Here is a 115,343-nt window from a genome sequence, read left to right on the forward strand (position 1 = left end):
CCTTCATTCCCGCTCACGCCAAACGGAAAAATAGATAAGACACAGCTTCCCGGCCCCGGAGAAATGGATATGTCCACGGGCGTGGAATATGTTGCGCCGCGTAATGAAACGGAAAAGAAGATGGTAGCAATATGGCAGGAGATACTGGGCAAGGAAAAGATAGGGGTGAGGGATGGCTTTTTCGACCTCGGTGGAGACTCCATCCGCATATTGCGTATGACCACCGCCATCAGGAATGAACTGGACCTGCATATATCCACTACCGATATCTATAAAAATACTACGATAGAAAGTATCCTCGCACATATTGCCGTGAACAGCGGGGAGATAGAACTGCGGAAGAGCAGGATAAAAGAACATGAAGCCCTCACGGATGCCGCCCTGAAGGAATTGAAGGAACGTGTGTTGTCTGAAGGACGTTTGCCTGATCCTTCAAACATTGAAGACATCTATCTGATGAGCGATATTGAAAAAGGCATGGTGTATGAATCTCTGTTGGACGAACAACAACGGATATATCATGATCAGATGGTGCAAAGGATCATTGCTCCCGCTACAGGTTTCAATGCAGACCGTTTCCAGCTGGCACTGGAACTGATGGCCGATAAACATTCCATCCTCAGGACCGCTTTCAACCTGAGCGATTATGAAACCGAATTACAGATCGTTTACAAAAAGATAAGCATCCCGTTTCAATATCGCGATCTGTCGGGGATGGCAAGGCAGGAGCAGGAATTGCTGGTGAAGGACTTCATGAGTCAGGAACTGGAGCGTCCCTTCGATTTTTCAGCAGCACCGTTATGGCGGATCAACCTGTTCGATTTCGGGAACCATGAAATCATATTCATCTTCCAGACACATCATGCTATCATGGACGGATGGAGCGATGCGTCCTTTACTACTGAATTATATAATCTCTATACCCGGTTGGAAGAGGATGCGGCTTTCAGGCCTGCTAAACTGAAATCCGGTTACCGTGACTATATCATTCGGCAGGAGATAGATAAACAGGATGATCTTATAAAAAAATTCTGGAAAAATGAACTGGCAGGATACACCCGGCTGGACCTGTTTACCCGGGAAGAAGTGCTGGACCAGTACAGGCGTACGATGGACAGGCAACAGCTGATACAGCTGGAGAAAACGGCCGCGATGCTCAATACAACCGTGAAAGTGGTCTCCCTGAGCGCTTATTTGTATCTGCTTAAAACATTAAACTATCATGATGATATAGTGGCCGGTCTGGTAACGAACGCCCGCCCTGATAGGGAAGATGGCGACAGGATACTTGGTTGTTTCCTGAACACCATCCCTTTAAGATTCGCCATAGACGGATATGAAACCTGTATTGATCTCATTGCCGGGGTACATAATAAACTGGTCTCATTAAAAGAATATGAACGGCTTAGCATGTTTGAAATATCCCGTCTGCACATGGAAGAGGCGAACAGAGGCAACCCATTTTTCGATACCATTTTCAACTATGTGGATTTTCACGCCTACAGTGCTATCGCGAAAAATGATACGCCTGCAGACACTTTGCCGCTACTGAATATTTCCAGTCACGGGAGAAGGAATACCTGGTTTGATATTTCAATAGATGCTACGGGAGGTGGGTATGATGTGAATATAACGCTTGTCAGGAAGCTCAGGTCGGGCATTACGGCGGAAAAGGCAGGATGGTTGTATCTCCGTATTCTGGAGGCGTTCACTGCGGATGTTAAGCAGGTGACCGGCAAAATCAACCTTCTGGATGAAGCTGAAAAGAACAGTATACATGCTGTATTCAATAATACAGGAAAACCATACCCGCAGCACGAGACGCTGGTCTCTCTCTTCGAAAAACAGGTTGCTGAGTCTCCTGAGCGGCATGCTGTGGTTTTTGAAGGCGCTGCGCTTACCTATGCAGCGCTGAATGAGGAAGCCGGGAAACTGGCGGATTACCTCAGGAATGCCTTTGGTACCGGTAAAGGAAGCCTGGTAGGCATCATGCTCGGGAGGTCCGAAAAACTCATCGTGGCAATACTGGCTGTCCTGAAAACAGGTGCAGCTTACGTGCCGGTTGATCCGGGTTACCCGGAAGCAAGAAAGGAGTTTATGCTGAAGGATGCCGGTATACAGGTGCTGATCACGCACTCCGCGTATCCCACTGGTGACCTTTCTTTTAAAGGTGCTGTGTTCCTGGCTGATGTGCCGCTTCCGGATCACGGAACAGCCAGGGTATCCGCTGTAGCTGTATTACCAGACGACCTCGCGTATGTGATCTACACATCGGGATCTACCGGTCAGCCAAAAGGAGTGATGGTGGAGCATGCCGCCATCGTGAATACCGTTTTTTCACAGCGTGAAATTTTTGGTGTGAAAGAAGGGGAACACGCCTTACAGTTCTCTTCTCCCTCATTTGATGCATCGGTATGGGAAATATTTATGGCACTCGCTGCCGGTGCGGCACTGTATATCGTGGATGAAGACACCAAACAGAACCCTCGCCTCTTTGAACAATATCTTACATCACACAATATCAGTATCGCTACACTTCCTCCTTCCTATGTACGCCTGTTGCAGCCCGCGGAAATACCGGTATTACAGCACCTGATAACCGCTGGTGAAGAAGCGCCCGGAGATAAAGCTGCTGCGTTCAGCGCACAGGGTGTGTATTATAACGCTTACGGACCTACGGAGACTGCTATATGTGCCACTGTCTTTAAAGTGGAGAAAGGAGAACATTTCAACACCCTGAATGTCCCTGTGGGTAGGCCTGTCAGCAATACGCAGGTGTATATCCTGAACAGCCAGGGAAATCCCGTGCCGCCGGGTGCTGCCGGAGAGATATGTATTGCAGGGGCCGGGCTGGCGAGAGGTTATCTCAACAACCCTGCACTCACCGCTGAAAGATTTGTGCCGGACCCGTTTAAAAACGGCCCCAGAATGTACCGGACAGGGGACACGGGAAGATGGTTACCGGATGGTAACATTGAATTTACAGGCAGAAAAGATGCACAAGTGAAGATAAACGGTTTCAGGATTGAAACAGGGGAGGTAGAAACGGCTTTATCGCGTCATCCGAATATCGAAGCCGCCGCTGTAAGCGTGTTTGCTGAAACAGGAAGTGAAGCGGAGCTGGTTGCCTACATCGTTGGCCCCCAGCTGCAGAGCATTGATGGAATAAGAGATTTTCTCGCCGCACAGCTGCCCGCTTTCATGCTGCCTGCACAATATATACAGTTGGACCAGCTGCCGCTGACACCCAATGGCAAACTGGATAAAAAAGCATTGCCACGTCCCGCTCTTATCCGTAAAAAAACAGATGTCGCTTATGTGGCGCCCGGCAATGAGACAGAAAGAAGGTTGGTCGGAATATGGCAGGAGATACTCAGGATAGAGAACATAGGGATTAAAGACAATTTCTTTGAATCGGGAGGACACAGTCTCAAAGCGATGAAACTGGTAGCGCAGGTGCACAAGGAGTTTGATGTGAAACTCAGGCTGGCTGGTATGTTCCGGGAGCCCACCATCGAGAACATTGCAAAAGAGATCGCCAGACAGCAATGGGTGGCGGAAAGCCGAAGTGAAAAGGATAATGAATTTGTATCAGATAATGAAATCATACTTTGAACTATGATAGAAGAATTAATTGATAAACTGATCGGTCTTAATATCAGGGTGGAGCTGGTGGGAGAGGGTAATCTTAAGGTAGATGGCGGAGGTGCGAAAGTTCCGGCTGATATACTGGCGGAAATAAAGCATAATAAAGCGGACCTGGTTCATTACCTGAATGCGCATTATAATACTGCGCATTTTGAGGGAATTCCTGTCACACGGCTGCAGGAAAGTTATCCCTTGTCTGCCATGCAACGCCGTCTCTGGTTCCTGAGCCAGTTTGCAGGCAGTAATGCCGCCTACAATCTGCCACGGGCTTATGTGTTTGAAGGAGCATTCAACGAAGTGGCGCTAACGGCTGCGTTCCATGCCCTTATTGCGCGGCATGAGATATTGCGGACGGTGTTCCGCGAAGATGAGGATGGGGTGGTAAGGCAGTTCATTCTGCCACCGGAGCGCGCGGGTTTTGCCATTGAGCGGCATGATCTGCGTGCGGCCGTTGACGCTGGAGCTGCAGCAGCTGTGCTGGGCAATGATGCTTTCATCCAGCCATTCGACTTTGTATCAGGGCCGTTGCTGCGTGCAGGCCTGTACCAGGTTGCAGACAATAAATGGATCTTTACCTATGTGATGCATCATATCATCAGTGATGGATGGTCTATGGACATTTTGTTCAGGGAGGCACTCCTGCTGTACGAGTCCTTCGCTAAAGGTATTGCCAGCCCTTTATCGCCGCTTCGTATCCAGTACCGCGACTATGCGTCGTGGCAGCAGGAGCAGCTGAGCGGCGCTCTGCTGGAATCGCATAAACGTTACTGGCTGGGGCAGTTTGACGGGGATATTCCCGTACTGGAGCTGCCGTCAGATAAGGTGCGGCCGCCGGTTAAGACGTATAACGGTGGCGCGGTGGTACGCCGAGAGATAAATGCCTCCGGCTTCAGGGCGCTGTTGCAGCCGTCTGGTGCAACGTTGTTTATGGGCCTGCTGGCGCTGGTGAAAACATTGTTTTATCGTTATACTCAACGGGGGGATATCACGATCGGTACCCCTGTTGCAGGGCGTGAACATGCCGACCTGGAAGATCAGATAGGATTTTATGTGAACACCCTTGCCTTGCGGACGCGTTTCAGCGGGGATGACAGCTACCGGACCTTACTTCATAAGGTAAAGGAAGTAGCACTGGGAGCTTATGAACATCAGGTGTACCCGTTTGATGAACTGGTGGACGAATTAAAGCTGCAACGCGATATGAGCCGCAATCCCCTGTTTGACGTGCAGGTAATAGCTGACAACGCGGAAAGCCCCCGTGGCAGCGAGCTTTCCGGTGAAGGAGATTGGCAGGTCAGGAACTATGAAGATGTCGTCAATACAGGCAGCGTGTTTGACCTGGTGTTTCATTTTACGGAAACAGCAACGAGCCTGGAAACAGAAGTAGTGTACAACACGGATGTATTCAGTGAAAGAAATATCATCCAATACCTGGACCATCTGGAGAACCTGCTGGAAGCCGTGCAGTTGGCGCCAGACACCCCCATCAGCCGGTTGGCATACCTGGGAGAAGCAGAGCTGCGCCAGTTGCATGGATTCAATAATACAAGCCGACCTATTGCTGCAGACACTACGCTGGTAAGTCTTTTTGAGCAACAGGTAGCCCTTACACCGGATCTGACAGCAGTGATATACGGAGATACGAAACTAAGCTATAAAGAGCTGGATGAGCGGTCAGGGCTGCTGGCGTCCTATCTGTGCAGTCGCGGTTACGGGGTGGCAGACCGTCTTATCGGGATCATGCTGGACCGCTCAGCAGACCTTGTGATTGCCATCCTGGGAGTACTGAAGTCCGGAGCGGCTTATGTGCCGGTAGATCCATCTTATCCACGTTCCCGCAAGTCCTATATCCTGGAAGATGCGCGTGTGGAGCTGCTGCTGACGGAAACGGCCTGTCTCCTCGACCTGGATTATTATAACGGAGAGATCTTTGCCACAGATGTTCAGCTCTCAACGCTTGAACGGAAGCCAGATGAAGAGAAGCCGGTGATACGCCCTGAGCAGCTGGCCTATGTGATCTATACCTCCGGTTCTACAGGAGTGCCTAAAGGCGTCATGATTGAACACGGAGCTATATCCAACACGATATCAGCACAACGGGGAATATTCGGTATAAGGGAAGGGCAGAGAGGATTGCAGTTCGCGTCGTTATCCTTTGATGCATCCGTTTGGGAAATATTTATGATGCTTACTACAGGGGCCACCTTGTGTATCATTAATGACGATGCCCGGAAAGACCCGTCTTTGCTCGAAAAATATATCAATGACTATGAAATAGACATCGCCACGCTGCCCCCTTCTTATGTAAGACTGATGGCGCTTGAAAATGTGCACACGCTGAAGCACCTGGTAACAGCCGGCGAAGCGGCCATATGGGAAAAAGCAGCGGCATTTGCTGAGCAGGGGACCTTCTATAACGCTTACGGCCCTACGGAATCAAGTATTTGCGCTTCCGTATATCAGATGGACAGCGAAAGAACAGGCCGCGGGCCTGTTCCAATCGGCCGGCCTATCGATAATACGCAGCTTTATGTCATGGACGATGCCGGCGGATTGCTGCCGCTGGGCGCAGTTGGTGAGATCTGCATAAGCGGCCGGGGACTGGCCAGAGGTTATCTCAATAACCCGGATCTTACTGCACAGAAATTTATTGCACATCCTTTTCGTCCCGGAGAAAAGCTCTACCGCACCGGTGACCTTGGGCGATGGATGCCGGACGGCAATCTGGTTTTTACAGGAAGGAAAGACCAACAGATAAAAATAGGCGGGCACAGGATTGAACTGGGAGAAATTGAACACACCTTACTGCTGCATCCACAGGTAGAAGCGGCAGTAGTATTACTGTCAGCAGACCGCAATGGAGAAAAGGAACTGGTAGCTTATGTTGTTATCGACGAGGCATACGATGTCATGGAGGTAAGGACCTTCATGAGCAATACACTGCCCGCTTTTATGCTGCCGCATCACTATGTCCGGATCGGGGCTGTTCCGCTTACTGCCAACGGCAAAACAGATAAGACGAAGCTGCCATCCCATGGCGAAGTTGAAAAACAGCCTGCGACGGCCTATATAGCGCCGCGGACTGAAACAGAAATAGTACTGGCGGAGATATGGAGTGAAATATTAGGAAAGGAAAAAGTGGGCGTGAGGGATGATTTTTTCGAATTGGGAGGAAGCTCATTGAAAGCCATGATGCTGGTAAAGAAGCTAAAAGATGAAATGAAGGTCGTGTTATCTCTGCGCGAGCTTTTTGAGTACAGGACTATTGAGCGTACAGCAGAGAATCTTAGTGCAACGGGTTCGTTCCCGGAACTGCCGGAGGCCGCCAATGACTTATACGAACACGAAGAGCTGTCTTACAACCAGCAGATTTATTTCTCGGAATGGAATAAAGGTGAAGAGCTGATCGTAAGTTCCTATCCGTTTGAACATTTTGATGCAGCTGCATTCAAGGTGGCGGTTAGTCAACTGATAGCACGCCATGAAGTGCTGAGGACAATATTTATACGTAGGGGTGTGACCGTTATACAGCAGATATTACAGGCAGATGCCTGCCGCCCTGAAATAAATGACGTCGTGAAACTGGCATCTGAGGCGGAGCTACACCGAATCATGGATATAGAAAGAAAACGGAAGTTTGATCTGTCTTCCTGGCCGTTGTTTGATATAAAACTCTATGACACAGGGAAGGGTATCGTTTCTGCTGTAGTGGCGATGCATCATATCCTGACTGATGGCGACTCCGGTGAGGTGATGAAGGAAGAGCTGTCCCGGTTGTATGTGGCTGCATTGGAACAGAAAAACACTACCATGGACCCGCTTCCTTTTCAATATCAGCAGTATGTGCGTTGGCAGCGGAGCTTCCTGCGATCGCTGGAAGGAGAAGCGCATAAGACATATTGGTTGCAGAAGCTGGCAGGCTGTGTCTTGTCTCTGCCAGTAACAGGCGAGGGTGAGGGCGATCAACTGCTGATCCCGGTGCCGTTGAAGATAACAGGTTCTTTTTATGAAGAACTGGACCGCTTTACAAGAAAAAATGCATTGACACGCACTTCCCTGCTACTGGGCGCCCTGGTGCTACTGATCTCGCGGTGGAGCAGGCGTGCAGACGTTACCGTTATAACGTCTGTGGCTGGAAGAACTTCGCCGCACCTGGGACATCTGGACCTCAGCAAAATGATAGGCTTCTTCTCAAATCTGTTGCTGGTAAGGAATATCGTTGACAGGGAACAGCCTGTGCACGGATATCTGCAGGACGTACAACGCAGTTTCCTGGATGACCTGAGTCATGATATATACCCTGTAGGTAAACTGATGAATGAGTTGCCTGGCATCACACCAGCCGAACTGATGAAAGACGCTGTTTTCTACAACTATCATCACTTTACTGCCGCTGCATCTGTAGCGGACCTGGAAGACGGCGGGACAGCCCAGCAGGCGAACATTCCCGTACCGTTTACATTCGGGCTGATCGTCAGGGAGTTCAGGGATGGACTCAGCCTGCAGCTTTTATGCAACGGCCGGCGATTTACCTATGATCATGCTGAAAGCGCCGGAGAACAATACAAGCGTATACTGGAACAGATTATAAATAACCCTGACATACTTACGGGACAGATACCGGAGATGAAAAAATAAATCCTAAAACCATCATTACCCAAACTAAAAATCATGGAAAGTAAAAACTGGTACCTCAAGCCAAATGTAGTTATAGAACCTTTGATCGGAAGATGGTATGCCTGGTCGCACCTGATATCTCCGGCTACGGCAGCCATGAACGTGGTTGGCAGACATCTGAAGATTATGACCTCCTATATACAGGCCCCGCAGGTACATGCCGCCGCTGTAATGAATCCCCAGATGCTGGGAGGCCCCTTTATGGACTACAAGGAGCCACGCGTGGAAAGTATCAGGAAGCTAAAAGAAGACACGCTACGGAACCAGGCCGACCTTGTTCAACTCGCTGAAGCTATAACAGAACTGGATAAAATGCTGAAGGCAAATGCGAAAGGATTTTCGCTCGAGACCCTGTATGAAAAAGTGCCTGAAATACTGAAAGGTTATGTTGAACTGGTGTATGATCTCAATAATAACCCGTCCTTCAGGGTTTTCGAATCGTTATTGTATAAAAGTAAGTTCTATAATAAAGATTCCCAGAGCATAGCCCTTTGGATCACCAATAATGATGAACGTCCGTTCTGCCTCAGCACCGCCAGGCTCGATACTCCCGATGTATTACATCTCAGTATTCCGCTCGATCATCCGGGTATAGATGCATTGAGTAAAATGAAGAGGACCGCCGGTTCAATAGATGAAATAGCCGCTATACTGGGCGTGGAAGAGAAAGACAGGAGCCTGTTTAATACCTTTTTTACACAGGAAGAACATCCTGCTTACAAAAAGTATGATGGAGATAATGTCCGCATGCGTTATTTCGGTCATGCCTGTATTCTCATCGAAACGAAGGAGGTCAGCATACTCGTCGATCCCCTGATCAGCTACTATGGCTACGAATCGAGTATCGAGCATTTCTCGGATATAGATATTCCGGATGAGATAGATTATGTGTTGATCACGCATAACCACCAGGACCACATTTTATTTGAAACACTGTTGCCGCTTCGCCACAAAATTAAAAACATCATCGTTCCAAGGACTACCAGTGGGGCTTTGCAGGACCCTAATATCAAACTGGCCTTTAATAAGATCGGGTTTAAGAATGTAATTGAGATGGATGAAATGGAAGAGCTCACGTTTGGTGGCTGTACAATAACCGGCTTGCCATTTACGGGAGAACATTGTGATCTGAATGTGAAGGCCAAAACATGCTACCACGTTGCAGCCGGTAGGTTTACTTTCCTCTTTGTTGCGGATTCGCGGGTACTGGAAGCCAAACTGTATGAACATATTCAACGTGTAACCGGCGACGTGGATGTAATATTCCTGGGAATGGAGTGTGATGGTGCTCCGCTGACATGGCTGTATGGCCCGCTGCTGACGGAGGAACTGTCGCGCGACAAAGATCAGTCAAGAAGGCTGGCCGGTTGTAATGCAGAAAAAGGTTTACACCTGGTCGATATTTTCCACCCGAAAGAAGTCTACGTATATGCGATGGGGATGGAACCATGGCTGGAGTTTATCAGCACTATCAGGTATACGGAAGAGTCCAGGCCTATCGTACAATCCAACCTGCTCGTGGCGGAATGTATCAACCGGGGTATCACTGCGGAAAGGCTTTTTGGTGAAAAAGAAATCCTGTATCAATATGAAGAAAAACTGGTATAGCACTTTGGGGGAAACCAATACGTCCCTATGCGTATAATAACTCAAATCATAGCAATGGAAAAATCAAAAGCAATACTGAATAAATTATCGGAGCAGGCGGTATCCTTCCGTACGGAGAGTATCAGCCAGGTGCTGATTCTGTTTGAAGACAGAGTAAATTACCTGGGAGACTGCTGCCTCTTTGTGGATAAGCTGCCGTATCTGCGGACATTCTTTAACAAAGCGAATCTGACTGCCGTTTCTTTCAACCTGAAAAATGTCCGTTTCTTCAAGGCGTTTCTTGCAAATAATCCGCATTTGGATGAGATATCCTCTGCAAACTGGCTGGAACTGGATTACAGCCGGTTTGATGTAGTCGTTGTTGCTACCTATCGTGAAGAGGCGGTGCTGGCGATGTTCCAAAGGCGGTATGAAGAGCAGATCCTCAGCGGCAGGTTTAATCTTGTGGTGCTCTCTTTATCGGAGTTGCTGCTGCCGCCAGGGCCTAAAGCACGGTTTATTTTTCCTGTGCTGCAATCACTGGAGATGTATTTAAAAGTCCATAGATCAGGGCAGCTGTATATCAGCGATGCAGAAAGGAAATGGGCGGATGCATGGCTGGAAGCAAGGGGCATGAAAGAAAATGATAGCTTGTTTATCATGCTGGACTCAACTTCCAATAGAGAGAAATTGATCAGGATTGATGTATACTTTGATGTGCTGGCATCATTGCTGAACAATAGCGATGCAAAGGTGCTGGTTTTTGATGAGAGAAGCATCGGTAAGGAAGAATTCTACAGGGAATGGCTTGGCGCTGAAAATATGAACAGGATCATTTTCTCTAAAAGTATGGGTCTTCGTGAAGATCTCTGCCTGATCGGATCTGGTTATACCAGGCTGGTATTTGGGCCATGTACCGGGTTGATGCACTGCGCTTCCAGTATCTATAACAATTATGTCAATAATGGTTTGCCTTTGGAGGATGTACCGTTGATGGTTACATATACCGGACAATACGGAGACCCCAGGGAAACCGCTGCCAAATGGTGGGGCGGGTCTCCGCTTGTGAATTGCCTGTTGCTGAAAAAGAAAGGGGACCGCAAAGAGATCGTCCAGTTGAAAAACCTGTCGGAAGAAGAAAAAGAGTTAAACGACCAATTGCCGTGCATAGAGTATACCGCTGATGTACTGGCTGATTTTTTGAATCAGCGGATTACAGAAACCGGTTTAATAAGGTCGTAATGATGATGGAGAAGGAAGGCTGAATTTTTAAAGCAACCATATGAAGCATATAAATATCAGGACACTACTGCCGTCTGTATTACTGGCTGGTCTCATTTTCCTGTTGTCATCGCAGCTATCGGTTATGCCACCGTTAGGAAAGCTGTTGAACCCCTTTGGGGGCTTGCTGCAGAATGAAAGTGATCAGCGTCTCGACCGGACGTTTACGCTTTCACATAGTGGCGTTGCCGCATCAGTACGCGTTTTTTTTGATAAGAGGAAGGTGCCGCATATATATGCGGAAAATGATGCGGACCTTTATTTCGCCCAGGGATATGTTACCGCAGCGATGCGTTTGTGGCAGATGGATTTTATCAGTTATCTCTCCGCTGGCCGGCTGTCTGAAATATTCAGCAACGGATTCCTGGACCATGACCGGAACCAGAGAAGGATAGGCATGCTGGAAGCCGCAAAAGCATCGCTGAACATGATCATGCAGGACACGGTTACTGCCAGGGCGCTTACTGCTTATACAGCTGGAGTGAACGCTTATATCCGAACCTTGTCATACAAGGACTTACCGCTGGAGTACAAACTGCTCAACTATGAGCCGGAACCCTGGTCTGAACTGAAGACAGCGCTGGTCATGAAGTATATGGGCAATACCTTGTCGGGTTATGAAGAAGATTATCTGATGACGCATATGCGGCTGGCTATAGGAGAAGAAAAATTCAACCTGTTGTTCCCTGACTTCAACAAGCACAGTTCCCCGGTAACCTATAGTACAGCGCCGGGACAGGCAGCTCCTGTATCTGTGGCCGCTGCACCGGATTATCTGGACAGTTCTTTCCTGCTGGCAGGTGTAGCGCCTCCCGTGAACCGGCATAATCCCAGGCTGGGAAGCAACAGTTGGGCTGTTTCGGGTAAAAAAACAGTTTCAGGAGCCCCATTGTTATGCAGTGATCCGCATCTGAATCTCTCATTACCCGCCGTCTGGCTGGAAATGCAGCTCACAACGCCCCACATGAACGCATACGGTGTTTCGATTCCCGGAACACCTGCCGTAATTATAGGCTTCAATGAAAACATCGCATGGGGCGTCGCCAATGGCTGTGATGACGTTAAAGACTGGTATAAACTAAAGTTCTCGCCAGACCACCAGCAATATGAGTTGGACGGAAAGTACCTGGCACTAGAGAAAAGAGTGGAAGAAATAAAGAGAAGAGGACAGGCACCCTTCTATGATACCGTTTATTATACGGTGCATGGCCCCGTTCCTTACAACAGCAGTTTTACCGGCGCCAATGCAGCCCTTGCATGGCATGCGCTGAAATGGGAGTTACACCGGCCGTCAAATGAATTCCTGTGTTTTATAATGCTCAACAAAGCAACGGACTACAATACATACCGGGAAGCCATCAGCCACTATGCTTCGCCTATACAGAGTTTTACATTCGCCTGTAAGGATAATACGATCGCTGTAACGCATCAGGGACATATGGCGGTGAAATGGCCGGAACAAGGCCGTTTCATCCTGGATGGCAGCAAAAGCGCGCACCTCAGTACGGCTTACATCCCACAGGATAGCCTGCCGCATCTGCTTAATCCTCCCTGCAATTATGTAATCGCTGCCAACCAGCATCCCACAGATAGTAACTATCCTTATTACTACAATGGTTATTTCAGGGAAAACAGGGCCAATCGTATCCGGCAATTACTGGAAGCCGGCAATGGCTTTGATTTACAGAGCATGGAGAATATGCAGCTGGACAATCAGAACGCGTTCGCCCTGGAGGCATTACCGGTATTGTTCACACAGATAGACAGCACCCGGCTTCCAGGGGGCGTGCCCAACATGTTGGATTCCCTGGGCGCATGGGCTGGCGCCTATAAGCTGAATGACAAGAACGCCTTGCTTTTCGAACTGTGGTGGAAGAACATCAAAACATTTACCTGGGATGAATTCAGCGATGTAGCTTTCGGAAAAATCCTGCCGGACGACTATCTCCTCCTGGACCTTATCCGGAATGATCCGGGAAACATATACTTTGACAAGCAGCATACAGTGGAGAAGGAAAAGGCGGGAGACATCGTGCAGATGGCCTTCCTGAGTGCCGTGGAAACGTACAATAAAAGAAAGTCCAAAGAAGGTGTGGGCTGGGGTGAAGTGAACAGGGTGAACGTGATGTATATGGGCAACCTCGATGCCTTTAGCAGAAGAGGGATTCCCGGAGCAGGAAACCCGGAAGTGATCAATGCATTATCTGACAGCTGGGGACCTTCGTGGCGAATGGTAGTGGAGCTGGGAAAAAGACCAAGAGCATTCGGCATCTACGCCGGAGGCCAGTCCGGAGACCCGGGCAGCCGCTATTTTGATAATTTCGTTGATGACTGGAGTAAGGGAAAGTTCTATCCGCTTACATTCTTTATATCAGAGAAGGAAGCCAGAGAAGGAACAGATAACAGCTGGACACTAAAATAAGTATATGAACAATATTAAGACATTATTGATCCTGCTGCCAGTGGTGGCCGGTATCGGACTGATAACGGTAATTCCCTGGTGGGGTTTTACAATTCCTGTTATGGTGACAGGCATGATTGTAACGTTGAAAAAATGGAAGATAGCTTCCTTTCCCATCGGGTTCTTAGCAGGCTTTATTGCCTGGCTGGGAGCAGGGGTTTATTTTCATACGGTATACCAGGGAAATATCATCAACAGGTTTGCAACTCATTCGGATATTATCATCCTGCTGGTTATTGCGCTGACAGGTGGTTTGCTGACGGGTCTTGCGCTGTATGCCGGAAAATCCCTGGTGTATCGCAAATCATAATTCACACCAGGGATCAGCCGTTAAAGAAGGTTGGTTAATCCTGTGTTTTTTATTGCATGAACTGCATTTCACTCAGCTGTTTGTAGAGGCCCCCGTGTTTATTGATAAGTTCTGTATGTGTCCCTGCTTCTACAACAGCGCCCCGATCAATGACAACAATGTTGCTCGCTTGTCGGATGGTAGCAAGCCGGTGGGCAATAACAATTGAGGTTCGGCCTTCCATCAGGTTATTCAGTGCATCCTGTACCAGTCGTTCAGATTCCGCGTCCAGAGCAGATGTAGCCTCATCCAGAATAAGAATTTTGGGAGCTTTCAGCACAGCGCGCGCAATGGCGATGCGCTGGCGCTGCCCACCGGAAAGCTGGATCCCGCGTTCGCCAACGATCGTCTGCAGCCCATCCGGGAACCGTTGAATGAATTCCCATGCATTTGCCTTTTTAGCGGCATCGATCAGTTCTTCTTTTGTAGTTCCCTGTTTTCCATAGGCGATATTTTCTGCAATAGTACCGCCAAACAGAAATACGTCCTGCGGTACTACCGCTATCTGGGAACGCAATGCAGATAAAGGGATGATGGGGCCGTCGCTGTTGTCGAATATGACCTGGCCTTTTGCAGGATCATACAGGCGCATGAGCAGCGATACCAGCGTGCTCTTACCTGCACCGCTGGGGCCTACTACGGCTACTGTCTGATTGGCTTTTACTTCAAAAGACATATTCCTGAGCACCGGCACTTCTTCCCGGGAAGGATAATGAAAGCTGACATTCTTAAAACTGATATTTCCATGAAGGTGATGTGCTTTTTCAATACCGTTAATATCTGTAACTGCTTCTATCGGTTCATCAAGAATACTGAACAGGTTTTCAGTGACGCCCAGGCTCTTTTGTAATGATGCATATAACTCTGCCATGCCAGTGATGGAAGTGCCAATGAAAACTGCATACAACACAAACGAGAATAGTTCGCCGGTATCCAGGCCGATGACGCTCCCACGCCATATGATAGCTACCAGCGCGCCGAATATGCCCAGGATAACAAAAGAAGAAAAGGCCGCGCGGTATTTACCTCCCTGTATACCCAGACGGGCTGCTTTATTGGTATGTTCGCGATAGCGGGCCATTTCACGGAATTCACCGGTGAAAATTTTTACGCTGAAAATCCCTTGTAGTGTTTCTTCTACAATCGTATTGGAAGCGGCAATCTGGTCTTGCATACCTTTGGAATATTGCCTGATAAAACGACCAAAGAAAAAAGCGATTGCTGTGATAACCGGAAGGATGGCAAGTACAAAAGCGGTCAGCCCCGGAGATGTCATGATCAGGAGAACAAAACCACCTATTACTACAATGACCTGCCTGATAAACTCTGATACAGTATTGGTCAGCGTTTCCTGTAGAAGGGCAGTATCTGATGATAACCTGCTGCTAAGTTCCCCCACACGCCTGTTCTGGTAGAATTGCATCGGGAGTTGTATAAGATGGTTATAAACAGATTGGCGTAGTGCCGCCAGTGTTTTTTCAGAAACGTTCGCAAACAGGACCGTTCTGATAAAAGAAAAAATGGATTGCGCTATCAGTACGCCCAGTAATGATAAACCAATACGATGGATGTCTGCGGAAGTATGTGGTTTAGCACTGACATCTATCAGCATACCCAGCATCTTCGGAAAGGCCAGCCCTGCAAGGCTCATCAGCAACAGGGAGAATATGCCTGCACTCAATGCTGGCCAATGTGGCTTCAGATATCTGAATAACCTCAGGGTTTGTGCCAATGCAGACGGAGAGGACATATTGTTGGCATGTACTATCGGGATTCTCATGTAAAAAGATTGAAGGTTGAACAATGAAGATGCATTGATTGGGATTTGAAGCCCTGTATAGGAAAAGCTGACAGGAATCAGGGCTCATTTAAATGCATGTCAAATATATTGGTTTTTATGATTGATATAACGTGGAAACGGAAATAAAATTGGGAGTAAGTTGAAACGAACCGAATAGACATTGGCTCGCCGTAAAGGGCTGGATGAATTTGATGAAGAACCTGCGTTAAAAAGCCTGACGAATAACGTCAGGCTTTTTGTTATACTTCCCGCTTCCTGCTCAGATGCTCGCCAATTGTGCTGTTGGTACTGCCACGGCGAAAGTGGCAGGGTATAATTTCCGGAACATGGTGTAGGTCACGCTCACGATGGTGAAAGCGATGATCGCGTCTATGGTAGCGGCAAAACCCAGCACAGCAATCTTGGAGAAGAAAGCGAAAAGGATATCAAAGAAAATGCCGGCAAATACCCATTCCTTCAGGCGGAGCAGTCTGTTGGGAACCAGCAGTACTGTGATCCCGGTAAGTTTGAATACGCCAAGGATATAAATGAAATGCGAAGGATAACCCAGTTGCTGTGTGATCTCCCATACAATGGGGTTGCGGGTAAGCTCGAAGAATCCGCTGGCGCCAAACCATAAAGATAAAAGAGATGCGCCTGTCCAGTAAGTAATGAATGTGGATTTTTGTGTCATAGCCAATGTGTTTTAGGTGATTGATGACACAAAATTGGGGGTAGTGACCAGCTATGCCAACTGTAATCCGGGGAAGTGGACATAATAGGGGCTCAACTGGACATCCGGGAAGGTGAGCATTTCAAAAGAAAAAAGCCGCATTATCCATTCGGATAATGCGGCCATGGAAACAGTGTTTTAGAGCTTTTATAGCCGGCAAACTACTCTGTCTGGCAGATCTGACATGCGTGACCTCCGGGAGGTATAGTAGCGCAGGTGTCAGCATTGGACGGGCAGTTGAGGATTCTGGTAACCGTAGGGAGACCACCAGCGATCAGTTGTTGCTGGCTTGCATTCAGCGTTGCCACTGTAGATTTACCGAGGATCAGTTTTTTCTGGAGGGATACTTGTTTCTTTTTCATTTTGATACATTTAAAGGTTATAAAATCAGCAAGGACCTGTAAATACCTGAACAGTATCGCAGGTAGGAGTATATGAACGACAGTAAGCCGGCGAAGTCTGAGCCATTTGCCCACCGGCGATTTGTTGCTGCTGACCTGCATTCAGCGGCGCTACGCTAACCTTAGCGAAGGACAGTTTTTTCTGGAGAGATACTTGTTTCTTTTTCATGTTTATTGTTTTATTGGACAATTATGGGCAATAACATACCATCCGGGCAGGCCCGGGGAAAGAATAAAAAAGGCAGAAAAAGCTAACGACTGTTGGCAGTCTCCATCAGAATATAAAATTGATGATACTAGCAGGAAATGCAACGGTCATCTGTGAAATGGATAGTTTCACAGGACGCGCCACCGGCTGTCATTGTCTGCTACTGAGAATTGAGGGGAGCTTTCGTTGTCTTGCTAAATGACATCTTCTTTTGGATAACATTTTTTTTCTTCATAACTGGCGGATTTTACGGGTAATATTTCAGGTTACATCTTGCTGGGCGTCGAGGCTACGGGATTGATATAGATAATGGTGTAATACGTTGGTCATTCGATATACTGAAAGGTAGTAAAACAGAATATGAAAAAAAATTTTTTCCCGAAGTAGATAAGCTGCCAAAAAGGGCCATCTCCAAAGAAGAGACGGCCCCTTGACTTATATATGTTTGATATAGATCAGATTAATATCCCGGATTCTGTGTCAACCCCGGTTCAATTTTTAAACTGCCCGAATGAAACGGCCATAAATAATTGCGCGACTGAAATGAACGGTCTTCTATCTTTAGTGAAACAAGGTTTCCATTCACTAACCGTGTATGCCCGAGGGCGGGTTTATTCATTACCTGGTCTCCAATCTTCCATCTTAGGATATCATCATATCTTACCCCTTCGCCAGCCAGTTCTATCCTCCGCTCATTTCTGATCAGGTCGATCCATTGCTGTTGCGTGTAAGCTGCATATTTTGGTAAGTTAACATCCGCTTCTTTCATATCGAGGCCGGCCCTGGTCCTGACCTGGTTGATACAACTTTTCGAAAGGTTATCAATATTATTCATCATAATGTGGGCTTCTGCATATGTCAAAAGTACTTCTGCATATCTCAGTATCGGGAAATACATATTGCCATTATCCTTGAATGCATCTGTTTCATCCACAAATTTTCTGAACCAGTAACCTGAGCGGCTGGCACGTTCTTTTTCATGGAACATCGGACTGTTTTGGTCATATATGTCGATAGGTTCGTTGACAAACATATCTCCCTGACCGATGATGCTGGCTGTATAACGCGGGTCCCTGTTGAGTTTCGGGTCCAGCTCATAGTCCTGTTTATTATGATAGGGACATTCATCAATTTTATTACCTTGTAAAGTCCAGTAGGCGTCTACCAGTGATTTTAAAGGCACAGAGTAGGACTGTCCTTTTCCAGTCCGGAAATGCGGACCCAGGTGCTCAAAAGAATTAGTACCACTGTTTCCATGACTCTGCATGTCCATTTTTATGATAAACTCTTTGTTTATCTTGTCTCCTTTGTACTTGAACAGATCTCCGTAAACCGGATACAGTGAGTAATTGCCACTATCCATGATTTCTTTAGCCAGACGCGCCGCCAGCTCATAACGGCCATGGTACAACGCATATCGCATGATAAGGGCTTTGAGAGAGTATTTGTTGAACATGTAGGCATCTGAATTGTATTCCTTGTCCGGGAGCGTATTGGCAGTTGCCTCGGCCATTGGGAAAAGTGTATTCAGTATTTCCTCTTTTGATTTAGCCGGCTGTGTTACTTTTGAGATATCTACCGGCTCGAGGTAAAAAGGAATGTTACTCCAGCGGGAAACCATTTTGAAATAGTGCCAGCACCGGAGCCCTTCCAGTATGCCTTTGTATTTTGTGCGGATGGCTTCATCTTCCACATAAGGTGTATTGATACTTTTCAGGTAAGTATTTAAACGGCCTATATGTTTCATGTGAATGGTATAGTAATATTCAAAAGCCCTGGTATTGGCGTCGTAGCTACCGTTGGCAATACGCTGATGATTATCGCCTTCCACTCTGCTATAAGCATTATCCGATTTACTGTCATCCATATAAAAAAGTAACCTTCTGTCGCCCTGGTTGGTAAACACATCCAGGTAGGTGCTGTATACAACACGCCGCAGGTCTTCTTCTGTATTAAAGAACTCATCGAATTTGGTGGCAGTAGGGTCTGGTTTGTCCAGAAACTTCTGGCATGCCGGCAGGATTACGGAGAATAATAACAATAAGATAAGTCTCTTTTTCATCGTATGCATATTTTGCAGTTGATTGAAATATAGTTTTCTGTTGTGCAGGCTACTACCTGCTAAAACAAGGTGGCTCTGACACCAAGGCTGTAAACAGCCATCCGTGGATAGTTACCATTGCCGCCATCCCGCTCCGGTTCAAGTCCTTCCCATCTTGTGAAAGTAATGGCATCCTGTGCATTCACATATACCCGTACGTTCCGGATTGTTTTTCCTTGTAACGGGAACGTATATCCGAGTTGTAATACTTTCACTCTGAAAAAAGCTGCATTGCCCAGCCAGACATCACTGAGATAAGCATTGGTGCTTGATCCTGTCCACACTCTGGGAAACCTGCTGTCAGGTGTTTCGGGTGTCCATCGGTTATCAGCATAATACTGTCGTGGCCTCCCCAATGAATTGCTGCTGCCATCCACCAATACAGGGTAACCCTCCAGACCGTTCAGGCGTCCCGTTCTTTTGCCCACTCCCTGGCCCAACAGGTTAAAGTCCCAGTTCTTATATTGTAAGGCTACCGTTACGGAATAATTCAGATGGGGGAAGGGATCTCCGAGGTTTATTTTATCAGCATCATTGATGATGCCATCACCATTCTGATCTACATATTTAATATCGCCGGGAAGCATATTGGGAAGTTTGGCCCTGGTGGCGTCCACATCTCTCTGGTCCCGGAAAAAGCCATCGCTTTTATAGCCATAGTAGTTATCAATAGCAATCCCTTTGTACCAGATTTTATCGTTATCATCTTTAAAGATCAATGTGTCTCCATTTCTGTAGCCAGCTTTCAGCACTTTATTTCTGTTGTCAAACAACATAGCGCCTATGCTATAACCAAGATTACCGATCTTATCCTGCCATTGTACCGAAATTTCGTATCCGTTATTTTCTACTTCTCCGATATTAAAAGCTGCTTCAAGTGAGTTAGAGCCGGTGATGGGCGGTACCGGGAACCTCGAATAGATCAGATCGTAAGAGTTCTTCTTGTAAGCTTCTGCTGTCAGGGTAAGCCTGTTATTCAACAGCGTCAGCTCCAGTCCGATGTTTCCCTGTTTTTGTTTTTCCCAGGTGAAATTCATGTTGGGTACACGCATCAGCCATCCCCATTCGTTTACGTTCTCTTCCCATAAATAGGGGTCTACGTTCTCATTACCTATCAGGCCATAGGAAGCACGTAATTTGAGGTTATTGATAATACTATTATTTACCAGCCCCTTCATGAATTGTTCATTGGTAATATTCCAGGCTACAGCGCCTGCAGGAAAAAAGCCCCACTGCTTGCCAGGAGCAAATTTACTGCTGCCATCCCCGCGGGCGGTGAACTCCAGGATGTACCTGTTGTTAAAAGAGTAGTTCAGCTTTCCGAAAAAAGAAGCCTTGGCAATTTCTTTATAGTCGGTATAATTGAAGCTCATCACCTCTGAGCCGGCGGTGACATATATTTTGTCGGCCTGATGACGAAGGCTGCCTGTATAGTTAAGCAGTCCGCGGGCAGTCAACTGACTTTGACTAACGTCCTGGTCAGCTCCCACTTCATTCTTCCATATTTTCACCGGTTTGCCGTTACCATCGTAAAATTTGAAAGTTTCCCGCTGACGTTTATTCGCCGATTTGCTAATCTGATAGGACACATTGCCTTCCAGGCTGAGATGTTTGCTGATATTATATCTTGGCCGCAGGTTCACGGAGCTGAAATCATACAGATTATTCCGGGAGCCTCCGCGGTTGATGGAAGCGATCGGATTCATGTCGTTGTACAACATATAATGCTCGGGGATATCACTGGAGGGATAGTATATCTGTTGGGTAGGATTCATTTTCCAGAGATTTTCATACAACCCTGTTCCATCGTCGTTTTCCTTCAGCCGGTTAATTTGCAGGCGATGGGCGTAGAAATCAGCCAGTAAAACAAATTTATCTGCTATATTCACATTGGTATTAAATCGTGCAGAGTATTTACCGGAGCCTTCGTATGAGTTAAGACCATTTTCTTTCAGGTATCCCATCATCAGGTTGAAAGAGCCGATACCGCCGCCTCCGGAAACACTCATGGAAATATTTTGTGAATTGGCCCTGCGCCGCATTCCTTCTTTCATCCAGTCTACAGAAGGAGTTTCTCCGGATCCCATCTTGCGGATGTCTTCGTCGGTAAAAAGAGGCGTTTGTCCCTGAATATTTCGGGCTTCGTTGTTTAACTTCATATAGTCGATGCCGTTAACGAATTTGGGAAGATCGATAGGTTGTTGTAATGCGCCCCATGAGTTAACATCTACCTTAAACCGTCCCATTTGCCCGCGCTCCGTTTCTATGATGATTACGCCGTTGGCGCCCCGGGAACCATACATAGAGGCAGATGCCGCGTCTTTCAGTACCGTGATGCTTTTCACCTGATTGGGATCTATATCATTTAAACTTTGCTCCATTCCGTCTACAATAACGAGGGGACTGGCATTCTGTAAAGTGCTGATACCTCTGATCGTAATGCCGGGTACACTACCAGGTAAGTTAGTGGTTTGTTGAATGGTAACACCCGGGACGGTGCCGGTAAATGCCTCCTGCAGTTTAGCTATGGGTCTGGTTTTGGTTAATTTTACATCTACCTGGGCAACTGAGGACGCCACATGCCGGCGTTCTACTTCAGAGAAGCCCATTACCACCACTTCAGAGAGACTTCTGGTACCCGTTTTTAACCGGATTTCCATATTGGTCTGAGATTGAGCGCTTATTTCCGTTGGCTGAAATCCAATTGCGCTGATGATGAGCGTAACATTCTCCCTGGGAATTTTGATCTCGAACCGCCCGTCGTTGCTGGTGGCCATACCTATGTTTGTGCCTTTGATGAGGATACTGGCTCCGGGTATCGGTTCTCCTTTTTCATTGGTGACTCTGCCGGTGACTATCAACGCGGAATCGGCCACTGCATGGGAGCGGCTGTTGAGCAGGATGCGGCCGTTGTTGATCGTATAGCGTACCGGCTGGTCATGGAGCGCTATTTCAAGTGCCCGTTCCATAGAAGCATTTTTGACTTCAATCGTTACAGGTTTGGTAGCAGACATCAGGGTTTCGCTATAGGCTATGGACACTCCAGCTTGGGTGGCCATTTCTTTAAGTACCTTTTTTAGGGGCACATTTTTTTCCGAAAGCGTGATCTGCTGCGATAAGGCTACTGCGCTGCATTGCAGGCAGACCGCAAGTAGCAGGAAGACGGTGAATCTCATAACGTAGAACATTTTGGTTGAACAAAGAGGTTTTCAAATCACAACCGGTCTGGTTGCAGTCATGTTTGTTTTGGGCATTTTCAGGTTATAGTTATTGTAAAGAAAAAGGCAGTACAGGCTGATATTTTACCGGATCAGTATTACTTTGATTGTCCTGTCTTCCAGTTTGAGTTTTACCTTGTCTGTTTCCAGCATAGGTAGTACCTCCTGTAGTGGCAGGTTACGGCTGATGTATCCTCCGAAACGGTTACCATCTGGTATCGACTGATAGTCCGCTTCCACATCATACCACCTCGACAGCTGCTTCAGTATGCTGACCAGGCTGGCGTTTTCAAAGTTAAAGAAGCCTGTTCTCCACGCTGTTGTTTCCTTCAGGTCCGCAGTATGTATAGAGAGCGCTCCGGTGGTATTGTTCACTGCAGCTGCCTGCCCGGGGAGCAGCTGTTTTTCGTTATCGCCGGATTTAACTTTAACAGCTCCCTGTACAAGTGTGGTGCGGGTTACCGGTTCGTCGGCATAGGCCATCAGATCGAAGCTGGTTCCCAGTACCTGTACTTCTATATTGTTCACTTTTACAATAAACGGTTGATCTGGCATCGGTTTTATTTCAAAATAAGCCTGTCCCTGTATTTCCACCGTACGGTTGCTGGAGGAGAAAGCAGTAGGATAACGCAGGCTGGACGCAGCATTGAGCCAGACATGACTTCCATCGGGCAGTACTACATTAAACTGTCCACCGCGGGGAACTGCCAGCAGGTTGTAACTAACAATGGATGAAGGGCCGGTGGTAAGTGGGTAAAGCAATTGCCCGTTATGCTGTTGTACTTTAATATCACCCTGTTGGATCACCCGGTTGCCGGCACTGTCCAGCGTGACCACGGAGCCGTCTGATAGTGTGAGTTTCGCTTTGTTGATGCCAGGTGATCCTACGGATATAACCTGTTGTAGTGCCAGTTTGGGTGCAACGGGCTTGCGGGAGATATAGAAGATAGCAGCTGTTGATATGAGTACAACAACTGCAGCGGCAGCGCCCCATTTCAGATAGTGGAAGGGACGTATTGGTACTACCTTGCTTCGGCTGATCTCTTGTAACAATCTTGTTTCTATACGGTCTCCAAGGACTTGAGGCACGTCATGTTTTTCGTTCATGACACGCTCAAATTCCCGTTTCATGGCCATCAGCAGGGGACGTTTGGATGCGGTTGTGTTAAGATATCCGAATAAGGTCTCCAGTTCCTCCCGGCTGCATTGGCCGTCCAGGTACTGCTGTAACAGTTTCTCGTAGTAATTTTCAGGTCGCGGCATATTATTCCCCCCGTTGAAAACAAAGGGTACTATATAATATCCGGAAATATAAAAGGAGGGTACCCCCAGTGGAAAATTTTTTTTAGTAAAGGGTGGAGATTAGCCAGACAGCCATCAGTATGTCACCATGACGATACACATAGTCCTCGATGAAACGCATACCCAGTACCATATGTTTTTTCACTGCATTACGGGAAATACCCAGTATGGCAGCCGCTTCGTCATAGCTTTTCCCTTCCTGACGACAGAGGCGGAATACTTTGAGCCGTTGTGGCGTCAGCTTTGAAAGCGCTTCCTCAAAAAGACGCTCATATTCTTTTGTCCGTACCCATTCATCGGGATGCTCCGGATCAATACCGGCCAGCTGTTGGTATAATTGTGCCCGCATCTGTCCGTCAGTGGCCAGTTTGGCGATGGTTTTAAATACATGATTGCGGGCAATACGGTAAAGATACCCGCTGAAAGAAAGTTGAGGGTTGATACGGCCTCTGATCTCCCAGATCTTGAGAAATACGTCGTGCACCAGGTCTTCTGCCAGAGAAGGGACCTTACAGAAGCGCAGCAGGTATATATATAAAGAAGGATGGTAGTGCCGGTAGATGCTCGAAAAAGCCGATTCATCTCCCTGGGCCATCCTTAACAGTACTTCTTCTTCCATGGACATACGCTCCATACCTTTTAAAAAGTTTTTTGTCGCCGGTTATTAATTGAAAAGCAAGAAATAAGAAATTAATTAATAATATGTTTGTAAAGATAGAAAACAGGCGAAGGAAATAAAAGTGGAGGTAGAGGGGAACGTATTTATGGGAATATCCTGATTACTGTTGCTGGGGTATATTGCTACGAGGACGGGACAGGGGGTATAAAGTCAGCTAAACCTTAATGTCTGCTGCTTTAGCATCGCGTATAAAGAATATTAATACGATTGTTCCTATAACGGAAAGTACCATCAATACTGCCAATGCAGGGGGGATGAATGACAGAAAAATAAATGTCGCAGGGATGACCCCTGAGCTTCCTCCCGATAACCGGAATCGGTAAAATGTAATTCACCCGGGCATAGGGATTACAGTTTTCGGGAGGAAGATGGTTTACTATTATTGTTCGCCAACAATAGTGTATCTATTGTAAATGGGCGATAGATAGCAGGTTATGCTACAACCCACATACACAGACGCGCCTGGAAGTACATAGACCTGAAAGTACTGGGTACCCGTTTTTATGCCTTGCTCCCAATCATTACGTATTGTTAAAGTATATCCTTGGGAAGAATTTGGATTATTGGCATTCACTATTAATCCTGTGCAACCGGGTGAACAAAAGCCTCCCTGATTAAGGTAAGTAGTAAATCTTCTGGCCTTGTTTAAATTGTTATGTACAGAATTTTTTGGCTTGGGATCTGAAGCCGCTTTGACTTCCTGTTGGGAAGTTAAAATGGCAGGACCCAATAATAAAGAGAGAAAAATAATAGATCCTACAGTAATTAAGAATGACTTTTTCATAAAGTAGAAACATTTTAAAAGTGAAGAAAATAGTGGGTTGGTGAAAATTGACCAATTGGTCTACAGTACTAAAGTGGTTCAGCCCGGGTTAACTTCTTTTTCGATAATTGGTAATAGTGGTTTATACTTCAGGTAACAAAGTATGATTAAAGGTATGGAAATATTATGCTCAGGGCAATACTCGAAAAATGGCTTTTTTCACCCCTGGAATTGGGGGGATGAATTGTTTAACCTTATACCTGAGTTACTTTATTGACAGTAACAATTAGAAAACTGTTGTTGTGTTAAGGCTCCGTTGCCGCACCAGAAGGCTTTCCAGTTTTGCAGGTTGATTTCATTGGAGCCGGGATTGCTTACCTTATACAGGTTAATATATTTATTGAGATAAGCCGTATCAGAGGCTATCTTGTTCCTCACCCAGTTGAGGCTGGATGCATTGATGGCAGCTACGTTATAGGTTAGCTGAAAGTTATATTCAGGAGTCCAGGTATTGGCATTTTTGTTAATGCTCAGGTAAAATGTTTTTGCGTTCATCAGCTGCAACGAACGGTGGTGATAGCTGATGAGCTGGAATCCGGGGTTGTTGGCAAAACGGGGGCTGATGGCTGGGGTAATATGAATAAAGGAAATAGGTTGCTCATTCTGGTAGATCACCCTGAAATCATCCATGTGCGTATGTCCGGCCAGATTGGCACGGATCCGGGAAGAAAATTGTTGTACCAGGTTAAGAAACGCGTTATTGTAGTTGTCGCGCCACATGAGTGTAATGTTCGATTGGCAGTCACCGTAGTTATGCAGCGTGGCGTGTACGTCCACACCCGGAGGAATATGATATACCATCCACACCACTTCTTTTCTCAGGTGGTTGTCTTCCAGCATTTCTTTCAGCCATTGCAGTTCATCAGATCCCGGGTCGTCAGCAGCGTTGCCACAGGAGTTATAGTATTTGGCGGAAAAGAATACACTATTTAACAATATCAGGTTCCCCCGTACTTTGCCGGGGAATGGATAGGTATAATAACCTCCTTTGGAAAACTGTGCTACAAAAATACTGTCAGCAGCTTTGCTTTTATTTCGCAGCAATGGTACCCAGGCCCTGGCAAACATAGACAGGAAGGGGCTGTTGGGCTCCACCATATAATCGCCGCAATATGAATCATTATTCCCAAGTACCGGTAATACAACTGTTTTTGGAAAATATTTATTCAGCATCCAGGCGAGGAACTGAATGGTTTTAGCCGTGAAAGCCTGCACAGATCCTGTACCAGCATATCGTGAATAGTTGGCTTGGAAGTCATGGCAAAGGAAATCACCAGAGATGATAATAAAAGAAGGTGTAATATTTTGCAGCTGCATAGCCATGAGCGCAGATTTCAGCAGTGGGTAGTTAGCGTCGCTGCCATATCCGTTAGGCTGCTGTATGGCTGATGATTCGAAGATAGTCTCCCAACCGGTATAATCGGTATTTATCAATTTAGGCATCAGGGAGGGGTCAAAGAAAGGATTGAAATGAATATCTGATGCACTGAGGAGATACCTGGCGCTGGTGGGGCCCCAGCCAATCTGTGCATGCAGGCTGGATGCCTGCATGCACAGTATAAAGAGTATGAACCTGTTGAAATAATGGGTTAATAGACATTTCATGGGAGGTATTTTAGAGGTGATGCTACTACTGGCCATATACCTCGTTATACAGTTCCTGCAAACGTGCCAGAAAGCGGGAGATATAACCTGTCAGCAACAACTGGTCCCAGTGCCCTTCTACAAAACGGTTGGTACGTACATGGGTGGTCATCAGCTTACGTAATGTTTCAGTATCGCTGTTGTCCAATGTTGCCGGCGACATTACATAATCCCATCCCACTTCTTTTGCCCATATATTATAATCAAATACTTCCAGGAATTTTATTTCATCCAGCAAGGTTATTAACTGGATATGGGGAGGTATATGACCGGCGAATATCCGCAGGTCATCTGTAGTCATAGCCGAAATACTGCCGGCCAGTGCCAGTACCCTCTGCAGACCTTCTTTTGGGAAATCATTGATAGTCATGATATGTTATTTAATAAATGGCTATTACTGTTTTCGAGATAAATTCCTCCAAATCCGCTGAGCAATAGTTAATCGTTGTCTGCTGCATGGTAAAGGTGCACTGACTATTGCCATCATTGCAGCTTCTTTCGGTTACCGTGGACGTCATATTCCTGGCGTAAAGATATTCATCTTCACCGGGATATACGGAGAGGAAGGCAATACTATGGCTGTTAAGCCCATTGATATTAAATTTATAGCTTGCACCATTATACCACGAGCCCGCCGGCTGTGCGCTACTGGTATATCCCAGCTCCAGGATATTGGCGCCCACCTGATACTGGGCAAGTCTTTGAGGTGACATATGACTTTCTCCACGGTATGTTTCACCCTGGAATGCCGCGATATTGGCAAGCCCTGAATCAATAGCGCTGAATAAAGGCATGAGGGTATAATAGTTCTGATCTGAGCTGCCGTTGCGGAGGGTAGAATTGATCATTCCATAATAATTGGAAGTCCACATCCGCACCGCAAAGGCCTGTCGTTTGGTAAGTCGGTCTGGCAGGCTGATTCCCTGAACGGCACTCCAGGCGTCGGGTGCATAGCTCTGATAATTTCCCGGCAGGTCCAGGTTCACCAGGTTCTGATAGTAGTTTTTCAAAGTGCTGAAAGTGGGTTGAACCTGATTCAGCTTATCGTTATCGTAAGCTACCAGCTTAATAACGGGCATAGAAAAGGCAGACAGCGAACCGGCGAAAGTAGCCGCATAAAACAATGCCTGTATAATATCCTGGTAAGAAGCTCCTCCGCTGCCGGTGCATACCATTGGTAAAGCTACGGTAGTGTTACTGCCGCCCTGGAAACAATTTAATGCCTGAAAAATAGTCCATACCAGCCCGGCTGCATCTGTAGATGGATTTGTAGGTTCGAACAGTAATATCCTGTTGAACTGTATACCCGAATTGGAGGAGCTGATCGTGTTGGAGATCCAGCAAGGTATCTTGGGTTCATAGTTGGCTGCTTTATTATTGGATAACTGTTGTACCGACACGCCTGCCTGTGCCAGCGAACCTATCAGTGAACCAGATGAAGCAGAGTAGTCCCCCGGCGAGGCTGATACCACCAGGAAATCCACTGCATCTTCGGATGAGAGGTTGGTAAGATCACCCATACACAACTGGAGAGTAGGTGACCCGTTAGCATTATCGATGGTAAAAGAATCAATTAATTGTAATGCCATAATCAGGAATTATAGATGGGGAAAATTATGACTGTGTCAATTGCGCAAATAACTCATTCAGCGGATTGATCCAGTCTGTGTTAAAATTGACGATCTCGAAAGCCATCAGCGAAAAATCACTGTTTAGCAGTGTTTTGCTTCCATTGAACAAGGCGGTAAGGATGGTGGTGGGACTGGCGCCATTGGACCCGGTGCTTACCATGGATGTTGCTACAATGATGTTTTGCGCTTCAGTGCCGGCAAATGTTTGCAGTGATGTGAAGATACCAGGTACCTGTTTGGCAACCCCATCACCGCTTTGAGTAGCTTCAAAACAGATAATACGTTTGAAAGCCTGGTTGCTGATGGGCTGTGATATCCAGCAGTAATCACTGGAACGGTAATCAGCTGCTTTGTTCTCTGCCAGTGCTGCAACGGAAACGCCTATATCATTCAGCGCACCTATCATGGAGCCGGCTGTGGCGCTATAATCGTTGGGCAAACTGGAAATAACCAGGTAGTCCACGATTTCCGAAACGGCCTTCATATGTGTAAGATCGCCCTGGTAAAGCCCTGTGGCCTTATTCATGCCATTATTGTCAACATATTGTGCATCCTGTTGGTAAAAAAGGCTGATGGCCTGTTGTACGGCTTCAGTGATCTGGTTTTCAGGAAAATTACAGGCCTTTAGTGCTTTGGTAAGCAAATTCTTGTCAATAGCAGCAGCCCAGGCAGTAGTCAGGGCATCAGCCATCTGCTCAACTGTGGCGTCAGGGTAATTTTTAAATATTATGGGAGCGCAGTCTGGCGGGTTACCCCCACTTACCCGGCAGCCGATAGCAGCTTCCAGCAGTGTGACTTTACCCAGCGATGTAAGGAGTTGCTGAATAGCTTCAGGTGTCAGCGACTGTTTAATAATTGTTTTCATATGGATGAATTTTATGAGTTATACACTTGTACAACCTGCCCGTAGTCCTCAGTAGTCCAGTTGGGTGCATATTGTTTTGACATAGCACCGGCGGTTTGTGTTATTGAATAGCCTGCAGCTTTCATGGCAGTAGCCATCGGTACTACTGAGGTATTTACCTGTATCAGGTAGAACCCTGCTACGAGTAACGAACACATTTCTGCCGGCTGTAAAGAGGGGTAGGTGTTTTTAAGACTTTGTGCCAGGACCGGTGCTGTCTGACCGGCCTCTACTCCCTGTAACAACGTATCCCATTGGAGGTTGGAATAAACATCCAGCACAACGCTATAGTAGCTTGTATGCCAGTTGGAATTGTAGATTTTGCTTAACGCGCTGCTGACGTTTGATAGCTGGTACTGTGCTGCTTTCAGTGCCAGGGAAATGCAGCCCACATCGTTAGGCAGTTGGGTGAGCGAGAATGTTTGTACAACTGGCCGTGCTATATTTATTACCTGCTCATTGCTTACGGGGAATGTTTCTTGAAGGGCTATGGTAGCTTGTATCGGGGTAAGTGTGCTAAAGCATGTATACAACGCTGCCAGTACCTTTTCTATGGAGGTGTGGGAACCGAAGGACGATACGAGGAACTGTGCTCCCTGTAATGGAGTAATGCCACTATAGTGAGCCAGTAAAAACTGCAATACCTCCGTTTCCGTGATAGCTTTTCCGATAAATGTGAAGCCTGCTACTATAGCGTTGGACATTTCGTTGGCTGTCAGCGTCTGGCCTATAGCGCTGTAACCAGTGGTCAAGGCATTGGCAAGATCAGTGGATGAGGTATCATTGAATGCCGACATGATACCGCTTGCCACATCGTTGGCAACCGGGTTGCTGTAACCTTTGCAAAGCGCCTTGCTGAGATCAGTGATGGCAGTATTAGGCGGTGTAAACACGCTCACCAGCGCACCAGTCAGTTCCGTTGCTAAAATACCGGATACACTGGATACTACTAAAGGAGAGGTGGTAAACACATCTTTGCCTGCTATTTTGTTGGATTCGGCAGTGCTGAGGCCCGCACTTGTATTGCTGGAGTAGGCAATAACCAGCATAGCAGCCATTTCGCCGGCAGTGGTAGTTGGCAATGCATTGTTTACGGCTACTACCAGGTCGTTTTGATTTACACCTGCTGCGCTCAGAGCAATGCCCAGCAACAGCATATTCAGCGGGGCAATGGTTTGATAACCGTTTACAAGGTCTGTGGCCAGTGCATTGGTCGTAATGGAAGTATACAGATTTTTTATCGGTGTAGCGCTTTCGTAAGCGTTGAAGTTAACGGCAGCCAGCGTCTGCAGCATATCTGTTGCTGAGATCGATGACTGATAGGCCGTGTATAATATGTTGGCCATTTTAGTGGCGGTATCAACATCCGTAGCATAGCTGGATTGCGATTTCAGGTATTTAGCCACATCGAGCACGGCATACGGGGAGGCGGCCAATGCATCTGCCATCTGTGCTGCCTTCAATGGCGGGTTATATGTTGCATTTAACAATGCCGCCATGTCTGTTACGGTAGCTGTTTTGTCCGGGAAATTATTTTTCAGCACCGGGGCTACGTCTGCCGGTGAATACAATGGCGCCAGCGCACCTGCAAGATCGCTGACTGACAGCGGATTTTTAGCAAGCTGGTAGGCTGTTAGCAACAATACACTCATCTTAGCAGCGGTATCAGTATCAGTTGCGTAATGCGTTTTCAGCGCCTGGGCTACTTGTTTGGCGGGGTATATCAATGCCAGCGCATCGGCCATTTGTTGCGCCGTAAGCGTTGTACCGAATATCTGCACCAATATGGAACACATATCTTCTGCCGTAGCAGTTTGTGAAGGGAATACCGTATGTAATGCTGGTACTACCTCCTGGAAACTGTATTTTGCTGACAGCAGCTTACCGGCACCCACCGCGTCATTCGCATAGTTACTGAAATTGTACACCAGTGCATTTGCCGCGCTGGTAGCACTATACCCGGCAAAAGCCTGGTCACTGATCAGCATTTCGGCAGTATACGAATCACCTACAGAGGCTTTCACCGCCTGGGAGATGGCGTTGTCGCCAAATTTGGTATTCGCTCTCAGTGCTTTGGTGTTTGCACCTGAATTGTTACTGCCAAAAATATTCCAGAGCCAGTCGGCGATATTCTGTACAGTATTATTCAGTTGATCGAGCAGTTGACAGAAGACATTAATGTCGGTTTCAAAGTAACCAACCAATACCTTAGCGACTTCTACTGCGGCATCAAAAATAATAACACCCAGGTTCACCAGTTTGGCAAAACAGTCAGCTGACTGATACAAAGCACTGAAAATACTTTTCGCATTTTTTTTCATCTGTTGAACAATGGTGGAGGGCAGGTCGGAGATCGTATCAGCCGTCACTTGATCTACGCCGAACTGCAGGTGTAACTGGATATCACAGCTACCTACTTTTACCTCAAAAGAGCCGCACCCAGTCAGCGTGTAACTGGGTTGATTACCACGATTGTCAAGTATCATGGCGAATTTACCCAGAAGGTCTACTCCGCCCTGTCCCGGTATTTTGCTCTGTCCTGGTATTTTTGCCAGATCAATTTGGTCAGCGGCCTTTACATCTTTGCCGGTGGAGGGATTGGTAATATCGAAGCCCGGTATGTTCGATGTGTCGAGGAAGAGCTCGAATTTGCAGCTAATATTCATGTATTTCGCCTGCAAGTATTCACAATGAACATTCATATTTGTCAACTGCCCTGCATTACCTGCCAGGTCAAAATAGAAATAGGAATTGGCAATGTTCCCTTTGTCAACCTTCACCAGTGCAGTGACTGCCAGCTGAATGGTGTCGAAAAAATTGCAGTAAAGGTCGGCAGCAATATTGGGATTGTTGCCGGTAGCTGCACTGTCAATCGTCACATAAGGCCCATGTGTGGAATCCGTAGCAGAACGTTGAAGTACCAGCAGGTTTTGGTTGTATATACTGAAGATAACCGGGTCCATACCTGCATGGAAATATATTCTGTCCTGATTGCAGGTGGCTGCAATCTGGCCGTTAAAGCCAAATACCACGATCTTTCCGTTGAACTCAAAATCCAATACCTTCGTCAGTTGGGTAGGGTCGAAGTTGACGTAGAAACAAATGTCCGGGAATAGAACAGGAAATAGTATATCCGGAAGAGTGATGTCAGCAAAACGTTTTAATATATACGGCAGTGTGAAATTCACCGCGCGCAGGCCTATCTGATTGGGAACAACCGGCTCGGGGGATTCAGGGATAACCAGGAACCCTACCTTGGCCTCTACCCGGATATTGGAATCTATCGCCTGATTAAGGTCCACAGCCGCGCTCATATCACAGAAAGCATCTTTCAGTGATGGCAACAACGCCCGCTGCTTTTTCAGTTCAGCTACTATTACCGGATCGGGCAAACAACCGGCCAGTATGGTATTGGGCTGAACGATGGCGTTCGGCGCAAAAACTGCCCCGACATGTTTGGTGGAAGTAAAATCAATACCTCCGCCAACAGTGCCCACGAGCGCAGGACCCGCAAAGGGTTCAATCCCCAGCTCAAGATCAGTGAGATAAAAAGTTAATCCGGTAATGCCCAGGGCATTGGCCCACGCAATGATCACCTTCCGGTCTTTCCAGGGCATGTCTGGTATGAATACGATGGATATCTCTGTTGGAGAGGCTTTGAGGTCCAGTGATAAGGAGAGCGGATTACCTTTGTCGTCAGTGATCATTGTCATAATAAATTCCCCATGCAGCGCAATAGCCGGCGAGGCATATAAACGCAGGGAGAATTTTGTTAGTAGTACAGAGTCCCATCCCATTAATGGTACTCCATTGGGATCGCTGTTTAATACCACTTCCACATACGAATTTTTCAGAGGGTCGGTGATCAGCCCCTGTATGGTAATGGTGGTGCCGGTTGGCAGCATGCCGTTGGGTAATACTGCCCTGGCAGCCTTAAAACGGGCGTCAGAACTGCTGATCTGAAACTGGGCATAAAAATTTAATCCTCTTGATACACTGCTGACTTCCGTAATACCAATAGCCGCAGGCAACGTATAGGCGTTGGCGAAAGAAGAGGCAACCAGTGCGAAAGTAACCTGTTCCAGCTGGAAGGTAGAGAGGGTATCGGTAAAACCAGGAATGCTCCATTTGGGGCTCATGGACACTTTAATACCTAAAGCGAAGTTCCATATGTTCTGCTGTTTCGTCAGCACAAATACGGCATCTACTTCCACACTGCTGATGAGCATAGTGCCATACACCTGGAAGGAGGGGTTTTTACCAATCAGGAAATTCAGCTGTACATTGGTAAACTGTATCTGGTCCAGTGATTCAAAAGCGCTGGTCCAGGTAACCGTGTCGGCAGAAGGATCACAGAGGTAGCTCACCAGGTCTTTTACACTGATATATTGCCCGGTACCTACCAGCGTACCTTTTACAACCAGGTCTCCACCTACCTCGTAAAGAATATCGAAACTGATGGTACTGCCAATATTCAGGGTGCCTTTGATATACACTTTGGTGTTCTTCGGGGCATTATTAGTACCTGCTTGAGAAGTAACCTTAATACCCAGGTCTTTGATGGAAATACCCGTTTGTCCTACATTGAAGGACCAGGGCAAATTATTGGATGAGTTGTTGATATTAACTACGCCTTCCAGCTCATAGCTTCCGTCTTTGGTATGATAGCTGATATTCGCAGTAGAAAGTACAACGTTCGGAACTCCCAGCGTGGTCAGTTGTTGAGAGGCACCGGTTATGACTGCGTCTGCTGCATCAAAAAGATGTAGGGTGGTATTGTTCTGCAAACTGGCGCCAAGATCCCATCCATCTGTATTTTTATCTGCGGTTACATAAAAATCTGCCCCTGCAAAAATAAGATCACCGTATATACGGCCGGTAATCACCGGACTCTTACTATGGCTCCAGTCGAACTGAAAGACAACGCCCGGTTTATTAATAGACAACAACCCGGTAATAATATCCCAATTGTCAGTACTGTCCAGTATGAAGGAAAGCAGGTTAAGTTTTTGTTGGGAGATATCGATGTTAACAGTCAAATCATCCAGCTGGAAATGATTCTGTACGATCGAATCAGGTAATACATTTACCAGTTGTGTGCCGCCCAGTAGTTGGGTCATATCGCCCAGGCTGGGCAGGGTGATGGTTTCTGTAATCACAGACAATATCCAGCTGCTGTTGGGGTCCGCTCTATCAATACTAACGGCTACGCCTATACTGCCTATCACCAGTGTACCGGAAAAAGTGCCTGTAAGTTGAGGGGTGGTGAGCGGATTGGCTACCTGCATCTGCAGGTCTAGCTGTTTTACGAGGAACCAGTTGGGAATGATGGTCCAGGTATTGTTGGTGGCCAGTGTCAGGCCAAAAGTGGTAAAGGTTTGATCTGTAGGACGCCAGGTAACCGTAAGATTGGTCATGGAGAAACCACCTATATCTTTCAGGTTGGCGGGTAGCAGACCACCCAGTTTATCACCACCAAGGAATTGTGCAAATTGCCCGAGACTGGGAATAGCATTGTCAGCACTGGCGGTGAATATCCATTCTGAAGCATCTATCGGCAAGGGGATGATGGAGCCTATCACCAACTGCTGCCCTACATTTACGCTGCCCCATACACTGCCGGTAATACTATAGGGATTATTACCTGCCACCGTTTTAAGTTGCAGGGCAATGCCCACTTCTTTCAGTTCAAATACACCGGGTATCAATGGCCATAGTGGCGTATTGGGTGGATTGGTAGAGGCAATGGCAAAACTGATATTGCTGAAACCTTTCCAGCCCGGCAATAAGGTAATCACAAAACCATTCAGTGAAAACTTACCCAGCAGTGTGCTGAGAGGCTCCGGTAGCGCTGCTGTCAGTAAGCTGGATATATTGGAGGTGAACAGAGAGGAAAAGAAACCGGTGATAACGGACAGGGGCACACTTTGTTTGGGAGGCAGTAACAGCTGCGGGAAAGTGCCGCCGATAGGCAATCTTGCTGCCAGTGGCAGGGTATAGGTATTTAAGGTAATGTCAGCCATTACATAACAATCCATCCGCAGATAGTCGATACCGTTATATACTGTAGAAAGCCCGTTAATGCTAAATGAGGGATGATTGAATACGAGCGGCTGCATACCTGGTAGCTGCAACGTGAAAGCAGGTACAGTACCCAGCAGGTTCAATGATGTGGTGACCGGATCGCTGACTGTTACCGGACCCAGTACCGGCAAAGGATTGGCAGCACCAGGTATCAGCGTCAGCAATGTGTTGAAAGGCGCCTGAAGATCGACCTGGGCGCTGAGGTTAAGTCCCGCAGCCAGCTGGCCATTGGATACATTGCGTTGAATGCTGGAAAGAATAAAGACCGGCCACGTAGTTTCGTTGTTCACAAAACTGAGTTGCGACAGCCAGGTGTTATTGAATGCAGGGAAGGTGTCTGTAAATTCCCATGGATCCTGAGCCGGAATGCTCAGCTCAATAGTTAGTGTTTGCTGTTGTACACTAAATACTGCTGTGAGGGTGGGACTATCAATATTTATAATTGTTGCAGCGGTATCACCGGTAACGGTGAGTGTGTCAGCACCCTCATCAGGTGTGATGGAAATATTGGCGGTAAGTATATAGTTGTTGATGCCAAGTGCACTTTGCATCAATGTAATAATAGCGGCACCTGCATTACCTATAGTGGTGGCATTAACCGGAAGATAATGATTGGGATCATTGTTCATAGCGGCTTGCAGGCTTTGCTGTAATTGTACCAGCAGGGGGGAGAGTGCGTTGGACGTAAGGCTAACTTTTTCCAGGAGTGTGGATTCCATAGTATGTTTGTTAGAGAACTATTAGACAGAATATTCGTATCAGATCTCATTCCGTTACACCATATGATGGAGCTGTTATTCAAAAACGTCAGGATGCGTGCCAGGGTATACCTGGTCAGTATTGGGGGCGGCAGTGGCCAGGGCAGCATACCTGCCACCATAAGCACTAGTAGGCAGTAATACATTGGCAAGTATATCCCGGTCGCCGGTGGCCTGCCACAGCAGGGTAGCCCATACTGACCAGTAGCCGCTGCCTGCGGCGAGTAGCCGGCCATGTTGAAGCATGATGCCGGATAGCTTTGGGTCTACTTCCAGTAATTTCTTATACCGGCTGATATAATCATTTACAATATTCCATACCTCGGTGCGCTGCCGCACGCGTATGTCAATGCCGGTAGACGGGCCTGCCAGCCGGATGTTAAAGCTGTTTGTAGCTTCGTCGTAGTAGGACGTGTTCAGCTGAAAGTGACGGATGGTCGCCTGCGCGCTTTCGTTGGTACCTTTTACGAATACCATATCTATGGACTGAGGCTCATCCAGCGGTTTGCCGTCAGCATCCAGCACGGCCTGAAGTACCGTTCTTTTCTCGTATACAAAAGGTGATTTTTCCGGATGAACAGAAAAGGTCAGTTGTTCATCAGGATAAAGAATAGCAGTTGTAGGTTGTTGTTCTGCTTGCCGTTGCGCATGATAACATGCATCACACAGCTGGATAAGATGAGGCCAAAGGTCAGGAGTACTGTAGCCTTCGAAGGACTGGCCGTTTCGTTTATCCATCACAAAAGAATGTTCAGGTAACAGGCTTTCACAAAGATGGCAATATTCTCCTGTAGTCTGCATCAGTAGTGCCTGCACAGGATGTATGGTAAGCAGGTGGACGGGGGCTGTTTTGAGTAGGGGGCGCATAAGAATGAATTAAGGAAGTGCAAGGGTATTCGTATTGGGAAAATAAAGGGCATTGTTGGTCTCTGTTACAAATCGTTGATTCAGTGGAGTACCTGATGGGTCATAGTAATTGTCAAGTAATCGTAGGAAAACGGAATAGAAGCCGTTGATCTTGGCCAGTGTGAGATAGCTAGGCCATAGGAGGTCAAAGATCTGCTGGTTTCCTACTGCAATTAAAAACGTGCGTAGCACCTGCAGGGCGTTAAAGTAGGCCTGTGTACGAGAGAAAAGTCTTCTGTCACTGGTGTTTGTGAGCTCACCAAGACGGTTAAGCTGACATAGGTCAATAAGCTCCTGACCATGTGGGGACGGATTTGTGTTTGAGCGTATCTTTACCTCTACTTTTCTGATAACCATGGTACCCAGCAGGTTAATGTTAGCATAAATCTCTCTTTGGCCAACATTAGTTGAAACAATAGTATTGTTGACATCAGTATTTCCTGGGGCCGGTACCAATACCCATGTGTTATTGCTAAGGCTGAAGTACCAGAGATCCGCCGGGAGTTCCATATAGGATAATGCATCCAGATCAGCCCACACATAGTGCCGTTTTCGAATACAATCGTAGTAGTCTTGTTCTGTTGGATTATTATTACCTTCTTGTTGCAGCCAAATCCGTACTACTTGTCTTGATGGCTTATCGCCCTTTAGCTGATTACAGGGGCCGCATGCTGTCAGAAAGTTATCCCAGATAACAGTAAAGTCGGGATATGGGCTTTTAGGAACGCAATGCTCCACTTCAATGTAAGTAGTAATGATATTTTCGCAAAACGAACAATAAGCCCCTAGTCGGTTGAATAAAGGTATTGCAGCACTTTGATACATCCCTTTAAAACGATCATTTACTCCCTTTTTCAATAACTCTTGATCCGCAGTGAGGTTTTTCTGAGGTATATTTATGATTGATAACAGAAAATAAGAACACCTTGCAGCGGTAGGTTTATCGGTGGTTAATAATGCAAGTGATGCAGCTGCATATTTAGTGTTGGAAAAGTCGATGATGGAATTGCTGTTATATGCATAGCCGTTATCCGCAGCAGTTCCTTTGTTAACTGGTCGCATAGTGTGGGTTATTATGAGGGTCAAGAATCTATATTGAATGTACAAATTTTTAATTATTCAAAATAAAAAGTAAAATTTTTTTTTGAATGGATGAGATTGTTGTTGAGGTGTAATATCTCCATTGGGTGAGGGTTGGGTTGGTTTTTGGTAGTATGAAAAAGTAATGATATGGTAATTCTTGTGTTGTTTAGTTATTGTTAGGATGCAGAACGAAATTTGAATGATTAAAACTGAGTGTGTGTAAGGTTTAGACGGTTGTGTCAGTCCTGTCTGGTGCGGGGTAATTGCAGTGAAGCCATTAAATGTATTACAGATGGAAATAACAGCGATGGGCAGTAAACCAAAAAAAATCTTCTGCCAGTGATGACAGAAGATTTTTTACAGGTCCGCAGGTTTCCCTTTGTCAAACCTTTGCCCCTGGATGGTTTTATCGTTTAGTGGTGATAAAAGTACTTAATGAACTTATCGTGATAGTCTCGTATTTTACTGATTAAAGTTATCTGGAGCTAACCGGATCGCCACAATACGTGACGGTTTCCCCGGCGAAGGAGCTTACTTCTCCACTGGCATGCGGTCTGTCTGGCCTTTCTTCCGGTTCAACCGGTATACTACATTACCGGTGTAAACGACTCCCTTTTGCTGGATACGAGAGTAAAGTGAATAATCTGCAATGTCCATCTCCTGCTCATAAATATTGGAATTGAAGATGTTGTTTATACTGAAGGAAAGCGACATCCGGTCGCCTAAAAGATCTTTGGAAAATCCTATGTTGGCGCGGTATTGCTCAGATACTGTTACCTGTACTTCCTGTCGTCTGCCACGATAGGTAACGCTCCCGTCGATGTTCAGGATTTTGGGGAACCGCATACTGGAACGTACTGTAGTAAACCAGGTGCTGTTATCGGCGGTATATGTTTTACCGGCGTATTCGCCGCGCTGGGAATAGGAATACCAGTTTATATCCCAGGATAAACGCCACCAGCTATAGGGGTTGTAGGTGGTGGCCATATCAAACCCATAGCGGTGTTCATTTCCCATATTGGCCCATGTTCTCACAAAATTTCCATCACCCTGTGGTTCAATCACAGCTCCAAAGTAATTGGTCGTATACTGATAATAGATGCCGGGATTGACACTTAATTTTCCCGTTTTCTTCAATAAAGCCAGTTCCACTGCATTCGTATACATAGGATCGATATTGGGGTTGCCGCGTTGTAGGAAACGCTGATCTGATAAGCCTGAGAAGGTATTCAGTTGCCAGAACTTCGGCCGGTTGATTCTGCGGCTGTAACTGGCCTGCAAGGTCCAATCATTTTTGAAACCATATTGTAAATGCAGAGTAGGGAACAGGTCGATGTATTGTTTGCGTTTATTGGTGGTTTGTTCACGATCGCTGATATGGATGCCGGACAGCTCACTGCGCAGGCCCAGCTGGGCATCCAGCTGCTGCCACTTCTTACTGTATTGCGTGTAGGCGGCGTAAATATTTTCATCGTAAAAAAGTTTGTTGTTGTTGTCGTCCAGTAATTTTCCATTCTGGACAGCGGAGTATTCGCTGCGGATGGCGCGCCATTGCCCGCGGATACCCATTTCCAGCTGGCCGGATTTTAACGGTAGTCTATAATCACTCTGCAAATAAATATCCTTACTGCTTTCGATATCGCGGGTGATGATACTTACCTGATTGGAACCAGCCAGAGTATGGGATTGCCGGATGTCCTGGTTTTCATCGTCATTCCAGAAATCGTATTGTACATAAGTGGTCCATTTTCTTCCTGGTTGTTTATAGGTACGGGTATAGTTCAACTCCAGCTCATTAAATATCTGCGGCTCACGATATCTCTCGAAACGGCTGATGGTACTGTCTTCTGTGCCATGCTCATTGAAATAGTGATATAGAAAATCGTTGGTGTCTTTGTTACGCCGTTTGGTGCGGTAATAGCTGGCTGTTAATGTATTTTGTTCGTTGATGTAAATGTCCGTTCCAATATAGGCGTTCACGTTATCGTTGTTTAAATCGGATCGGTTGGCCTGCCGGAGCTGGTTGTAAGGGTTTTTATTGATGCGTATAATCTCTTCTGCGAACAATACAGATTGATCGCGGTATCCAACATTTGCGAATAAATTTAGTCGCTGTGTTTTATAGCTGGCATTGAGGTTGATACTGTTGTTTCTCGGACTGGAGAGGCCGGCCTGCAGGGAGGCATTAAATCCCAGCGATGCATTTTTCTTCAGTATTATATTGATAATACCGGCGCTGCCCTGTGCTTCGTAGGCGGAGGACGGATTTGTTATCACTTCAATCTTCTCTATGTTAGCTGCCGGAATTTGTGACAACCCATTGTTCTGCGTTTGCATAGACGGTTTCCCGTTTATCAGGATTCTTACGTTCTGGTTATCGCGCAGGGATACATTCCCCTGTATATCAACATTGACGGCTGGTACATTATTCAGTATATCGTTTGCATTGCCGCCTCTTGACAGAATATCCTTCCCCACATTAAATACTTTTTTATCTGTTTTTAATTCCAGGGTTGATTTCTCGCCCTGTATCTGTACGGTGGACAATTGTTTCACATTATCGGCCAAACCAATCTTTCCAAGGTCTGTATTGTTTTGTACTACTATTGCGCGGGAGTAGGTGGTATAATTTAATGCCCGGGTTTGGAGTGTATAGTTTCCAGCTGGTAAGGTCAGGTTGAAATCACCATCAGGGCCCGCAGTAGTATGGAGTTTCCGGGTGGAATCCTTTTGTGATTGCAGCAGTACAATGGCGCCAACGATAGGCTCTTGGGTGGTAGTGGAAATGATTTTCCCTTTCAGATTATAGGTTTGGCTGAAAGCCGGGATGGCCGTGCTAAGGCAGCAAAGCATCAGGAATAACTGTTTCATTTTAATGAGCGTTTATGCAAATGTGAGCCAATACTAAAGGCGATGCCGGGCGGGTCGATCAATAGTGGGTGGCGGGATACAGATAGTGGATTATTGGCTGTAAACGACGCCCGGCTGCGCAAAGCGCGTTTTCATATGCGCTGCGGTCAATTTGGTCGACGATGCATTAAACATGACCTGAAAGTTTGGTACTTTTACCATCATGCCTTTAATAGAGAAATTTATACAATTCACCGGCAAACACCGGTTCCTCACTCATTTTACCTACTGGATATGTGTGTACGTATTAGCTATGTCGAGGTATAATAGTTATACCAATCCGATGTATACGTTTAACCAGGAACTGCTCAATAGCTTATTCTTCATAGGTTTTGCTGCCATTACGTCCTATTTTCTGGGTTATTTTGTATTGCCGCGGTTACTGACCGGTAAACATTATTTCCGTACCCTGGTGGTATCGTTGGTGGTATTGTATCTGATCATGGTCATATCGAGATTGTGTGTTGTTTATTTTATGGAGCCTATTATCCGTACAAGACCCTTTGAGCAGGAGTCTGTAGCGGAGATCTTTACAGATCTGGATTATCTGTTTCTGAATTATTTTATTCATGCATTTTCATATGCCTTTGTTTTTATCTTTATCAAACTCCTGAAAGATCAGTATGTGGTGAATAAACGGGCCATGGACCTGGAAAAACAAAAAGCAGATATTGAACTGATGGCGTTGAAAGCACAGCTCAATCCTCATTTCCTGTTCAATACGCTGAACAATATCTATTCACTGTCCATTCTGCAGTCGCCCCAAACTTCGCCGGCGATAGCCCGTCTGTCGGAAATACTGGATACGCTGTTATACCGCTCTGGTAAAATGTTTGTACCTGCTTCACAGGAGATCACACTGCTTCAGAATTATATCGAGCTGGAAAAGCTCCGCTACGATGAGCGTCTGGCTATTTCATTCGAACACCGGCTGGAACGGGACGTGGAAATTGCGCCGTTGATATTGTTGTCACTCGTTGAAAACGCCTTCAAACACGGCGCCGGCGAAGATGCGGGCTCGCCGGAGATCCGGATCAGGCTGACCCAGGATAAGGACAGGTTTGCCTTTGAGATCAGCAACACTTTCAGAACGAAGGTAGACCAGCAGTTGGGCATCGGCCTCGAAAATATCCGTAAACAACTAGCACTACTTTACCCCGAAACCCATACATTTGAAACTACTGTGGCACAGCGTGTATTTACGGCGAAGCTGGAGCTGCGTTTAAACCAGCAGTTGTGAAAATAAAATGCCTTATTGCAGACGATGAACCACTGGCGATTGCCTTATTGCAGAATCATATCGGTCAGTTGAGCACACTGGAAATTGTGGGTACCTGCGCGAATGCCCTGCAGGCCGCGCAGGAGCTGAGAACCAAACAGGTGGACCTGCTTTTTCTGGATATAAAGATGCCACAGATCACCGGCATTGAGTTCCTCAGAACTTTGAGGCAACCACCGGCGGTCATTTTTACCACCGCCTATCGTGAATATGCGCTGGAAGGCTATGAACTGGATATCGTGGATTATCTGTTGAAGCCTATCACGTTCGAACGTTTTTTTAAAGCCGTGGAACGCTACTATTCGCGCTTTTCCCCCAAAGAAGCCCAGGCAGCCAGTACCCGCAATATGCCTCAGGAAGAATATATCTTCATCAGAACCGGCAATAAATACAATAAAATTCTCACCAGTGATATCCTCTATATAGAAAGCGTGAAAGACTACGTAGTACTACATCGTACAGATGGTTCTACTTTCATGGCAAAGTATAAGATCGGTGATCTGGAAACTGAAGTGAAGGATAAACGATTTTTGCGGATTCATCGTTCGTTTATCGTGAACCTCGCCAGGGTGACAGCTTTTACGTTACAGGATGTAGAGGTCGGACAAATGGAACTGCCTATAGGTAACAGTTACAGAGAGTTTGTTTTCAAAGTGCTGAAAGAGGGTTTGTAAATGATCGATATTTATCCCCGGGAATCTAAGCAGCGCTACTAAAGAAATAAAAATAACTCAACGGCTGTCCCGATGAGATAGCCCAAAACAGGACAGGCCTTTATTCATAAAGGCCTGTCCCGTTTTCAATCAATATGGATATCCGGAAGTTAATGCTCACTCTACTACTATCTGCTGCGTTTGTCGTTCACCGTTACTGTTGATCATCGTAAGAATATAATTACCGCGTGGCAGCGTGATCATCTGTGTAGTGCTGCCGGAGGGCACCTGCCAGGTATTTTCCTGTACCTTCCTGCCGGAGAGGTCTATAATGCTGTATCTCACCAGCTGCTGTTGTTTGCTGCTGATCTCCACCTGTAGTTTGTTGTTGGGAGAAGGATTAGGATATACTTTACAGGAGAAGGATGCTGCTGTTGTTTTGTTTTCTACGGCAGCAACTGCGATGGCACTGGTTACCACTTTGAAGGTGTCCGTTATACAGATTGTGGGTGTAGCATTATCGGTAACGGTATAGGTGGTGGTGGCATTATTAGGTGTAACGGTCCGGGTACGGCTGGTAGAGCCATCATCCCATTTGTAGTTACCGGGCCATGAAGCGCTGAGGGTAAGTGGCTGGCCGGCCGTGGCATTTACGACGGTGGTTTTGTTGGCGTCTTTGATCATGGTGAAGCGATCTTTGATGGTCTTGTCTGCTGCGATAAACCGTGCGTCCAGCCTGTTGCCTTCTATCTCCAGTACGAGTGAGCCGCCGGTGGTAGCATTGGAGTAATAGGATGATGCATGTGGGAAGGAGGACTGTGTTCCACCAATCTGTCCGGCGGAACCGGCTACCACGTATACGGTGCCATGTCCGGTTTTGGCGGAAGTGGATACGTAGGGGCAGGAGTTGGTGGTGCTGTCGTATTTAGCGCTGCTTTTGCTGACAGCATGCTGTGTGAAGGAAAAGGTGTTTTCCAGCCCATAGTGTCCGCGGATAAAGTAAGAGCGCTCGTAGTCGTGGCTATGCCCATTAAGGATAAGATCTACGCCATAACGTTCCAGTATGCGGATGAGGTTCTGTCTTACTTTTACGAGATCACTTTCTGTATCGGAGTTATGGCTGCCCATAGTGTATGGTGGATGGTGCCAGTAGGCGATCGTCCATTTGCGGGTATTGGCGGCCAGATCGTTTTTGAGCCATTGTACCTGTGTGCTGGTGGTATCGTAAAACCGTTTGCTGCTTTCTTTTCCGTAAGAATCCAGGCAGATGAAGTGGATATCGCCGTAGTCAAATGAGTAGTATTCTCCTTTGCCGGAGGCTACGCCGCCGCATTCGCCATTTTTCGGAAGGGTGAAGTTGGCGAGGTAGGGAATGTTATGGTCATCCTGACGGGAAGGGTCATTATCGTAGTCGTGGTTGCCCAATGTAGGGAACAGCAGGATGTTTTTAAGCAGGTTGTCTTTATATATATTAAAGAAGTTGGTTTGATACTCGTTATCAAAACCGCCATCATAGGCATTGTCGCCGAGCAGCAGCCATACGTCTGTATGTGCGGAGCCTACATAGTCCAGGTAAGCGTCTCTCACTTTGGTCTGGTTACTGGAATTATTGCCACAGTCGCCATAGGCTGCAATCCTTATTTTGCGGGAGGTGCTGGTGGGAGGGGCGGTATTGAAATAGTTTTTGTCGGTGGCTTCCAATACTGCGGTGGTAGTGCCTATACTGTAATAGTAGCGGGTATCCGGTTGCAGGTTGGAGAGCCTTACTTCATGTTCCGTGGAGGAAGTGGTATTCACCACACTGTCTGTAAGGTTGCCATATACGGTGCCATACTTCACTTTGGTGTTGCTGGCTGATGCAGTACGCCAGCGGACCGTGACGGCTGTCTGGTTGCCCATTTGCAGGTAGGGGCCTCTTACCACAGAAGCGGATGAGCTGCCGGTATTGCCTTTTAGTTGCAGGTCGAAGGAAATATCGCTGCTGGTCACCACCTGCTGGTGTATCTCTACTGCTATGGTGTTGCTGCCTTCCACAAAAGCAGATGCTGGGATGGAGGCAGTTTGAACGGATGCGCCATCATCGCTGGCATCACTGGATGCCAGTGTATTATAGGAGATGGTGCCGGTAGGCATGTTATCCCTTTTTACTTCAGTACCGTTTACATATACAACGATACCATCGTCTCTTCTGAACTCCAGGGTAAAGCCGGTGTAGTTACTGAGGCCGGAGAGGTTGAACTTTTTCCTGAAATAGGTGGTGACATATTTGCTGGAGGAGTTGCTGCCATAACTGACGGTTGTGGCCTCGTCTCCGTCGCCGTAGCCCAGTTCTCCCGGGCCTTCCTTCCATGAGCCGTCATTGAAGGACGCCGATCGCCAGGACGTACCCTGGTTGGAGCCATTGTCAAGATATTTCCAGGTAGAACCAAAAGGAAGTAGTGTGGTCTGTGCCTGCAAAGCCAGGCCCAACAGTGTACTACAACAGGTAAGGATACACGATTTCGTGATAGTGGGCAAACAGGGAATCATGGGATGAGATTTAATTGTTTGGATGTTAATAGATCGATTTAGATTAAATGCAACTGGGATAACTGTCTGAAACAGAATAAGGTTTGGTGAATGAAGCCCGGGGTTTTTCGGAGGCGCGCAGTACTGCTTCATTACAGGAAAAAACATGTTCCGTTCCTGAAATTAGTTACAATTTTCATATTTTACAATACCTGATTGTTAATTACCCGTTACTATATGAAAACCACTATTACTGTGCTGTTGTTAGCCGCACTATCCTTTATACAGCTGCATCTGGAGCGGCCTCCTGTCCCTGCCAGACCTGCCGCAGTACTGGAAACTTATTTCAGTCAGCAGATGGGGATTGTAGCCGATACACTTCAACAGTTGGAGCAGGCTGTCCGCAATCACGCACCGGCTCCAGTGCTGAAACGTCTGTTCCGTTCCAGCCGGCTGGCTTACAAGCGTGTCGAATTTCTCACAGAATATTATTACCCGCATCTGATCCGCAGTATCAATGGCCCGGCGTTACCATTCGCCGATGGCGAGAACTCCCGAGATATACTGCCGCCACAGGGGTTTCAGGTGATGGAAGAAAAGCTGTGGGCGTCCACTATAGCCTCCAAAGGTTTGCTGGCCGCTGTAACAGCGCTCAGGACGCAGTTTACCACGCTGCAATCACAAACAGATCCCTACGGCTTCATGGACGCTTATGTATTGGATGCTATGCGTTTCGAGTTATATCGCATTATTGCACTGGGCATTTCCGGTTATGATTCGCCGGTAGCCTTGTTATCTATGTCTGAAGCGGCGGCGGCACTGGAAGGAGTGCAGTATGCTGCCATGTTGTATGCCGGCAGCCTTGCAGATAGTACCATCCAACATAGGCTGACAACCCGTTTCCATGCAGCGCGGCAGTACCTGCTGCAGCATCCCGGCTTCAATGAGTTTGACCGGCTGCACTTCATCATCAACTACGCCAATCCGCTAAGTGCCTCCCTACTGGCATTACAGCAGGAGTTGTCCCTGCAGCTGCCACAGGAACGAAGGATATTGTCGCCCCTGGCACCTCATCTCTTTGCGATGCAGTATTATAACGCCAACGGGTACTCGCCGAATTATGAATCAGACCCTACAGCTGTCAAGGTACAACTGGGGCAGCGCCTGTTCTATGATCCCGTGTTGTCCGGCAACCTGCAACGGTCCTGTGCTTCCTGTCACCAGGCATCCAAAGCCTTCTCCGATGGGATGGTCAAAAATACGGGGCTCGACAGTAAAACCCCCATCGCCCGCAATACGCCCAGTCTGCTGAACACAGCATTCCAGTCGAAACAGTTCTATGACTCGCGTGCTGTCTTCCTCGAAAATCAGGTGTCGGATGTGGTGCACAACAAACAGGAAATGAACGGCTCCCTGCAACAGACGGCTCATGCGCTGAAAAAAGACAGCGCCTATGTGCGCCTCTTCAGCAAAGCGTTTGCAGCGGGGCGCAATAGCATCACAGAAGAAAATATCGCCAATGCACTGGCTTCATTCCTGCGCTCGCTCGTCAGCCTGCAATCGCGCTTCGATCTGTATATGAGTGGCGATACCACCGCACTGGACCTCAGGGAAAAGAAAGGATTCAATATCTTCATGGGGAAAGGTAAATGTGGTACCTGCCACTTTGCGCCGCTGTTTAATGGCGTGGCGCCGCCTTATTTCGCAGAGCCCGAATCGGAGGTGCTGGGTGTTCCGGAGAGCAACCGCCCACATGCGCAGCTCGACAAAGATCCGGGTAAATATATATTGTATCATATCAGTATTCAGCGCTATGCATTTAAAACCCCGACAGTGCGTAACAGTGCGCTCACTGCTCCGTATATGCATAATGGTGTGTTCCCCACGCTGGAATCGGTGATAGACTTCTACGACAAGGGCGGCGGCGCCGGGTTGGGCATTGCACCGCCCAATCAGACATTGCCGGCCGAAAAGCTGCGACTGACAGCACAGGAGAAGAAGGACTTGGCTGCATTTATGCGGGCGCTTACTGATACCAGCAGCTGGAAACCGGCTGCTGCCCACTGAACCTTTAAGGATCAAATATGTTGAAAATCAGACAAATACTACTCCTGGTTGTTATTTAACAACCAGGAGTAGCGTCATTACAACTAACAGGTTTTGCCGTTTTGCTGATTCAGAAAATGAACCAGAATATCTTTGTGGTATCGAAAAAAATCAAACAAATGGAAGCTAAGATCATAGGCAGCAAAATTGCCAAAGCGCGAAAAGAAATAAATATGTCTCAGGCCCAACTAGCTCAACGGATGTTTATTAGTCCACAGGCAGTCGGAAAATGGGAACGCGGTGAGTCAGTCCCGGACATTATTACAATGAACCGGCTCGCAGAGATTCTGGGTGTTGACCTTAACTATTTTTCAGAGAACTTTCAATCCCTGGATGACGAGACTACTTTTAAAATGACCGCCGACAGTGATGATGACATAACGCAAACAGAACAGGAAGTTATTGACCCGTCCAGTTTGGCTGAACGGCAGCTGCTGACAAACTTCAGCGGAAGTAACCTGTCAGAGAGTGACTTTGCGGGCGTTACCGCCCATAAAATGAAATTTAGGGGAAGTTCATTGCACGGCTCCGATTTTTCGGGCGCGGACCTGACTGGCAGCGCTTTTATGGGGAGCGATGTAAGCGAAGCCAATTTTGAAGGAGCAAATCTGACAGACTGCAGCTTGTCAGCCATTGACCTCACGGGTGCGAACTTTAACAAGGCCATTCTTGTACGTACTGAATTCAGCAAGTCGGGGCTGAACGGCGCAAAATTCACCAACGCAAAGCTGATCGATGTAAAGTTGGCCATGACCGATCTTAGAAAAACGGTTTTTGAAAACTGTAGTTTTCACGGCGTAGACTTTAAGTCTTCCGATTTGCGGGGTGTATGTTTTGACGGGCAGACCTTTATAGGAGTTAAGTTTGACAAGACAGCGCTAAATGAAGTGTCGTTTAAGGGCGCGACACTCAGAGATGTATCTTTCCGTGCTATGTATGCCCTGACGAATAAATATTACCGTGCGCTCTCAACTATCTGCTTTGATGGCGCGATGATGGATAAATTGACCTACGCCGCGCTCAAAGGCATGGGAGCCGATCTGGCAAACGTTTCAATGATATAAACAGGGAGTATATGCAAAATAACTCAATTCAAGTAATAGGACTGCATAAGTCCTACAAGGACCTTCATGTCCTGATGGGAGTAGATTTAGCGGTGGAAAAGGGCAGTATTTTCGCCCTGCTCGGCTCCAATGGTGCGGGCAAAACAACCATCGTCAAAATCCTCACCACGCTGCTCAAACAAGACAGCGGAACGGCTATCGTAAATGGATTTGATGTTGCGTCAAAGCCCAACAGTGTACGGCAGTCTATCAGCCTGACCGGGCAGTTTGCCGCCGTAGACGAGATATTGACCGGAAGGGAAAACCTGGTCATGATCGCCAGGCTGCGACACATCAAAAGTCCGCGTCAGGTGGCGGAAGAATTGTTGATCCGCTTCGGCCTGATCGATGCTGCTGACCGCAAGGTGTCCACGTATTCGGGTGGTATGCGCCGCAGACTCGATATCGCTATGAGCCTTGTTGGAAACTCGCAGCTTATTTTCCTCGACGAGCCGACTACCGGCCTTGATCCCGAGGCCCGTATTGAGGTCTGGAAGATCGTCAAAGAGCTTGCCGGTAACGGCACAACAGTATTCCTGACCACGCAGTATCTGGATGAAGCCGAACAGCTGGCCGATAGGATTGCCATTCTTCATAAGGGCAGGATCATCGTGAGCGGCACGCTCGCGGAGCTGAAGAGGCTGTTCCCGCCTGCAAAAGTGGAGTATGTTGAAAAGCAGCCGACGTTGGAAGAGATATTTCTTGCAATTATTAATAAAAAAATAGCACAATAAAATGGAAACGACAAAGAACTATTTTTTCGCAGATATGGGTGTTATGTTCGGACGTTCCATGCGCCATGTATTCCGCAGCATGGATACTATCATCACCGTCACCATCATGCCGATTGCGATGATGCTGTTGTTCGTCTATGTATTAGGCGGCGCCATTCAATCTGGCACAGATAACTATGTGAATTACCTGTTGCCTGGTATATTACTCATTGCTGTCGCCAATAGTATAGGCTATGTGTCATTCCGCCTGTTTACCGATGTGCAGCGAGGGATATTTGAGCGTTTTCACTCTATGCCGATTGCACGTTCGGCAGCGTTGTGGGGACATGTACTCACCTCGCTGATGTCCAACGTCATATCGGTGATTGTCATCATTCTTGTGGCGTTGGTGATGGGCTTCCGCTCGTCCGCAGGAGTGTTGTCATGGCTTGGTGTAGCCGGTATACTAGGTATGTTTACGCTGGCCCTGACATGGATAGCGGTGATTCCCGGATTGACAGCAAAATCAGTGGATGGCGCCAGTGTCATTGCTTATCCGATTCACTTCCTGCCATTAATCAGCTCGGCGTTTGTGCCTACTAAGTCGATGCCATCGGCTGTACGTGCCTTTGCCGAAAATCAGCCGGTGACGGCCATCGTGGAAGCCATACGCTCGCTATTGTCAGGGAAGCCTGTCGTAGGGATTGACATCTTTGTTGCGCTTGCGTGGTGTATGGGAATTGCGCTTGTGGGGTATGCCTTTGCGATGCGGGTTTATAAAAAGCGGACATAAAAAATGACGGCAACAACTATCTGGTTTCCAGTAAAAAATTTTTCTTCATCATAAAAAAATAATATGTTCGTACATATATGACGAAGATACCTTTATTGGACCATGATAGTAAGATTCCACTGCACCAGCAGGCTGAAGAACTATTACGGAAGCTGATCCGCGAGGACTTTTTCCGGGAGGGAGATATTTTTCCAAAAGAAACGGACCTGGCTAAACGATGGAGCATTTCCAGGAACACGCTGCGCATGGCTATTGGCAACCTCGTAAAAGATGGTCTGCTGGAAAGGAAAAAGCGGTCGGGCACCGTGGTGAAAAAGAAGAAGATCACCACCAATCTGGACAACTGGTATAGCTTTACACATGAAATGGAAGATAAAGGGATTCCTTTCAAAACCCTTAAAAACAAGGTATCGGTGGTGAAAGCGAAAGAAGAAGTAGCAAAGATGCTGCAAATGGAACACCACCAGCCTGTAGTGTGTCTGGAGCGTATCCGTAGCACAGAGAAAAGCCCGATGGTATATTTTGAATCCTTCTTTCATCCCAGGATAGGGCTTACCGGTAAAGAAAATTTTGATCGTCCGCTATATGAAATGCTCGATGCGGATTTTCATGTTGTACCCGTTTATTCGCAGGAAGAGATCAGAGCGATAGGTGCGGATGAGAAGATTGCCAGCCTGTTGAAGATTAAAAAAGGGGCGCCGGTACTGGAGCGGCGAAGGGTAGTCCTGGATGCCAGCAGACGGCCGCTGGAATTTAATATATGCTGGTACCGGAGTGATTGTTTTACGTACAGCATTGAACTGAAAAGGCCACAGTTGTAAATAATAAAGAACTTTAACACCTTGACAAAAACAGGCTGTATCATTCAAAGAATGATACAGCCTGTTTGGTTTATGGAATGATCAGATATTCCTCTACACCCATAGCTGGTAAGCTGAAGGTGGCGTTGGCATCTTTGGTGATCCCGTTTCTGACAACTGAAATTCGTGCAGGCTTGAGCGTGCCCCAGTTGAATCCGGTATTTTGTGGCGTCTGGCCGGGATTAAAGAGGCGTATCATGTATTGGCCATTTTCCTTTGGTATTACGGCCGTGGCAACAACCGCCGCGTTGGTAAGACTGAAAAGCCCCGCCGGCAAGGTAGCTCCTTTCTTCGCCGGAAAGCCGATCAACGGCTGTGAGAAATCAGCTGCTGCCATTTCGAGCGCAGTGCCATTCGCCTGGCCATGCGGCTGTAAGGCATAATGATAGCTGCTGCTGCCTTCCTGGTCTGACTTGTAGTTAGTATGCCAGTAGTTGTTCATCACATAGGAAAACCAGCGAGTGGTTGGCTCTCCAGCCTTTTTCCATTTCTTATGGCTTTGCGCAATCTGCAGGCGCTCATCGATCATGTTGCCTGGTTCTGCCATCGGTGCTTCCAGCAGCATCCATTGTAGACCGTTGGCAGGATTGGAGATATCCATCCATCTGCGGCCAAAGAGGAAGTCCATATTGGAACCAGGCAGCTGGTCTTCGAGATAACGCAGCGTGCCGTAACCAGCGTCCAGTGTTACTTTTCCGGAGGGTACATCAAATGGAAAACCAAAATGCAGCGCCTCTTTCTGCCTCACCGGTTTTTTATCAACCATGTTTTCGATCAGTAAAGTGCTGCTGTTGGCGTACAAAGTAAGGCGTTTCTCCAGTGCATTTGCACCTGGGGCCTGCGCCCGGAGGACGATGGAAGTCACTACAGGACCACTTTCCAATACCTGTACCTGTACAGGCTGATTGGTAACGGCATCTGCGGGGTTCTGGCCGGGTACATACCAATAGCTGTTCAGGCCCTGCGATTGAAAAGTACCGGCGTAGTTATGGCCATCTTTCGCATTAAGTTGGGTGATACTGCCGTGGATAGGGTCCCATATAACGGTGATATTGCCGTTGGTGAGCATATTACCCTTATGGGTAAACGAAGTGGCGGCAGTTGCAGGTTGATCACTGACAGTATACACTTCGGCTCCGAAAGCAGGCACATTGCTGGCGAGGAATACATAGGTGCCGTCGGAAAGGTGCTGCAGAGGATATTTCCGGCCATGGCTATCCTTCACGGACTTGCCGGCTATCCTGATCTTCACCGGTCCGCTCCGCGGCCATGACAGCGTGTTGACTACGGCAATACTGCGGGAACGCTCGTCTGTCAATGGCTGGAACAGTTTGTCTGCAATAACGTTGATCTGGCTGTCTGCATCCAGCATAAATTGTTTTTTGATGCGCCATTGTTCCGTTACAAACGGGACGTCCGGCTGAGAGATGCTGTTATGGGCGCCCCAGGTATGTTCATGGAACATCAGGATATTGGTCCATGCGTTGTAGAACTGCTGTGCATTATACTGACCAGGAGCCAGCATGGCATAGGCATTGGCCAGCTGCGATAAACGAAGGCTGTTGACGCGGTTCTGTCCCTCTTCTTTGGCGGTAGAGCCGGCGCCGTCTTCCCAGTAAGGAGTAATATCGCCTTTTACTGTTGGCAGGTCTTTACCATATTTCTGTTCAAAGGTTTCAAAGAGTTTATCGGTAGTATTCAGCACAATTTTAGGTGATGCATACTTTTCATTCCACTGTTTTACGAAGCGGGAAATGGAAGTGTCGATAGGCCCGTTGTCGGCTACTACATTGTATCTCCACTGTACGATATCGTAGGGATATTTTTTTTCATCCAGTTCATTTAAATAAGCGGCGATCTTTTGGGGGCCGCTTTCGAAGACTGCTCCGGGTGCTGTGCCATGCCAGGAAGAATATCCTTTGCCGCCAGCCCAGAATAGTATTTTTTCGTCTCCTGAGGGAGATGTCCACCATACTGGTTTATCCCCCCAGTTGCGGACAAAGTGGCCTACACGGTCTCCCAGGTAAGGATGACTTTCGCCGAGATAATTAGGACCGCTGGAGAAATATTTCACACCGCCTTTGGCAAGGGCTGTCACGGTGGTCCAGGTATAGCCCGGCACATCAGAGATCATGGCGCTGGGGATGTGCAGGCCATAAGTATTGCGCAGCTGTGCCGCAAAGTCGGTGAAGTGAAAGGTTTCTTCCGGTAAACAGAGACCGGTGAGGATATTGGCATACAGGGCAGATAAACAGATATTACCGTCTTTCACTGCCTGTATAAAGGCCGCTTTTTTCTCTGGTGTAGCCTGTTGCAGAAAATGTTCTACTGCCCACAGCGATTCGATGTTCCACTTGAATCTGGCTTCTTCCGGATAATTCCGGGTGGCAGCAATCATGTCCAGCGCATCGTTGATGTTCCGGAGATGTATTTTCAGTACTTCCGGCTGTAGGTGAGAGTAACCGATATCTGTATGGGAATGATGTATAAAATTCAGTTCCCGGTAGGTGACAGGCTTTAATGCTACAAATTTATCTGCCAGTATTTTACCTGCATCGGCAACGACTATACGAATACTATCCGGCTGATGCACCGGATTAACGGGTATATCGAATTTATTGACGCCGTCTTCTACCTGGAACGAATACACTTTTTTACCGCCTACAGTGACCTGGAAGGTGCGGGGCGTGCCGAAATGAAGAGCAGTGAGGGTTATCGGCTGCTGACCATTTTTGAGTATAAACGGTTGCGGGTTGATATCCACTTTCTCCTGGAAGGAGAATTTAAAGGTCATGAGCCAGTCGTTGCTTTGCTGGGCCTGACCGACGATTTTCAGTCTCACTGGTTTCCCGGGTGTAATGCGGCTTACGGGCAGCCTAAGGAACATGAGGCCGTGGGAATCGTTGGCGCCATCCTTCCGGATTTGTTCAAAGACGATCCGGCTGCTGTCTGCTGCGGCAAACGACCATACAGGTGCCTGATTTCGTGGCAGTGTGGTGATGGTCAGGAGTTTTTCATCATCCACAAACAAATCAAAGTGACGGTCGCCGCTGCTGGTAGCGGTGGAATGGCCTGCTACCCAGCTGAAATAAACATAAGGTCCTTTGATACGTGCGGGTACAGCGGCTGTCTGCCATGCTATCGTTTTATGGCCATCAGTGGCGCGGGTGAGCAAGGCAGTGGTGGCATAGTCCGGATAAGCAGAGTAGTAGCGGATATTTTCGCCTTCAGTTTCGTGGTCATAGCCATTGATCCAGTCTACTTTTCCCAGGTAAGGGACTGTTTTCTGGGCAGTGCCGGTCAGGGCGCAGGCAAGCAGAACTGTGATACAATAGAATATTCTCATCATAATAAATGATTAATGGTGGATGATCGTTTTTTCTTTGATGGTGATGTTTTCCAGTGATTGACCTTTTGTTTCAAATAAATATTTCCGTGCATAGAAAAAAGAGAAAAGGCAACAACTGGCAAACAGGAAGAAGGTGGCTGCAATGCCCATGCCTTCCCGCATAACGGGGAACAGGAGATTGAGCAGCCAGTCGGATACCCACATGACAAGGATGCAGATAGACAACGCTAATCCCCGCACCGGTGTGGGAAATATTTCAGTGGCAATCACAAATTTTAATGGTCCCAGTGAGAAGGCAAAGAACAGCAGGAAAAAGGTGATCGGTATGAGCAGCAGTCCGCCGTTGATATTCAGCAGGAAACAAATACCAGTGAGGGTCAGTGCCACTGCTGCGCAGATGGAGCCTATCAGGTAGAGTGGGCGGCGGCCCAGGCTGTCTACTTTCCAGATGGCAATAAGTGTAAAGAGCATATTGGCCGCACCCAGTATTACCTGGTATAACAGGGTGTCGTCGGCGACAATGCCCGATGCGCGCAGGATGGTAGGACCGTAGTAGATAACAGCATTGATACCGCTGAATTGCGAGAAGGCTGTTAATACACAGGCCATCACCAGCAATTGCAGCAGCGGTGGCTGTAGCAATGAACGTATCCCGCCGTTAGCCTGATCCGCTGATACCGCCAGTATAGCCTTCAGTTCTGTGTTGGCCTCTTCTTTATTACCATTGATTTTTTCCAGGATATGCAGCGCTTCCGTTTGTTGTCCGAAACGGGCCAGCCATCTCGGACTCTCGGGAACGATAGCCAGCAATGCAAAAAAAGCGCCTGCAGGGACTACCCCTACGAGGAACATGCCACGCCAGTATTCCGTTACAAACAGCCAGTGCAGCCATCCATCCTGTGCACCACCACTGGCATTGGCGTACCGCTGTATCGCCAGATTGGAGCAATAGGCCACCAGGATACCGATGGTGATGGCCAGCTGATAAAAAGTTACCAGCCTGCCACGCCTGGAAGCTGGCGCCAGTTCTGAAATGTAGAGCGGTGAAATGTTGGACGCCACGCCCACGCCCATACCGGCCAGTACTCTGAAAAGTATCAGCAGTGGATAGGTGGTGGACACAGCAAATCCGATCGCGCTGGCAAGGAACAGGAACGCGGCGATAGCCAGTACTTTTTTACGGCCTATGTGATCGCTCAGGGTGCCGGAAACAGCTACACCAGCGATGCATCCCAGCAAGGCACAGGAAACAAACCACCCTTCCTGTGAGGCGGTCAGCTGGAATTGTGTTTTGACCGGGAGAATGATACCACTGATAACAGCGATATCGAAGCCGAAAAGAAGGCCTCCCAATGCAGCAATCAGGGTGACGGTGGTAATGAAGAGATGTGTGTTACCGTTTCTCATAGCGTGAAATATTTAATCAGCAATAGTTGTCTTTTACATATGCCACTACCAGCATTGCCTTGCCTTCACCATCATAACGGCAGGTATAGGTGTCAGTTCCGGCAGGAATAACGAATGTTTCTGCATACTGAAACCGCTGTGTGCTGTTGCCCGCGCTCACTTCCAGTTGCCGTCCTTCCACCAGCATACAGATATGGCATTGTCCGTTGGTGCGTATACGTACCTCTCCGGAAAATTCATAACGGTCCACGGTATAAAAATGTTCCTGATGGGTGGGCAGTTGCCATTTTTTTCCCTGCGTCCATTCTTCCTGCAACTGAGGCTGTGATATTAATGTAGCAGGTACTGTTTCGCCCTTCCTGTCAAAGTACAGGTTCTCAAATGCCCGGTCCAGGTGGATAGGACGGGGGCGGCCATTAAGGTCTGTACGCAGCCAGTCGTACATCTTGAAGGTAAAGATGTAAGGGGTGCTGCTGATCTCCAGTACCATATTGTTTTTTCCGGAGGCGTGTACAGTACCGTTGGGAATGAGGAACAGATCATGCTTGCGGGCGGAGAACTGTTGCACATATTTTTCAACCGGCAGGGGGACGTTATTAGTCAATGCCTCCTGCAGTGCACTTTTGAAAGCTTCGGGTTGTATATCTTCCTGGAAGCCGAGGTATACCTGTGCATCCGGTTCACAGTCCAGGATATAGTATGTTTCGTCTTGTGTAAAGTCTTCACCGAAATGTGTACGGGTATATTCCGGCCGTGGGTGACACTGAACAGAGAGGTTCCCGCCGTTGAAAGTGTCGAGGAAGTCGAAGCGGATGGGGAAGGCGGTGCCAAAGCGTTGTGCTGCTTTCCCGAGCAGTTGCCGGTTGTTGTGAAACAGCAGCATATCGAAGGAGATCTCCAGCAGCTTGTTATCGCCTTCCAGCACTAAGCCGTTTTCGGGCGTGATGAGTTCAAAGGACCAGGCATAGTTTACTTCGTCAGGATTGAGGCCGGAGAGATTTTTTTTCATCCACTCGCCGCCCCATACGCCGGCTTCAAACCAGGGCCGGGCGCGGAAAGGCTTGGTGAGCATATCGTCGAGGGCTGCACGAAGATGAGTGCCCTGCATCCAGGTGATCGTATCCGGGCGCTGACCATCGATGATAATGTCGAGCTGTGGCAGCAGAGTCTGTTTGTGTTTGTTTAAAGCAGGCCAGTCGGCGAAGTAACAGCGTTTATACGTGTGCGTAGGTGTACCTATATTAGTAATGCTACCGGCCCGGAGACGGTATTGGATTTCGTTTTTAGGAACGTCGATATAGAGCGTTCGGCCTTTGATGCCGGTAAGGGCCGCGCCGGTGCCATAGATGATATGCACACCAGGTGTATCATCAGGATTTATCAGGGATAGTTTTTCTGCATCAAAAAAATCAGACAGACTGCCTTCGAACCTTTTGCCAAATACAGGGTCTGCGGTGCCGGAATAATCCTGCAGCATGGTGGTAATCACCTCAGGCGATTGCAGGCATACAGCGCTGTGGTACCAATACACCGGCCGGTTGAGCTGGAGCAGCGCCTGGTGCAGGCCTGACCGGAATTGCTCCCATAGCACCCCATCGTAGCCATCTATAATAATGGTGTGGTCATCTTTGATCAGGGATGCGAGGGAAGCATAACCTTCGTGTACCGGAGAGGAGGCCTGAAAAGAAGGGAATATCGTATAAGTATTATCCCTGGCGGTTTCGCGGCTGACAGGCAGCAGGGGCTGTAGCGTCCGGCGCAGGATATTGTTTTGCGGCGCATGAGTAGCCATGGCCGCACCAGCCAGTATACAGCGTTCTGTTTCCTGACAATAGATGATTTTTAAGGGAAGATCCTGGAGCTGCTTTTCCAGGGCAGCGGAAAACAGTGGATAGGCCCGGGCGATATTACCACCGATCACGAGTTCGGTGCAGCCAAAACCGGCGAGCCAGGGCCGCAGGAAAGTGCCCAGGTTTTCGCCGAAGGTGTTAAATACCGGTTGGGCAATATCTTTATATTCTTCTGCCATTACTTTCACAGAAGTAACAGCGACGGTGGTCTGTTGCCTGAAAGTATCCAGCAGCCAGCGTGTGGAGAAGTAGTCATCCGCCAGACCGTCCTGGAAGAGACAATCATAAAAAGCACCGGAAGGTGGGAGGTCGGGGCCAGCAGCCAGTTCTCCGTTTGCCAGGAACGCTGATCCGAAGCCGGTGCCCAGGGTCAGCAGGACCGTCCTTTCACCGTTGAGCCCCAGTACATGCCGGGCGCCGATAGCAAAACAATGGGCATCGTTGTAAAACTGAACAGGGAGGGCGCCGGTACCGGTGGCGTCCTGTAATGCCTGGCGTACGTGGAGGCCAAACATACGACCGAATTTACCGCCTACTTTAGTGATGGCGCTGATACCCTGCTGATAGTCAAAAGGGCCTGGCATGGCTATCCCGATGCCGCCGACAGGAGTATCTTGTAAAGCGGTGATACAGCTGGCTATCACAGCGATAATTTCCGTTATGCTGCCGTCTGCCCGCAGACTTTTGCTGATGATGCTGCCCGGAAGTGCTCCCGGCTGAGTAGTGTCTACTATACAGGCAGATACATGACTGCCGCCAATGTCGATCGCTATTTTTTTCTTCTCTGATATCATTATTTAATGTTCATATGTTCAAACATAATAAAAGTTTTTGGAGTGACAAATTAAATTAGTGAGCAGGCAGTCCGGCGGTGAATAATTATAGCATCAACTATGAAAGCCACGTCATAGACATGACGTGGCTTTTTTATATTTGGTTTTACGAAGAGAAGAGATAAGAATCAGATATTTGAAATGCTGAAAATACGCTTACCCTTTTGAGGATATTGTATACTTTCTGTAACAGCCGTCTCAACATCTGCTAAACTATGCATTCCTCCTAACGGGGTCTGAAAACCTGGTTGTGAAGAGATGCTGATGATTTCCTTCAGAACGGCAGCGTCGGCAGCTGTTGGCGGGTTGAAGAAATAGCGATATACATGGGATTTGATTTCTGCTCCGCTCATGAGTATATCAAAATTGTGCAATTCAAATTTATCGGGGCTCATCCCTCCATTAATGATCACGCGTCCGCCAAAGGCCATGCTTCGGATCAATTCACCTGTAACAGGTCCGCCAACATTATCGATTACTGCATTAATTCCCTGGTTGTTTGTTATTTGCATGATCCGTTCTTTAATGCCTTCCTGCAGGCTGGAAAGCTCAATAACGGCGTTGGCACCCATGGAAACAAGGTCAATGGTGCTTTGGGCACGGCGTATCAAAGAGATAACATTTATCCCTTTATGTTTTGCAAACTGCATCACCATCAAAGAAACGGCCGAATTTCCGGCAGTAACAGCAAGCCATTGGCCGGCACGTAAGCCTGCCTGATCAATCAGATCCCATGCTGTAATAGGGTTGACTAACTGCGCGGCCAGTTCAACAGGATAATCGATGGGTAAGGGAATCAGCCATTCATCGGGTACAGCTGCATATTCAGCCCAGGTGTTGTAATAGCTGAATGCAACAAATGTTCCTGGTTTTAATTTAACTGTTTTCCCAGCTTTTTCAATAATTCCCGCACCGTGGTTGCCGGCAATTTGTCCCGGGAAAAGCGGTCTTTTAGGCTCCGGATAAAGATTCTGTATGAATAAAAAATCTCCCGGATTAATAGAAGAAGAAACCATCCTCACCAGTACTTCATTATCCTTTATTTCAGGAACAGGAACCTCTCTGAGTTCCAGCACTTCTTCAGGGGAGCCGATCTTGTCAAATACAATTGCTTTCATGACTAATAGTTGGCATTTATTTCGAAGACAATATTATTCCGGATTGGCTAACTTTGACGTGTCTATTTTGACATTTATCATGCAAAAATTGCCACCATGCATTTTGTGATTTATTTGCCAGCTGGGTTTTATTCAGCAATTGCTTCAACATTTACCGAAATTCTACAGGCAATAAATGAGCTCAATGACTCAAGTCAATTTACAATTGAATTTGTTTCATCAAATAAACAAGCTGTATCCAGGTCCGGTATTACTTTTAGCGCAAAAAGCCGGCCCTCCCGGAAAATAGATGTGTTGGTGTTATTAAGTGGTTTGGGTACGGAAGTGATGACAAAGCCGGAACTACTGGAAGAAGAATGGCGTATTGCCAGGCCTTTGATAAACACCGCACAAAAACAACAGGCTATCCTTGCAGCCACCTGCGGCGCATCATACATGCTCGCTGCTTCCGGTTTACTGAATGGTAAACGGGCAACGATTACCTGGTGGCTGAAAAAAGTAGTACAGGAGCGATTCCCCGATGTAAAGTGGGAGCCGGCACGTATTGTGGTTCGTGATAGCCGGATTTATACGAGTGGAGGCGGTTTTTCGGGCCTGGAGCTACTAACCACACTGTTGGCTGATCTCGGCTTTTCAAAACAGGAACGTCATGTACGAAAACTGATGGTTTTACCTTCTTCACGCCAGTTTCAAAGCCCGTATGAATTTTCAATGGATGAACAGACTGGTCAGCTTGAAAAAAAGCTAAATAAACTTTTTAAAGATGATCCCGGCATAAACATTTCAGTCATGGCCAGACAATTGGGGATGTCGCCACGAACAATGGCCCGTAAATTTTCTGATGAACTTCAGATGACGCCCGGAAAGTGGATACAGACAAAGCGGATTGACCTGGCGAAAACATTGCTGGAAGAAACAAAATTGTCAGTTTCCGAAATATGCTATGACATTGGATTTGATGACCCCTCTTCCTTTTCTCGGTTGTTTTCCAAAGTAACAGGTATGGGACCTCTTGAATTCAGAAAACAATTACAACCTCCGGTTGTTCGTAAAATATCCTAGCTTCTTTGTAAATAATGTACTTATATTGTCCAGCATAACAAACCTATGAAACCATACTACAGGCCCGCTGCAATCAAGAATAAAAATGACCGAAATTTCAGTACGGAAAAGGGACTAACCCATTACGCGGATAAGCCATTTACAGGTGTTCAGATCGATATTTTTAAATATACAGAATGGCTGAACGGAAAACTGCATGGAAGGTATGTCACGTTCTATGAGGAAGGTTATCCTAAATGCATCGCTGAATATGAGAACGGAGAACTCAAATGGTATTGTAATTATGATCCCGGTTTCCAATTATCCAACAGACATGGAGCATTCGTTCCCCATATCGTCGATTTTGCTGACCCGGATATCAAGCGGAACCATCCTTACAGTTCAATAGGCTGTATTGATTACAAAAATCAACCCTTTGATGGAATACTGGTCCGGAAATTTGAATATGGTGAATTTAAAGATGCTACTGCAGTAGGGGCGTATTTGGAATTTGACAGTTCCGGACAAATTACTTCAATTGAATACTTCTATGATAATCATGATTGGATCGACAATGGTTTACATGCCAGTGTGAATTACGGCGCCGGCGGTGCTGTGTGCGCTACTTATGAAGAAGAGGATGAAGATCAGCGACTATATACGAATGATGGTAAATTGATGTACGCTGACAGTGTTTATTATTATCGCACTGGTGAGGTGAAATGCCGCCAGTTTTATGGGCAAAAAAGGGATGATAGGATCCTCGCAATGCTTTTTAATAAATCCGGCGATTGCCTGATAGAGCGCTACTCCGTTGATAATTACGATGAGAATTGGTATTATGATGAAGCTTTGCAACGTTCCCTCTATGAGTTTGTAACGAATGAAGCACCGGAATATAATCAGTATAATGGAAGTGTCCATGGGCTCAAACGTGGAGCCCGTGAAGTAGATTTGGCGGTGGCATATCTGACACAATTATATGATTCCGATCCTGAATTGTCTTCTTCCCTGATTAGCTCCATAGAAGCGCATCATGATGATGATGTAAGAGAAAAGATAATGAAATTGAAACAGCAATTGTATATAAAAAAATAGCACTTATTCCGTCATCGACATTGCGGAAAGATTGTAGTAGTTGGAGTAATCCCAAACCTCTTGCATGGCAAGAGGTTTGTTTTTTAGCCTGATTTTTTTATTCATTCCAGGGTGAATGTAGAATACAGTCGCAGAAATTTTTTCGTTGGAATCCTGGTATCATATAAGCACAAACATCGGCTTTAATATTACCGAAAGTTGTATCAGTCTTATGTTCAAAGCCACTGAAAAATGTTGGAATAATCCGCTTCTTGAAATCGGTTCTCGGAAATGCTTTGATAATTTCATGACGATGTTCTTCACTCAAATGTTCATAACCTTCTCCCATAACATCCAGACCAACGCCCGAATACATTAAAGCAACTTCCGGTTCTTTGTATTCAGCGATCCCTATGGTGGTATGAAGCGCTATCGTGTCCCAGACGAGCTGCAGCTGCTCTTTAGGTACGCCATGACTTTTTAGAAAATCCCTGGCGGCATTGGCGCCGTCAACCTCAAATCGCAAATCAGGACTGCTATAATGAGGAACGAGGCCCAGATCATGAAATACGGCGCTTATATATAGCAACTCGGCGTCGTATTTTACATTCAACCTCTTTCCATTCAATGATGAAAAGAGAAATACCCTCAGCGAATGGTTGTAAATAAAGGAAGTGCCGTGTTCCAGCAGCAGCTCCGTAGCTTCGGTGGCTATCTTGCTGTCAGGAATTACAATCCCTGCTACTGATTTTAATTTGGTTACTGACATAGTTTTAAGTTTTAATGCAACAAAGCTAAAATGAAGCTAAGGCATCAGGAATGTCAGAAACCACCGTTTACCTGCCAATATTTACGAAAAGATGGCGATAGTCGGCCGGAGAAACCTGAGTGTTTTTCTTGAAGAAATGACTGAACTGTTCTGGTGTTACGAATGAAAGATCATAGGCGATCTGTTTGATGGGTTTTGCAGAAAATTGAAGTGAACGTTTTGCTTCTGCAATAATATATCCATTGATAATTTCCTTGGCGCCAAAGCCGCTTTTGTGCCTGCATACATCAGAGAGTTTACGGGCCGAAACAGAAAGCGCTCTGGCAAAATCCGCTACTTCGCGGGTATGCATAAACCTGGTGCTGACCAATTGGAGGAATCGCTGATAAAGCTGATTGTCGAAGCTGTTTATTTCACCATCTGATGAAGCCTTAATATTGGCCAGTTTGATCATGATGATCTTTAGATAGGCGGCCATTGCGTCCAGCTTGTTGGGGTAATCATCATTTAAATACTCCTGCATCATCATTTCGCAAACCGGGAGCAGGCTCGTGGCATCGGATGTTTTTAATGACAGTCTTTGATTTAATGTGGTATTGGTAAACAGAACAGCCTTGCAGTTGGATGCACTTGCCGGGGCCCTTTCCCAAAAGCAATCACCAAACAGTATTTCAAACCCATTGAGGCTGCTGGCAGCTGAGAAAGAAAATATCTGTCCTTTGGAAATCAAAAAGATCTCCTGGCCGCTAATAGAATGCCCTGCCTGATCTATTTGTATGATTCCTGTCGCTTTGGAAAGAATAAAGATTCGATGATAGGTAACATGCACAGCCGCTGATTCCCTGATGTCGGTATCAGACAGCCGGGAAATGCTAAATGAATCCCTGATCTCCTTATCAATAATCAGATTTTGTTCCGGATACATGCCCAAATCTAAATTAAATTACTCATTTCCATACAGTAAGAAAGAAAAGACGGGCATCTTTATTGAGCCATACAACAAAGCATATTTGAGCTATACAACAAAATAAATATTTTCTGGTTACCGGAACTTTGTATTGTAAAAAAACAGAAAGAATATGCAAAGTATAACTAAAGGTTACATCAATGGTGCGTTTGTAGCGCTCAACGGAACACAGGTTTTTGATCTGATTAGTCCGACTGGTCACCAGAAGATCGGTGAAGTGACCCTGGGCGATGAAACGGATACCCAAAGGGCAATTGCCGCAGCTAAAGCTGCATTCTCATCATTTTCCCAAACAAGTGTAGCAGAACGCATTGAGATACTGAAAAAATTAAAAGATGCGGTGAGCAAAAGGGAAGATGAACTGGTGGAAGTAATGATCCTCGAATATGGTGGTACCCGTCAGTTCTGCAGGATGAGCATACAAAATGCTATTGCTGCTTTTGATAATATGACGGATACGCTTCGCGATTTTGAATTCCAGCGGAAGGCCGGAAATACGTTGGTACAGTTGACGCCGGTAGGTGTGGTAGGTATCATCACACCCTGGAATTCCAGCAACAGTTTTATTTGCAGTAAGCTGGCAACGGCTATAGCAGCAGGTTGTACGGTGGTGGTAAAACCAAGTGAAATGAGTGCACTGCAAACACAGCTGCTCACCGAATGTTTTCATGAAGCGGGTTTACCCAAAGGCCTTTACAATATGGTGAACGGCCTGGGAAACGTGGTAGGAAACGCTATCACGAACCATCCGGACATTGCTAAAATATCTTTCACCGGCTCTACAGTCACCGGAAAACAGATTGCCAGGTCAGCAGTAGACACCATAAAACGGGTAACGCTGGAGCTGGGCGGTAAATCACCCAATATTATCCTGGATGATGCTGATCTTGAACAGGCGATTCCACAGGCGGTATTCGGGGCTTACATGAATAGCGGACAGGCCTGTATCGCACCTACACGTTTGCTCGTGCCCAAAGCAAAACTGGAAGCAGTAAATCAGATAGCTAAGGCCGCTGCAGCACAGGTAGTAGTAGGCGATCCTGGTAATGAAACCACCAATGTAGGTCCGATGGTGTCCGAAAAACAGTTCGAACGGGTGCAAAGCTATATCCAGGTTGGTTTGAACGAAGGGGCAACCCTGCTGGCAGGCGGCATGGGTAAACCGGAAGGTCTTGAAAACGGGAATTTCGTTAAAGCAACCATCTTTACCAATGTCCGGAACGATATGCGTATTGCGCAGGAAGAAATTTTCGGTCCGGTGTTGTCTATTATTCCATACGAAAATGAGGAGGATGCCATTGCTATTGCCAATGATACCACTTATGGGTTGGCGGCCTATATTACTTCTGCAGACCAGGACCGGGCGCTGCATGTCGCTTCCCGGATCGATGCCGGAAGGGTTTGCATCAATGGATTCAAACATGACCCTATGGCGCCGTTTGGCGGTTTCAAACAGTCCGGACTAGGAAGAGAGTTTGGCGCGTATGGATTGGAAGAATACCTGGAACCCAAATCTATCCTGATATAAGCGGCAAGTTAAAAAGTTTTATATTTTTGAACATTGCCTGGGTTCTCACTTGGGCAATGTTTTTATAAGATCAGCAAATTGTATGACTGAAAATAATAACTATATCAACTATTCCTGTCACCTTACCGCGTTTAGGGAGGGTGAGCAGTTTGTTTTACATCACAGTTTGCTGATGATTATTTCGGGAGAAATGGAACTGAATGATGGAACCGAACGAAGAGTGTTGGGAAAAGGGGATGTATGTCTTGTGAGAAAAAATCACCTGCTGAAGTTTGTAAAGAATCCAACGGAAAATGAAGAATTCAAATCCTTGTCCATGCAGTTTGATGAAGAATTACTCAAACAGGTCAGTGCACAGGAAGGGTTTCAGCTGGAAGAAAAACTAAAAACGCCGGCATTTATAGATCTGTCTGGAGTGCAGCACCTGCGCTATTTTATGGAATCACTGCTGCAATATCAGGAGCTATTGGAAAACAAGGCCCCCCAATTGCTGGAACTAAAACAGCGGGAGGCGCTTATGTTATTGTTTGTTCATCGCCAGGATTTAAAAAGCGTATTGTTTGATTTTTCGGAGCCGCATAAAATTAATCTCGAAGAATTTATGCAGAAGAATTATCACTTCAATGTGAGGCTGGAACGTTTTGCCTATCTTACCGGTCGTAGCCTGGCCACTTTTAAACGGGATTTTCAGAAGATATTTCAGGCATCACCCCGCAGCTGGCTGCAGCAACGCCGTTTGCAGGAAGCCTATTTCCTGATCACTCAAAAACGACAACGCCCTAATGATATCTATCTGGATCTGGGCTTCGAGGATTTATCGCATTTTTCTTTTGCCTTCAAGAAACTGTTCGGCCAGTCACCTTCAGAATTATTAAAAGCGTGAACAACGTTAAATTGTAGGAGTGTCTGAATTATCATGATAAGTATAGATCTCTCCTGGTATACTAACCATTGTTATGGTCATGATTTCATCTAAGTAAATACTGCCATTTTCTGCTGTAAGGAAAAGTATCGAAGGGAAAGCTAGTTGGTTCCCGGGTAAAAAACGGTAATAAAGAGGTGTGGCACTATTTACTTTTTCTTTTTTCCTTTGATGTTATAAACAATCAATAGCACACTGCTATTGATTGTTTTCTTTAGAAGAATACATATTAAGCTTTTATTTTTCTAAAGATACAATGTGTTTGTTGTTTCTATTTCTAACTATTTTAAGCATCGTGTATATAAAAGCGAAATGTTGTTTCCTTTCGTCTAAGAGTTTTGGTCATTTCATATTTATTTGCTTATTTTACCCGTACAAATTTTTTAATGCAGTGAACTGATGTCACTTTGAGAGGATTCCAGAAGAGATGTTCCTATGAAACCAGACTATGCTATGCTCACTTAACATGTAATATGTCAGTTTCCCAAATGAAACGGTTTTTGTTTGTGAGATAACGAAAGTGCAGTGATTGTCTGTAATTCATTAATACCCTTTTTAAGTGATGGTTTGTTATTAATTATACACCTAAACTGGTTGGACCACCAGAATAAATAAGCGTTTCTTTTTGTTGCCAACAATACCCCCCTGATTGGCATTCCTATTATTAGTGTAGCGTATTTAGATTGCCCGATTCCATTAGTGAAAAAAAAGTACCTCTTTTAAAGAACCCTTATTAATTTATGAAACCACTCAAAATACAAGGAAACCATTTGTAAGTACCGTTTATGAAATCAACCGGAAGAAACTCCGGAGCTATTTGTACTGTTTTAAAATAGCACGCTTTACCCACTTCCATTTATGATCCGCACATTGACTGTACTCCGGTACAGGTGATGCGTGTAGCATTTTGTCCAAAAATATCCGCACTGAATACAAACCTGGCTAACACTGCTAGTTAACCGGAATTGCTTTGCTATGCATAAAAATGACCCTGCATATGCAATGCCGCTGTTTGTATAATAATATAAATGTAACGCATATACGAAAATAAATTGAATCAATATACCGGTAACCCCCGTATGGTTAATCCCGGTATCGATAGTAAATAAAATAGCCTGTATATATGACAAATGTATCGTTCCCTCAGACAACGCTATCAGCACTACTGATAGCACAAAAAGATAACCTGGATAAAGGAATTACCTTTATTTCAGGCGCCAGTAAAGAAGAATTCCTGTCTTATCACCAGCTTTATGTCAGTGCCAGATCATTGCTGGCTTACCTCCAGGAGAAGGGTGTGAAGCCCGGAAATGAAGTGGTCTTACAGATAGAAGACAACAAAACATTTATACAGTTTTTCTGGGCATGTATCCTGGGAGGGATAATACCTGTGCCGGTAGCTGTTACTTATCAGGGTGAAAATGCCCAAAAATTGTTCAGGATATGGCAACTGCTCCATCATCCTTATCTGCTTACCAGCAGGGCATCCTACGAAAAGATGCATCAGAAAAAATCTCCTGATGAAATACCTTTCGCTGACAGCACTTTGTTTACAGAAGATGCACCGGTAAACAGTGTTGCCGGCATCGTATATCCTGCTACTACAGATGATATTGCATTTATCCAGTTTTCATCGGGTTCCACAGGTAATCCGAAAGGGGTAGTGCTGAAACACAGTAATCTGATCGCTAATATCTTTTCTGCGCTGCCTACTCACGACAATATAACAGACCGTCGTCTGAGCTGGATGCCGCTTACACACGATCTGGGGTTGATCTTCCTGCACCTGTATCCGATTGCCATTGGTGCGCAGCATTTCCTGATGCCAACGGACCTGTTTATCCGACATCCTTTGTTATGGCTGCAGAAAGTGTCGGAACACCGTGTCACTATAACCAGTTCGCCCAACTTTGGCTTTAAATATTACCTCGATAAATTTTCCGATGATAAAGCGGAAGGCCTTGACCTGTCCTGTTTACAGGTGATCCTCAACGCTGCAGAGCCTATCTCAGGTACACTATGCCGTACCTTCCTGAACACCTTATCAAAATACGGATTGATGCCTGCTGCGATGCGACCAGCCTATGGACTTGCTGAAAGTACCCTCATCGTTACTTTTGCTCCCGCCGGTGCATTGCTGGAAAGTGTTTTTGTCCGCAGGGAAGCCATCACGATAGGACGTTACATCTCTGAACCCGGTATGCTGGAACAGCAGCGTACTGCAGATAATATGGAGATCGTTAATGTAGGCAGGCAGATTGCCAATACCGATATTAAAATCACCGATGAAAAAGGAGAGATCCTACAGGAAGGTGGCATCGGTATTATATGGGTGTATGGGCCAAGTGTTACGCAGCGGTATTACAATAATGAAGCCGCCACTAATGCTGTTATTAAAGAAGGCTGGCTCAACACCGGTGATACCGGCTTTATGCTGAACGGCTGTTTGTATGCGGTAGGAAGAGTGAAGGATATCATTATTGTGAACGGGCAGAATGTTTATCCGCATGATATTGAACAGATGCTGGAAACGATGGATGGCATTGCAACCGGAAAGGTGCTGGCTTGTGGCGTGCCAAAGGAAGATGAATCATCCGAAGATATCGTAATATTTGTCTTGTACAAACTGGGCATAGAAAAGTTTGCACCGCTGGCAAAGTCCATCAAACATTTTGTTGCCACCAGACTCGGACTGGTAGTAAAACATGTGCTGCCTGTCCGTAAAATAGCTAAAACAACCAGCGGAAAGGTAAAACGTTATCTTTTTTCTGAAGAATACCGTCTGGGTGTTTATGATAAAGACATTGCAGCCTTAGCTGCAGTGAATGATAATAAAACAACAGCAGCAATAACTGATCAGACCCTTATTATCACCTTCCTCGTGAATATGTTAGGCGAGTCACTGAAAATAGCGCCGGCAAGCATCAATATTAATACCTCATTGATCTTACTGGGTGCTGATTCATTGGTGCTTACCAGTATGATAAAGCATATAGAGAGCGAATATGGACTGAGCCTTTCCATGAGAGAGTTGTTTGAAGAATTAGACACGGTTGCACAGATAGCAGATTATATTGCTGCTCATATAGCTATTACTGAGCCTGCACCAATACCAGATGCAGCGCCGGCAGTGGCCCGGGAAACTTCGTCAACTACTCCTGAAACATCTTTGTATCCAGCTGTTAACGGAAAGGCATCAGGCATCACTTCAGAGATCTTACAGCTGTTACAAAGTCAGGTTAATGTTATGGCGCAGCAACTGCAGTTGTTGATGATGCAGCAGCAACTGAGTGGTAGCGCACCGGTGACTGTCACCCCCGAACCGGTTCCCTCGCTTCCTGCTTCGGTAGAAGCATCCCATGGCAAATCTGTAAATGGTTTGCATGGGAAAATGAACGGTCAGTTGACTGATCCGGCACCTGCATCGTCGGTGCGCAGTGGAAAAGCGGCGGCGGCCGGTATTGGCCGGCAGCCTGTACCTGCCAACATTCCCTTGTCGTCTAATCAGGAGCGTTTGTGGTTTATAGATCAACTGGAAGGCAGCGTACAATATAACCTCCCGGTTGTACTAAGACTGAAAGGCAATCTGGACAACACTGCCCTGTTACATGCGCTGGAGCAGATTGTGGGTCGTCATGAAGTGCTGCGTACTGTCATAGAACAAGCCGATGGGCAGCCGTATCAGCGTATTCCGGACAACTACCAGTGGCAGATGACCACTATCGATGATCCGTTGCTGAAAGCTGATCCTGCCAGACTGCAGGCATTTATATCCGGGTTTATATATACCCCTTTTAATCTGGCTAAGGATAACCTGCTCCGCGCATCGCTTATCCGTATCACTGATATGGAATATGTGTTGGTGCTGGCGATACATCACATCGTATTCGATGGCTGGTCGGCAGGTGTATTGTTCAATGAACTCACCGTTTTATACAATTCATACGGGGAAAACCGCACTGCGCCCTTGCCATCGCTGAGTATACAATATAAGGATTATGCTATCTGGCAACATCATTACCTGAAAGGAGCGCTACTGAATGAAAAAGAAGCTTACTGGAAAAACAGACTGAAAGGAGCAACACCACTGCTGCTGCCAACGGACTTTGAACGGCCTTTAAATAGAAGCACCCGTGGTGCGGCAACTGAATTACAGATAGATAAAACATTGTCTGCCCAGATACGGGAATTATCCCGCCAGCAGGGAGTGACGCTGTCCACCACGTTGCTCGCGGCCTACAAGGTATTATTGTCCCGCTATAGTGGTCTGGAAGACATCGTAGTGGCATGTGCCATCGCCGGAAGAACAGAACGGGAAGTAGAGCCATTGTTAGGCTTCTTTGCCAATACACTGGTACTTCGCTCAGACCTGAGCGGCAGTCCCTCATTCAGTGAACTGTTAAAAAGAGTCAGCAGTACACTCCTGGATGCTCATGAGTATCAGGATGTACCTTTAAATAAAGTAACAGAGGCAGGTGCCGGCAGCGGGAACAGGGGCGATAATCCATTGCTCCATGTGATGTTTTCGGTGCAGAATATACCCAGTGCCGCTGATATCCGTCTCGGGGATGTGCAGGTGGACTACGAACCGGTGGTACGTCAAACCAGCATCGCTGATATTACCCTTACTACGCAGGAGTTTCCTGATGGTATATCCTTAATGGTGGAATATTCCACGGACCTTTTCCGGGAGGCTACTATCCGGCAGATGGTACAGCATTACGTGGCCATACTCAGTGAGGTGGTGAGCCAGCCATCTTTGCCGCTACATGAAATTAAGCTTTTGAGTGAAACAGAGCAAACGCAGCAGCTGCAGTCCTTCAATGCCACATACCATGATTATCCGGCACATAAAACCGTAGTGGAATTATTTGAATCCCAGGTACTGGCTACTCCGAACGCAATTGCCGTTTCCTTCAATGGAAAACAGCTCACTTACCACTCACTCAATGAGCAGGCCAATCAGGTAGCACATTACTTGCTGGCAGAAGGTATAAAGCCCGGAGATAAAGTGGGACTGTTGTCTTATCGTGGCCTTGAGATGATCGTGGCTATCTGGGGCGTTCTTAAAGCCGGTGCTGCCTATGTTCCTTTCCATACCGGCTACCCGGGTGCCCGTATCCGTATGATGATAGAGGATGCCGGTATTTCAAAAGTCCTGTTTACAGACAACACACTCTTTGAAGCTATGGGCTTGCTGGCGGCTGAAGGCATTGATATCGCCGGTGCAAAAGGTTTTGCTACAGCGGCTACTGGCATTAAAGCCAATCCTGATGCTTTGGTAAATATCATGTACACTTCCGGTACAACCGGCCGTCCTAAAGGAATTGCCGTCAATCATAAAAATATCACGAAGCTGGTATTTGAACCGGGTGTAATTGCCATTCAGCCGGATGATCATGTGTTGCAATGGTCCAACTATGCATTCGACGGATCTACTTACGATATATTCAATACGCTGCTGAGGGGTGCCCGTTTATGTATGATACAGGATACGGCTGCCTCCGATGCTCTGGAGTTATCATCTATTATACATAAAGAGCAGATCACGGTATGTTTCATGACAACCGCCCTGTTCAACACTTTTGTAGACAGTAGTATCGACGGTCTTCGCCCGTTGCGTAAAGTATTGTTTGGCGGGGAAAAGGTGTCTTTGTATCACGTGAGAAAGGCGCTGGAAGCATATGGTCCTGATAAGCTTGTACATGTGTACGGGCCTACGGAAACGACTGTGTATGCTACCAGCTATCCGATTAACAGCCTGGATATCCATGCTGTTACGGTTCCTATCGGCCGCCCGCTGGCCAATAGTAAAGCGCTTATCCTTGATCAGAATGGAGAACTGGTGCCTGTTGGCGTGGATGGGGAATTGTATATAGGAGGGGATGGTGTTTCTGCAGGATACATCAACAATGAACAGCTGACACTTGAGAAGTTTATGATGCTGAAAGGCCAAAGTGGCCGCTGGTACCGTACCGGTGATCTTTGTCGCTGGCTGCCGGATGGGAATATCCTATATACCTCCAGGGCGGATGATCAGGTGAAAGTCCGTGGTTATCGTATTGAACCGGGAGAGATAGAGCGGGCCATGAATTCGCTGGACGGCATTGCTGCCAGCTGCGTGGTGGTGAAACAATCTCCAACAGGGGAGCATAAGCTGGTAGGATACTATGTTGTGGACACAGCAACAGCATTCGGTATCATCAATGAAAAAGATATCCGGCAGTCACTACAGAAACTGCTACCTGATTATATGATGCCATCCGCATTGATTGCATTAAGTCAGTTGCCTTTAACCAGTAACGGAAAGACAGACCGTAAACTGTTAAGCACCCTGAAAGACGTACAAGACGATCATGCTGACAACTACCAGGAACCTGTTACACCGATAGAATGTCAGCTGGCAGCCATCTGGCAACGTTTGCTAGGAGTAGAGCGGATCAGCACGCAGGATAACTTCTTTACACTGGGGGGACACTCTCTGTTGGCAACTCGTGTGGTATCAGCCGTACGTAAAGAGCTGGAAACAGAACTTTCTGTAAAAGACCTGTTTGCCCATCCAACCGTAGAAAGGCTGACTGCCCATCTGGAGCAACAACAGAAAGGCGGATTACTGCCATCTGTTGCCGTTGCCATCAGACCGGAACACATTCCGCTATCGTATAGTCAGGAACGTTTGTGGTTCATCGATCAGCTGGAAGGCAGCGTGCAGTACCATATGCCCGCAACATTCAGCCTTAAAGGCGCCCTGAATCCTGCTGCACTGGAATATGCATGGCGTACTATCGTCAATAGGCATGAAGTACTTCGTACTGTTTTTGTACAGGAAGGGGAATCAGCTTATCAGCAGGTGCAGGAAAAAGATCAGTGGAAGCTGTCGGTATTAGATAAATCCCTCTATCAGGAAGATCCGCAGGCCTTTATCAATGACCTTATTGCTGTTCCGTTTGATTTGTCAAAGGACCATATGTTACGTGTGTATTTGGTTGCTCTTGCTCCCGAAGAACATATAATGCTGGTGATGATGCACCATATTGCATCGGATGGCTGGTCATTGTCTGTGATGGTAAAAGAATTGCTGGAACTCTATAATGCATACATTTCAAAACGGGCGCCGGTATTGGAAGAGCTACCCATACAATACGCCGACTATGCCATCTGGCAGCGGGATTACCTCAATTCCGAACTGCTGGAACACAAGGTGGATTATTGGAGAAATCAACTCAAAGATATACCTGCTCTGAAATTGCCTACGAACTTTGAACGTCCCGTTATCAATAGTACCAGAGGAGACCTGATCACTTTCAGAATAGACAGGACATTAACGCGTCAGCTGGAAACGCTGGCCCAGCAAAACGAGAGTACCCTGTATATGTTGCTGCTGGCAGCTTTTAAAGTGCTGCTCTATCGATACACCGGACAGGAGGATATCGCTGTAGGTGGCGGTATTGCAGGCAGATTGCAAGAGGAAACGGAATCACTGATAGGTTTCTTCGTAAATACACTGGTGATGAGAAGTGATCTGAGTGGTAATCCTGCGTTTGACAGCTTTTTACAACAGGTGCGCCAGACCACGCTGGATGCCTACGAGCACCAGGACGTTCCTTTTGAACGCGTGGTGGAAGCGGTGGTAGGCGCCCGTGATGTTGGCCAGAATCCTATATTCCAGGTAATGTTTGCATTACAGAATATCCCCGATATTCCGGAGTTACGGCTGGGTGAAGTAATGCTCAAAAGACAGCGTATCAATCATACCACCAGCCTGTTTGATCTCTTCTGGTCAATCAGTGTACAGCCATATGGAACAATAGTGGAGCTTGAATATTGTGTCGACTTGTTCACGGAAAGGACTATCCGTAAAATGCTGGACCATTACGTGGCATTGCTGCGTTCTATTGTCCGGAATCCGGCTTTGCGCATCAGTGACCTGAATATGATCGGAAAGGCGGAGGAAGAGCTGTTACTGTCATTTAACGGTATGACTGTGCCTTACCCCGCCGATAAAACAGTTGTTGAACTGTTTGAATCCCAGGTGGCAGCTACACCTGATGCAATTGCCGTTTCTTTCAATGGACAGTTGCTCACTTACTGCTCACTCAGTGAACGGGCTAACCAGGTAGCGCATTACTTGCTGGCAGAAGGTATAAAGCCCGGAGATAAAGTAGGATTGTTGTCATATCGTAGTCTTGATATGATCGTTGCTATCTGGGGAATACTGAAAGCCGGTGCTGCTTATGTTCCTTTTCATATCGGTTATCCGGCTGACCGGATTCGTATGATGATACAAGATGCCGGCATTACAAAAGTACTGTTTACAGACAATAGTCTCTTTGAAGCGGTTGGACTGTCAGCAACTGAAGGCATTGATATAGCTGGTGCAACGGGTTTTTCCTCTGCAGCTACTGGTATTAAAACAGCCCATGATGCTTTGGTGAATATCATGTATACTTCCGGTACAACCGGCCGTCCTAAGGGCATTGCAGTCAACCATAAAAATATCACGAAACTGGTATTTGAACCGGGTATAATTGCCATTCAGTCGAACGACAGGGTGTTGCAGTGGTCCAACTATGCATTTGACGGATCAACTTACGATATTTTTAATACCCTGCTCAATGGCGCCCGCTTGTGTATAATACCCGATACAGCTGCCTCCGACGCACTGGAATTATCATCTATCATACACGCAGAACAGATTACGGTATGTTTTATGACTACCGCTTTGTTGAACAATTTTGTGGATAGTAGTATTGAGGGTCTTCGTCCATTGCGCAAAGTATTGTTTGGTGGGGAAAAGGTGTCTTTATCTCACGTGAGAATGGCGCTGGCTGCATACGGCCCTGGTAAACTTGTACACGTGTACGGGCCTACGGAAACGACCGTGTATGCTACCAGTTATGCGATCGACAGCCTGGAGTCCAATGCTGTTACCGTACCTATCGGCCGCCCGCTGGCAAATAGTAAAGCCCTCATCCTTGATCGGAATGGCGAACTGGTGCCTGTTGGCGTGGACGGTGAATTGTATATAGGCGGAGATGGCGTTTCTGCAGGATATATCAACAATGAACAGCTGACGGCTGAGAAATTTTTGATGCTGAAGGGCCAAAGTGGCCGCTGGTACCGTACCGGTGACCTTTGCCGCTGGCTGCCGGATGGAAATATCCTATACATTTCCAGGGCAGATGATCAGGTGAAGATCCGTGGTTATCGTATTGAGCCAGGAGAGATAGAACGGGTTATGAATTCGCTGGATGATATTGCCGCCAGCTGCGTGGTAGTAAGACAACAACCATCCGGAGATAAAAGGCTGGCTGCCTATTACGTGCCCGAGCCTGCACAGGTATTGCTGAAGGAACAGCAATTATTTGAGCATCAGGTGGCCAACTGGAAAGAGTTGTATGAAATGGCTTTCGCCAAACCTGAAGATATCGTAATAGCCGACCCGGAATTCGATATCACCGGATGGAATGACAGCTTTACTGGTGGAGCAATCCCTGCCGATCAGATGCGGATGTGGCTAAATGATATTTCTGGGGTGATCCTGGCGCTGAAACCTGAACGTGTATTGGAAATAGGCTGTGGAACAGGATTGATCTACTACCAGCTGGCAAACCATATCAGCAAATATATTGGAACCGACTTCTCCCCGGTGTCTACTGGTCAATTGCAAAATCATATCAACAAACAATTGCGCAAGTATCCTGATACTGAACTAAACGTTTGTGCGGCACATGAGGTAATGTTGCCTGCATCTGAAACAATCGATCTGGTAATACTGAACTCTATTATTCAGTATTTCCCGGGAGCCGCGTATATGTCTGATGTGTTTGCTAAGGCCATCGGGTTGCTAAAAGGAAAGGGGCATATTGTGATAGGTGATGTGCGTGATATGCGCCTTCTGCCATCTTTCAAACGTCGTTTGCAGTTGAACAGAATGCAGGATAGTACCGCTGTTAGAGACTTCATCTGGCATACAGACCTGGAAGTGCTGAAAGAAGAAGAACTTTGTTTTTCTCCTGCCTGGTTCTACCAATTGCGTGCGCAGTATCCGGAGATCACACATATGGAGATCTTATGGAAACAGGGTGACTTCATTAATGAGCTTAGCTTATACCGCTATACCGTGATAATGTATGTTGGTATTGAAAAGGAAACATGGGAGCCTCGTTGGCAGCCATGGAATAGCGCAGCTGTTCAGGAACAACTGGACAATAATACAGCAACTATCGCACTGAAGGATGTTCCTAACCCACGTTTATGGAAAGAACAGCTGCTGACACAAGCCCTGGATGATAAGCGGGTAATTCAGGTACGGGACCTGGCCGCTGCTATTGCAACGCCCGATGAGGAAACTATAGCCGTAAACGCAGTATTATCAGCCGCAAAATCAAAGGGGTATCATTGCCGTTTCCTGTTACACGATGATCCGCTGAAAATGAATGTATTGCTGGAACGCACACCATATACCGGCTTTATCGTGCAGCCTTATAATGATGCAAGGGAGATGGTAAAAGCCAATATTCCTTTGTTTGGGGATATTTGTTCAGTCCTGGAAAAGGAAATACAACAGTCACTGAAGAAAAGGCTGCCGGAATATATGGTGCCATCTTCATTCTTTGCACTGCAGTATCTGCCGCTGACTACGAGTGGTAAAACAGACCGTAAGTTTCTGAGTGAATGGGAAGAGATGGAGCAGAAGTACCAGGTGGGTTACCAGGCGCCCGTTACACCCGAAGAAATTGCATTGGCGGAAATCTGGCAACGATTGCTGGGTGTAGAGCGTGTAGGCGTTATAGATAACTTCTTTGAACTGGGAGGACATTCTCTGCTGGCGACCCGTGTTGTATCTGCAATACGCAAACAGTTGCAGGCAGACCTGACCGTAAAGGATTTCTTCTTATATCCTACCATTGCACAACTGGCGGCCCGGCTGCAAAATAGAGAGGAAGGATCGTCGTTGCCGCCTATCACTGCTGTTGAAAGACCTTCCCATATCCCGCTCTCTTTCGGCCAGGAACGTTTATGGTTCATTGACCGCTTGCAGGGTAGCCAGCAGTATCACATGGTGGCCAGTTTACGGTTGAAGGGCAACTTAAACGCCACTGCGCTGGAAACAGCTTTGCAAACGATAATATCCCGCCATGAAGCGCTCCGTACTGTCATAAAAATAAATAGTATCACCGGCATTGCAGGGCAGCATATATTGAATAAAGACCACTGGCAGCTGCATACAATGGATACGCCTGTAGCATTACAGGAAAGCATCGCAGCCCTGATAAGCCAGCCCTTTGATCTGTCAGCAGATTATATGATACGGGCACACCTCATTCGCCAGGATGCAACAGAACATATGTTGGTGCTCATTATTCACCATATCGCTTCTGATGGCTGGTCAATCGGTAATCTGATAAAGGAACTGGTTACCTTGTATCACTCCTATGCAGCGGATATATCTGTTCAGTTGAAACCATTGCCTTTGCAATACGCCGACTATGCGCTATGGCAACGGAAATACGTAACCGGCAACCTGTTGGATAAACAATTGGCATACTGGAAAGAACAACTGGCCGGTAGCGGGCAACTGAGTCTCCCTACAGATTATGAACGGCCTCCGGTATTGAGTACCAGAGGAGCTATGCTGGAGTTTAACATTGATAAAACATTAATTGAGAAGTTAAATAATCTTTCCCAGCAACAGGGCGCTACGCTCTTCATGACAATGCTTGCCGCCTTTAAGGTACTGTTGTATCGTTATGGTGGGCAGGAAGACATCTCCGTAGGAAGTGGTGTTGCCGGTAGAACACAGGAAGAAACAGAAGAGATGATAGGCTTCTTTGTGAACACACTGGTAATGAGGTCCCGTATCAACGCAGATATGCCTTTCGATCTTTTCCTGCAACAGGTAAAGGAAACTACCCTGAACGCCTATATGAACCAGGATGTGCCTTTTGATAGGGTCGTGGAAGTGGTACTGGATAAACGGGATCTTAGCCTGAACCCTTTATTCCAGGTGGTATTTATGTTGCAGAATACCCCTAAGATGCCGGCACTGGATTTGGCCGGGGTAGTGGTATCTGAAGAGTCTTATGTAGCCACCACCAGCCTCTTTGATATGAGTTTCTTTGTGAAGGAAGCGGAAGATGGATTACGGATAGATGTAGAATATTGCACAGATTTGTTTAGAGAAGAAACGATCCTCCGTTTGCTGAAGTATTATCATCATCTGTTGGAAGCAGTGGTGAATGCACCAAAGCAGCCGCTCCGCGAGCTGGATATGCTTGGTCAGGAAGAGCGTCATCAGTTGCTGGTAACGTTTAACAGCAAACGTAGAGATTACTCCGCAGACGCCCATAAAACGATCGTGGATATCTTCGAAGAACAGGTGGCGCTAGCACCGAATGCAGCTGCCCTGGCATTTGGAGATATAGAGATGACCTACCAGGAACTGAATGAACGTGTAAACCAGCTGGCCCATTATTTACGGGTAGAAGGTGTAACAACGGAAAAGCTGGTGCCGGTTTTCCTGGAACGTTCTCCTGAAATGATTATCGCCATCCTGGCTATATTGAAAGCAGGAGGTGCATATGTGCCTGTCGATACGGAGTATCCGCTGGAGCGTATTGCCTATATACTGGAAGATACTTCGGCCAGTATGATTATCACCAGTCGCAATTGCCGGAACGGCTTGCCTTTGAATGATAAGCGCAGCATCATTGAGATAGATGTTATGGCAGATCACCTGCAACGGATGCCGGTATCACTATTACGAAACAGTGCGGTTACCGCCGGACATATGGCCTATCTCATTTATACTTCCGGTTCTACCGGCACGCCTAAAGGCGTAATGGTGGAACATGGCAGTGTGGTGAACCTGACACGTGCCATGAAGGAAGAGCTGCGCCTGCAGCCAGGTATGAAGACCCTTCAGTTTGCATCTGTTGGTTTTGATGCCGCCTGCTACGAAATATTCAACACCTTACTCAGTGGTGGCTGTCTGGTACTGGCAGAGAAAGAAACATTGCTTTCCGGTGCCATGCTGGAGGCGCTGGTCAACAGGCACACTATTTCAGTGGCTGTTTTACCGCCTTCTTATCTGAATGCGATGAAAGACCACCTGGGATGCCTGCAAACCATCGTGTCGGCAGGGGAGCCGCTGAGCAGGAGTCTGGCACTCTACATACAATCAAAAGGTATCCGGTTAATTAACGCTTACGGGCCTACGGAGGGCACGGTATGTGCCAGTTTGACCGACAGGCCGGTACTGGATGATAATACGGTGGTAATAGGACAACCGGTGGCGAACGTACCATTATATGTCCTGGATGAATGGAATGACCTGGTACCGCTGGGTGGAGTAGGAGAACTCTGTATTGGGGGTGTACAGGTAGCCCGTGGTTATCTGAACAGACTAACATTAACGAATGAACGTTTTATTACCAATCCATTCGGAGAAGGTCGCCTTTATAAAACAGGTGATATGGTCCGCTGGCTGCCAGACGGCAACCTGGTATACCTCGGACGCAGAGACGAACAGGTGAAAATAAGAGGCCATCGTATTGAATTGGGTGAGATAGAAAATGTGCTGGAAGAGCATGAGGAGATCAGCAAAGCGGTTGTATTAGTGAAAACTGATGATAATGGCAATAAACAGCTGATCGGTTATGTACTGGGGAATGATACCATCAACAAAGAAAATATCTTCCATTTCCTCAGAGGAAGGTTACCGGATTATATGGTGCCTGCACAACTGATAGAGCTGTTGTCATTACCAACAACCTCCAGCGGGAAAGTGGATAAAAAAGCACTACTGGAGGCTGTTAAAGACATGCAGATTGCAACTGCTGCACAGGAAGCGCCGCGCAACGAAACAGAGCGCCACCTGGTTACTATCTGGCAGGAGCTGCTGGGGGTATCGGGCATCGGCATACACAACAATTTCTTTGAGCTGGGAGGGGATTCCATTATCACCATTCAGGTGGTGAACCGGGCCAAACATTATGGTTATGTGCTGCAACCAAAGGATCTGTTCATGCATCAGACAATTGCCGAGCTAGCCACCTTGCTGGCTGGTCAGGAAGTTAAGCACATCACCGGCGAACAGGGATACCTGAGCGGTGAATGTGGACTGTTGCCGGTACAGCAATGGTACCTCTCGGATGAAAGTAATGTGTCGGATCATTTTATTCAAAGTCTGCCCGTTGAGATTAACAAAGCCATCAGCGTGGAAATATTATCAGCTGCCATCACACACCTGATAAGTTTCCATGACAGCCTGCGGTTTGCCTACAGTAACAGTTCGGGCCAATGGCAGCAATGGTATGGTAATGACAATGGTACGATTGAAGTGGTCGACCTGCGCGCTGCATCAGAAGACAATCTGGCCGCAGAGATTATTTTCTGGGAGGATAAATATAAACACAGTCTCAGCATGAGAGATGGAAAGCTGGTATGTGCAGTGTTGTTCCTGACTCCGGAAAAGATTCCTTCCAACCGCTTGCTGATGGCGATTCACCACTTAGGAGTGGATATTGTATCATGGAGTATTATATTCGATGATCTGGATCGTCTGCTGGGGGACCTGCTTGTGGGAAGAGAAGTGTCGATGGTTTCGAAAAGCAGTTCTTACAGGGAATGGTACCATGCATTACAGCATTATGGACAAACCGAACGCTTATTATCACAGCGTGATTACTGGCAGCGGGCAACAGATCAATATTGTCCTTTGCCTACTGACAAACATTATGAAGGTCTGGTACGAATCAATGAAATGACGGCCCACCGTGTACGCCTCAACGTATCACTTACCCGCAAGCTATTGCATGAGGTAGCGCAGGCATACCAGACAGAAGTAAATGATTTGTTGTTAAGTGCCCTGGCATTAACCCTTTCCGAATGGATGGACAGTGATAAGGTATCCGTTGGCTTCGAAAAACATGGCCGTGAAGACATTAGTTCTGATATTGACATCAGCCATACCACAGGCTGGTTCACCACTTTGTCGCCTGTATTGCTGGATGCCAGCGCCGGAGAAGATACCGGCATGCTCATCCAAACTATAAAGCGACAGCTGAATGAAGTGCCTGATAAAGGCCTGGGCTTCGGCGTATTGAAGTACATCAATAAAGAAGCCGGATTAATAGGCAAAGACCCATGGGATATCATCTTCAACTATCATGGACAAATAGGCAATGTCAGCAGCAGCCATAAATGGATTGCTTTAACCGGTACATCGTCTGAACTGAAGATGATCGGAAGTTATACAATGCAGTTCAAAATTTTTATTAACAGTGCGGTGACAGATGAAGAGCTGGTAATAGACTGGCTCTACAGCACCCATCATTTCCAGCAATCCACGATTAAAGCATTGGGTACTGCTTATATCAAACATCTGGAAACGTTGATTCACCACTGTATGATGCAGCTTGGAAAACAGCAGCTACACCAGGTATAACTGGTCTCTGCTAAATTGCCATCTGTTTGTAGTGCAAAGTTTGGATGGCTTTTTTGATTTATTAAGCGGCTTGAGTTCGATATTATATTGGACTTAAGCCGTTTAGTTTTCAACTTTTCGTGGGCTAAAATGGATTGAAGTCTCATGCTGCAATAGTCCTGGGCTATAACTGCAGCATTTCCTTTGCCAGCATAATCATTTTCTCATCACCAGTGTATTTTCCTTTTTCATCAGACAGCTTTACTACCGGCGTCCAGCGGGGCGCATCTTCCGGCCTGGCCTCATACATTTTAATCACGATATTCAACGGAGTTAATCCCACATCGTTAGTGAAATTGGTGCCTATACCAAATGACATTCCTATACGTCCCCGACAGTAAGCCGCGATAGCAGCCACTTTGTTATAGTCAAGCCCATCAGAGAAAATAATGGTTTTGGAGAGTGGGTCTATGCCTTTTCCCTGATAGTGCCGGATGGTCTGGTCGGCAAACTGTAGCGGGTCACCGCTGTCATGCCTTACGCCATCAAATAGTTTAGCGAATTTCTTATCAAACTGTTCAAAGAAAACAGGTGTTGTATAAGTATCAGATAAGGCTATGCCCAGATCGCCACGATATACCTGTACCCAATATTCCAGCCCCAGCATATTGGCCATTTTAAATCCGTATTTGGCCGCATGGAACATAAACCATTCATGGGCATGTGTACCTACCGGTTTCACTCCGTTAAGCATCGCCAGATGAACATTGCTGGTACCGATGAAAGTCTTGTCTCCATACTGCCGCAGTATTTGTACAACCAGTTTATGTACTGCCAGCGAGTGCCGCCGCCGCGTACCAAAATCCGCGATCGTAATGTTCAGGTCTTTATAGCGTTCAATTTTCCTGCGGGTAATCTGTATCACCTCGTCATCGGTAACACGCTGCTGACCGGTAGCCTGATAGTATAATTCACAAACCAGTGACATCAGCGGAACTTCCCACAGGATAGTACGGTACCAGTAGCCGTCTACATGTACTTCGAGCTCTCCGCCCTGTTGGGAAATATGTACTTCTGACGGGTGATAACGGTATCCCTGCAGGAAATCCAGATAGGTAGGATCAAGATAGGGGCAGGTGACAGCCAGATAATCCTTTTCCTCCCGGGTCAGCTGCAGGTTGCACATCTCATCCACTGCCCGGCGTAACAAGACGTTGAAGCCCGGCGGAAATACATGCTGACCGCGATTGATAAACTTATAACGGGCACGGGCCTTCGGAAACAGTTTTACCACACAATGCTGCATGGTAAATTTGTAGAAGTCGTTATCCAGAATTGCGTTTAATATCATAACCTGCGGTTTTTATAATATTTATACTATATTTTTGTGGTCTTAATTCATATCCATTCAAAATGAAACAGATCAAAGTTAAATTCCCCCTTAACCCACAGGAAACCGTTTTGTTCAAAGTAAACGGCTCTTACCTCAAAAGCAAATGGAAAGCAGAACAGGCCGCATTATGCCTGACGAATGAACGGATCGTGATGGAAGGTAAACCCATGTTAATGTTTTTCCTGTTTGGTATTATTGGCTGGTTACTGACCAGAACTAAAAAAGCCAAAGAGTTTCCACTGACAGATATTACGAACTTCAGCCGCGGCAAACAGGGCTTCAATAAAAAGGTGGCCGTGTTTGAACTGCTGGACGGCAGTACTGTTCGTTTTGCCATCACCGGTAAATGGGAGGTTTTTGAAGCAGCCTACCATAAAGCTATGATGGACGTGAAACCCTTATTCTCTCTGCAATAAGATCATAATTTCGTTCCGCAATATTTACAATAGTCCGCATTGGCATCGTGTCCTTCACGCATGCAATGCGGACATATTCTTTGGTCTACCTCCTCTTCTCCTTTCAGTTTGCTCATTTCCACCGTTACAATTCCCGTAGGCACCGCAATGATGGCATAACCCATAATCATGATCATGGCGGAGAATGCCTGTCCCAGCGGCGTAATGGGAGCGATATCACCGTAGCCTACCGTAGTAAGCGTGACCACCGCCCAATAGACACTGACGGGGATACTGGTAAAGCCGGAATTGTGTCCTGATTCAATCACATACATCAGTGAGCCCAGCACCACTGTCATCAGCAGAATAAAGAAAAGAAAGACCGTTATTTTTCTACGGCTGTGTGTGAGGGCCAGTGTCAGTTGCCTGCTCTCATTCAGAAAAGGTACCAGTTTGAAGATCCGGAAAATCCGCAGCAGCCTGAGAATGCGGATGGTCAGCAGAAAATGGGCGCCGCCAAAAATAAACTCCACATAGGTAGGCAGAATACACAACAGGTCTATCACCCCATAAAAGCTTTTCATATAGGCGCCTGGGCGATAGCTGCACCAGACACGAAATAGATATTCAAGTGTAAAAAGAGCGGTGAATATCCATTCCAGCGAGGTCAGGAGTCGCTCATAACGTAGTTGTACAGTAACCACGCTTTCCAGCATTACTACTACCACACTCAACAAGATCCCTATCAGGAGCGCTACATCAAATGCCTTTCCCGCAGGGGTGTTTGCCTCAAAAATAATATTGTGCCATCGTTGTTGAAAAGGGCTAAGGGTCCTGCTTTGCTGTTTTGCCATCCTGCTAGATTATGATTATAAAACAAAAACATCCGTATGAATGTTTATCGCGTCCCACGACAGCAAAAACCGTGTCAGAAGATATCGGTACATTCGTTAGATCCATGCGAAAGGCGGCATTTTACTTTATGGAGCTATGGGGACTGCCCGGAACAGCAAAAGTATACCCGTTGGCGTTATTGGTGCTAGTATAGCAAAAGAGTACACAACGCTGGAAATAATTTTACGTTAATCAATAGTGCTTATCTTTATTATATGCTTACAGAAATACTTATCAATTTATTTGAACGAGACCTTAGCCGTCTCGAAGACGAAATAGCAGCCTATGAAACGGAAGCTGCCATCTGGCGTGTGCCTCAGGGTATCAAGAACTCAGGCGGTAACCTTTGCCTGCATCTCTGCGGCAACCTGCAGCATTTTATCGGTGCTATACTGGGTCATACCGGGTATGTCCGGAACAGAGACCTGGAGTTCAGCTCCCGAGATGTACCCCGTGAGGAGCTGCTGGTGCTGGTGGGGACTACACGACGTACAGTGCTTACCGTTATCCTGAGCCTTTCTGCCGAAGACCTTGAAAAAATATACCCGGAGAAGGTGTTGGGAGAAGCCTCCACTGGTCATTTCCTGGTACATCTTTGTACGCACCTCGGCTATCATCTGGGACAAATCAATTACCATCGCCGGTTAACCCAGTAAGTCATGCCACAATCTACTTTTGCTCAGCGTTTTCTGCAGGTGTACCTGCAACTCAGAATGCTGATATGGCCTTTTATTGTATTGTTGGCTGGGGTGCTGGTATTCCGCAGCTTCTATGGACGGGAAGACATTTATTTTTACATTAACCGGCTGCATACCAGCTGGGGGGACTGGTTGTTTCCTCGTATTACAGAACTGGGCAGCACCGCAGCCTGTGTAGTGATCTCCCTGCTGTTATTTTTCATCAATAGAAGAATGGGGACTGTGATGGCCGCAGCTTATGTGTTTAACTCCATGGTCAACTTTGCACTTAAGTTTATGGTGTCGTTTCCCAGACCACGTCGTTACTTCGCCCAACGGCTACACGACATTTATTTTGTTCCCGGCGTAGAGGTACTGGATAATTTCAGGAGTTTTCCTTCCGGACACAGCGTATGTGCTTTTACTGCAGCCACGGTGTTGTCTTACTATGTTAAAAATAAATACTGGTCTTTGTTATTCCTCCTGCTGGCAGCCTTGGTAGCTTATTCGCGGATGTATATGAGTCAGCACTTTCTGGAGGATGTAACTGCCGGCGCTACTGAAGGCATTCTGCTGACGATGTTCTGGATCACTGTGATTAATAACAACGTAACTGGAGTACCTGATCAGGGGAGATAATGCAGTATCATAATATTTGATTCATGTGAAAGGTTGATAATATCATCAACCTTTCATTATTTCCGCTCATCAGGAGCATCAGCACCATCATTGAACATCATCGTTGCGATTTGGTACAACATCCCCGGATTCAATCCTCCATTTAAATCGTTTATTCTTCCATTCATCAGGTGGTTGGGAGGCATTGTACCTGGTTTGAATTCCAGCGTAGTAGCATTGTAGGGAGGAGTGGAGGGAATATGCCGATGGGGTTTATAATTGGCCGGAGCGGCAACATAACGGGCCCATAGTACTTCGTAGCCAATATAAATCTGGTTTTGCCCTTCCATGACATGATCTGCATGACCGAGGCAGCATTCATCGCCGGGGCCCAGGTTTTCAATGAGACGGGTACGGGTGGTAGTGCCTACCTGTGTACTGATTACCTGACGGATGGCAACGGTAATAAAACGGTCTGCGGAGGTATTGCGGAGATTACGCAGGTACCGGGAAATACTAAATGAGCTGTTGACAATTCCGGTAATCATAATTTGGGCAGCTGCATCTTCACCTTCAGGAGGAGTATACTGTTGCTCAGGCGGTGCGGAGGAGCTGACTGTACAGGCTTTATAGATGACATACCCTATTATACAGGTAAGGATGGCCAGGATAAAGTACATATATGGGTCATGATTAAATGTGTGTTTCAAATATACTAATGACCGGCCGCTCTATTTGTAAATCCAATGTTAATCCAATTATTGTGATAATACTATTTTCATATTTACAGATGCTGTATTAACAAAAAAGGCTTTTGTGGGTGGCGGTAAGAGTGATTAACAATTAAATCACAAAAAATACAGAAAGAATCCCCCAACTTTGCCAGACGATTTTTTAGGGTGTTTGTAAGCTATGCTTTCTTTTGACTATATCTGTTTTACCCCAATCTTTTCCTGAGAAAATGCTTCCTGCTTCCGATAAACGGAAGGCTTGACTGTTATGTCATTAGTGGAAGTATTTATCTGAAAAGTATCTGTGGCAGCGTATTATCTGGGAAATAATACTACGCTTAATCCTGCACTATGCCATTGTGCATTGTAATAAGGCAGTACTGTCGTAGCGGCATGACCGTTAGTACTGTTCTTAAACAACTTACGTTGTATCCATGGATATACCCAATAAGCAGCTTTGGTGCTCAGAATACCAAAACCTGCCCCGGCCACCACATCACTGAACCAGTGTTTATTATTGTACATTCTTAATGCTCCTGTAGCAGTAGCGGCAGCATAACCCGCTACGCCATACCAGGGAGATACATCTTTGTATTCCTGCCGGAGAAATTCTGCGGAAGCGAATGCAGTAGCAGTATGTCCGGATGGGAAAGACAGATTATCGCTGCCATCAGGCCTCATTTCATGGGTAATATGTTTAACTGCTTCTACAGATCCGGCAGTAAATACGGCTGCAATTCCGAGGATAATAGTACGGTCGCGGAAATTATGTTTCCCATGGACACCTGCCAAATTCAGCGCATACACAGCAGCTACCGGTGCATATTGCAGATAGTTGTCAATACTGGTATGGAAATCAGGGTTATGTTCTATTAATTCTTTACTGGTGGAGTGATTGAGATCTACCAGTGAATGCATGTTCAGGGCTGCAAAACCGTAACCAATCATCACTGCCGGTACTACCAGACCCGCGGCGGTACTACGAATAGCCGGTGGCGGTGTTACGGTCAGGTGAAAAGTGTCTTTATCGGTTTGAGAGAGGGAATCTGCCTTCATCTGGGCTTTTAAAGTGCTGGTCATGGCACCCAGGGCCAGGCCAGTTGTAAGTATCATCTTTTTCATGCATCACGCCTTAGTTGGTCAAAAATATCGGGCAATTCTGTAGGAATTCTGTACTTCGTTTATTCGCCTCCGCGGTCGGTGATGGATAAAATCATCTCGGCGGTTTGTTTGGTATACCGGTTATGAAAGATAAAGGTAATCAGAAGACCCAGCACGCAGCCTGTCAGTACTGATATTACCCGGCCCACGGCCGTGTCCCAGAGATGGGCCCCGGCCTCATGGGTCATTACAATAATGGTGGCTGCCAGGGCTGTACGGGTAGCCGGTTCCAGTTTGAACAGGTTACATAACACCACTGTTATGCATACGGCTATACTCATAGTGATCAACAGATTGGGATGAAACAACAATAGCAAAAAACCGGATGCAGCCCCTATCACATTAGCTTTGATACGGGTCACGGCTAATGTCATGGCATCAGAGCCATCCGGCGATAAAACCAGCATCACCGATATCAGCACCCATACTACGTCTTTGTAATCCAGCAACCAGGAGAGAACCAGCACTACCAGCACGCCGCTCACACATTTAGCAGCATAAATCAGCAACCGTTGTAATCTTGCTTTGTTGACCATACCGCAATGTTAGGACATTTGGTACATATATCGCTTAATATATATGTAGATTGTTCAGGTTGAGTTTTCTTACCTTTGGGACTTTTTTTAATCAACTGATAACCATGAGACTACGGAAACTATGCTACATGGCAGCTGTTATCGGTTTATTACAGGCCTGTATAAAAGACGCACCTGTAAATCCCGAAGCTGACATCGAAACCTTTGCCGTTGACAAAGAACAACTGACTGGAGATGTGTTTATTGACCATGCTAACGGAACCATTCTACTGTATCTGACACCCGACGCTTACAAACAAGGGATAGCCCCTGCAATCACCCTTTCCGGCGGCGCTACCGTTACACCCGCATCCGGTGACTCTATCCACTTTGACAGTACCCACGTCAATCAATATGTGGTGACGGCTGCCGATGGCATCCATCAAAAAACCTACAAGGTGGAAGCTATCGATAACGGTATTTGGAAATGGGACTTTGAAAAGTGGATGCTGAATCCTAAAGACAAATACCAATATGCAATCAATGACGATAGCACCCTGGTATGGTCTTCCGGAAACCCTGGTATTGCTATGGCTGGTGTCCCTAAAGACCCGAAAGAGTATCCGCTTAGAGCTACTACCGATGCCTATCACGGACAATATGCCGCCGAAATGGTGACCCGCAAAGGAACTGCCCTGTCTGGCATTATGGGTATCAAACTGTTTGCCGGCTCTCTTTTCCTGGGTGTATTTGAAAGCAAGAATGCGCTCACTCAGCCCCTGAAAGCTACCCAGTTTGGACAGCCATACCGCGGCGAACCAGTGCGCTTTACCGGATACTACAAATACCAGCCCGGCGCCAGTTATCAGGACAAGTCTGGTACCATTATACCAGGCATGACCGACTCCTGCTCTATCTACGCTATCCTGTATACCGGAACGTCCCGATTGGATGCTACCAATATACAGACCTCAGACAGGATCGTAGCAAAAGCAATTTTACCGGATGGCTCTGCACGTGCCCAGTGGACCCGCTTTGATATCCCGTTCGTCATCACCCGGAAAATAAGCCACTCAGAAAAAATGATGATGGCTATCGTGGCTTCCTCCAGTAAAGATGGAGACAGCTACAAGGGCGCTATCGGCAGCCGCCTCGTACTGGATAGCATCCAAATCGTTCACCAATAATGCTTTGATCCCATGAATATTAAATTCAAAGGACTGTTGGCCGTTATGCTGTTGGCAGCTGGACAACTGTTTGCGCAGGAAAATAATAACAACAATAAAAATACGCCCACCTTTACACCAGGCCTGGAACATCGTATTCTGGCCGGGTTCAACTTCGGCGCTACCGCACCGGTAGGATTACCCAACACTATCCGCCGGATCAATAGTTTCCGGCCCGAATTCAGTCCCTCCCTGGGATATGAACTGTCTTACCGCATTACCTCCAAATGGGGCGCTTCACTGGCTGTGAAACTCGATTATAAGGGTATGGCCACTAAAGACGAAGTACTGTATTTCCCTACCATCATCACCACAGAAGATGGCGGCAGCTTTTCAGGTAACTTCAGCGGTAAAAACAAAACAATTGTGCGCAACGCCTATGTGGCTTTCCCGCTAAGCGCCACTTTTACACCTAATACCAAATGGCGCTTCAGCCTTGGTGGTTACGCGGCATGGCTGTTCAGCTCTAACTTTTACGGTACCGTATCCGATGGTTATATCCGCAATGGAGGCCCTACCGGCGAGAAAGTAATCATCGACAAAGCCTCCTTCGACTTTGGTACCGATGTACGGAAATTCGATATTGGTTTGCAAGGCGGCGCTATGAGAAAAGTAGGCCGTAAGCTGGAAGTAATGGGTAACCTCTCCTGGGGATTAAAACCCATTTTCCCGGATGACTTTAAAGGACTGGATTTCCCATTGTATAATATCTATCTGACACTGGGAGTGGCTTATAAAATCTGATCCCAGGACTGAAGTCCTGGGCTATGTTTGTGGAATGTGAGTACGGGGTATTGAAAATAGAAAGCGCGCAAGTTAAGTTCTTGCGCGCTTTCTGTTTTTTGTTTTTGATGTTATTATGTTTGGATGCTTTTATGATTTTTTGATGAGGATTAGTATTTGGCTGGCTGGCCGGCTTTAGGCAGGGATTTCTTAATGAAATCACGGATATCATCATTGCCGGTGGTCAGATCATCTTTGCGGAGGTACATCATATGACCACTGCGGTAGCCTTTCCAGGACAGCCGGTTTTTAAGCTTTCTACCAGGGTCCAGTTGCCACATGCTGTATTTGGCATTGAAGTAATCACAGGCACCATCGTAATAACCGGACTGTATCATCACGTTTAAGTAAGGATTGGCAGCCATCGCCTGGCGCAGGTTTTCACCTGTTCTATCTCCATTGCGGTCCCAGGGATGTACCGGGCCGAACATCATATATTTCAGGTCAGTAGGAAATTTCAGCTCTTCACGCAGGTAGATGTTGATAGCCGGCGTAAAGGCATGGAGCCAGGAAGTCAGCTCGGCGTTGTAGTCGGGATTATTGCCGGCATCTTCCTTGTCCTGTCCCAGATAGCGGGAATCCAGGCGGCCTACGGTATACCCCCTGTCTCTCAGTAGTTCTTTCCAGAAAAAGTCGGGCGGTATGTTCAGGTTGTGTTGGAGGATCACTTTCTCGGAAAGGCCGGAGTAACGGGCCATACGGCTGGCTATCTCTTTCCTTTTCTGTTCATCCAGGAAACCACCCTGGCTGATGGCCGGGATCAATTCATGAATAGTGAAGTGCTCCACTTCAGGTAGCATGGTTGTCAGATCTTTTTGCTGGAGGTCAGCGGTCAGGGCTTTGTGGTACCAGGCAGTAGCTGCATAATATGGAAGGCTCAAAGCAGCATCTACAGGGCCGTTACGGGAAATACCCAGATCAGTGGGAGATACCAGTATTACACCATTCAGATACATCCACTGCGCATTCTGTAATTCCAGCGCGAGACCAGACACACGGGTGGTCCCATAACTTTCGCCGATCAGGTATTTAGGAGAAGCCCAGCGGTTATGCCGGGACACAAAGGTATTGATCCATTCGGCGAGATATTTTATATCGGCATTCACACCGAAGAATTTATCGCGTGGTGCATCTTTATTGATCCTTGAAAAGCCGGTATTGGCGGGATCTATATACACGATGTCTGCAATATCAAGAATAGACTGCGGATTTTCGTGTATGCCATAGGGTTGTACCGGATAACCTTCATCATCGATATTCAGGAGGCGGGGCCCGGTGTAGGCGATCTGCATCCAGACAGAGGGCGTACCAGGGCCGCCATTGAAAGAAATAACCAGTGGCCGGGAGGCGCGGTCTTTTACATCTGTTCTTTCATAATAGGTATAAAAGAGGCCGGCCATCACTTTACCATCCTGGTCCCATACAGGCTGGGTGCCGGCAACGGCTTTGTAAGGAACCTTTTGTCCTTTGATAGTGACGTCGTGAAAACTGGTAACAGCTGTGTCCGGATTAAGGGAAAGACCAGGGTTGGCTCCTGTGAGTTCTGTTTTAGGTGCAGGTTTAGCGGGTTGTTGCGCTAATACCGGTTGCAGCCCTGCCAGTCCGGTTGCCAGCAGAGGCAGCCATATGGCTTTGTTGATTGCGTTCATATTTAGATTAGATATTTGGTTCAGCAGGCGTTGTAAGCCATTGCGCTAGTTTATAACCAAATATCCGTATATCCAAACCGGCCATCCCTTTTCTTATGGGTAATATCAGCGCAACTGAAAATCCGAGGGACGTTTGCCGACCAGTTTAAAGAAAGTATTGCTGAAAGCGGACACACTGTTGTAGCCAGTGTCCCAGGCTATTTCACTGATTGTTTTTTCTGTTTCCAGCAGATATCCCATCGCCCGTATCATGCGGGCCAGCTTCAGGTACTGGAAAAAAGAGATGTCCATTGTGGAACGGAACAGCCGGGTAAGTGTACGTTCACTGATATTGAAAGCTGCGCTGATGCTCTCGAGCGTAAGTGGTTCAGCCAGGTTGGCCTGTATGTATTTGAGTACAGGTTGTAGTCTGGAATTTTCGGTGGTTGGCAGATTGATGGGGAGCGGTGAGGTACTGATATCCGGCAGAATGTTTTTAATGGCCTTGACAAACCGGTAGCCTTTGGTGCCCGGCAGCACATCTTTGTCCCATTTGGCGGTATAGAGGATCATCTCCAGCAACAGGTTGTTTACCGGATAGATGCCGGTGCGCCTGTAAAACGGGTCCTGTTCATCATCTTCATCTAAAAAAAAGTAAATAGTCCGCACAAAATTGGCGGGATAACGATGCGCAAAATAATGTTCTACCCCTGCCGGCACCCACATATAGTGGCGGGCTGGCAGAAAGTAGGTCTTATCCCGTGTATATAAAAAAGCAACACCTCCTTCAACATAGGTGAGTTGTCCTTTGTTATGCTTATGGAAGGGGAAATGATGTTCCGTTTTCCAATGCCATATATAGGCGGATTCCGGGACCCTATCCACCTCCTCAATGATCAGTTCTGGTTTAAAATCTTCCATATGGCCGGATTTAGCAATTTTATGGCAATTTATAGCAAATATTTTAACCAGGATGAATTGAACTTTGCATCTTCATCAGATTAAATATGTTTTCAAATAGTAATAAGTGGCTTGCCGGAATCTTGCTTACCGCATTATTTACCAGCAAAATAGCCATTGGTCAGAACCCTGAGCAAAGCCCCATAACGTTAACGGATGTATGGAATAAAGCCGCAGTTTACAACAAACAATTGCAGATGCAATATCTCCGTGTACAAGGCTCCCAACAACAGGTGAAAGCAGCTCGAGACGAGCGTCTTCCGGAAATAAAAGCAAATGGTACTTACGCCAGAGTGTCTAACCTGGCCATGTACGAGAAAGGGTTGTTTAATGCCCCCTCCCAGTTTCCGGTAGTACATCAATTCTATCAGGTAGGAGCAGATGCCTATCTCAACCTTTACAATGGCGGTAAAACATCCCGGGAGATACAGGTCAGACAAACAGAAAGCGAGCTGGCCCAGGAGCAAAGCAATCTTACCGGTACAGAGATAAGATACAAGGCAGCCAATCATTATCTGGATATATACCGGTTTCGCATGTACGAAAAAGTATTGTTACTGGATATTAAAGAAAGAGAGAAAGAACTGGAAGAGATCCGACAATTGATGAAGAACGGTGTGGTACTGAAAAGTGATGTGTTGCGTGCAGAACTGAAACTCTCCAACCAGAAAGTGACCCTGCTGGAAATACGTAACAGTCTGCAGATCGCCAACCAGCGGCTCAATATCATGATCGGGCAGTCAGACAGTATTGACAACAAACTGGCACTGGACACGCTGGATCTTTCCTCCATACCGCAGAAGAGTTATGAAGCATATCTGGCAGATGCTAACGAACATTCTTTTGCGTTTAAGATTTCAGAGAAGGAAACCGCTCTGAGCGAATTAAAACTTAAAGAGGTAAAATCCAATATACTGCCCAAAGTAGGTCTGTACGCCGAATACGCCTATACGTACCCGCAAATCCAGTTCTTCCCTTATGCTATCAGCCTGTATGGCCTGGGACAGGTAGGTGTGAAAGCCGGTATGCCTATTTCGGCGCTGTACCAGAACAAACATAAGAGGGAAGCCGCAAAGATCAACCTCGAACGCCAGGAGATAGAACATGCCGATACTCAGGACCAGGTGCGCCAGGAAGTAAGAGCGGCTTATCTCCGTTATACGGAAGCACTGGAACGTATAAGGGTGGCACAGGAAAACATTCTTCAGGCACAGGAAAATTTCCGGATCGTTAATAATACCTACTTCAACCAGCTGTCTTTACTCACAGATCTGCTGGACGCGGAAACACAGCTGTTACAGTCCCGTTTCGACCTCACCACGGCAGAGGTGACCGCACAACTGCAATACTATCAATTACTGAAAGCAACTGGCAACCTTTAATATATGAGCAACACAAACACTAAAACGAAAACGAACAAAACAGACAGGATTATCTCGAGGGTCACTACAGTTGTTGCCTCCATTGTTGTGATATGCCTTGCCATATGGGGCGTGAAAACACTGTTGCATCAATGGAAATTTGAAGAAACCAATGACGCACAGATTGATGAATATATTAACCCTGTGGTGGCTAAGGTGACGGGGTACGTAAAGGAAATCCGCTATGAGGAAAACCAGGAAGTGAAAAAAGGTGATACCCTGGTGCTGATAGACAACAGCGAGTATGCAGCGCAGCAACAGGAAGCAGATGCAGCTCTGGTGAATGCTGAAGCCCAGGTAAGTGTGATACAGAGTAATGTAAACACCGCCGGCGAAATGGCCAAAGTATACCAGTCGCAAATTGCTGCCGCCAAAGCCAAGTTGCGCAATCAGGAGCAGGAATACGATCGTTACAAAAAACTGTACGATGTGGAGTCTGCTACCAAACAACAACTGGATAAGGTAGAAGCCGCACTGGAAGTGGCCCGTTCAGACTATAACACGTCAGTAGGTGCTTACAACGCAGCCCTGGCAAAAATTAATGATGCCCGTGTACAACAGAGCGCGCTTCAGGCTGAAATCAAAAGAAGAGCGGCAGTAGTTGAAAAAAATAATCTCACTGTTTCCTATACTGTTATCACAGCACCCTACAATGGTAAAATGGGACGTCGTACCATACAGCCCGGACAGCTGTTACAGGCAGGACAAACACTGGCCTATATCGTAGACTGGGAAGCCGGTAAATGGGTGGTGGCGAATTTCAAGGAAACACAGATCCGTCATATGAGCATTGGTGAAACCGCGGATATTGTGGTAGATGCTTATCCAGGCAGGACTTTTACCGGTAAAATAGAATCTCTGTCCGGAGCCACCGGCAGCCGTTTTTCCCTGTTGCCTCCTGACAACGCTACCGGTAACTTCGTCAAGATAGCCCAGCGTATTCCGGTGCGTATCCGGCTCAACGGAACGCCGCAAGAGCTGAGAGCCTTATCTGCCGGTATGAGTGTGAATGTATCCGTGTCTAAAGTCCGTCGCTGATCATGAGCAAGAAACGTATTTTCAGATCATGGGCGCCCGAGTGGCTGACCAGGCTCACCATCTTCGTGGTATTGCTTCCTACCGTCATGCTGTTTGCGCTGTCTACAGCCAATGTAGGAGCGGCTACAGGATTCTATGGCGTAGAGCCGGCAGACATCCAGTTTTCCATGCTGTTGTATTATGCAGCACTGGCCAGTTTTACACCGCTGGAACGGCGTTTTTTTAGCCGTGTTTCCACCAAGGAGTATTTTCTCATCTGCCTGGTTTTGCAGGTGCTGATCAGCTATGCCTGTTATCATACCAGAACATTACCGGTACTCTTTGTATGCCGTTTTTTACAGGGAGTCGTAAACTGCGGTGTCACCAGTATTTGTCTGACATTGCTTTTCGGCGGATTGAAGTCAGAGCATGCCCGGGAAATAGGGTACACTCTTTTTTATACAATGATCCTGTGCTCTGCTTCCTTAACCTCACTGGTGACGGCGCCTCTTGTAGATAATTATGAATACAACGTACTGTATAAAATGATCATCTACACTTTTGTACCGGGTGGCATCTTATTGCTGTTGCTGATGAACAAGGTGCATCTGGTGAGAAGGGTGCCGCTGTATCAGCTGGACTGGGCCAGCTTTTTCCTGTATAGCCCGATCCTGATTCTGTTAGCTTATGTGTTCACCTACGGTCAGCAATACTATTGGCTGCAGGACGAATCCATTGTATGGAGCATTGTTGCTATCATCTTCCTGGCGACAGTTTTTGTAACCCGGCAGCTTACACGTAAACGACCATTTATTCATCAGGAAGTTTTTTTGTCGAGGGCTTTCCTGTTTGGTATATTTCTCGTTGGTATGCTTTATCTGATCAGAGGAGCATTCAGTATCACCACTACCTACTTTTCAACGGTGCTGGGCATGGACCCTATCAATCTGTATGAGCTGCTGATCTATAATATACTGGGCATATTGATCGGAGCTGTTATTGCAGGAAGGCTGATAATAAAGAAACGGCCTATGCAGTTCATCTGGCTGGCCGGTTTTTTTCTGTTGTTACTTTTTCACGGCGGGATGTATTTCCTCTTTGCCTCGGAAGCAGACATGCGTACTTTTATTATACCGCTGCTACTGCAAGGGATGGGTGCCGGAATGGTGTTTACACCCATCTTGTTGTTTACGATATCTTCTGTGCCGGAAGGTATTAGTCAGTCGGCCGCCGCTGTAGGGGTGTTTATCCGTTTTGCCTTCTTTGGGTTAAGCACGGCGCTGATCAACTATTTCTCCCTTTTCTATTCCAAAATCCATGGCATGCGTTTGAGCGACCATGTTTCCCGTACAGACTACGGATTACAGGAGCGTTTGAACCTGTATCAGTCCAGTCTCGCAGCGAGAGGCATGCAGCCCGATCTTGCCGCAAAAGCGGCCACTGGCCTATTAGACAAAGCATTACAGAAACAGGCTTTTCTGAAATATGCCATGGACTACTATGAAATGGTGGTGATATTGATTTTGGGATTGATGTTGCTCATTATTATGGCGCCGTTTATTAACCGCATTATTATTGATGTAAAAGCCAAACAACCGGCTGCTGCAACGTTTTAACAATGACTTTAAGAAGATTTTTATAATGTTCTGATTTTAAGTGGATTATTGGGGGTAAAAGAAAAGACGCATGAACTGCGTCTTTTCCATTTTATGCCTTTACCTGAAATTTTACTGTAAGAGCTCCTGTAGTTTTTTATCCAGTGCTGTGCCTTCGAGTTTTTGGGCGATGATTTTGCCTTCCGGACTTATAAGATACAGTGTGGGTAATACCTGTACATTAAACAGGTCTTTGGCTACTTCACTTTTGGGATCATGTGCCTGTGCCCAGGGATTGTTATCTTCTTTCATCGCTTTTAGCCAGGCTGCCTTATCACGGTCAGTGGAGATACTGAGTATTTCAAAATTTTTCCCTTTGTACTGGTTGTACAGTTCCCGCATATGTGGGAAAGACGCTCTGCAGGGGCCGCACCAGCTGGCCCAGAAATCAATCAGCAGATATTTACCTTTGTAGTCTGACAAACGTATGCTCTGATCGGCAGCATTTTTTAATGTAAAATCAGCCGGTGTAGCGCCATCAACGCTGAGTTTCCGGGCAGAGATTTCAGTGGCCACCGCTGCTGCTTCCCGAAGTGATTTAATAGCGGGGCTAAGCCGCTGGTAAAGGGTCGCCAGCGTTGTATTATCCAAGGCGCGGCTGTTGCGTTGCAGGATAACAGCTGCTGCATAAGAACCGGGATTTTTGCTGACATATTGTGTTACCAGCTTTTTAGCGGATGCATTTTCCAATGTTTCCAGATCTGCCGCTGCTGCTGCATTAGGCTCTCCCTTGCCATTCAGCTGTTTTAAAATGTCTTTGCCATATTTCTGCTGCAGTGTTTTTTCATTTGTTTTCCAGGCTTTATCCATGTCTGCAGAAAATGCAGCATATACTTGCTGAGCATCACCATTGCGAGCTGAAAACTTAGTACCGGTGCTGTCTATTTTTGCAATTATCTGGTATGTGCCGGGTTTATCTATTAGAATACCCTGTGGCGCATAACCACCCAGTACTTTGGAATCATGCAGAGAGGAAAACATCTGCCGGTAAGGTGCTTCAAAAGGTAGTTCCAGCGTAAAAGTTTTGTTTACGACAGACAAAGAATCATATCTGTCAGGATTCCGTGAGTACATGTCTATGCGGTTGTACCCTTTGGTATCGCCCACGACGGTGCCTTTGATAATAACAGTTTTCTGCTGTGCATAGCTGCTGGTATACAAACCAGTGAGCAGCAGTATGATACGGGTGCTTGTTGAGAGTTTCATTCTGACAAAATATTAAATTAAATGATAAAAACTATTTCCATTCGGGATTCTGGCGGAGTTCTTTTCCTGCGGGATATTTATTGAGTACATCCAGCGGAATAGGAAAGAGATACATCATCGGAGCCGTGAAAACCCGGTCTTCAATTTTAGTGCGGCTATAGGTTCGTTTGCCATTGACAACGTTTACCACCATTCCATAGATAGGTTGCCCTATCAGCTCCGGGCCTTTCTGCCAGCGGCGTATATCAAACCAGCGCTGTCCTTCAAAAGCCAGTTCCACCGTCCTTTCTTCCACATATTTATCCCAGGTCATTTCTCCGGCCGGAATAACGGGCATGCCTGCACGTACTCTGATGAGATTGACATAGGTCCTGGCTTCTTCTGTATTGCCCAGCTTCAGCTGACACTCAGCATAGTTGAGATATATTTCTGCCAGCCTCATGATAATACAGTTGTTGAAGTTGGGCACTGACACACCTTTCAGGTCATAGGTGGTGTCGAGAAACTTTTTCAGGTAATAGCCGGTAGGGGTACCTCTATCGGATGGATTGGCGGCGCTGCCTTTCTGGAGGTCAAGCACTTCTCCCCGGAAAAAAATACCATCATACAACACACTGCTGTAGAAGCGCGGATCCCTGTTGGCATAAGGTTGCTCCGGATTATACAATGATGAAGTGTTCCAGGGTTTACCGTCTTTCATCATAAAAGCGTCTACAATGTTCTGGGTAGGATCATTGATACCACTGGCGAAGCCGGTAAAATTCCTGGGGTATTCGTAATCATTCAGGGAATGTTTCTGTTTACTTTGCAGACTGCCAAATTGTTTATCGAAGATGACTTCGACATTGTTATCATTGCCAGGCTGAAAGAGGGATTTAAAATCGGGGAACAACTGGTATTGTTTGAGGTCTATCACTTTTTGGGCCGCATCAGCAGCACCTTGATAGTCCAGTGTATTCAGCAGGAGTCTGCATTTCATGGCGTAGCAGGCACCTTGTGTAGCCCTCCCTGTTTGAGCGGCTTCATGTTTTACAGGCAACAACGATGCTGCTGTTTCGAGGTCCTGCACTATAAAACGAATGCATTCCTGTGGCGTAGCTCTGGGGATGGCCAGTTCATCAGTCAGTCCCAAGGGCTTTTGTATGATAGGAAAGGCCCCGAAGTGAGCATAGATTTCCATATAAAAGTAGGCACGCAGAAAATAGGCTTCCCCTCTCATGCGTTGTTGCAGCGCGGCGCTGAAGGGAGCGGACTGTAGTTGGTCCAATAGCTGATTACATTTCCGGATGCTGGTATAGCCGGAGGTCCATACATCCGCGAAAACGCCGGTGCTGGAATTATACTGGCCCAGGTTTACCTGTTGTGATTGCAGATAGGGACGGTTGGCTTCTCCTTCATCTGTAATGCTCATCATCAGTTCTCCACCTGCCCGGTCATATTGAGAAATAATACCGGAATAGATATTGGCAATATAGAGATTCACCAGGCTGCTATCTTTCCAGATCATATCATCGGTGAATTTATCCAGTGGCCCCTGATCCAGAAACCCTTTCTGACAGGCGCTCAGGAAGCAAATACTGAGCAGTAGTATATATGCGTATTTTTTCATGGTGTCTGTTGTTTTTGTTGATTACAGCTGTATATTGATACCGCCGTTGTAGCTGCGGATAATCGGGTACATGATAGTAGAGTTGGCGCCTGCCTCAGGATCTATCTGTTTAAGATGGCTGAAGGTCAGGAGGTTATTACCACTGAGATACATTCTTACCCCTTTGATACCCGCATGCCGCAGCCATTGGGCGGGAAGATTGTAGGCTATCTCCAGATTTTTCAGACGGATGTAAGAGGCATTATGCAACCAGTAATCTGAATGCTCTGAGTTGTTGGCGTAGGCAATGGAGAGTCGGGGAGAGCTGGCATTTGGATTTTCAGGTGTCCAGTAATCCTTGTGTATTTCTTGCGGGTGTCCGTCGTTTTTGAAAGGGAAGGCATATGGGCCATATACATAAGTCTGCACATTCCCACTTCCCTGCCATAACATGTTCAGTTCAAATCCTTTGTAACGTCCACCTAAAGCAATACCATACTGTATTTCAGGATAATTACCTTTGTCAGTCAGTACTTTATCGTTGTATGTGATCTTTCCATCTCCATCAATATCCGCATAACGGATATCACCAGCAGCAACAGTAGGGTATAGCGGCTTGGGGCCTTTCTCTACCTCATCCTGTGATTGATACAATCCCTGTGATACAAACTTAGGGAAGGTACCTATGCCTACGGATTTCCCTGTAAGCCGCTGCCATTCAGGGATAGCGCCTGCTTCAGGATAATACACCACTTTGTTGCGGGCGAAACTGAAATTAGGACGCACATAATAGGAGAGTGCACCAATCTTGTTTTCATATCCCACATTGATCTCTATGCCTTTGTTGTCTACAATGGCAGCATTTTCTACCGGTAGATTTACGCCGATAACATCGGGTAAGGCTTGTGCACGTGGGGCCAGAATGTCTTTGGTGCGTTTGTAAAAGTAATCGGCAGATACACTGATATGGTTATCCCACAGTTGCATATCAAAGCCGGCATTGCTCATCACGGCCTTCTCCCATGTGAAGTAAGGATTGGGCAACACATTCAACTCCAGGCCCTGATAATAGTTGGGACTGATACCGCCGAAGGAATAACCATGACTCACACCATATCTATCTGTGCCTACCAGATTGTAGGTAGACAGGAACTGATAAGGATCAACACGGTCGTTGCCCAGCTGTCCCCATGAACCACGCAGTTTCAGGAAATCAACCAACCCCGTCTGTGGAAAGAACGATTCTTTGGATACTACCCAACCTGCGCCCACAGATGGAAAGAATCCGAAACGTCCATTCGGAGGAAATATATCAGAACCATCATACCGGAAGTTCATTTCCAGCAGATATTTCTGTTGATAGTCGTAGGTGAAGCGACCAACAAGCCCCTGGCGGTTGCGGCGGGTGGCGGTTCCATCTACACCAGCATTGGTAGGGTCGGCAGCATTGAGTATTTCAAGTGCCGGAGAAACAAAGTTGTTCCCGGTAGCCCTGAAGTTATTGCCGGCATCTGATGTTTGTGTGTACAACAACATACCACCTACATGATGATGACGGAAGGTATGGTCGTAATTGATGGAAAGCTCGCTGGTAGCACTGTACGACTGTCGGTATGTTTCTATCAGGCCAGGTGTGGCTGGCAGGTTATTGGCTTTTTTCAGATTCCCGGCGTTGTCCATTGTATACAGGACATACGGTGTAGAGAAGTTTTTGCCATAGGTGAGGTACCGGTCATAGGCGTATAATCCTTTTACTGACAACCCTTCTATAAATGGCAGTGCATATTGCAATGAAACATTTCCATTGAAGGAAGTACCGGTACTTTTGTTATAACCGTCTGCTCCTCTGGATTGCTGATAGATATTACCTCTGGCAGCGGGAACAAAACTGTACAAGCCATTGCTGAAGCGGTTAGCATAATAGGGGGGACTTGAAACGGATATTTTCATAATGGTGGCGCTTCCTGCTCTTGCATCATTATTTTCAGTCATAAACCCTGCCAGCTGCAGGTTGAAAGTGAGTCCCCTGGCCACTTCAGACTGAAGATTGGAGCGGAGGTTGTAACGTTTATAGCTGATAGTTGGATAAAAACCGCCTTCATTATTGTAACCGCCGGAAACGAAGTAACGGGTTTTATCGCTGCCACCACTCACCGTGAGATCGTAACGCTGCTGAAGGGAAGTGGGAGCGAGGACTTCACGGTACCAGTCGGTGTTAGGGTAGAGGTCGGGGTCACTGCCGGTCCTGTATTTCTCCAATACATCATCAGCGTATCCCTTTCCAGCAGCGGGGTTGAAGCTGTTTTCATTTTTAAGTGCCTGGTTATACATCTGTGCGTACTCGTAAGAACCAAGTGGCTTCAGAGCCCTGGTCTGTTGTTGCACAGCTACGTTGCCAGTAAAGCTGATGGAAGCTTTGCCGGCATTTCCATTTTTAGTGGTTACCAATAGTACTCCATTGGCAGCTCTTGCACCATATACTGCAATAGCGGAAGCATCTTTCAAAACGGTGATAGTTGCTACATCGGCAGGGGAAATATTGTCAAGGTTACGACCGGGGATACCATCTATTACGACTAATGGGCTGGAATTGTTGGTCGTACTGATGTCACGTATATATATAGAGGAGCCTGAACCGGGAGCACCATCGTTTTTGGTAATAAATACACCTGGCACTCTTCCTGCAAGGGCGTCAGATACACGTGCTACTGGGGCTTCTGTCAATTCTTTGCCGCTGATAGTACCAACAGCACCGACCAGGTTGGCTTTTTTCTGTTGGCCATAACCTACCACTACAACTTCGGTCAGTGCCTGTAAAGAACTGATCATGATGATGCGGAGGGGAGTACTGGCCGTAGCTGTGATTTCCTGTGACTTATAGCCAACGCCGGATACCAGCAGCTTTTTATTGACAGCCCTGGGGATAGTAAACATACCATTTTCATCAGTATGAGCGCCGGTGTTTGTACCAGCCAGCTGTACACTGATCCTTTCCAAGGGTAATCCTTTTTCATCTGTGATTTTTCCGCTGACGGTTTGATCAACAGGGGAGAGTGTTACGGAGGAAAGTGCCTGTGGTACTGTATTCTCCTGCTCTGTGCCTAAAAGATCTTTGTTTCTGTTTTTGTTGACAGTAATGGCATAGTAATCCTTTTTAATGTAGAGAAATAATAGTCCATTAGGATAGAGAATGGATTTGAGCTGGTCTTCCACGCTTTCCTGTCTGGCATTGTCCGGATTGAAGCTGGTGTATAATCCACTCAGCAGGGTTTTGTCATAGACAAAAGTAGTCCCGTATTTTTTTCCCAGTTTTTTAAGGGCGGCATCTACAGTTATTTTTTCCTGGACGGTTTTAGTAACAGGTATATTATGCTGGGCCGAAACCTGCCAGGGGGCAGCGGTTACGGCAGCACAAAACAATACCATCCCCAAAGGGAAGAATAGTTCTTTCCTCATAGTGTAGTTGGTTTTTTATGATTTTGGTTAGCGTTAGCTATTTACTGTTGTACATGCAGTCTGAGGAGTGGTGGTATTCCGGACTGGATGGTTGATGATCGTTGTTTTATTTTCGGTTACTGAAATACATGGTGTCGTTCTGTTTGCTGATTTGTATATCCAGTACATTAGAAAGAATAAAGAGGATGTCAGCTTTGCTTTCCAGATAGATGATTCCCTCGATTCTTTTTTCCAGCAATTTTTTATCGTTCACTATAATTTTCTCTCCATAATTGTTTTCCAGAATCTGAATGATTTCAGACAAAGGAGCATTGTTGAGCGTAAGTTTGCCATGCACCCAGCTGCTGTATGTGCTGTCGGTTTGGGTGGATGACACCTGTTGCTGCAAAGCGTCATATGTAACAAGGTCTCCTGGTTGCAGGATGATGCCGGGTGCTTTGGGCTGGTGGAAGTCGATTCTGATTTTTCCCGATTTTAGAAAAACGCTGGTTTGATGGCGGCGTTGCTTCAGATCAAATTCAGTCCCCAGCACGGTAACATCCGCATCATTGGAATGGACAACAAAACCCGCTACAGGATGAGTTTTATCCGGATGTACCCGGAAATAAGCTTCTCCCTTTAACCATACCTCCCGTTGTTGTTTGTTCCAGGAGCGTTTGTAACGCAGTTCGGAATTGGCTTGCAATATTACCTGAGAGCCGTCGGGAAGGAGTACTTGTTTGATTTCCCCGAAAGCGGTTTGTATCCGTTGCGGAGCCAACAGCCCTGACCATGTGTATCTGGCGATGACGCCTGCGCATATAATCAGCCCAGTCCATACCGCGGCCTGGCGGAATCGGAACAAATGGCGTATGTTGCTGGTGCGGGAGGGTTCCTGCAAATTAGCCACAGCAGCCTTGAACCGATTTAATGACTGTTCCGCGGCTATGTCTGCTGGTACATGATTTACAAAACGTATCTGCAGCAAAAGTTGACGTGCGGTCTCCACTACAGTGGCCTGCTCCGGATGTGCAATAGTCCATTCCTGCCACGGGCCCTCCTGGTGTAAAACCCACTGCTGAAAGGAAGCGTCTCCCAGAAGATCTGCCACTGTATACGTATTTCGATCCGGTCTATCGTTGTGTTGCATTCCTGTTTTGCTGTTTGCTGATATATAAAAGCCGGCTGGGGAAGATATTACCCCATGAGACTCCTACTTTTTTAAATTTTTTTGTCACTGTTTGATAAACAGCAAGCGGAGCATAGGTAAGAGTAGATAAAAGGGAAGATTAACGAGTTGTTTTAGTTCATCCAGTGCCCTGGCCATGAGCTTGTAGGTTGCTTTTACAGAGATGTCCATGACCGCTGCAATTTCATCATACTGCATGTTCTCATAAAAACGCAGATATACCGCTTCGCGCTGTCGTGGTGTAAGTTGCTGTAGCGCCTGGAGAATGGTCACCTTCAGTTGTTCATCCTGTTCTCTATGAATGATGAAATGGTCAGCGCCAAATTCTGGTACACTGGAGAACATAGCGCGTTCTTCGCGCTGCATACGTTTGACGGCTTCCTGGTGATAACGGAAAAGTTTACGACGGAAACTGCTGTAGAGATAACTTCTGTTGGTGTCGAGGTCTGAATTTCTACTATGGGCCTGCCACATAGAGATGAAAACGTCATGGATGGCGTCTTCGATCAGACTAGTGTTATCCGTTAATTTTCTGCCATAGTTATAAAGCTGTTTATAATAGTGTTTGTAGACGTCGGCAGCCTCCAAAGAATCCGGGGCTTTAAATATGGCATTGATATTCCATTCTTGATTCGTATCCATCAGCGGGGCTAAGATAGAGTTTTTTTTCTCAACCTGTCAAGCGGGCCAATCGTATTGGCGTATAGGCGGGAGCGTAGTAGCTGTATATGGGTTGTATACAGGATCAAATTCGTATACGCTATTCTCAGCGGCTTCATTTAGGAGAGAGGAATGCCAGGTGATAAAAATTAGCATCAGATTTTTTGCAGGATGTCAGCGCAAGGTCGGAAAAGCTATTACAGCCTCATAGTGGCCGCCCGAAATCTTTATGGAAGCGCCCCCCGCGATGATGAATTCGCCCCACGAGGGTAGAGACGACAGAGGGGCACTTTAAATGGCCATTTTCTATTTAACATAATGTTTATTATAGGAATTATTTGAACCCATTTTTATTCCCTCAAATCGAATTGTTTCTAAGGTTGTTGGGGCGTAAAATTTTTTGCGTAACTCTGCCAAAATGAAGCCGTTGAGAGTTATTTATATGAATTTGGCAAGAGGTATGTACAGTGTATTGAATTCTCAGCGCACAGTTTTGTGTCCCTATTTGGCTATATGGCGACGTTTTTCTGCAGCTCCACCCCGCTGGTTTATTTTGATGCAATGATATGCAGCACCTAATACTATCTTTATAGCTAGCCCAACCAATCTGTATTCTGTTTGCGTGGAACTGCTGCAGGTGCAAATAGCTGAGCCCTCTGAGATTTTCTCATTTTAAATAAGGAGACACCAATTGCTATCTCCTTATTTAATTTTATAGACTATCATCTCTCCAGCGCCGTAATAAACTCAATCACCTCGCCATCCAGCCCGTAAACCAGTGCGTTACGTACTTTGACCGGCGGATATCCTAATGACAAATCATTTGGCGCGATGCAGCTGGTAGCACCCAGGGAAAGTGCGTGCTCATACGCTGCATCCACATCCATTACAGTAAGTGCCAGATGTAATAATGCTCCGGTGACAGGTGTTTCTCCGGTATTTCTACGTCTGCCCTGGGCTGCTACCTGAGCGTCTTTATCAAATATTTCAATATAGGAATCTGTACCTGGAATTTTGAGCAGGGCGGCATGGGTAATATTAAATTCTGGCAGCGACCAGGAATGAAATGGTACGAGGCCCAATGCCTCATAAAAGGCGCTGGTAGCTGAAAAGTCGTTGGCTTGTAGTGCCAGGTGATGTATTCCGGTAATAGTGGCTGTTGTTTTCATTCAGCAAACTTACACCGCGCTGGAGGTATAAAAACCGGACTAACAAAATTGTTAGTCCGGAAATCCTTTGCTATAGCGGGTTTACTGATTGTATTTTTTTACTACCAGCCGTTGGGAGGAGTAAATTCCGGAATGTCCGCTGAAATAATAAGCAGTAAAACAGGCGATGGCGTAATACAATACGTTATTGGCCCCAAACAATTCCACACCCATTAGAGTACAGGCAATCGGGGTATTGGTTGCTCCGGCAAAGACGGCGATAAAGCCAAGTCCAGCGAATAAATCTACAGGGGCACCCAATAGCAGAGCCAGTGTATGACCAAGTGTGGCGCCCATAAAAAACAGGGGGGTCACCTCCCCTCCTTTAAATCCCATTCCCAGCGTTATGGCGGTGAAGATCAGCTTCCACAGCCAGCTCCAGTCGGATATCGTACTTGTACCACTGAAGGCGTTGATGATACTGACACCATCCGGTGATTGACTATATACGCCCAGACCCAGATAGTCCCGCGTGCCCACTACATAACAAAGCAGGATCACCATCACACCGCCAACGACAGGTATAAGCCAGGGTATCTTAATATAGGCATTAGCATTATACTTAATCGCGTGAATCATCCAGGAGAAAAGGAAACCGGTGAGTCCAAAAGCAACACCCGCCAGTATCACCTTTACCAGCAACAGAAAGTCTGTTTTTAAGAATGGTACAAACGACGAGGATACTCCTGTATATAATATATGATAGTGTGTATGGGAAATTCCCCAGGAGGAACAAACGATATCTGCCAGCACAGCTGCGATCAGGCAGGGCACCAGGGCATCATATCGCATAGCGCCGATGGCAAGTACTTCCAGGGCAAAGACCGTTCCTGCGATGGGTGTACCAAATACTGCCCCAAAGCCTGCAGCGATTCCGGTCATCAGTAATATACGTATATCCCTGGCTGTTAGCCCTAGTTTCTTACCGATCCAACCTGCCACGCTCCCACCAATTTGGACTGCCGTACCTTCCCTTCCCGCCGAACCACCAAACAAATGGGTGATCACTGTTGTGAGTAATACCAGTGGCGCCATCCGGGCGGGCACCCCACCACCTGGCTGATGGATCTCATCCATAATGAGGTTATTGCCTTTTTCTGCATTCTTACCACCCAAACGGTAAAGCCAATAGATCAATACACCTGCCAATGGCAACAGGTACAATAACCATCCATATTCAAACCGGTAATGGGTGGCTTTGTCGAGCAGCCACAGAAATAAAGCAACCAGGCTGCCCACCATTATGGCAACAGGCAATACCAGTAAAGTCCATCTCAGCAGCTGATAAGCCACTGTCAATTGTTCCAATGATTTATTTTCTTGTTTCATGTCCTACAAACAGCAATTTATAATGGTATAACTGATACCATCGTTATGATTTGTAGGCGCCATCAGTTTCGGACGAAACGGTTCGGAGCAGGAAGACACCATTTCCTGTAGTTGCGAAAGTATAATTAATCTTCCAATAATCCAGCATAATATGCTGCACCCCAGAGGGCTGATTTATCATTATTCACAATGTGAATCGGAACACTGGCCAGCAGTTCTGCCATCCGGTCTCCCTGAAGATAATGATGGTAGAAGTCTCCTGTTTCCAGGAGTGGCGCAATTTTGGGAGGAATACCACCACCGAGGAACAAGCCACCTGTAGCCTTCATCTTCAGCACCAGATTACAGGATTCCCGTGCCAGGTATCGCACAAACAGTTCCATCGTTTTTACACAGATCGGTACTTTACCTTCCAGGGAAGCTTTGCTGATGGCTGCTGCCGGATCACCGGCACTAATAGCCGCCTCCAGCACTGTGGGAACTTCCATTCCTTTTATATCCCGAAGGAATTCATAAATGGTCACAATGCCAGGGCCTGATATCACCCGCTCCCAGCTGGCCACTTCATATTTCTCCTGCAGATAACGTAATAATAAAATATCCAGATCTGTTCGCGGAGCAAAGTCACCATGGCCTCCTTCTGTAGGAAAGGGATGATGGTGTTTTCCATCCCAGTACAGGCCAGCCATACCCAAACCGGTGCCTGGCGCAATAATCGCCATATTCCCTGTATTATCTGTAGCCCCTCTGTGCAGGGTAATCAACTGGCTGGGCGACAAAGTAGCCAAACCATAAGCTGTGGCCTCCAGATCATTGATCAGCGCTACAGACTGAATACCAGTTACCTGGCGGATTTCATCTTCACTCAGCTCCCTCGATAGATTGGTCAGCTCTACTTTTCCCTTTACTACCGGTCCGGCTACGCCAATGCATATACGTTGAGGGGCATGCGTCGTCCCTTCAGTGATAAAATGCTGTATGATCTCTGAAAAACTAGCATAATTCCGCGAAGCATAGGTTTCTTCCCGTACCAGGTCCAGCACGCCTTCTGTCGCACGAAACAAAGCGAGATTAGTTTTGGTCCCACCCAGATCTCCCGCCAGGAAATAACTGTCTTCTCCCGGCTGATAAGCAGGAGAAATAAACCTGGGTAAATAATGTTGCTTTTTCATCGTCTGCATAACATCATTAACTTATCTCCTAAAAGTAAATAAATTGGAACAGCATTTGCCCCCCTCTGAAGAAATTTCTGAAAAAAGCACCTATCTATTCCTATGCATCTGACAGAAGAATGGTGCAAGATATTCCAGGTGCCTTTCCTCGGCTACGGTCCTGAACTTTATTTTACCAGAGCATGTTACCATAATAATAATAGTAGTCCTCTCGTCCCTGATACCTTTTCCCTGACGGCAATGATCCGGAGATTTTTTGAAAAAAAATAACACCCAATAAATTGATGCTAATGGAAAGACATACCTATCAGACTGGACTTATCGGCAATTGCGCCTTTCTGGCGCATATTAACAAAGACACCAACATTGACTGGCTCTGCTGGCCACGGATGGACAGCTCCTTCATATTTGGTGGATTACTGGACAGGAAACAAGGTGGGGAATTTTCCATCCTGCCAACCGGGGATTTTGATTCCCATCAGTATTATATGGAGAATACGAATGTTCTATGTACAGAAATAAAAACCTACGAAGGCAGCTATCGGATCACCGATTTCGCGCCGCGTTTTTTTCAGTACGAACGTTTTTTTAAACCGCTGATGCTGATACGGAAGGTAGAACCGCTGGAAGGCTCCCCCCGCATCCGGGTAAAATGTACGCCCACCTGCGATTATGGTGCGCTGAAGCTGCATCCGATGCGAGGCAGCAGCCATATTGAATTTACGGGTAGCGAAGAGAAAATAAGACTGACCACCAATATTCCGGTCAGCTATGTTTTTGAAGAAGATTTTTTTGTGTTGAATGATACCCGCTACCTGATCCTTACTTACGGACATCCTCTGGAAGCTCCCCTGGCGAGTACCTCGGAAAGGTTCCTCCGGGAAACGATCGCCTACTGGCGTACCTGGATCAAACATTCTTCTATCGCCAATTATTTCCAGCCTTATGTAATCCGTTCGGCGCTCGCGCTGAAGATACATCAGTATGAAGATACTGGCGCCATCATTGCAGCCAGCACTACCAGCCTTCCGGAATTTCCTGAAAGCGGCCGCAACTGGGACTACCGCTTCTGTTGGATGCGCGACACATTTTATGTGATCACCGCCCTGAACCATATTGGCCATTTCGAAGAGATGGAGCGTTACTTCGGGTATATCACAGACATCTCTTTTTCAGGTGACTTCCGGTATCAGCCCCTATATGGTATTACCGGCAAGAGAGATCTGATAGAAACGGTCCTCCCCGACCTCAACGGATATATGGGCAACAAGCCCGTACGTATTGGGAATCAGGCCTATGAACATATACAGAATGATATCTATGGCCAGGTGCTGATTTCGATGTTACCATTATATACCGACCACCGTTTTATTTTTTCGGAGAGAAAGGATTCGGACCGATGGATCGACTTGCTGCTGAAAAAGATAGAACGCACCATAGATGAAAAGGATGCAGGTATATGGGAATTCAGAAACATGGCTAACGTCCATTGTTATACGAATCTGTTCCAATGGGCCGGTTGCAATGCCGCTGAAAAAATGGCCCGTACCATCGGCAATGAAGAATTGATTTCCCGGGCCGTTGCCTTGAAGGAGCGTGCTGCCGCTCATATTGAAAGCTGTTACGACCCTGTCAGAAAAGTATATACCAATGCCGCCGGCAGCCAGTACCTGGATGCCAGCACCCTTCAACTAATCATGATGAACTACCTGGACCCGGCTTCCGAAAAAGCCAGAGACCATCTGACTGCGCTGGAAAAGGAACTGAAAACACCCGAAGGGCTGTTTTATCGCTATCGTCATTCTGATGACTTCGGATTGCCTAAAACAACTTTCCTTGTATGTGCCTTTTGGTATGTGGAAGCCCTTGCCTGTGTAGGCCGGGTCGATGATGCCCAACGTGAATTCAGTAAACTACTGCAGTATTCCAATCACCTCCTCCTCTTCAGTGAAGATGTGGAATCTGCAAATGGCAGCCAGTGGGGCAACTTCCCACAGGCCTATAGCCATGTAGGTCTTATGAATGCCGCCTACCGCATCGCAATGAAACTGGATAAACCAATTTTCATATAACCATAACTGTGATAAATGCTGATGGGAGATGATGGATATGATAGAAGTTATTATATTATAATTTATTATATAATACTCCATATTTTCTATCATATTAATCATCTCCCATCAGCATTTATCACAGTTGTTTGAGTGTCCTCAACAAATGTCGTACTTCATGAGGACTGCGAAGATAGTACTGGGCCGCAGAGACCTGGCTACCTACTTTGATAGTAATAGCTTTCGGCGGCATGACTTTAAAAATATCCTCGTCAGTAACATCGTCGCCCAGAGCCATGATAAAATCATATTTTTTATGGTTTAGCCAACTGAGGGCTGCCTTACCTTTGTTGATCTCTATATTTTTCACTTCTATGACTTTGTCTCCCGGCAATATCTGCAATCCCTTTTCAACGGTATAATAGCGCAGCGTCCCCATCAGTTCATTGGCTCTTTGTTCGCCCAGGCCGGATTCTACTTTTCGGTAATGCCATACCAGGGAATAGCTTTTTTCTTCGATAAACGAACCCGGGGTTCTGTCTGTGGCTTGTTCCAGTATAGGCATTATTTCCTGTTTCCATTTATCATTAAGGCCGGGAAGCTGGTACCACTCTCCTTCCCGGGTCTTCTGCCAGGCGCCGTGTTCAGCGATGAGGTCCAGTGGCAGATGGCCCAACCACTCTCCCAGCGTTTCATGTTTACGGCCACTGATCATGACAATATCGTTTCCTGGAACAGAGGCCAGCTCCCTCAGCAGCTGGTATAGGTCCGGATCAGGGGAAGCCATGTCTATATTGGTCTGAAAGCCCACAAGGGTACCGTCGTAGTCCAGAAAGATGATTCTCTTTTTTGCCTGCCTGTATTGCTGGCGGATCATCACGGCTGTCTCCTGATTTACGCGGCGGGCCAGCATGTCCTGCTGCATCCCGTTCACCTCCTGCAGCCGTGTCATAAAAAGCTTCACCCAATGGTGAATGTTGAATTTAGACACTATCTGACGCATCTGTTTCATGCGGCGCTGTTGTTCGGGCAGTGGCATATTAAGCGCATCCACAATGGCCTGGGTGATGGCGCCTATGTTGTTGGGATTGACAATGATGGCATCGCTCAGTTCTTTAGAAGCTCCGGCCATCTCACTAAGAATCAGTACACCATCGTTGTTGTTTCGGCTGGCCACATACTCCTTGGTGACCAGGTTCATCCCATCTCGCATGGGAGTCACCAAACAGATATCTGCAAAATTGTAAAGAGCAGACAGCACCTGCACCGGGAAAGAGCGGTAGAAATACTGTACCGGGTGCCAGCCGAGTGTGCGGAAACGAGCATTGATATTACCAACCTGCTTATCTATTTCATCGCGAAGCTCTTTGTACTGCGGTACTGTATCGCGGGAAGGCACCACAATCATATACAAGACAACTTTATCCACGTATTCAGGATACATTTGCAGTAACATCTCAAAGGCCTGCAGCCGCTGAAGGATACCCTTACTGTAATCCAGGCGGTCTATTGACAAGACAATCTTTTCCTGCTGAAAGTTTTCCCGGAGGTTCTGCAAATGAAGCTTCACCGCCGGGTCTTTAGCCAGGCTGGAATATTTATCAAAGTCTATTCCCATCGGAAATGTCTCTACCACTACGGCACGATCATTATAGGAAACGACATTGGAGCTGGTATTGACTGGTAATATCCGACTGGCAGCATTCAGGAAATGACGGGTATCATCAAATGTATGAAAGCCCAACAGATCGGCCCCCAGCATACCTTCTATCAGCTCGGCCCTCCAGGGGATAAGTCTGAACAATTCATAGGAAGGAAAAGGAATGTGGTTAAAGAACCCTATGGATATCTCCGGCATTTCTGCCCGCAGCATACCCGGCAATAATAACAGATGGTAATCATGAATCCAGATAGTATCTCCTTGCTCAACCACCTGCATCACCGAATCCCGGAACTTCTTATTGACCTGGTAATAGGCATCCCAATAGCTTTGTTCATAACGGGCATACACGGCCATATAATGAAAAACAGGCCATAGTGTTTCGTTGGAAAAACCTTCGTAATAGTTATTGATTTCGTCCTGTGTCAGAAAAACCGGCACCAGGTTCATCTGCCGTAGTTGTTTGGTTATTTTCTCCTGTTGTTTGGGTTCACTGATCTCTAACCCCGGCCATCCCAGCCAGATGTTATTCCCTTCCCTATAAATAGATCCTAAACCGGTTGCCAATCCTCCTTCACTGGGTTGCAGCGTAAATTCCCCACCCTTCTCTGTAATCTTAACCGGTAGCCTGTTCGAAACAATAATAGTCTTTCTCATAGTCTGTTTATATCTCTGGTTATCAATTTTACTTTGCCAAGCGAGCCGCTACAAAAACAAATCGCACACCCAAAAGAGCGGAACCGATATATATAAATAAACATAATGCGGCTAAAGTAGCTATGGTTCATCAACAAGGCTTATCCGGAGGTGGATAATGGGTTTTCCTGTGAAAGGGTGATTTTGCAATATAATGATTTTCAAGGGTAACGGGAAGGGAAATATCTCCCCTCCCTGCGTAATCCTTACCACGCAGGGGTATTAATACATATATAAATAATCAATATTTTATACGAATGACCAGGGAACCTGGAGATGGAGATATGTTATTCTTCGTAAGAACAGGTCAGTTGTTCCATCAGTTCCATCCCTATCACGGCCTCTTCTACGCTGCAGGGGTTGGCGGCTTCTCCACGGAAATACTTCACAACATCGGCAATTAGAGGCTGCTGTACATGTGCGGGGGTATCGAAATTGAACACTTCCTTTCCGGTCGCTGTTTCCAGTGTCACCTGATGGAAATTACTGAAGAAATGGAAACGGATACTGCCCTCCTCTCCAATGAGGATACATTCATCAGCATTTTGATGGGGCGGTACGATGAAGTTCCAGGAAGCGTTAACCAGAAGATTACCGGGGAATAACAGCTGCCCGCTCACGACATCGGCTATACGGGGATCGGATCCGGTACTGATTCCTTGGGCTTTCAGGGGTTTACCGAAATAATATAGCAGGATGTCAAGCTGGTGGGGCGCCAGATCATGAAAGAAACCACCACCGGACAATGATGGGTCCAGCCGCCAGCCCGCATTTTCTTTGGAGGCTGACTTCCAGAGGCGCAGGTTGGCGCTGTGAACTTGTCCAATGCGGTTTTCTTCCAACAGCTGTTTAACAAACACAAAGGCAGGCAGACGCCGTCTGTAATGCGCTACACTCGCCTGCACACCGGTAGCATTAACAGCAGCAGCTATACGACGGGCGGCTGGCGCATCAAGTCCCAGCGGTTTTTCTATGTATACAGGAAAACCTCGTTCTATGGCTGCCAGTGCATAAGCTTCATGACTACCCGGAGGGGTGGCAATATAGATAGCATTCACATCGGCATCACTGAGCAGATCGGAGGCGTTATCATAATAACGGGCTACATGATGGCGCCGGGCATAGTCTTTTGCCAGGTCCTTATTCCTGCGCATAACAGCCACCACATCACTATCTTCCGCCAGCCTGAAAGCCGGACCACTTTTTACCTCCGTCACGTTGCCGCATCCGATGATACCCCATTTGATCGTTGCCATAGTCATTGATTATGAAACCAAAATACAAATTACTTCTTCAAAGTCATGAGTACTACACCTGAAATAACGATTGCGGAAGAGATGCCCACCATACTGTCTATCACTTCATTGCCAATTGCCCAACCCAGGAACATCGCCACAATAGGATTTACATAGGCGTATGTAGCGGTCAGGCGCGGAGGTGCATTCCTGGTAAGCCAGCTATAGGAGGTATATCCTACCAGAGAGCCAATCATGACAAGATAAAAATAAGCCAGCCAGCCTTGGTGCGTCATGTCCGGTAAGGTATTCCAGGCACCCTCTTCGAGGCAGGCACTTAGTAGGAAGGAGAAAATACTGCCTGCAAGCATCTGTATAGCGGTGCTGGTCATCTGCGTAGGCATCTGCAACCGTGGCACCATCAGGGAGCCGGTTGCCCAGCAAATGTTTCCCAATACGACCACGGCAATCGGCCATAACGGGAAACTACGGCCTTCATGATGTGCAAACGGATTAAACAGGAGAAACAATCCCAGGAAGCCCAGGACTATACCCAGGGAAGTGAGTACAGAAGGACGTTTCTTACTGAAGAACGCCCAATCCAATCCCATAAACCAGGCGGGCATGGCTGCCACCAGCAGGGCCACAAGCCCCGATGGCATATAATGAACAGCCAGGGCTACAGTGGTGTTCCCAATGCCTATCAGTAACACCCCTACAAAAGCAGCTGACAAAAACTGCCGCCGCGATGGAATAGTCCTTTCCTTCAGATAGCCAATTACCAGCAGGATACCACCTGCCAACAGAAAACGAAGGCCGGATAACAGAAACGGGGGGACGTTTTTGGTAGCTATTTTCATACCCAGGTAGGTGGAGCCCCAAATAATATAAACCGCCAGCAGGTACAATAACGTTTTGGACATATTGTTACCCTGCGTCTTTTCGCTGATGATCATTTTGCACTTATTTATTACGTTGATAATATTGTTGCACTTTATGGATATCTCCGCAGGTACTCATGCTACACCATTTACGGGAACTGTTGCGGCTTTTATCAAGAAAGAGCCATCCACAGGCGGGGCATTGCCGCACCTGCTGCAAGGTTTTGCTGGTATAAAGCTCCAGGGCCGATTTTACCAGCCACCAGTTCACCTGTTCCAGAGCCGGGGCATTAAATGACAGCTCTCCCTGACCAAGAGATGGCTTCCAGGCTATTTCGATATTGGCGTAAGCATCTGCTATATAGGTATTAAACAGTTGAACATCTGCCGAGCCAGGTGCTTTCCGTTGGATAGCTGCTATAAAAAGACGCAGGAGTAATTCGCGTAACTGAATACTCTTGTCAAAAACCATTGCTGCCTTTTGA

The 115,343-nt window shown here is 46.7% G+C and carries 70 protein-coding genes and 1 riboswitch (2 of these 71 running past the window's edge); of the genes, 27 read left to right on the forward strand and 43 right to left on the reverse strand.

The features are described from left to right. The 6 genes in view from DF182_RS29055 to DF182_RS29080 are tightly spaced (at most 54 nt apart) and all read left to right on the forward strand, a layout consistent with a single transcriptional unit that may run on beyond the window. On the forward strand, window positions 1-3,615 hold the 3' portion of the coding sequence (locus DF182_RS29055) for a non-ribosomal peptide synthetase (protein WP_113619257.1). 3,018 nt of this gene lie to the left of the window's left edge; only the last 3,615 of its 6,633 coding nucleotides appear in the window; the start codon falls outside the window, past its left edge; it ends in the stop codon at window positions 3,613-3,615. 3 nt (window positions 3,616-3,618) lie between these two features. Continuing rightward, the gene (locus DF182_RS29060; RefSeq protein WP_113619258.1) at window positions 3,619-8,286 is read left to right on the forward strand and encodes a non-ribosomal peptide synthetase; all 4,668 of its coding nucleotides are present in this window, start codon (window positions 3,619-3,621) and stop codon (window positions 8,284-8,286) included. Window positions 8,287-8,319: 33 nt separating this feature from the next. Next, a complete protein-coding gene (locus DF182_RS29065; protein WP_113619259.1) occupies window positions 8,320-9,933 on the forward strand; it encodes an MBL fold metallo-hydrolase in 1,614 nt (537 codons plus the stop codon). Window positions 9,934-9,987: 54 nt separating this feature from the next. Beyond that, a complete protein-coding gene (locus DF182_RS29070) occupies window positions 9,988-11,154 on the forward strand; it encodes a glycosyltransferase family 9 protein (protein WP_113619260.1) in 1,167 nt (388 codons plus the stop codon). A 40-nt stretch (window positions 11,155-11,194) separates the two neighbouring features. Continuing rightward, a complete protein-coding gene (locus DF182_RS29075) occupies window positions 11,195-13,615 on the forward strand; it encodes a penicillin acylase family protein (protein WP_113619261.1) in 2,421 nt (806 codons plus the stop codon). 4 nt (window positions 13,616-13,619) lie between these two features. Next, a complete protein-coding gene (locus DF182_RS29080) occupies window positions 13,620-13,964 on the forward strand; it encodes a hypothetical protein (RefSeq protein WP_113619262.1) in 345 nt (114 codons plus the stop codon). Between the two features lie 49 nt (window positions 13,965-14,013). On the opposite strand, the gene DF182_RS29085 is transcribed toward DF182_RS29080, so the two are convergent. The 17 genes from DF182_RS29085 to DF182_RS29155 all read right to left on the reverse strand — a co-directional run bounded on the left by DF182_RS29085 (window position 14,014) and on the right by DF182_RS29155 (window position 41,129). After that, complete coding sequence (locus DF182_RS29085) at window positions 14,014-15,783, reverse strand: ABC transporter ATP-binding protein (RefSeq protein WP_113619263.1); 1,770 nt, start codon at window positions 15,781-15,783, stop codon at window positions 14,014-14,016. A gap of 280 nt (window positions 15,784-16,063) precedes the next feature. Further along, window positions 16,064-16,477 (reverse strand): DoxX family protein, encoded by a 414-nt coding sequence (locus DF182_RS29090; RefSeq protein ID WP_113619264.1) that lies wholly within the window; start codon window positions 16,475-16,477, stop codon window positions 16,064-16,066. Between the two features lie 200 nt (window positions 16,478-16,677). Next, on the reverse strand, window positions 16,678-16,878 hold the full coding sequence (locus DF182_RS32195; protein WP_147243582.1) for a class I lanthipeptide: 201 nt from the start codon (window positions 16,876-16,878) through the stop codon (window positions 16,678-16,680). Between the two features lie 25 nt (window positions 16,879-16,903). After that, window positions 16,904-17,086 carry a class I lanthipeptide gene (locus tag DF182_RS32200; protein ID WP_147243583.1) on the reverse strand — a complete coding sequence of 61 codons (183 nt, stop codon included), beginning with the start codon at window positions 17,084-17,086 and terminating at the stop codon, window positions 16,904-16,906. A gap of 499 nt (window positions 17,087-17,585) precedes the next feature. Continuing rightward, a complete protein-coding gene (locus tag DF182_RS29100; protein WP_113619266.1) occupies window positions 17,586-19,187 on the reverse strand; it encodes a RagB/SusD family nutrient uptake outer membrane protein in 1,602 nt (533 codons plus the stop codon). Between the two features lie 59 nt (window positions 19,188-19,246). Beyond that, complete coding sequence (locus DF182_RS29105) at window positions 19,247-22,402, reverse strand: SusC/RagA family TonB-linked outer membrane protein (protein WP_211327237.1); 3,156 nt, start codon at window positions 22,400-22,402, stop codon at window positions 19,247-19,249. Between the two features lie 126 nt (window positions 22,403-22,528). Beyond that, window positions 22,529-23,707, reverse strand: coding sequence for a FecR family protein (locus DF182_RS29110; protein ID WP_113619268.1), 1,179 nt, complete (start codon window positions 23,705-23,707; stop codon window positions 22,529-22,531). A gap of 82 nt (window positions 23,708-23,789) precedes the next feature. Further along, window positions 23,790-24,380, reverse strand: a complete 591-nt coding sequence (locus tag DF182_RS29115) for an RNA polymerase sigma factor (RefSeq protein WP_113619269.1) — start codon at window positions 24,378-24,380, stop codon at window positions 23,790-23,792. Between the two features lie 424 nt (window positions 24,381-24,804). Further along, the gene (locus DF182_RS32205) at window positions 24,805-25,209 is read right to left on the reverse strand and encodes a hypothetical protein (protein WP_147243584.1); all 405 of its coding nucleotides are present in this window, start codon (window positions 25,207-25,209) and stop codon (window positions 24,805-24,807) included. 249 nt (window positions 25,210-25,458) lie between these two features. Beyond that, window positions 25,459-26,853 (reverse strand): hypothetical protein, encoded by a 1,395-nt coding sequence (locus DF182_RS29120; RefSeq protein ID WP_147243585.1) that lies wholly within the window; start codon window positions 26,851-26,853, stop codon window positions 25,459-25,461. A gap of 25 nt (window positions 26,854-26,878) precedes the next feature. After that, entirely contained in the window at window positions 26,879-27,262 is a 384-nt protein-coding gene (locus DF182_RS29125; RefSeq protein WP_113619271.1) for a DUF6508 domain-containing protein, read from the reverse strand. 10 nt (window positions 27,263-27,272) lie between these two features. Further along, window positions 27,273-28,481, reverse strand: a complete 1,209-nt coding sequence (locus DF182_RS29130; RefSeq protein WP_113619272.1) for an ADP-ribosyltransferase domain-containing protein — start codon at window positions 28,479-28,481, stop codon at window positions 27,273-27,275. A 25-nt stretch (window positions 28,482-28,506) separates the two neighbouring features. Then, window positions 28,507-29,388: a glycerol-3-phosphate dehydrogenase/oxidase gene (locus DF182_RS29135; RefSeq protein WP_113619273.1), complete on the reverse strand. Its 882-nt coding sequence runs from the start codon at window positions 29,386-29,388 to the stop codon at window positions 28,507-28,509. A gap of 11 nt (window positions 29,389-29,399) precedes the next feature. Further along, window positions 29,400-36,230, reverse strand: a complete 6,831-nt coding sequence (locus DF182_RS29140; RefSeq protein ID WP_113619274.1) for a hypothetical protein — start codon at window positions 36,228-36,230, stop codon at window positions 29,400-29,402. A 75-nt stretch (window positions 36,231-36,305) separates the two neighbouring features. Then, complete coding sequence (locus DF182_RS29145; RefSeq protein WP_147243586.1) at window positions 36,306-37,136, reverse strand: hypothetical protein; 831 nt, start codon at window positions 37,134-37,136, stop codon at window positions 36,306-36,308. Window positions 37,137-37,145: 9 nt separating this feature from the next. After that, window positions 37,146-38,237 carry an HNH endonuclease gene (locus tag DF182_RS29150; protein WP_147243587.1) on the reverse strand — a complete coding sequence of 364 codons (1,092 nt, stop codon included), beginning with the start codon at window positions 38,235-38,237 and terminating at the stop codon, window positions 37,146-37,148. Window positions 38,238-38,789: 552 nt separating this feature from the next. Continuing rightward, window positions 38,790-41,129: an outer membrane beta-barrel family protein gene (locus tag DF182_RS29155; protein WP_113619277.1), complete on the reverse strand. Its 2,340-nt coding sequence runs from the start codon at window positions 41,127-41,129 to the stop codon at window positions 38,790-38,792. Between the two features lie 202 nt (window positions 41,130-41,331). Between DF182_RS29155 and DF182_RS29160 the strand changes: the two genes are divergently transcribed. Both DF182_RS29160 and DF182_RS29165 read left to right on the forward strand, forming a co-directional pair. Next, on the forward strand, window positions 41,332-42,408 hold the full coding sequence (locus tag DF182_RS29160) for a sensor histidine kinase (protein WP_113619278.1): 1,077 nt from the start codon (window positions 41,332-41,334) through the stop codon (window positions 42,406-42,408). After that, window positions 42,405-43,121 carry a LytR/AlgR family response regulator transcription factor gene (locus DF182_RS29165; RefSeq protein ID WP_113619279.1) on the forward strand — a complete coding sequence of 239 codons (717 nt, stop codon included), beginning with the start codon at window positions 42,405-42,407 and terminating at the stop codon, window positions 43,119-43,121. Before DF182_RS29160 ends, DF182_RS29165 begins: the two co-directional genes overlap by 4 nt. Before the next feature lie 156 nt (window positions 43,122-43,277). Here the strand turns inward: DF182_RS29165 and DF182_RS29170 are convergent, their stop codons facing one another. Further along, window positions 43,278-45,629, reverse strand: a complete 2,352-nt coding sequence (locus DF182_RS29170) for a metallophosphoesterase (RefSeq protein WP_161964310.1) — start codon at window positions 45,627-45,629, stop codon at window positions 43,278-43,280. 216 nt (window positions 45,630-45,845) lie between these two features. On the opposite strand from DF182_RS29170, the gene DF182_RS29175 reads away from it, so the two are divergent. The 5 genes from DF182_RS29175 to DF182_RS29195 all read left to right on the forward strand — a co-directional run bounded on the left by DF182_RS29175 (window position 45,846) and on the right by DF182_RS29195 (window position 51,144). After that, window positions 45,846-47,675: a cytochrome c peroxidase gene (locus tag DF182_RS29175; RefSeq protein ID WP_113619281.1), complete on the forward strand. Its 1,830-nt coding sequence runs from the start codon at window positions 45,846-45,848 to the stop codon at window positions 47,673-47,675. Window positions 47,676-47,833: 158 nt separating this feature from the next. Further along, window positions 47,834-48,778, forward strand: coding sequence for a pentapeptide repeat-containing protein (locus DF182_RS29180; protein ID WP_113619761.1), 945 nt, complete (start codon window positions 47,834-47,836; stop codon window positions 48,776-48,778). Window positions 48,779-48,789: 11 nt separating this feature from the next. After that, window positions 48,790-49,551 carry an ABC transporter ATP-binding protein gene (locus DF182_RS29185; RefSeq protein ID WP_113619282.1) on the forward strand — a complete coding sequence of 254 codons (762 nt, stop codon included), beginning with the start codon at window positions 48,790-48,792 and terminating at the stop codon, window positions 49,549-49,551. A 1-nt stretch (window position 49,552) separates the two neighbouring features. Next, window positions 49,553-50,323, forward strand: coding sequence for an ABC transporter permease (locus DF182_RS29190; protein WP_113619283.1), 771 nt, complete (start codon window positions 49,553-49,555; stop codon window positions 50,321-50,323). Window positions 50,324-50,400: 77 nt separating this feature from the next. Then, window positions 50,401-51,144 carry a GntR family transcriptional regulator gene (locus tag DF182_RS29195; protein ID WP_113619284.1) on the forward strand — a complete coding sequence of 248 codons (744 nt, stop codon included), beginning with the start codon at window positions 50,401-50,403 and terminating at the stop codon, window positions 51,142-51,144. Window positions 51,145-51,214: 70 nt separating this feature from the next. Here the strand turns inward: DF182_RS29195 and DF182_RS29200 are convergent, their stop codons facing one another. The 4 genes from DF182_RS29200 to DF182_RS29215 all read right to left on the reverse strand — a co-directional run bounded on the left by DF182_RS29200 (window position 51,215) and on the right by DF182_RS29215 (window position 59,740). Then, window positions 51,215-54,532, reverse strand: coding sequence for a glycoside hydrolase family 38 C-terminal domain-containing protein (locus DF182_RS29200; protein ID WP_211327238.1), 3,318 nt, complete (start codon window positions 54,530-54,532; stop codon window positions 51,215-51,217). 9 nt (window positions 54,533-54,541) lie between these two features. Further along, the gene (locus DF182_RS29205; RefSeq protein WP_113619286.1) at window positions 54,542-55,939 is read right to left on the reverse strand and encodes a sugar porter family MFS transporter; all 1,398 of its coding nucleotides are present in this window, start codon (window positions 55,937-55,939) and stop codon (window positions 54,542-54,544) included. 16 nt (window positions 55,940-55,955) lie between these two features. Beyond that, a complete protein-coding gene (locus tag DF182_RS29210) occupies window positions 55,956-58,583 on the reverse strand; it encodes an ROK family protein (RefSeq protein ID WP_113619287.1) in 2,628 nt (875 codons plus the stop codon). A gap of 167 nt (window positions 58,584-58,750) precedes the next feature. After that, entirely contained in the window at window positions 58,751-59,740 is a 990-nt protein-coding gene (locus tag DF182_RS29215; RefSeq protein ID WP_113619288.1) for a quinone oxidoreductase family protein, read from the reverse strand. A gap of 96 nt (window positions 59,741-59,836) precedes the next feature. Here DF182_RS29215 and DF182_RS29220 point away from each other — a divergent pair, with 96 nt between their 5' ends. Together DF182_RS29220 and DF182_RS29225 are read left to right on the forward strand one after the other, a co-directional pair. Continuing rightward, on the forward strand, window positions 59,837-60,802 hold the full coding sequence (locus tag DF182_RS29220; RefSeq protein WP_113619289.1) for a GlxA family transcriptional regulator: 966 nt from the start codon (window positions 59,837-59,839) through the stop codon (window positions 60,800-60,802). Window positions 60,803-60,847: 45 nt separating this feature from the next. Beyond that, window positions 60,848-61,879, forward strand: a complete 1,032-nt coding sequence (locus tag DF182_RS29225) for a hypothetical protein (RefSeq protein WP_113619290.1) — start codon at window positions 60,848-60,850, stop codon at window positions 61,877-61,879. Window positions 61,880-61,976: 97 nt separating this feature from the next. Here the strand turns inward: DF182_RS29225 and DF182_RS29230 are convergent, their stop codons facing one another. Both DF182_RS29230 and DF182_RS29235 read right to left on the reverse strand, forming a co-directional pair. Further along, window positions 61,977-62,627 carry an HD domain-containing protein gene (locus DF182_RS29230; protein ID WP_113619291.1) on the reverse strand — a complete coding sequence of 217 codons (651 nt, stop codon included), beginning with the start codon at window positions 62,625-62,627 and terminating at the stop codon, window positions 61,977-61,979. Between the two features lie 67 nt (window positions 62,628-62,694). Beyond that, a complete protein-coding gene (locus tag DF182_RS29235; protein WP_113619292.1) occupies window positions 62,695-63,552 on the reverse strand; it encodes a helix-turn-helix domain-containing protein in 858 nt (285 codons plus the stop codon). A gap of 154 nt (window positions 63,553-63,706) precedes the next feature. Here DF182_RS29235 and DF182_RS29240 point away from each other — a divergent pair, with 154 nt between their 5' ends. From DF182_RS29240 to DF182_RS29250, 3 genes are all read left to right on the forward strand, one after another. Next, complete coding sequence (locus tag DF182_RS29240; protein ID WP_113619293.1) at window positions 63,707-65,122, forward strand: aldehyde dehydrogenase family protein; 1,416 nt, start codon at window positions 63,707-63,709, stop codon at window positions 65,120-65,122. A gap of 82 nt (window positions 65,123-65,204) precedes the next feature. Then, window positions 65,205-66,005 (forward strand): helix-turn-helix domain-containing protein, encoded by an 801-nt coding sequence (locus tag DF182_RS29245; protein ID WP_113619294.1) that lies wholly within the window; start codon window positions 65,205-65,207, stop codon window positions 66,003-66,005. 1,162 nt (window positions 66,006-67,167) lie between these two features. Next, on the forward strand, window positions 67,168-81,495 hold the full coding sequence (locus DF182_RS29250; RefSeq protein ID WP_113619295.1) for a non-ribosomal peptide synthetase: 14,328 nt from the start codon (window positions 67,168-67,170) through the stop codon (window positions 81,493-81,495). Window positions 81,496-81,658: 163 nt separating this feature from the next. On the opposite strand, the gene pncB is transcribed toward DF182_RS29250, so the two are convergent. Further along, window positions 81,659-82,825 (reverse strand): nicotinate phosphoribosyltransferase, encoded by a 1,167-nt coding sequence (gene pncB, locus DF182_RS29255; protein ID WP_113619296.1) that lies wholly within the window; start codon window positions 82,823-82,825, stop codon window positions 81,659-81,661. 62 nt (window positions 82,826-82,887) lie between these two features. Between pncB and DF182_RS29260 the strand changes: the two genes are divergently transcribed. After that, window positions 82,888-83,283, forward strand: coding sequence for a hypothetical protein (locus tag DF182_RS29260; protein ID WP_113619297.1), 396 nt, complete (start codon window positions 82,888-82,890; stop codon window positions 83,281-83,283). Between the two features lie 2 nt (window positions 83,284-83,285). Here the strand turns inward: DF182_RS29260 and DF182_RS29265 are convergent, their stop codons facing one another. Continuing rightward, window positions 83,286-84,116 carry an ion transporter gene (locus DF182_RS29265; protein WP_113619298.1) on the reverse strand — a complete coding sequence of 277 codons (831 nt, stop codon included), beginning with the start codon at window positions 84,114-84,116 and terminating at the stop codon, window positions 83,286-83,288. Window positions 84,117-84,371: 255 nt separating this feature from the next. Here DF182_RS29265 and DF182_RS29270 point away from each other — a divergent pair, with 255 nt between their 5' ends. Together DF182_RS29270 and DF182_RS29275 are read left to right on the forward strand one after the other, a co-directional pair. Beyond that, on the forward strand, window positions 84,372-84,812 hold the full coding sequence (locus DF182_RS29270; protein ID WP_113619299.1) for a DinB family protein: 441 nt from the start codon (window positions 84,372-84,374) through the stop codon (window positions 84,810-84,812). 3 nt (window positions 84,813-84,815) lie between these two features. After that, window positions 84,816-85,472 carry a phosphatase PAP2 family protein gene (locus DF182_RS29275; protein WP_113619300.1) on the forward strand — a complete coding sequence of 219 codons (657 nt, stop codon included), beginning with the start codon at window positions 84,816-84,818 and terminating at the stop codon, window positions 85,470-85,472. 56 nt (window positions 85,473-85,528) lie between these two features. Here the strand turns inward: DF182_RS29275 and DF182_RS29280 are convergent, their stop codons facing one another. The 3 genes from DF182_RS29280 to DF182_RS29290 all read right to left on the reverse strand — a co-directional run bounded on the left by DF182_RS29280 (window position 85,529) and on the right by DF182_RS29290 (window position 87,879). Beyond that, complete coding sequence (locus DF182_RS29280) at window positions 85,529-86,131, reverse strand: hypothetical protein (RefSeq protein WP_113619301.1); 603 nt, start codon at window positions 86,129-86,131, stop codon at window positions 85,529-85,531. Window positions 86,132-86,497: 366 nt separating this feature from the next. Further along, complete coding sequence (locus DF182_RS29285; RefSeq protein WP_211327239.1) at window positions 86,498-87,304, reverse strand: phosphatase PAP2 family protein; 807 nt, start codon at window positions 87,302-87,304, stop codon at window positions 86,498-86,500. 59 nt (window positions 87,305-87,363) lie between these two features. Beyond that, window positions 87,364-87,879 (reverse strand): FUSC family protein, encoded by a 516-nt coding sequence (locus DF182_RS29290; protein ID WP_113619302.1) that lies wholly within the window; start codon window positions 87,877-87,879, stop codon window positions 87,364-87,366. 128 nt (window positions 87,880-88,007) lie between these two features. On the opposite strand from DF182_RS29290, the gene DF182_RS29295 reads away from it, so the two are divergent. Next, on the forward strand, window positions 88,008-89,045 hold the full coding sequence (locus DF182_RS29295; RefSeq protein ID WP_161964311.1) for a PCMD domain-containing protein: 1,038 nt from the start codon (window positions 88,008-88,010) through the stop codon (window positions 89,043-89,045). 12 nt (window positions 89,046-89,057) lie between these two features. Beyond that, window positions 89,058-89,828, forward strand: a complete 771-nt coding sequence (locus tag DF182_RS29300) for a porin family protein (protein WP_113619304.1) — start codon at window positions 89,058-89,060, stop codon at window positions 89,826-89,828. A gap of 149 nt (window positions 89,829-89,977) precedes the next feature. On the opposite strand, the gene DF182_RS29305 is transcribed toward DF182_RS29300, so the two are convergent. Together DF182_RS29305 and DF182_RS29310 are read right to left on the reverse strand one after the other, a co-directional pair. After that, window positions 89,978-91,516, reverse strand: coding sequence for a S10 family peptidase (locus DF182_RS29305; RefSeq protein ID WP_113619305.1), 1,539 nt, complete (start codon window positions 91,514-91,516; stop codon window positions 89,978-89,980). A 105-nt stretch (window positions 91,517-91,621) separates the two neighbouring features. Beyond that, entirely contained in the window at window positions 91,622-92,416 is a 795-nt protein-coding gene (locus tag DF182_RS29310) for an AraC family transcriptional regulator (RefSeq protein ID WP_113619306.1), read from the reverse strand. A gap of 122 nt (window positions 92,417-92,538) precedes the next feature. On the opposite strand from DF182_RS29310, the gene DF182_RS29315 reads away from it, so the two are divergent. The 3 genes from DF182_RS29315 to DF182_RS29325 are packed head-to-tail and all read left to right on the forward strand — an operon-like array spanning window position 92,539 to window position 96,509. Further along, a complete protein-coding gene (locus DF182_RS29315; protein WP_211327240.1) occupies window positions 92,539-93,837 on the forward strand; it encodes a TolC family protein in 1,299 nt (432 codons plus the stop codon). A 3-nt stretch (window positions 93,838-93,840) separates the two neighbouring features. After that, window positions 93,841-94,914, forward strand: coding sequence for an HlyD family secretion protein (locus tag DF182_RS29320; protein WP_113619308.1), 1,074 nt, complete (start codon window positions 93,841-93,843; stop codon window positions 94,912-94,914). 2 nt (window positions 94,915-94,916) lie between these two features. Next, the gene (locus DF182_RS29325; RefSeq protein WP_113619309.1) at window positions 94,917-96,509 is read left to right on the forward strand and encodes an MFS transporter; all 1,593 of its coding nucleotides are present in this window, start codon (window positions 94,917-94,919) and stop codon (window positions 96,507-96,509) included. A 111-nt stretch (window positions 96,510-96,620) separates the two neighbouring features. Here DF182_RS29325 and DF182_RS29330 read toward each other — a convergent pair whose 3' ends face one another. The 8 genes from DF182_RS29330 to glk all read right to left on the reverse strand — a co-directional run bounded on the left by DF182_RS29330 (window position 96,621) and on the right by glk (window position 108,335). Continuing rightward, window positions 96,621-97,754, reverse strand: coding sequence for a TlpA family protein disulfide reductase (locus tag DF182_RS29330; protein WP_113619310.1), 1,134 nt, complete (start codon window positions 97,752-97,754; stop codon window positions 96,621-96,623). Window positions 97,755-97,785: 31 nt separating this feature from the next. Continuing rightward, window positions 97,786-99,363: a RagB/SusD family nutrient uptake outer membrane protein gene (locus DF182_RS29335; RefSeq protein ID WP_113619311.1), complete on the reverse strand. Its 1,578-nt coding sequence runs from the start codon at window positions 99,361-99,363 to the stop codon at window positions 97,786-97,788. A gap of 21 nt (window positions 99,364-99,384) precedes the next feature. Further along, window positions 99,385-102,798, reverse strand: a complete 3,414-nt coding sequence (locus DF182_RS29340) for a SusC/RagA family TonB-linked outer membrane protein (RefSeq protein ID WP_113619312.1) — start codon at window positions 102,796-102,798, stop codon at window positions 99,385-99,387. Window positions 102,799-102,904: 106 nt separating this feature from the next. Further along, window positions 102,905-103,927, reverse strand: coding sequence for a FecR family protein (locus DF182_RS29345; RefSeq protein WP_113619313.1), 1,023 nt, complete (start codon window positions 103,925-103,927; stop codon window positions 102,905-102,907). An 84-nt stretch (window positions 103,928-104,011) separates the two neighbouring features. Beyond that, window positions 104,012-104,608 (reverse strand): RNA polymerase sigma factor, encoded by a 597-nt coding sequence (locus DF182_RS29350; protein WP_113619314.1) that lies wholly within the window; start codon window positions 104,606-104,608, stop codon window positions 104,012-104,014. A gap of 740 nt (window positions 104,609-105,348) precedes the next feature. After that, on the reverse strand, window positions 105,349-105,795 hold the full coding sequence (locus DF182_RS29355) for a VOC family protein (protein WP_113619315.1): 447 nt from the start codon (window positions 105,793-105,795) through the stop codon (window positions 105,349-105,351). Window positions 105,796-105,876: 81 nt separating this feature from the next. Continuing rightward, window positions 105,877-107,163 (reverse strand): voltage-gated chloride channel family protein, encoded by a 1,287-nt coding sequence (locus DF182_RS29360; RefSeq protein ID WP_113619316.1) that lies wholly within the window; start codon window positions 107,161-107,163, stop codon window positions 105,877-105,879. 46 nt (window positions 107,164-107,209) lie between these two features. Continuing rightward, window positions 107,210-107,278, reverse strand: a riboswitch (Fluoride riboswitch). A gap of 10 nt (window positions 107,279-107,288) precedes the next feature. After that, window positions 107,289-108,335, reverse strand: coding sequence for a glucokinase (glk, locus tag DF182_RS29365; protein WP_113619317.1), 1,047 nt, complete (start codon window positions 108,333-108,335; stop codon window positions 107,289-107,291). A gap of 290 nt (window positions 108,336-108,625) precedes the next feature. Here glk and DF182_RS29370 point away from each other — a divergent pair, with 290 nt between their 5' ends. Continuing rightward, window positions 108,626-110,407 carry a glycoside hydrolase family 15 protein gene (locus DF182_RS29370; protein ID WP_211327241.1) on the forward strand — a complete coding sequence of 594 codons (1,782 nt, stop codon included), beginning with the start codon at window positions 108,626-108,628 and terminating at the stop codon, window positions 110,405-110,407. Window positions 110,408-110,525: 118 nt separating this feature from the next. Here the strand turns inward: DF182_RS29370 and DF182_RS29375 are convergent, their stop codons facing one another. The 4 genes from DF182_RS29375 to DF182_RS29390 form a co-directional block, all read right to left on the reverse strand. Continuing rightward, window positions 110,526-112,703, reverse strand: coding sequence for a bifunctional alpha,alpha-trehalose-phosphate synthase (UDP-forming)/trehalose-phosphatase (locus tag DF182_RS29375; protein ID WP_113619319.1), 2,178 nt, complete (start codon window positions 112,701-112,703; stop codon window positions 110,526-110,528). Between the two features lie 326 nt (window positions 112,704-113,029). Then, the gene (locus DF182_RS29380; RefSeq protein WP_161964312.1) at window positions 113,030-113,998 is read right to left on the reverse strand and encodes a Gfo/Idh/MocA family protein; all 969 of its coding nucleotides are present in this window, start codon (window positions 113,996-113,998) and stop codon (window positions 113,030-113,032) included. 29 nt (window positions 113,999-114,027) lie between these two features. Further along, window positions 114,028-114,933 (reverse strand): EamA family transporter, encoded by a 906-nt coding sequence (locus tag DF182_RS29385; protein ID WP_113619321.1) that lies wholly within the window; start codon window positions 114,931-114,933, stop codon window positions 114,028-114,030. 7 nt (window positions 114,934-114,940) lie between these two features. Continuing rightward, window positions 114,941-115,343 carry the 3' portion of a CGNR zinc finger domain-containing protein gene (locus DF182_RS29390; protein WP_113619322.1) on the reverse strand. It continues 206 nt past the right edge of the window, so 403 of the gene's 609 nt are visible here — the last part of the coding sequence; the start codon falls outside the window, past its right edge — the gene reads right to left on this strand; it ends in the stop codon at window positions 114,941-114,943.

Origin of the sequence: Chitinophaga flava (assembly GCF_003308995.1) — a bacterium.
Taxonomy (GTDB): domain Bacteria; phylum Bacteroidota; class Bacteroidia; order Chitinophagales; family Chitinophagaceae; genus Chitinophaga; species Chitinophaga flava.

Coding starts and splice junctions, on each gene's coding strand:
- DF182_RS29300 (WP_113619304.1), top strand. CDS start 89,058: ATGAATATTAAATTCAAAGGACTGTTGGCCGTTATGCTGTTGGCAGCT.
- DF182_RS29170 (WP_161964310.1), bottom strand. CDS start 45,629: ATGATTCCCTGTTTGCCCACTATCACGAAATCGTGTATCCTTACCTGT.
- DF182_RS29240 (WP_113619293.1), top strand. CDS start 63,707: ATGCAAAGTATAACTAAAGGTTACATCAATGGTGCGTTTGTAGCGCTC.
- DF182_RS29190 (WP_113619283.1), top strand. CDS start 49,553: ATGGAAACGACAAAGAACTATTTTTTCGCAGATATGGGTGTTATGTTC.
- DF182_RS29220 (WP_113619289.1), top strand. CDS start 59,837: ATGCATTTTGTGATTTATTTGCCAGCTGGGTTTTATTCAGCAATTGCT.
- DF182_RS29125 (WP_113619271.1), bottom strand. CDS start 27,262: ATGACTATCAATGATTTCCCAAAAGAAGGTCTGCAGAGGGTACTGGCA.
- DF182_RS32205 (WP_147243584.1), bottom strand. CDS start 25,209: ATGAAAAAGTCATTCTTAATTACTGTAGGATCTATTATTTTTCTCTCT.
- DF182_RS29085 (WP_113619263.1), bottom strand. CDS start 15,783: ATGAGAATCCCGATAGTACATGCCAACAATATGTCCTCTCCGTCTGCA.
- DF182_RS29225 (WP_113619290.1), top strand. CDS start 60,848: ATGAAACCATACTACAGGCCCGCTGCAATCAAGAATAAAAATGACCGA.
- DF182_RS29150 (WP_147243587.1), bottom strand. CDS start 38,237: ATGCGACCAGTTAACAAAGGAACTGCTGCGGATAACGGCTATGCATAT.
- DF182_RS29080 (WP_113619262.1), top strand. CDS start 13,620: ATGAACAATATTAAGACATTATTGATCCTGCTGCCAGTGGTGGCCGGT.
- DF182_RS29160 (WP_113619278.1), top strand. CDS start 41,332: ATGCCTTTAATAGAGAAATTTATACAATTCACCGGCAAACACCGGTTC.
- DF182_RS29210 (WP_113619287.1), bottom strand. CDS start 58,583: ATGATATCAGAGAAGAAAAAAATAGCGATCGACATTGGCGGCAGTCAT.
- DF182_RS29195 (WP_113619284.1), top strand. CDS start 50,401: ATGACGAAGATACCTTTATTGGACCATGATAGTAAGATTCCACTGCAC.
- DF182_RS29275 (WP_113619300.1), top strand. CDS start 84,816: ATGCCACAATCTACTTTTGCTCAGCGTTTTCTGCAGGTGTACCTGCAA.
- DF182_RS29090 (WP_113619264.1), bottom strand. CDS start 16,477: ATGACACAAAAATCCACATTCATTACTTACTGGACAGGCGCATCTCTT.
- DF182_RS29260 (WP_113619297.1), top strand. CDS start 82,888: ATGAAACAGATCAAAGTTAAATTCCCCCTTAACCCACAGGAAACCGTT.
- DF182_RS32200 (WP_147243583.1), bottom strand. CDS start 17,086: ATGAAAAAGAAACAAGTATCTCTCCAGAAAAAACTGTCCTTCGCTAAG.
- DF182_RS29185 (WP_113619282.1), top strand. CDS start 48,790: ATGCAAAATAACTCAATTCAAGTAATAGGACTGCATAAGTCCTACAAG.
- pncB (WP_113619296.1), bottom strand. CDS start 82,825: ATGATATTAAACGCAATTCTGGATAACGACTTCTACAAATTTACCATG.
- DF182_RS29235 (WP_113619292.1), bottom strand. CDS start 63,552: ATGTATCCGGAACAAAATCTGATTATTGATAAGGAGATCAGGGATTCA.
- DF182_RS29305 (WP_113619305.1), bottom strand. CDS start 91,516: ATGAACGCAATCAACAAAGCCATATGGCTGCCTCTGCTGGCAACCGGA.
- DF182_RS29175 (WP_113619281.1), top strand. CDS start 45,846: ATGAAAACCACTATTACTGTGCTGTTGTTAGCCGCACTATCCTTTATA.
- DF182_RS29360 (WP_113619316.1), bottom strand. CDS start 107,163: ATGAAACAAGAAAATAAATCATTGGAACAATTGACAGTGGCTTATCAG.
- DF182_RS29355 (WP_113619315.1), bottom strand. CDS start 105,795: ATGAAAACAACAGCCACTATTACCGGAATACATCACCTGGCACTACAA.
- DF182_RS29130 (WP_113619272.1), bottom strand. CDS start 28,481: ATGGCATTACAATTAATTGATTCTTTTACCATCGATAATGCTAACGGG.
- DF182_RS29230 (WP_113619291.1), bottom strand. CDS start 62,627: ATGTCAGTAACCAAATTAAAATCAGTAGCAGGGATTGTAATTCCTGAC.
- DF182_RS29375 (WP_113619319.1), bottom strand. CDS start 112,703: ATGAGAAAGACTATTATTGTTTCGAACAGGCTACCGGTTAAGATTACA.
- DF182_RS29350 (WP_113619314.1), bottom strand. CDS start 104,608: ATGGATACGAATCAAGAATGGAATATCAATGCCATATTTAAAGCCCCG.
- DF182_RS29135 (WP_113619273.1), bottom strand. CDS start 29,388: ATGAAAACAATTATTAAACAGTCGCTGACACCTGAAGCTATTCAGCAA.
- DF182_RS29180 (WP_113619761.1), top strand. CDS start 47,834: ATGGAAGCTAAGATCATAGGCAGCAAAATTGCCAAAGCGCGAAAAGAA.
- DF182_RS29330 (WP_113619310.1), bottom strand. CDS start 97,754: ATGAAACTCTCAACAAGCACCCGTATCATACTGCTGCTCACTGGTTTG.
- DF182_RS29205 (WP_113619286.1), bottom strand. CDS start 55,939: ATGAGAAACGGTAACACACATCTCTTCATTACCACCGTCACCCTGATT.
- DF182_RS29070 (WP_113619260.1), top strand. CDS start 9,988: ATGGAAAAATCAAAAGCAATACTGAATAAATTATCGGAGCAGGCGGTA.
- DF182_RS29110 (WP_113619268.1), bottom strand. CDS start 23,707: ATGCCGCGACCTGAAAATTACTACGAGAAACTGTTACAGCAGTACCTG.
- DF182_RS29295 (WP_161964311.1), top strand. CDS start 88,008: ATGGCAGCTGTTATCGGTTTATTACAGGCCTGTATAAAAGACGCACCT.
- DF182_RS29265 (WP_113619298.1), bottom strand. CDS start 84,116: ATGGCAAAACAGCAAAGCAGGACCCTTAGCCCTTTTCAACAACGATGG.
- DF182_RS29280 (WP_113619301.1), bottom strand. CDS start 86,131: ATGTACTTTATCCTGGCCATCCTTACCTGTATAATAGGGTATGTCATC.
- glk (WP_113619317.1), bottom strand. CDS start 108,335: ATGAAAAAGCAACATTATTTACCCAGGTTTATTTCTCCTGCTTATCAG.
- DF182_RS29215 (WP_113619288.1), bottom strand. CDS start 59,740: ATGAAAGCAATTGTATTTGACAAGATCGGCTCCCCTGAAGAAGTGCTG.
- DF182_RS29340 (WP_113619312.1), bottom strand. CDS start 102,798: ATGAGGAAAGAACTATTCTTCCCTTTGGGGATGGTATTGTTTTGTGCT.
- DF182_RS29335 (WP_113619311.1), bottom strand. CDS start 99,363: ATGAAAAAATACGCATATATACTACTGCTCAGTATTTGCTTCCTGAGC.
- DF182_RS29060 (WP_113619258.1), top strand. CDS start 3,619: ATGATAGAAGAATTAATTGATAAACTGATCGGTCTTAATATCAGGGTG.
- DF182_RS29065 (WP_113619259.1), top strand. CDS start 8,320: ATGGAAAGTAAAAACTGGTACCTCAAGCCAAATGTAGTTATAGAACCT.
- DF182_RS29200 (WP_211327238.1), bottom strand. CDS start 54,532: ATGATGAGAATATTCTATTGTATCACAGTTCTGCTTGCCTGCGCCCTG.
- DF182_RS29385 (WP_113619321.1), bottom strand. CDS start 114,933: ATGATCATCAGCGAAAAGACGCAGGGTAACAATATGTCCAAAACGTTA.
- DF182_RS29155 (WP_113619277.1), bottom strand. CDS start 41,129: ATGAAACAGTTATTCCTGATGCTTTGCTGCCTTAGCACGGCCATCCCG.
- DF182_RS29140 (WP_113619274.1), bottom strand. CDS start 36,230: ATGGAATCCACACTCCTGGAAAAAGTTAGCCTTACGTCCAACGCACTC.
- DF182_RS29075 (WP_113619261.1), top strand. CDS start 11,195: ATGAAGCATATAAATATCAGGACACTACTGCCGTCTGTATTACTGGCT.
- DF182_RS29380 (WP_161964312.1), bottom strand. CDS start 113,998: ATGGCAACGATCAAATGGGGTATCATCGGATGCGGCAACGTGACGGAG.
- DF182_RS29100 (WP_113619266.1), bottom strand. CDS start 19,187: ATGAAAAAGAGACTTATCTTATTGTTATTATTCTCCGTAATCCTGCCG.
- DF182_RS29105 (WP_211327237.1), bottom strand. CDS start 22,402: ATGAGATTCACCGTCTTCCTGCTACTTGCGGTCTGCCTGCAATGCAGC.
- DF182_RS29115 (WP_113619269.1), bottom strand. CDS start 24,380: ATGGAGCGTATGTCCATGGAAGAAGAAGTACTGTTAAGGATGGCCCAG.
- DF182_RS29370 (WP_211327241.1), top strand. CDS start 108,626: ATGGAAAGACATACCTATCAGACTGGACTTATCGGCAATTGCGCCTTT.
- DF182_RS29345 (WP_113619313.1), bottom strand. CDS start 103,927: ATGCAACACAACGATAGACCGGATCGAAATACGTATACAGTGGCAGAT.
- DF182_RS29250 (WP_113619295.1), top strand. CDS start 67,168: ATGACAAATGTATCGTTCCCTCAGACAACGCTATCAGCACTACTGATA.
- DF182_RS29325 (WP_113619309.1), top strand. CDS start 94,917: ATGAGCAAGAAACGTATTTTCAGATCATGGGCGCCCGAGTGGCTGACC.
- DF182_RS29285 (WP_211327239.1), bottom strand. CDS start 87,304: ATGAAAAAGATGATACTTACAACTGGCCTGGCCCTGGGTGCCATGACC.
- DF182_RS29145 (WP_147243586.1), bottom strand. CDS start 37,136: ATGCGCCCCCTACTCAAAACAGCCCCCGTCCACCTGCTTACCATACAT.
- DF182_RS29310 (WP_113619306.1), bottom strand. CDS start 92,416: ATGGAAGATTTTAAACCAGAACTGATCATTGAGGAGGTGGATAGGGTC.
- DF182_RS32195 (WP_147243582.1), bottom strand. CDS start 16,878: ATGAAAAAGAAACAAGTATCCCTCCAGAAAAAACTGATCCTCGGTAAA.
- DF182_RS29270 (WP_113619299.1), top strand. CDS start 84,372: ATGCTTACAGAAATACTTATCAATTTATTTGAACGAGACCTTAGCCGT.
- DF182_RS29120 (WP_147243585.1), bottom strand. CDS start 26,853: ATGAAATGTCTATTAACCCATTATTTCAACAGGTTCATACTCTTTATA.
- DF182_RS29320 (WP_113619308.1), top strand. CDS start 93,841: ATGAGCAACACAAACACTAAAACGAAAACGAACAAAACAGACAGGATT.
- DF182_RS29245 (WP_113619294.1), top strand. CDS start 65,205: ATGACTGAAAATAATAACTATATCAACTATTCCTGTCACCTTACCGCG.
- DF182_RS29290 (WP_113619302.1), bottom strand. CDS start 87,879: ATGGTCAACAAAGCAAGATTACAACGGTTGCTGATTTATGCTGCTAAA.